General features: G+C 62.7%; 116 protein-coding genes and 1 tRNA gene (2 of these 117 cut by a window edge). 67 read left to right on the top strand and 50 right to left on the bottom strand.

What is annotated here, in order from left to right:
- Together acnA and ACN0YJ_RS00270 are read left to right on the top strand one after the other, a co-directional pair.
- Positions 1-361, top strand: partial view of an aconitate hydratase AcnA gene (acnA, locus tag ACN0YJ_RS00265; protein WP_417495000.1) — the 3' end only. It extends 2315 nt beyond the left edge of the window; only the last 361 of its 2676 coding nucleotides appear in the window; its start codon lies beyond the left edge, outside the window; the stop codon is at positions 359-361.
- A 76-nt stretch (positions 362-437) separates the two neighbouring features.
- Entirely contained in the window at positions 438-1169 is a 732-nt protein-coding gene (locus ACN0YJ_RS00270; RefSeq protein WP_417476445.1) for a DUF1223 domain-containing protein, read from the top strand.
- An 8-nt stretch (positions 1170-1177) separates the two neighbouring features.
- On the opposite strand, the gene ACN0YJ_RS00275 is transcribed toward ACN0YJ_RS00270, so the two are convergent.
- Positions 1178-1708, bottom strand: coding sequence for an ActR/PrrA/RegA family redox response regulator transcription factor (locus ACN0YJ_RS00275; RefSeq protein ID WP_417476747.1), 531 nt, complete (start codon positions 1706-1708; stop codon positions 1178-1180).
- Positions 1709-1770: 62 nt separating this feature from the next.
- Positions 1771-3096 (bottom strand): ActS/PrrB/RegB family redox-sensitive histidine kinase, encoded by a 1326-nt coding sequence (locus ACN0YJ_RS00280; RefSeq protein WP_417495001.1) that lies wholly within the window; start codon positions 3094-3096, stop codon positions 1771-1773.
- Between the two features lie 132 nt (positions 3097-3228).
- Here ACN0YJ_RS00280 and ACN0YJ_RS00285 point away from each other — a divergent pair, with 132 nt between their 5' ends.
- Complete coding sequence (locus ACN0YJ_RS00285; RefSeq protein ID WP_417489752.1) at positions 3229-3882, top strand: SCO family protein; 654 nt, start codon at positions 3229-3231, stop codon at positions 3880-3882.
- A gap of 39 nt (positions 3883-3921) precedes the next feature.
- Positions 3922-5184, top strand: coding sequence for a polyhydroxyalkanoate depolymerase (locus ACN0YJ_RS00290; RefSeq protein WP_417476448.1), 1263 nt, complete (start codon positions 3922-3924; stop codon positions 5182-5184).
- A gap of 53 nt (positions 5185-5237) precedes the next feature.
- Here the strand turns inward: ACN0YJ_RS00290 and ACN0YJ_RS00295 are convergent, their stop codons facing one another.
- A complete protein-coding gene (locus tag ACN0YJ_RS00295; RefSeq protein ID WP_417495002.1) occupies positions 5238-6824 on the bottom strand; it encodes a hypothetical protein in 1587 nt (528 codons plus the stop codon).
- Between the two features lie 102 nt (positions 6825-6926).
- The gene (locus ACN0YJ_RS00300) at positions 6927-8903 is read right to left on the bottom strand and encodes a transglycosylase domain-containing protein (protein ID WP_417489755.1); all 1977 of its coding nucleotides are present in this window, start codon (positions 8901-8903) and stop codon (positions 6927-6929) included.
- Between the two features lie 128 nt (positions 8904-9031).
- Between ACN0YJ_RS00300 and ACN0YJ_RS00305 the strand changes: the two genes are divergently transcribed.
- Complete coding sequence (locus ACN0YJ_RS00305) at positions 9032-9205, top strand: hypothetical protein (RefSeq protein WP_417476451.1); 174 nt, start codon at positions 9032-9034, stop codon at positions 9203-9205.
- 33 nt (positions 9206-9238) lie between these two features.
- Here ACN0YJ_RS00305 and ACN0YJ_RS00310 read toward each other — a convergent pair whose 3' ends face one another.
- Positions 9239-11134, bottom strand: coding sequence for a cation:proton antiporter (locus ACN0YJ_RS00310; RefSeq protein ID WP_417495003.1), 1896 nt, complete (start codon positions 11132-11134; stop codon positions 9239-9241).
- Positions 11135-11203: 69 nt separating this feature from the next.
- Here ACN0YJ_RS00310 and ACN0YJ_RS00315 point away from each other — a divergent pair, with 69 nt between their 5' ends.
- Positions 11204-11461 (top strand): hypothetical protein, encoded by a 258-nt coding sequence (locus tag ACN0YJ_RS00315; protein WP_417476453.1) that lies wholly within the window; start codon positions 11204-11206, stop codon positions 11459-11461.
- 12 nt (positions 11462-11473) lie between these two features.
- Here ACN0YJ_RS00315 and ACN0YJ_RS00320 read toward each other — a convergent pair whose 3' ends face one another.
- On the bottom strand, positions 11474-12016 hold the full coding sequence (locus ACN0YJ_RS00320) for a hypothetical protein (RefSeq protein ID WP_417489758.1): 543 nt from the start codon (positions 12014-12016) through the stop codon (positions 11474-11476).
- 62 nt (positions 12017-12078) lie between these two features.
- On the opposite strand from ACN0YJ_RS00320, the gene ACN0YJ_RS00325 reads away from it, so the two are divergent.
- Complete coding sequence (locus ACN0YJ_RS00325) at positions 12079-13071, top strand: glycerophosphodiester phosphodiesterase family protein (RefSeq protein WP_417476455.1); 993 nt, start codon at positions 12079-12081, stop codon at positions 13069-13071.
- 94 nt (positions 13072-13165) lie between these two features.
- Here ACN0YJ_RS00325 and ACN0YJ_RS00330 read toward each other — a convergent pair whose 3' ends face one another.
- Positions 13166-13381, bottom strand: a complete 216-nt coding sequence (locus ACN0YJ_RS00330) for a cold-shock protein (protein ID WP_091765808.1) — start codon at positions 13379-13381, stop codon at positions 13166-13168.
- A 330-nt stretch (positions 13382-13711) separates the two neighbouring features.
- Between ACN0YJ_RS00330 and ACN0YJ_RS00335 the strand changes: the two genes are divergently transcribed.
- The 5 genes from ACN0YJ_RS00335 to ACN0YJ_RS00355 all read left to right on the top strand — a co-directional run bounded on the left by ACN0YJ_RS00335 (position 13712) and on the right by ACN0YJ_RS00355 (position 17757).
- On the top strand, positions 13712-14008 hold the full coding sequence (locus ACN0YJ_RS00335; protein ID WP_417476456.1) for a hypothetical protein: 297 nt from the start codon (positions 13712-13714) through the stop codon (positions 14006-14008).
- Positions 14009-14114: 106 nt separating this feature from the next.
- Positions 14115-15137 (top strand): aspartate-semialdehyde dehydrogenase, encoded by a 1023-nt coding sequence (locus ACN0YJ_RS00340; RefSeq protein WP_417476457.1) that lies wholly within the window; start codon positions 14115-14117, stop codon positions 15135-15137.
- A 172-nt stretch (positions 15138-15309) separates the two neighbouring features.
- A complete protein-coding gene (gene rarD / locus ACN0YJ_RS00345) occupies positions 15310-16212 on the top strand; it encodes an EamA family transporter RarD (protein WP_417495004.1) in 903 nt (300 codons plus the stop codon).
- A gap of 33 nt (positions 16213-16245) precedes the next feature.
- Entirely contained in the window at positions 16246-17205 is a 960-nt protein-coding gene (locus tag ACN0YJ_RS00350; RefSeq protein WP_417495005.1) for an alpha/beta fold hydrolase, read from the top strand.
- A gap of 141 nt (positions 17206-17346) precedes the next feature.
- Positions 17347-17757, top strand: a complete 411-nt coding sequence (locus ACN0YJ_RS00355; RefSeq protein ID WP_417495006.1) for a hypothetical protein — start codon at positions 17347-17349, stop codon at positions 17755-17757.
- Between the two features lie 37 nt (positions 17758-17794).
- Here ACN0YJ_RS00355 and ACN0YJ_RS00360 read toward each other — a convergent pair whose 3' ends face one another.
- Both ACN0YJ_RS00360 and ACN0YJ_RS00365 read right to left on the bottom strand, forming a co-directional pair.
- Complete coding sequence (locus ACN0YJ_RS00360) at positions 17795-18931, bottom strand: serine hydrolase domain-containing protein (RefSeq protein WP_417495007.1); 1137 nt, start codon at positions 18929-18931, stop codon at positions 17795-17797.
- 51 nt (positions 18932-18982) lie between these two features.
- The gene (locus ACN0YJ_RS00365) at positions 18983-19840 is read right to left on the bottom strand and encodes a PfkB family carbohydrate kinase (RefSeq protein WP_417495008.1); all 858 of its coding nucleotides are present in this window, start codon (positions 19838-19840) and stop codon (positions 18983-18985) included.
- Positions 19841-19883: 43 nt separating this feature from the next.
- On the opposite strand from ACN0YJ_RS00365, the gene ACN0YJ_RS00370 reads away from it, so the two are divergent.
- From ACN0YJ_RS00370 to ACN0YJ_RS00380, 3 genes are all read left to right on the top strand, one after another.
- Complete coding sequence (locus tag ACN0YJ_RS00370; RefSeq protein ID WP_417476463.1) at positions 19884-20732, top strand: HpcH/HpaI aldolase/citrate lyase family protein; 849 nt, start codon at positions 19884-19886, stop codon at positions 20730-20732.
- A gap of 87 nt (positions 20733-20819) precedes the next feature.
- Positions 20820-21173, top strand: coding sequence for an arsenate reductase (glutaredoxin) (gene arsC, locus ACN0YJ_RS00375; protein ID WP_417476464.1), 354 nt, complete (start codon positions 20820-20822; stop codon positions 21171-21173).
- A gap of 129 nt (positions 21174-21302) precedes the next feature.
- A complete protein-coding gene (locus ACN0YJ_RS00380; protein ID WP_417476465.1) occupies positions 21303-21659 on the top strand; it encodes a hypothetical protein in 357 nt (118 codons plus the stop codon).
- On the opposite strand, the gene ACN0YJ_RS00385 is transcribed toward ACN0YJ_RS00380, so the two are convergent.
- Positions 21633-22577, bottom strand: coding sequence for a hydrogen peroxide-inducible genes activator (locus ACN0YJ_RS00385; RefSeq protein ID WP_417476466.1), 945 nt, complete (start codon positions 22575-22577; stop codon positions 21633-21635). The genes ACN0YJ_RS00380 and ACN0YJ_RS00385 overlap by 27 nt on opposite strands.
- A 123-nt stretch (positions 22578-22700) precedes the next feature.
- Here ACN0YJ_RS00385 and ACN0YJ_RS00390 point away from each other — a divergent pair, with 123 nt between their 5' ends.
- The 11 genes from ACN0YJ_RS00390 (at position 22701) to rplS (ending at position 31426) form a co-directional block, all read left to right on the top strand.
- Positions 22701-23246, top strand: a complete 546-nt coding sequence (locus ACN0YJ_RS00390; protein ID WP_417476467.1) for a peroxiredoxin — start codon at positions 22701-22703, stop codon at positions 23244-23246.
- 135 nt (positions 23247-23381) lie between these two features.
- A complete protein-coding gene (locus ACN0YJ_RS00395; protein WP_417495169.1) occupies positions 23382-23909 on the top strand; it encodes a carboxymuconolactone decarboxylase family protein in 528 nt (175 codons plus the stop codon).
- Positions 23910-24043: 134 nt separating this feature from the next.
- Complete coding sequence (locus ACN0YJ_RS00400; RefSeq protein ID WP_417476468.1) at positions 24044-24340, top strand: hypothetical protein; 297 nt, start codon at positions 24044-24046, stop codon at positions 24338-24340.
- Positions 24341-24471: 131 nt separating this feature from the next.
- Entirely contained in the window at positions 24472-25746 is a 1275-nt protein-coding gene (locus ACN0YJ_RS00405; RefSeq protein ID WP_417495009.1) for a dicarboxylate/amino acid:cation symporter, read from the top strand.
- Positions 25747-25814: 68 nt separating this feature from the next.
- On the top strand, positions 25815-26186 hold the full coding sequence (locus tag ACN0YJ_RS00410; protein WP_417495170.1) for a DUF1475 family protein: 372 nt from the start codon (positions 25815-25817) through the stop codon (positions 26184-26186).
- A 214-nt stretch (positions 26187-26400) separates the two neighbouring features.
- Entirely contained in the window at positions 26401-26604 is a 204-nt protein-coding gene (locus tag ACN0YJ_RS00415; RefSeq protein WP_417476472.1) for a hypothetical protein, read from the top strand.
- A 235-nt stretch (positions 26605-26839) separates the two neighbouring features.
- Positions 26840-28363 carry a signal recognition particle protein gene (ffh, locus tag ACN0YJ_RS00420; protein WP_417495010.1) on the top strand — a complete coding sequence of 508 codons (1524 nt, stop codon included), beginning with the start codon at positions 26840-26842 and terminating at the stop codon, positions 28361-28363.
- A 46-nt stretch (positions 28364-28409) separates the two neighbouring features.
- Entirely contained in the window at positions 28410-28901 is a 492-nt protein-coding gene (rpsP, locus tag ACN0YJ_RS00425; protein ID WP_417495011.1) for a 30S ribosomal protein S16, read from the top strand.
- 95 nt (positions 28902-28996) lie between these two features.
- A complete protein-coding gene (rimM, locus tag ACN0YJ_RS00430; RefSeq protein ID WP_417495012.1) occupies positions 28997-29548 on the top strand; it encodes a ribosome maturation factor RimM in 552 nt (183 codons plus the stop codon).
- Positions 29549-30293: 745 nt separating this feature from the next.
- Entirely contained in the window at positions 30294-31031 is a 738-nt protein-coding gene (gene trmD / locus ACN0YJ_RS00435) for a tRNA (guanosine(37)-N1)-methyltransferase TrmD (RefSeq protein ID WP_417495013.1), read from the top strand.
- The gene (gene rplS / locus ACN0YJ_RS00440) at positions 31028-31426 is read left to right on the top strand and encodes a 50S ribosomal protein L19 (protein WP_417476478.1); all 399 of its coding nucleotides are present in this window, start codon (positions 31028-31030) and stop codon (positions 31424-31426) included. Before trmD ends, rplS begins: the two co-directional genes overlap by 4 nt.
- A 164-nt stretch (positions 31427-31590) precedes the next feature.
- Here the strand turns inward: rplS and ACN0YJ_RS00445 are convergent, their stop codons facing one another.
- A complete protein-coding gene (locus ACN0YJ_RS00445; RefSeq protein ID WP_417495014.1) occupies positions 31591-31998 on the bottom strand; it encodes a metallopeptidase family protein in 408 nt (135 codons plus the stop codon).
- A 124-nt stretch (positions 31999-32122) separates the two neighbouring features.
- On the opposite strand from ACN0YJ_RS00445, the gene ACN0YJ_RS00450 reads away from it, so the two are divergent.
- Entirely contained in the window at positions 32123-32605 is a 483-nt protein-coding gene (locus ACN0YJ_RS00450; RefSeq protein ID WP_417476480.1) for an MmcB family DNA repair protein, read from the top strand.
- A gap of 12 nt (positions 32606-32617) precedes the next feature.
- On the opposite strand, the gene ACN0YJ_RS00455 is transcribed toward ACN0YJ_RS00450, so the two are convergent.
- From ACN0YJ_RS00455 to ACN0YJ_RS00475, 5 genes are read right to left on the bottom strand one after another with little or no spacing between them, the layout of a single operon-like run.
- The gene (locus ACN0YJ_RS00455) at positions 32618-32998 is read right to left on the bottom strand and encodes a VOC family protein (protein WP_417495015.1); all 381 of its coding nucleotides are present in this window, start codon (positions 32996-32998) and stop codon (positions 32618-32620) included.
- Positions 32964-34034, bottom strand: a complete 1071-nt coding sequence (locus tag ACN0YJ_RS00460; protein WP_417495016.1) for a hypothetical protein — start codon at positions 34032-34034, stop codon at positions 32964-32966. Before ACN0YJ_RS00460 ends, ACN0YJ_RS00455 begins: the two co-directional genes overlap by 35 nt.
- Positions 34031-35875, bottom strand: coding sequence for a Gldg family protein (locus ACN0YJ_RS00465; protein ID WP_417495017.1), 1845 nt, complete (start codon positions 35873-35875; stop codon positions 34031-34033). The genes ACN0YJ_RS00460 and ACN0YJ_RS00465 overlap by 4 nt, the downstream gene beginning before the upstream one ends.
- Complete coding sequence (locus tag ACN0YJ_RS00470; protein WP_417476484.1) at positions 35872-36612, bottom strand: ABC transporter permease; 741 nt, start codon at positions 36610-36612, stop codon at positions 35872-35874. Before ACN0YJ_RS00470 ends, ACN0YJ_RS00465 begins: the two co-directional genes overlap by 4 nt.
- On the bottom strand, positions 36612-37349 hold the full coding sequence (locus tag ACN0YJ_RS00475; protein WP_417495018.1) for an ABC transporter ATP-binding protein: 738 nt from the start codon (positions 37347-37349) through the stop codon (positions 36612-36614). Before ACN0YJ_RS00475 ends, ACN0YJ_RS00470 begins: the two co-directional genes overlap by 1 nt.
- Before the next feature lie 353 nt (positions 37350-37702).
- Between ACN0YJ_RS00475 and ACN0YJ_RS00480 the strand changes: the two genes are divergently transcribed.
- Complete coding sequence (locus ACN0YJ_RS00480) at positions 37703-37993, top strand: DUF2794 domain-containing protein (protein ID WP_417495171.1); 291 nt, start codon at positions 37703-37705, stop codon at positions 37991-37993.
- 73 nt (positions 37994-38066) lie between these two features.
- Here ACN0YJ_RS00480 and ACN0YJ_RS00485 read toward each other — a convergent pair whose 3' ends face one another.
- The 3 genes from ACN0YJ_RS00485 to ACN0YJ_RS00495 all read right to left on the bottom strand — a co-directional run bounded on the left by ACN0YJ_RS00485 (position 38067) and on the right by ACN0YJ_RS00495 (position 42145).
- Entirely contained in the window at positions 38067-38816 is a 750-nt protein-coding gene (locus tag ACN0YJ_RS00485; protein ID WP_417476486.1) for a Bax inhibitor-1/YccA family protein, read from the bottom strand.
- A gap of 117 nt (positions 38817-38933) precedes the next feature.
- Complete coding sequence (locus ACN0YJ_RS00490) at positions 38934-41465, bottom strand: ABC transporter permease (protein WP_417495019.1); 2532 nt, start codon at positions 41463-41465, stop codon at positions 38934-38936.
- Positions 41462-42145: an ABC transporter ATP-binding protein gene (locus ACN0YJ_RS00495; RefSeq protein ID WP_417495020.1), complete on the bottom strand. Its 684-nt coding sequence runs from the start codon at positions 42143-42145 to the stop codon at positions 41462-41464. Before ACN0YJ_RS00495 ends, ACN0YJ_RS00490 begins: the two co-directional genes overlap by 4 nt.
- 86 nt (positions 42146-42231) lie before the next feature.
- On the opposite strand from ACN0YJ_RS00495, the gene ACN0YJ_RS00500 reads away from it, so the two are divergent.
- Positions 42232-42876, top strand: coding sequence for an arylesterase (locus ACN0YJ_RS00500; protein ID WP_417495021.1), 645 nt, complete (start codon positions 42232-42234; stop codon positions 42874-42876).
- Positions 42873-43412 carry an RNA 2',3'-cyclic phosphodiesterase gene (gene thpR / locus ACN0YJ_RS00505; protein WP_417489208.1) on the top strand — a complete coding sequence of 180 codons (540 nt, stop codon included), beginning with the start codon at positions 42873-42875 and terminating at the stop codon, positions 43410-43412. Before ACN0YJ_RS00500 ends, thpR begins: the two co-directional genes overlap by 4 nt.
- Before the next feature lies 1 nt (position 43413).
- Here the strand turns inward: thpR and ACN0YJ_RS00510 are convergent, their stop codons facing one another.
- From ACN0YJ_RS00510 to ACN0YJ_RS00520, 3 genes are all read right to left on the bottom strand, one after another.
- The gene (locus tag ACN0YJ_RS00510; protein WP_417489209.1) at positions 43414-44061 is read right to left on the bottom strand and encodes a histidine phosphatase family protein; all 648 of its coding nucleotides are present in this window, start codon (positions 44059-44061) and stop codon (positions 43414-43416) included.
- Positions 44062-44138: 77 nt separating this feature from the next.
- Positions 44139-45248 carry a sensor histidine kinase gene (locus tag ACN0YJ_RS00515; protein ID WP_417495022.1) on the bottom strand — a complete coding sequence of 370 codons (1110 nt, stop codon included), beginning with the start codon at positions 45246-45248 and terminating at the stop codon, positions 44139-44141.
- A 201-nt stretch (positions 45249-45449) separates the two neighbouring features.
- Positions 45450-46682 (bottom strand): argininosuccinate synthase, encoded by a 1233-nt coding sequence (locus ACN0YJ_RS00520; protein WP_417476493.1) that lies wholly within the window; start codon positions 46680-46682, stop codon positions 45450-45452.
- Between the two features lie 147 nt (positions 46683-46829).
- On the opposite strand from ACN0YJ_RS00520, the gene glsA reads away from it, so the two are divergent.
- The 4 genes from glsA to pyrF all read left to right on the top strand — a co-directional run bounded on the left by glsA (position 46830) and on the right by pyrF (position 50357).
- Positions 46830-48104 (top strand): glutaminase A, encoded by a 1275-nt coding sequence (gene glsA, locus ACN0YJ_RS00525; protein WP_417495023.1) that lies wholly within the window; start codon positions 46830-46832, stop codon positions 48102-48104.
- Between the two features lie 67 nt (positions 48105-48171).
- Positions 48172-49002: an SDR family NAD(P)-dependent oxidoreductase gene (locus ACN0YJ_RS00530; RefSeq protein WP_417495024.1), complete on the top strand. Its 831-nt coding sequence runs from the start codon at positions 48172-48174 to the stop codon at positions 49000-49002.
- Between the two features lie 3 nt (positions 49003-49005).
- The gene (locus tag ACN0YJ_RS00535) at positions 49006-49632 is read left to right on the top strand and encodes a LysE family translocator (RefSeq protein ID WP_417476496.1); all 627 of its coding nucleotides are present in this window, start codon (positions 49006-49008) and stop codon (positions 49630-49632) included.
- Positions 49633-49643: 11 nt separating this feature from the next.
- Positions 49644-50357: an orotidine-5'-phosphate decarboxylase gene (pyrF, locus tag ACN0YJ_RS00540; RefSeq protein WP_417495025.1), complete on the top strand. Its 714-nt coding sequence runs from the start codon at positions 49644-49646 to the stop codon at positions 50355-50357.
- 22 nt (positions 50358-50379) lie between these two features.
- On the opposite strand, the gene ACN0YJ_RS00545 is transcribed toward pyrF, so the two are convergent.
- Together ACN0YJ_RS00545 and ACN0YJ_RS00550 are read right to left on the bottom strand one after the other, a co-directional pair.
- Positions 50380-51132 (bottom strand): hypothetical protein, encoded by a 753-nt coding sequence (locus tag ACN0YJ_RS00545; protein ID WP_417495026.1) that lies wholly within the window; start codon positions 51130-51132, stop codon positions 50380-50382.
- 133 nt (positions 51133-51265) lie between these two features.
- A complete protein-coding gene (locus tag ACN0YJ_RS00550; RefSeq protein WP_417495027.1) occupies positions 51266-51475 on the bottom strand; it encodes a DUF1674 domain-containing protein in 210 nt (69 codons plus the stop codon).
- Between the two features lie 107 nt (positions 51476-51582).
- Between ACN0YJ_RS00550 and ACN0YJ_RS00555 the strand changes: the two genes are divergently transcribed.
- The 6 genes from ACN0YJ_RS00555 to ACN0YJ_RS00580 all read left to right on the top strand — a co-directional run bounded on the left by ACN0YJ_RS00555 (position 51583) and on the right by ACN0YJ_RS00580 (position 59895).
- Positions 51583-52878 (top strand): RsmB/NOP family class I SAM-dependent RNA methyltransferase, encoded by a 1296-nt coding sequence (locus ACN0YJ_RS00555; protein ID WP_417495028.1) that lies wholly within the window; start codon positions 51583-51585, stop codon positions 52876-52878.
- A 71-nt stretch (positions 52879-52949) separates the two neighbouring features.
- Complete coding sequence (gene rpe / locus ACN0YJ_RS00560; protein WP_417495029.1) at positions 52950-53609, top strand: ribulose-phosphate 3-epimerase; 660 nt, start codon at positions 52950-52952, stop codon at positions 53607-53609.
- 5 nt (positions 53610-53614) lie between these two features.
- Positions 53615-55390, top strand: coding sequence for a heparinase II/III family protein (locus ACN0YJ_RS00565; protein WP_417495030.1), 1776 nt, complete (start codon positions 53615-53617; stop codon positions 55388-55390).
- A complete protein-coding gene (locus ACN0YJ_RS00570) occupies positions 55387-57285 on the top strand; it encodes an SDR family NAD(P)-dependent oxidoreductase (protein WP_417476503.1) in 1899 nt (632 codons plus the stop codon). Before ACN0YJ_RS00565 ends, ACN0YJ_RS00570 begins: the two co-directional genes overlap by 4 nt.
- Before the next feature lie 52 nt (positions 57286-57337).
- A complete protein-coding gene (gene purH, locus ACN0YJ_RS00575) occupies positions 57338-58951 on the top strand; it encodes a bifunctional phosphoribosylaminoimidazolecarboxamide formyltransferase/IMP cyclohydrolase (protein WP_417495031.1) in 1614 nt (537 codons plus the stop codon).
- 71 nt (positions 58952-59022) lie between these two features.
- Positions 59023-59895, top strand: coding sequence for a dienelactone hydrolase family protein (locus tag ACN0YJ_RS00580; RefSeq protein WP_417476505.1), 873 nt, complete (start codon positions 59023-59025; stop codon positions 59893-59895).
- Positions 59896-59972: 77 nt separating this feature from the next.
- On the opposite strand, the gene ACN0YJ_RS00585 is transcribed toward ACN0YJ_RS00580, so the two are convergent.
- From ACN0YJ_RS00585 to ACN0YJ_RS00605, 5 genes are all read right to left on the bottom strand, one after another.
- Positions 59973-64898 carry an NAD-glutamate dehydrogenase gene (locus ACN0YJ_RS00585; protein WP_417495032.1) on the bottom strand — a complete coding sequence of 1642 codons (4926 nt, stop codon included), beginning with the start codon at positions 64896-64898 and terminating at the stop codon, positions 59973-59975.
- 351 nt (positions 64899-65249) lie between these two features.
- The gene (locus ACN0YJ_RS00590; protein WP_417495033.1) at positions 65250-65501 is read right to left on the bottom strand and encodes a hypothetical protein; all 252 of its coding nucleotides are present in this window, start codon (positions 65499-65501) and stop codon (positions 65250-65252) included.
- A complete protein-coding gene (locus ACN0YJ_RS00595) occupies positions 65498-66085 on the bottom strand; it encodes an isochorismatase family protein (RefSeq protein WP_417476508.1) in 588 nt (195 codons plus the stop codon). The genes ACN0YJ_RS00590 and ACN0YJ_RS00595 overlap by 4 nt, the downstream gene beginning before the upstream one ends.
- The gene (locus ACN0YJ_RS00600) at positions 66082-66678 is read right to left on the bottom strand and encodes a GNAT family N-acetyltransferase (RefSeq protein ID WP_417476509.1); all 597 of its coding nucleotides are present in this window, start codon (positions 66676-66678) and stop codon (positions 66082-66084) included. The genes ACN0YJ_RS00595 and ACN0YJ_RS00600 overlap by 4 nt, the downstream gene beginning before the upstream one ends.
- Positions 66675-67313 (bottom strand): hypothetical protein, encoded by a 639-nt coding sequence (locus ACN0YJ_RS00605; protein WP_417476510.1) that lies wholly within the window; start codon positions 67311-67313, stop codon positions 66675-66677. The genes ACN0YJ_RS00600 and ACN0YJ_RS00605 overlap by 4 nt, the downstream gene beginning before the upstream one ends.
- A gap of 76 nt (positions 67314-67389) precedes the next feature.
- Here ACN0YJ_RS00605 and ACN0YJ_RS00610 point away from each other — a divergent pair, with 76 nt between their 5' ends.
- Both ACN0YJ_RS00610 and ACN0YJ_RS00615 read left to right on the top strand, forming a co-directional pair.
- Positions 67390-68367 carry a LysR family transcriptional regulator gene (locus ACN0YJ_RS00610; RefSeq protein WP_417476511.1) on the top strand — a complete coding sequence of 326 codons (978 nt, stop codon included), beginning with the start codon at positions 67390-67392 and terminating at the stop codon, positions 68365-68367.
- Between the two features lie 10 nt (positions 68368-68377).
- A complete protein-coding gene (locus tag ACN0YJ_RS00615) occupies positions 68378-68764 on the top strand; it encodes a helix-turn-helix domain-containing protein (RefSeq protein ID WP_417476512.1) in 387 nt (128 codons plus the stop codon).
- A gap of 344 nt (positions 68765-69108) precedes the next feature.
- Here the strand turns inward: ACN0YJ_RS00615 and ACN0YJ_RS00620 are convergent, their stop codons facing one another.
- Both ACN0YJ_RS00620 and ACN0YJ_RS00625 read right to left on the bottom strand, forming a co-directional pair.
- Complete coding sequence (locus ACN0YJ_RS00620; protein ID WP_417476513.1) at positions 69109-69246, bottom strand: hypothetical protein; 138 nt, start codon at positions 69244-69246, stop codon at positions 69109-69111.
- Positions 69219-69293: transfer RNA gene (locus tag ACN0YJ_RS00625), tRNA-Gly, on the bottom strand. Before ACN0YJ_RS00625 ends, ACN0YJ_RS00620 begins: the two co-directional genes overlap by 28 nt.
- Before the next feature lie 133 nt (positions 69294-69426).
- Between ACN0YJ_RS00625 and ACN0YJ_RS00630 the strand changes: the two genes are divergently transcribed.
- The 5 genes from ACN0YJ_RS00630 (at position 69427) to ACN0YJ_RS00650 (ending at position 72055) form a co-directional block, all read left to right on the top strand.
- A complete protein-coding gene (locus ACN0YJ_RS00630; protein ID WP_417495034.1) occupies positions 69427-69948 on the top strand; it encodes a prolyl-tRNA synthetase associated domain-containing protein in 522 nt (173 codons plus the stop codon).
- Positions 69949-70010: 62 nt separating this feature from the next.
- A complete protein-coding gene (trxA, locus tag ACN0YJ_RS00635; RefSeq protein WP_417495035.1) occupies positions 70011-70925 on the top strand; it encodes a thioredoxin in 915 nt (304 codons plus the stop codon).
- A 7-nt stretch (positions 70926-70932) separates the two neighbouring features.
- Positions 70933-71142, top strand: coding sequence for a Trm112 family protein (locus ACN0YJ_RS00640; RefSeq protein WP_417495036.1), 210 nt, complete (start codon positions 70933-70935; stop codon positions 71140-71142).
- Positions 71142-71450 (top strand): gamma-butyrobetaine hydroxylase-like domain-containing protein, encoded by a 309-nt coding sequence (locus ACN0YJ_RS00645; RefSeq protein ID WP_417476517.1) that lies wholly within the window; start codon positions 71142-71144, stop codon positions 71448-71450. The genes ACN0YJ_RS00640 and ACN0YJ_RS00645 overlap by 1 nt, the downstream gene beginning before the upstream one ends.
- A 65-nt stretch (positions 71451-71515) precedes the next feature.
- On the top strand, positions 71516-72055 hold the full coding sequence (locus ACN0YJ_RS00650; protein ID WP_417476518.1) for a DsrE family protein: 540 nt from the start codon (positions 71516-71518) through the stop codon (positions 72053-72055).
- Between the two features lie 7 nt (positions 72056-72062).
- On the opposite strand, the gene ACN0YJ_RS00655 is transcribed toward ACN0YJ_RS00650, so the two are convergent.
- Positions 72063-73337 (bottom strand): UbiH/UbiF/VisC/COQ6 family ubiquinone biosynthesis hydroxylase, encoded by a 1275-nt coding sequence (locus ACN0YJ_RS00655; protein WP_417476519.1) that lies wholly within the window; start codon positions 73335-73337, stop codon positions 72063-72065.
- A gap of 106 nt (positions 73338-73443) precedes the next feature.
- On the opposite strand from ACN0YJ_RS00655, the gene ACN0YJ_RS00660 reads away from it, so the two are divergent.
- From ACN0YJ_RS00660 to xth, 4 genes are all read left to right on the top strand, one after another.
- Positions 73444-75861 (top strand): DNA translocase FtsK 4TM domain-containing protein, encoded by a 2418-nt coding sequence (locus ACN0YJ_RS00660; protein ID WP_417495037.1) that lies wholly within the window; start codon positions 73444-73446, stop codon positions 75859-75861.
- A gap of 57 nt (positions 75862-75918) precedes the next feature.
- A complete protein-coding gene (locus tag ACN0YJ_RS00665; RefSeq protein WP_417495038.1) occupies positions 75919-76638 on the top strand; it encodes a LolA family protein in 720 nt (239 codons plus the stop codon).
- 300 nt (positions 76639-76938) lie between these two features.
- Positions 76939-77547 (top strand): hypothetical protein, encoded by a 609-nt coding sequence (locus ACN0YJ_RS00670; protein WP_417476522.1) that lies wholly within the window; start codon positions 76939-76941, stop codon positions 77545-77547.
- Between the two features lie 24 nt (positions 77548-77571).
- Positions 77572-78384: an exodeoxyribonuclease III gene (xth, locus tag ACN0YJ_RS00675; protein ID WP_417495039.1), complete on the top strand. Its 813-nt coding sequence runs from the start codon at positions 77572-77574 to the stop codon at positions 78382-78384.
- A gap of 43 nt (positions 78385-78427) precedes the next feature.
- On the opposite strand, the gene ACN0YJ_RS00680 is transcribed toward xth, so the two are convergent.
- Positions 78428-79114 (bottom strand): response regulator transcription factor, encoded by a 687-nt coding sequence (locus ACN0YJ_RS00680; RefSeq protein WP_417476750.1) that lies wholly within the window; start codon positions 79112-79114, stop codon positions 78428-78430.
- Positions 79115-79372: 258 nt separating this feature from the next.
- On the opposite strand from ACN0YJ_RS00680, the gene ACN0YJ_RS00685 reads away from it, so the two are divergent.
- Positions 79373-79876: a L,D-transpeptidase family protein gene (locus ACN0YJ_RS00685; RefSeq protein ID WP_417495040.1), complete on the top strand. Its 504-nt coding sequence runs from the start codon at positions 79373-79375 to the stop codon at positions 79874-79876.
- On the opposite strand, the gene ACN0YJ_RS00690 is transcribed toward ACN0YJ_RS00685, so the two are convergent.
- Complete coding sequence (locus ACN0YJ_RS00690) at positions 79873-80547, bottom strand: YggS family pyridoxal phosphate-dependent enzyme (RefSeq protein WP_417495041.1); 675 nt, start codon at positions 80545-80547, stop codon at positions 79873-79875. The two genes, ACN0YJ_RS00685 and ACN0YJ_RS00690, sit on opposite strands and share 4 nt — an antisense overlap.
- On the opposite strand from ACN0YJ_RS00690, the gene ACN0YJ_RS00695 reads away from it, so the two are divergent.
- Positions 80546-81160: a thiamine phosphate synthase gene (locus ACN0YJ_RS00695; protein WP_417495042.1), complete on the top strand. Its 615-nt coding sequence runs from the start codon at positions 80546-80548 to the stop codon at positions 81158-81160. The genes ACN0YJ_RS00690 and ACN0YJ_RS00695 overlap by 2 nt on opposite strands.
- A gap of 18 nt (positions 81161-81178) precedes the next feature.
- Here ACN0YJ_RS00695 and ACN0YJ_RS00700 read toward each other — a convergent pair whose 3' ends face one another.
- Complete coding sequence (locus tag ACN0YJ_RS00700) at positions 81179-81646, bottom strand: NtrZ family periplasmic regulatory protein (RefSeq protein ID WP_417476527.1); 468 nt, start codon at positions 81644-81646, stop codon at positions 81179-81181.
- A gap of 103 nt (positions 81647-81749) precedes the next feature.
- Positions 81750-82997 carry a hypothetical protein gene (locus ACN0YJ_RS00705; protein ID WP_417495043.1) on the bottom strand — a complete coding sequence of 416 codons (1248 nt, stop codon included), beginning with the start codon at positions 82995-82997 and terminating at the stop codon, positions 81750-81752.
- Between the two features lie 267 nt (positions 82998-83264).
- On the opposite strand from ACN0YJ_RS00705, the gene ACN0YJ_RS00710 reads away from it, so the two are divergent.
- Genes ACN0YJ_RS00710 through holA form a run of 4 tightly spaced genes read left to right on the top strand, consistent with a single transcriptional unit; the run spans position 83265 to position 87957 of the window.
- Positions 83265-83765, top strand: a complete 501-nt coding sequence (locus tag ACN0YJ_RS00710) for a DUF3576 domain-containing protein (RefSeq protein WP_417488922.1) — start codon at positions 83265-83267, stop codon at positions 83763-83765.
- A gap of 38 nt (positions 83766-83803) precedes the next feature.
- Positions 83804-86401, top strand: coding sequence for a leucine--tRNA ligase (gene leuS, locus ACN0YJ_RS00715; protein WP_417495044.1), 2598 nt, complete (start codon positions 83804-83806; stop codon positions 86399-86401).
- A 6-nt stretch (positions 86402-86407) separates the two neighbouring features.
- Entirely contained in the window at positions 86408-86908 is a 501-nt protein-coding gene (lptE, locus tag ACN0YJ_RS00720; RefSeq protein ID WP_417495045.1) for an LPS assembly lipoprotein LptE, read from the top strand.
- Positions 86902-87957 (top strand): DNA polymerase III subunit delta, encoded by a 1056-nt coding sequence (holA, locus tag ACN0YJ_RS00725; RefSeq protein ID WP_417495046.1) that lies wholly within the window; start codon positions 86902-86904, stop codon positions 87955-87957. Before lptE ends, holA begins: the two co-directional genes overlap by 7 nt.
- Before the next feature lie 7 nt (positions 87958-87964).
- Here holA and ACN0YJ_RS00730 read toward each other — a convergent pair whose 3' ends face one another.
- The 6 genes from ACN0YJ_RS00730 to ACN0YJ_RS00755 all read right to left on the bottom strand — a co-directional run bounded on the left by ACN0YJ_RS00730 (position 87965) and on the right by ACN0YJ_RS00755 (position 93884).
- A complete protein-coding gene (locus ACN0YJ_RS00730) occupies positions 87965-88885 on the bottom strand; it encodes a ParB/RepB/Spo0J family partition protein (protein WP_417495047.1) in 921 nt (306 codons plus the stop codon).
- Positions 88882-89727 carry a ParA family protein gene (locus ACN0YJ_RS00735; protein ID WP_417476534.1) on the bottom strand — a complete coding sequence of 282 codons (846 nt, stop codon included), beginning with the start codon at positions 89725-89727 and terminating at the stop codon, positions 88882-88884. Before ACN0YJ_RS00735 ends, ACN0YJ_RS00730 begins: the two co-directional genes overlap by 4 nt.
- Positions 89717-90340, bottom strand: a complete 624-nt coding sequence (rsmG, locus tag ACN0YJ_RS00740; protein ID WP_417488926.1) for a 16S rRNA (guanine(527)-N(7))-methyltransferase RsmG — start codon at positions 90338-90340, stop codon at positions 89717-89719. The genes ACN0YJ_RS00735 and rsmG overlap by 11 nt, the downstream gene beginning before the upstream one ends.
- Positions 90341-92200, bottom strand: a complete 1860-nt coding sequence (gene mnmG, locus ACN0YJ_RS00745; protein WP_417495048.1) for a tRNA uridine-5-carboxymethylaminomethyl(34) synthesis enzyme MnmG — start codon at positions 92198-92200, stop codon at positions 90341-90343. It lies immediately after the preceding gene.
- Positions 92201-92314: 114 nt separating this feature from the next.
- Positions 92315-93631: a tRNA uridine-5-carboxymethylaminomethyl(34) synthesis GTPase MnmE gene (gene mnmE, locus ACN0YJ_RS00750; protein WP_417495049.1), complete on the bottom strand. Its 1317-nt coding sequence runs from the start codon at positions 93629-93631 to the stop codon at positions 92315-92317.
- 4 nt (positions 93632-93635) lie between these two features.
- Positions 93636-93884, bottom strand: a complete 249-nt coding sequence (locus ACN0YJ_RS00755) for a DUF6489 family protein (RefSeq protein WP_417476751.1) — start codon at positions 93882-93884, stop codon at positions 93636-93638.
- A 53-nt stretch (positions 93885-93937) separates the two neighbouring features.
- On the opposite strand from ACN0YJ_RS00755, the gene ACN0YJ_RS00760 reads away from it, so the two are divergent.
- Entirely contained in the window at positions 93938-94636 is a 699-nt protein-coding gene (locus ACN0YJ_RS00760) for a dienelactone hydrolase family protein (protein WP_417495050.1), read from the top strand.
- A 26-nt stretch (positions 94637-94662) separates the two neighbouring features.
- On the opposite strand, the gene ACN0YJ_RS00765 is transcribed toward ACN0YJ_RS00760, so the two are convergent.
- The 5 genes from ACN0YJ_RS00765 to hemE form a co-directional block, all read right to left on the bottom strand.
- Positions 94663-95295 (bottom strand): glutathione S-transferase family protein, encoded by a 633-nt coding sequence (locus ACN0YJ_RS00765; protein ID WP_417495051.1) that lies wholly within the window; start codon positions 95293-95295, stop codon positions 94663-94665.
- Between the two features lie 203 nt (positions 95296-95498).
- Positions 95499-96803, bottom strand: a complete 1305-nt coding sequence (rho, locus tag ACN0YJ_RS00770; protein ID WP_407657296.1) for a transcription termination factor Rho — start codon at positions 96801-96803, stop codon at positions 95499-95501.
- A gap of 244 nt (positions 96804-97047) precedes the next feature.
- Positions 97048-97503, bottom strand: a complete 456-nt coding sequence (locus tag ACN0YJ_RS00775; RefSeq protein WP_417476540.1) for a CopD family protein — start codon at positions 97501-97503, stop codon at positions 97048-97050.
- Positions 97504-97509: 6 nt separating this feature from the next.
- Positions 97510-98553: a ferrochelatase gene (gene hemH / locus ACN0YJ_RS00780; protein ID WP_417495052.1), complete on the bottom strand. Its 1044-nt coding sequence runs from the start codon at positions 98551-98553 to the stop codon at positions 97510-97512.
- 26 nt (positions 98554-98579) lie between these two features.
- Positions 98580-99617, bottom strand: coding sequence for a uroporphyrinogen decarboxylase (gene hemE / locus ACN0YJ_RS00785; protein ID WP_417495053.1), 1038 nt, complete (start codon positions 99615-99617; stop codon positions 98580-98582).
- Between the two features lie 441 nt (positions 99618-100058).
- Between hemE and ACN0YJ_RS00790 the strand changes: the two genes are divergently transcribed.
- From ACN0YJ_RS00790 to dnaQ, 5 genes are read left to right on the top strand one after another with little or no spacing between them, the layout of a single operon-like run.
- Positions 100059-100898, top strand: a complete 840-nt coding sequence (locus tag ACN0YJ_RS00790) for a pyruvate, water dikinase regulatory protein (protein WP_417476543.1) — start codon at positions 100059-100061, stop codon at positions 100896-100898.
- Positions 100895-101488, top strand: coding sequence for a Maf family protein (locus ACN0YJ_RS00795; RefSeq protein WP_417495054.1), 594 nt, complete (start codon positions 100895-100897; stop codon positions 101486-101488). The genes ACN0YJ_RS00790 and ACN0YJ_RS00795 overlap by 4 nt, the downstream gene beginning before the upstream one ends.
- Positions 101485-102330 (top strand): shikimate dehydrogenase family protein, encoded by an 846-nt coding sequence (locus ACN0YJ_RS00800; RefSeq protein ID WP_417495055.1) that lies wholly within the window; start codon positions 101485-101487, stop codon positions 102328-102330. Before ACN0YJ_RS00795 ends, ACN0YJ_RS00800 begins: the two co-directional genes overlap by 4 nt.
- Positions 102327-102926, top strand: coding sequence for a dephospho-CoA kinase (gene coaE / locus ACN0YJ_RS00805; protein WP_417476546.1), 600 nt, complete (start codon positions 102327-102329; stop codon positions 102924-102926). The genes ACN0YJ_RS00800 and coaE overlap by 4 nt, the downstream gene beginning before the upstream one ends.
- Positions 102927-102931: 5 nt before the next feature.
- Positions 102932-103633 carry a DNA polymerase III subunit epsilon gene (gene dnaQ, locus ACN0YJ_RS00810; protein ID WP_417476547.1) on the top strand — a complete coding sequence of 234 codons (702 nt, stop codon included), beginning with the start codon at positions 102932-102934 and terminating at the stop codon, positions 103631-103633.
- A 10-nt stretch (positions 103634-103643) separates the two neighbouring features.
- Here the strand turns inward: dnaQ and secB are convergent, their stop codons facing one another.
- A complete protein-coding gene (gene secB / locus ACN0YJ_RS00815) occupies positions 103644-104162 on the bottom strand; it encodes a protein-export chaperone SecB (protein ID WP_417495056.1) in 519 nt (172 codons plus the stop codon).
- A gap of 194 nt (positions 104163-104356) precedes the next feature.
- On the opposite strand from secB, the gene ACN0YJ_RS00820 reads away from it, so the two are divergent.
- The 3 genes from ACN0YJ_RS00820 (at position 104357) to ACN0YJ_RS00830 (ending at position 106794) form a co-directional block, all read left to right on the top strand.
- The gene (locus ACN0YJ_RS00820; RefSeq protein WP_417495057.1) at positions 104357-104986 is read left to right on the top strand and encodes a Tim44/TimA family putative adaptor protein; all 630 of its coding nucleotides are present in this window, start codon (positions 104357-104359) and stop codon (positions 104984-104986) included.
- Positions 104987-105149: 163 nt separating this feature from the next.
- Positions 105150-106217 (top strand): murein transglycosylase A, encoded by a 1068-nt coding sequence (locus tag ACN0YJ_RS00825; protein WP_417495058.1) that lies wholly within the window; start codon positions 105150-105152, stop codon positions 106215-106217.
- Between the two features lie 4 nt (positions 106218-106221).
- On the top strand, positions 106222-106794 hold the full coding sequence (locus ACN0YJ_RS00830; protein WP_417495059.1) for a Smr/MutS family protein: 573 nt from the start codon (positions 106222-106224) through the stop codon (positions 106792-106794).
- A gap of 192 nt (positions 106795-106986) precedes the next feature.
- Here the strand turns inward: ACN0YJ_RS00830 and hslU are convergent, their stop codons facing one another.
- Complete coding sequence (hslU, locus tag ACN0YJ_RS00835; RefSeq protein WP_417476552.1) at positions 106987-108291, bottom strand: ATP-dependent protease ATPase subunit HslU; 1305 nt, start codon at positions 108289-108291, stop codon at positions 106987-106989.
- Positions 108292-108375: 84 nt separating this feature from the next.
- On the opposite strand from hslU, the gene ACN0YJ_RS00840 reads away from it, so the two are divergent.
- On the top strand, positions 108376-108810 hold the full coding sequence (locus ACN0YJ_RS00840) for a VOC family protein (RefSeq protein ID WP_417495060.1): 435 nt from the start codon (positions 108376-108378) through the stop codon (positions 108808-108810).
- 224 nt (positions 108811-109034) lie between these two features.
- On the opposite strand, the gene ACN0YJ_RS00845 is transcribed toward ACN0YJ_RS00840, so the two are convergent.
- A protein-coding gene (locus ACN0YJ_RS00845) for a hypothetical protein (RefSeq protein ID WP_417495061.1) crosses the window boundary here: on the bottom strand, positions 109035-109235 show its end. 423 nt of this gene lie beyond the right edge of the window; only the last 201 of its 624 coding nucleotides appear in the window; its start codon lies off the right edge, out of view; its stop codon occupies positions 109035-109037.

Genomic DNA, 109235 nt, shown 5'->3' on the forward strand with positions numbered 1-109235 from the left:
CACCGGCTCCTCGCGTGACTGGGCCGCCAAGGGCACCCGTCTTCTGGGCGTCAAGGCCGTCATCGCCGAGAGCTTCGAGCGGATCCACCGCTCCAATCTGATCGGGATGGGTGTGCTGCCGCTGCAGTTCGAGGACGGTGCGTCCTGGGAAGGTCTCGGCATGACCGGCGATGAGAGCGTCAGCATCCTGGGCGTTGCCGAGATCGAGCCGCGCGCCCTGATGACCGTTGAGGTGACTTTCCCGGACGGCACGGTGAAGACCGCTTCGGTCCGCGCCCGTATCGATACCGAGAACGAGCTGGAATATTATCGCGATGGCGGCATCCTGCACTATGTGCTGCGCAATCTCGCCCGCTCATAGGCCCTCATGATCAAGCCCCGCCCGCGTCACAGCCAAGTGATTGGCCGATGCGGGCGGGCGTGATTATGTAATCAGCATGCGCATCCTTGCTTCCATCCTGGCCATTTGCCTTCTCGTCCTGCCTGCCTCCGGACAGGTCCGGCCTGACGCCGCAGCGGCCGAGACCCGCCCCGTCCTGGTCGAGCTTTTCACCAGCCAGGGCTGCCCTTTGTGCCCGGAAGCCAATCGCTATCTCGGCGAACTCGACCAGCGTGACAATGTCTTCGTGCTCGCTTTCGGCGTGAGCTATTGGGACATGTATGGCTGGACCGACACCTATGCCCGCCCGGAATATGTCCAGCGCCAGCGCACCTATCTGCCGCGCCTGGGCGTCAACCGCCTCTATACGCCGCATTTCGTGGTCGACGGCGTCACCGACGCCCCGGGATGGGATCAGGACAAGGTGTCCGACGCTGTCAATGCGCGTCTGGACGCCATGCCCGACAGCCCCTCCATTCGCCTGGATGACGGCCCGTTCGGCTCATTCATCGTGCGACTTGATGGTGACGCACCGGAGACGAATCTCGATGTCTGGCTGGTGGCCTATGCGCCAGGCTGGGCGAGCGTCGAGATTGGGGCTGGCGAGAATGAAGGCCTCGAGATGCTTCACTACAATATGGTGAAAAGCCTGACCTATCTCGGCCGATGGTCGGGCGGGGAAGCCGAATATATGGGCGAAGCCTATCGCCGCCATGGCACGGTCGCCATCGTACAGGGTGCCAATGGCGGCCCGATCTATGGCTATGCCCGGGTTGAACCGCAGCGCTGAGGCGAGGCCTAACGCGGTGCGCGCTTGGCCAATATCCGCTGCAGTGTCCGCCGGTGCATATTGAGTCGTCGTGCCGTCTCCGACACATTGTGATCGCATAATTCGAACACGCGCTGGATATGTTCCCAGCGGACGCGATCGGCCGACATCGGGTTTTCCGGGGGCTGCGGCTTGTCTTCCGGGCTCGCCAGCAGTGCCTTGATGACATCATCGGCATCGGCAGGCTTGGACAGATAATCGATGGCTCCGGCCTTCACGGCGGCGACAGCCGTGGCGATATTGCCATAACCGGTCAGCATGACGACCCGGCAATCCGGGCGTGAGGCGTGCAGGGCCTTCACCACTTCCAGCCCGTCCCCGTCGGTCAGACGCAGATCCAGCACGGCAAAGGCCGGCGGATTCTGGCGCGCAATCTCCTCGGCCTCATCAACCGTACCAACAGCGGAGACGACAAAACCGCGACTGGTCATCGCCCGCCCGAGACGGGTGCGGAAGGGTGCATCATCGTCGAGAATGAGCAGGGTGCGGTCTTCAGGCATGTCGTATTCAATATCGTCCACGGCGGCGTCCTCGCGATTCGGTATCTGTCTGTCTGTTATTACTAACGAAGGATCGGCGGCGCCTCTACCCGATTGCGCGGCCAGACGATTGTAACCTGGGCGCCGCCCTGGGGTGAAACATTGTCGAACGCTACCCGGCCGCCGGTTTTCTCGATCATCGTCTTGGCAATGAATACGCCCAGGCCCAGCCCACCCTGGCCGGGCGTGCCGGAACGTGTGGTGACATAGGGCTCGCCGATCTTGGACAGAATCTCGGGCTTGAAACCGGTCCCGTCATCACAAATCGTCACGCGCAGGCTCTCGGCATCCCAGCAGCCCTCGACCGTGACACGCGTGGCCGCGAAATCGACAGCATTTTCGACGAAATTGCCAATCGCATAGAGCATTTCCGGCATGCGGCGCAGCATCGGGGCGGGCCCCATCCCGCCGGCTTCGGCAAGGCTGACATCAAGCATCGGACCCAGTCCGCGCAAGGGCGTACTGGCCTCTTCAAGGGCGGCGAGCAGATCGACCCGGTCATGGCGCTCATCGGTGACAGCCTGCTCCTGGCTCAGACGTTTGAGGATATCGCGGCAGCGGCGCGCCTGGGTCACCATCAACTCGGCGTCCTCGCGCAGCAGGTCATTATCATGGACCTCGCGCAGCATTTCCTTGGCCGTCAACTGGATCGTGGCCAGCGGCGTACCGAGCTCGTGCGCGGCCGCGGCGGCCAGCGCTCCGAGTGCCGACAGCCGCTGCTCGCGGGACAGGACGCTCTGGGTTGCCGCCAACGCGGTTGCCATGCGGCGTCCTTCCTGACTGACGCGCCAGGAATAGACGGCGGTGAAAGCCACAGCGATGAAAATCGCGCACCACAGGCCCAGCACATACATCTCGGGCAAATGGATCGTCTCGCCGGCCAGCCAGGGCAGGGGCAGGCTCCACAGCCACATCACCCCGGTCCCGGCCATGGCGATCAGGGCCACGCCGAGCGCCCAGCGCTGTGGCAGGGCCGCGACAGCGATGGTGACGGGCGCGGTCAGCATCACGATGAAGGGATTTTGCAGCCCGCCGGTCAGGATAAGAAGGGCGCAAAGTTGGAGCACGTCATAGCTGAGCTGGGCGAAGGCCTCCCAATCCTTGGCGAATTGCTGCGGCGGCACAGACAGGGTCAGCCAGGTATTGATCCAGGCGCTGACCATGATGACGCCGAGACAGACGCCGATCGGCAGATCGAAGCCAACGACATAATGTATGAGCAGAACGGTCAGGGTCTGACCCGCCACCGCCAGCCAGCGCAGCATGACCAGCGTGCGCAGGCGCAAGCGCCCGAACACCGGCGTCAGATGCGCGTCACTGCCATACGGGTCCCAATCAGCGTCGAGCATTGGCTGGCTCCGGTCATACAGCGAAGTCGATGGACAGGCGGATCGAGCCGTCCTAGCTTCGCATCTGCAGCAAATTATATCCGGGGCGGCATAGCATGCTTTGTCCGCCTTCGGATAGTTGATGGAGCGCAAATGCAACGAGCCTGGATCTGGTTGATCATTGCCCTGCCCATGATTGTGGTGATCGGGTTCTTCACGCTGATGCTCACGGATGAGAGCCAGCGCGAGACGCGGCGTGCGCCAACGCGCACCAGTGGCGAAGCGCTGATTGGCGGCCCGTTCACACTGGTCGATCAGACCGGGCAGACCGTCACTGAAGCCGATTTCCACGGCCGCGCCATGCTGATCTATTTCGGCTACACGTATTGCCCCGACGTATGCCCCTTCTCCCTGCAGATCATGGCCGCAGCGCTCGAGCAGCTCGAGCCTGAGCAGCGCGCCCGGATCCAGCCCATCCTGATCACGATCGACCCGCAGCGCGATACAGTCGACCAGCTGGCCCAATATGTCGCCTCGCCGGCCTTCCCGCCCGATCTGGTCGGACTGACCGGAAGCCAGGAACAGATCGCCAATGTCGCTGGCGTCTACCGCGTCGCCTTCCGGCGCAGTGCCGGCGAAGACGGCGAGGACGAGACCAGCGATGATTATCTGATGGATCACAGCTCCATCGTCTATCTGATGGATTCTGAAGGGCGTTTCGTAGACGTCTTTTCCCATGGCTCCGACCCGCAAACGATGGCGGCCCGGCTGCAAGAATTCCTTGAGGAAGAAGGTTCATCCTCATGAGCATTGCCGGTTTCGGCAATGTCGGTCCCAGGAGGACTCATGCTTTATAGTGTGTACGAGTTAAACCGTTTGGCCATGACGCCATGGCGCGCCGCTGCCAATGCCACCCGCCAGATGATGCAGGCGCCCTGGAATCCCATGGGCGACACCTATGCAGGGCGCACCATGGCCGCCGCCGCCGATCTGTTCGAGACCATGACGCGGCGCTATGTGAAGCCGGAATGGAATCTGGAGCCGGTCGAGGTCAATGGCCACAGAATTCCCGTCACCGAGACCGTCGTGTGGAACCAGCCCTGGTGCAATATGCTGCACTTTGTGCGCGACCCGCAGGCGCTCAAGGCGGCCGGCGTCAAGACGACCCAGCCCAAAGTCCTGTTCGTCGCGCCGATGTCCGGCCACTACGCCACTCTGCTGCGCGGCACGGTCGAGGCCTTCCTGCCCGATCATGAAGTCTACATCACAGACTGGAAGGATGCGCGCAGCGTCCCGGTCACCGATGGCCGTTTCGATCTTGACGACTTCACCACCTATGTCCGCGCCATGCTGACCGAGCTGGGCCCGGACACGCATGTGGTCGCCGTCTGTCAGCCCGGCCCGCCAACCCTGGCCGCGATCGCCCTGATGGCCGAGGACAAGGATCCCGCCCGGCCCCTGACCATGACCTTCATGGGCTCGCCGATCGACACCCGCCTGTCACCGACGGTTCCCAACAAGCTGGCCCAGGAAAAGCCCTTCAGCTGGTTTGCCGACAATCTGATCCATACGGTGACGATGCCCAATGCCGGCGCCATGCGCCGCGTCTATCCGGGCTTCCTGCAGCTGGCCGGTTTCGTGAACATGAATCTCGACCGCCATGTCGACGCCCACAAGGACTATTTCGCCAATATGGTGAAGGGCGATGGCGATGAAGCCGACCGCCACCGCACCTTCTATGACGAATATCTCGCCGTGATGGATCTGAGCGAGGAATTCTACCTGCAGACGATCAGCGATGTCTTCCAGGAGCACAAGCTGGCCACCGGAACGCAGGACGTGAAGGGCCGCCTTGTCGTGCCGTCCAGCATTACCGATGTCGCCTTGCTCACTGTCGAGGGCGAGAATGATGATATTTCCGGCATCGGCCAGACCCAGGCGGCGCACACACTGTGCTCGCAACTGCCCGACAGTCTGAAAGAAGACTGGGTCCAGCCCGAAGTCGGCCATTACGGCGTCTTCAACGGCCGGCGCTTCCGCGAGCAGGTCGCACCCATGATGAAACGCTTCATGGCGGACAAAGGTGCTGCGGTGCGCAAGAACCGTTGATCAATTCCCGGCGGGCGGTCTGACCGCCCGCCGGAAGGATTGTCCCTCACACCTCAGCGCCCCGGCGGTGCCTCAGCGCTCACGGCCAGTCCCAGGGCTTCGAAATCAATCGCCCCGGCCTCGCTCCCGGCCCGGATCTCGCCAATGCTGACGGGTACAGGCGGCTGCATCACAATTTCCAGCGTGCCGCCCTGGGCGAGGAAGGTGGAAACCGCCGACGCCAGCTGCGTGACCAGTATCTGTGGCATCTCCGGCGGCGCCGACATAAGACCGACCATCACCAGAATTCCCGCCTGGGACCGCATCTCCGCTGGCGTAATGCCCTGGGCCACCGCGCCTGCCGCATAGGCGCGCTCCAGCATGGAGTCATCTTCAAGTCTCAGGGCGATCCGGTTGATCACCAGGGGGTCGGCAGCCGCCGAAAGGCCTTCGCTATCAGGCGCGGTTTTGCCGTCTACGGTCGCTGACGAGGTTCCGAGCAAACGGCGCTGATTGGCCAGGAACTCGGGGTATCCGCTGAAATCATGGGTGAAATCCAGCCGGAAGCCGTCCCGCAGCGCCAGGTAATTCTCGCCGGTGGTGAAGACGCGTCCGCTCTGCGGATCATAGACGGAATGCCCCTCCAGGCTTAGATCGAGGGTCTCATAGCCCAATTGGCCAAATCTGTCGGAAAGCCGCTCCCCGGCGGGGTGCTGCGGGTTGGGCACGATGCGCAGCGACCCCAGACGCATCTGTGTATCAAGCACGTCATCCTGCGACTCCATGGTGACGACGAACTCGTCAAGGCTCACCTGCTGACCGGGAATGGCGGCGCGAAAATCGCGGACCCGAAGCCGGTCGAACAGGTCGAGCTGCTCGCCCATCTCCATGTCGAGATAGCTCCTGAAGAAACCCGATTCTGCGGGGTCGGCCGCGAACAGGTCCAGCACACTGAACGGGCTGGATATCCTGAGCCCATCCACGGACAGTTCGGCCAATTCCAGATTATTGGTGCCCGCGTCGCTCTCCACCGTGGCGGTCAGCCCGAGGAGTTCAAAGCGTTGCAGCGCATTGTCGGTATAGCCGACGAAGGCAAGTCGATCGAAGGAAAATGAGGCCCCGGCGTCCGGCTCCCGATCCGGTTCGACGGCATCATCGACGGAGAGCACGCCGAAGCGATACAAATCCTTGTCCGCGCCAACCTCGGCGCCACGATCACCGCGCAATACGCGTCCAAGATTGGCGGACATTTCCGCATTGGGCGCTTCCAGCCTCACCCGGCCAAGCGTGAAACCGATCTCTCCCTCGTCGAGAACCTGCTCAATATCCTCAAGCACGAAGGCGTGGAGTCGCAGCCTGCCGGCGCTGTCGAGCCGGGGGGAATCGAGGATCATGCGGGCCGCATGCACGACACCAGCCGGCGTCGCCTCATCGCGCTCCAGATTAATCACAACATTGGTGAAGGTGTAGGTCCCGCGCCGGAAGTCCGCGCGTTCGAAAGAGACAAATTCATTATCCGCACCGTCCAGCCGGATGGCGGCGAGGGCCGCATCAGCGTCGGCGCGCGCGAGTTGCGGCAGATGCTGGGCGTGCACACTGCTGAGCGGAGCCAGTCCAGGAAGCATCGCCACGAGTGCGACGGCCATCAAAGCGCGTTTCATCGCGTCCCTTTCATTCAACCTTGGTGTCAGAACGCAATCTAACAGGCTGAATGTGACGCGTCGCGGGCGGTTTGATGGTTTTCAGGCGATTTTCGCCGGGGTTTAGTCGCGCCCAAGACCGGCAAGGAAGGCTGCGATCGGGTCTTCGGCCGGTATCGGCTCGACGACAGACGGTGCCTCAGCCACGGGCTCGGCCATCTGCAGCGGCAATCTGGATGGATGCGCATCAAGGCCACTGCGCGGTGCGCCGCTCATGAAGGCGCTGAAGATGCGCGCCGGCGGGCCACCGCCGGTCGCCCGGAGCGTCTGGGAATTGTCATCATTGCCGGTCCAGACCACCGCAACTAGGTCGCCGGCATAACCGGCAAACCAGGCGTCACGGAAATCATTGGTGGTGCCGGTCTTGCCGCCGACGGCCAGGCCGGCTACCGCAGCCCGGCGTCCAGTCCCCGAGCGCACCACGGTCTGCAGCAAGTCGCTCATCTGCGCCAATGTGCGGGCATCCATCACCACTTCACCAGCGGCGGGGCTTGCCGCGTACAGGACCTCGCCCTCACGCGTCTCGATCGAGGCGATGCCATAGGCCGGGGCGCGATAACCGCCATTGGCGAACGGCGCATAGGCGGACGCCATTTCCAGCGGCGTCACCTCATGCACACCGAGCGCCAGCGACCGGTCGACCCGCTGCGGACTTTCAATCCCGAACCGCGCCGCGAGCCGGGCAACATGGCCACGGCCCGTCTCCTCGGCGATCCGAACCGCAACCGAATTGGACGATCGCGAGAAAGCCTCGCGCAGGCTCATCGGGCCGCGATATTCGTCATTATAATTCTGCGGCGACCAGTCACCGAGCCGGATCTGGGCATCATCGCGGATATCGTCCGGTGTCAGCCCGGCCTCGAAGGCCGAGGCGTAGACAAAGGCCTTGAATGCCGAGCCCGGCTGGCGATGGGCCAGGACGGCGCGATTGAATTGTGACGTCGCGTAGTTGCGCCCACCGACCATCGCGCGCACGGAGCCGTCATGAGCCAGAGCCACGAGCGCGGCCTCGCCGGCCCCCAGCGCAAGCTCAGGATCATCCATAATGCCGGACACGGCCAATTCGGCGGAGCGCTGGGCATTGACGTCGAGCGTGGTTCTGACGATCAGATCGCCATGATGGCTGCCGACAAGCGCGCGTGTATCCTGCGCCACCCAGTCGATAAAGTATTGTGCGCCCGGACTGGAAGCACCGCGCGAGACCCGGATCGGGGTTTGCGCTGCATCAATGCGTTCCTGTTCGGTAATCCGCCCGGTCTGGGCCATCAGATCAAGCACCACCGTCGCCCGTGCCGCCGCGCGCTGGGCGTCATTGACGGGACTGTAGCGCGAAGGCGCCTTCAACAGCCCGGCCAGCAGAGCGGCCTCGCCGAGATTGAGCTCGCTCGCTGTTTTGCCGAAATAGCGCGTCGCCGCCGCTTCAATGCCCCAGGCGCCACCACCGAAATAGACCCGGTTGAGATAAAGTTCGAGGATTTCGTCCTTGGTGAAGCGGCTCTCGAGCCAGAAGGCGAGCATCACTTCCTGCACCTTGCGCCGCACGGTGCGCTCGGAGGTCAAAAACAGGTTCTTCGCCAGCTGTTGCGTCAGGGTCGAGCCGCCCTGCACCACCCGACCGGCGCGGATATTGGCCAGCAGGGCGCGCGCGGTACCGATCAGGTCAACACCGAAATGGCTGTAAAAACGGCGATCCTCGACCGCCATCACCGCATCGGTGACATAGTCAGGCAGCTCCTCGATCACTGCCAGACGGCCATGCGCCGAGCCGCGCCGGGCGATCAGCCGGCCCTCATGATCATAGAAGGCCAGGCTGGGCGCGCGCTCGACCTCGATCAGGCCGGATGTGTCTGGCAGATCGCGCGCGATGGAAACCAGCCAGCCGGCCATGCCCAGGCCCAGCAGCAGGAATACGCTGACGACAAACCGCCACAGCCGTCCGCCGCCGCGCGATGGGCGACGCCTTGACGCTTTGCGCGCCGGACCCGGCCCGGGCCGGTTGGCGCGTGTCGCCTCAAGCGGTGTGGCAGGCCTGCGGGCCATGGGCTGTCCTTGCTGAATATCGGAGCCTTCATCTGCAGGAATTGGAGTTAATTCCCGATGAAGAACAGCGCTTGCAGACTTGCTACAAAAGCCTTCGCGCGCCAACATGGGCGCAAAGGGGATTTGTCATGTCCATCAAGCGTTCCATTGCCATTCTGGCCCTGATCCTGGGCTCGCTGAGCCTGTCCGGCTGTATCGGCCTGTATGAAGGCGCCGATTCGGTCTGCCCTGGCGGCGACCCGAACGCCGATAACTGGCCCTATTGCGGAGCAGCCCAGCCCGGCGGATCGCAGCCGCGCTAGGCTGGTCGGTCAGCCGTCAGCAGCCCGGGTTGATCAGGCGCTCTCGGTGCCGGGTTCCGCATCAGCCGTGACGTCAGCCGCGGGAGCCGCCGCTGCAGCCTTGCGCGTAAAGCGGATCAGGACGGTGCCGGCGGCGTCCGGCATTCTGGTATTGTCCCCCAACAGGGCGACACGGCCATTGGGCCTGCGGGCCAGAACGAAGTCGGCATCCTCGCCTGCATCCTCAAGGCATTGCTCAAGCGAGTATTCGTCGGTCAGGCGGGTCGCCTTGAAGCGCCAGCCACCCCACCAGTCGCGCGCCAGCCCGTCATAGCCGCGGCCACGCCGGATCAGGGTCCGGCCCCGGGCGGTGAAGGCGATTGCCTGGGGGTCATCATCGAGCTTCGCCGACTCAACCGGCCCGTCAAACCCTGACAGCTGGAACACATGACTGCGGCCGAGCTCCGGCGCGTATTCGATGCAGACCAGGGCGTTATAGGCGTCATTCGGGGTCACGGCGAGCAGGCTGGCGAAGCGCGAGGGCTCGAGCCGCCAATCGGCGGTCTCCGAGAGGACTTCACCATAATAGACATCATGCCCGGCCAGCCGCGCCGCGCGCAGACGCCGCCAGCTGGTATCGGCGATCGTGACCGGCACCTCCGCCTTCTTCAGCGCATCGGCCAGGCCGAGGCTCCAGGGATTGGCGCCGACGATCAAAAGCCGGTCCGGACCCGTTTCGGACAATCCAAGCCAGCGCGACAGCGGCGCAACGGCAAAGCCGCACCCGAAGACGCTGGCGAACACGGCGAGGAATACCAGGGGCGCGAGGACGGCCGCATCCTCCCGGCCCGACTGCATCAAGCTCACGGACAAGTGCCCCGCCGTGGCAGCGGCCACGACGCCGCGAGGCCCGATCAAGCCGATGAAGCTGGCCTCGGCAATGGTCAGGCCCGAGCCCAGCGTCGCCAGGAAGACGGCCACCGGCCGCACGACCAGAATAATCGCCGCGACGGCCGCAAAATGCTGCCAGCCGAGCGATCCCAGCGCTGCCGGCGTCAGCGAGGCCGCAAGCACGACGAAGACACTCGCCACCAGGATGGAGGCGATGCCTTCCTTGAAGCGACGCATTTCCTCGATCGAGGCGAGACGGGAATTGGCAACCACCAGGCCGAACACGGTCACGGCGACAAGGCCGGTCTCGGCCGCAAGCTTGTCGGCCAGCGCATAGCAGACCAGGACAGCGGCGAGCACGAGCGGTGCCTTCATTGGTTCAGGCACCCAGCCGCGGCGGAAGGCGTGCGAGAGGGAGATGCCCGAGACGAACCCCAGCAAGGCGCCAATCGCGATGCCGAAGGATAGCGCGAGCGCCGCCGAGCCGACGCTGTGGCCGAGCTGGGTCTGATGGATGGCCTCGAACACGAAAACGGCCGCAAGGGCGCCGATCGGATCGTTGACGATGCCTTCCCATTTCATCACCGAGGCGATGCGCGGCGGCAGTTTCGCCTGGCGCAGCAAGGGAAGGACCACGGTCGGACCGGTAATGGTCAGCAGGGCACCGATCATCGCGGCAACGTCCCAGGCCAGACCAGCAATGAAGTGCAAGGCCAGAGTCGCCAGCGCCCAGCCGAGCGGAAAGGCGAGGATGACCATGCGGCGAACAGCGGTTGATGTATCGCGCAGTTCGCGGAAATTGAGCGTGATGCCGCCCTCGAACAGGATAATCGCCACGGCCAGGGCGATCATGGGCCGCAAGTAATCACCGAAGCTCTCATCCGGTGTCAGCAGGGGCTGCCCCAGCGTCATCGCCGCGATCGGACCGAGCAGAAGCCCGGCGCCCATCATCAACACGATCGAAGGCACGCGCAGGCGCCAGGCGAGCCATTGGGCCGCGACACCTGAACCGGTGATGATCGCGATAGTCAGGGGAAGGTCAGAAGCAGCGTCTATCATGAGGCATCTGATAACGCGTTTCGGGAAGTCCGTCGCCTGTCGAGCACGCCCAAACGCAGGGAGGTAGAAATGGAAGCCTTGTCTTATGAAGTCCAGATGGCCCTGGTCTCATTCTGCGCTGCGACCCTGATTGGCGGCCCTGTCGCCCTGATCGGCGCCGGTCGCGTGCTGGGCCTGGTGCGCGCGACGGCCGGTTTTGCGCTGCGCCGTCAGCTCACAACAACGCTTGGCCTGTCGGCGCTCGGGTGTCTGGGTGCGGTTGGCGCCGGCATGGTGCCGGCCCCGGAGATGGTTTCAATGGCCTGGTTGAGCGGCTTCTTCCAGTAAACGCCGCCCGCACTAGACCACCGGGACGGAATCACCATTGGGGCTGTGCAGGAAATCGAACCCGATCGAGCGGCCGCCATATTCGCCATTCTCATACAGATCGGCTTGTTGCACGAACCAGGCGGTCAGATGGCCGAACAACACGTCGAATAATTGCTGCAATTGTTCGGGCGAGGCGGGGAGTGTCAGCGCGAACTGACCCCCATTCTGGATCGTTATCTCCATTTCCGGGCCCATCTTGGCGCAGCTCAGCACCAGGCGCAGCCAGTCGCCGGTGCGCGAAACCCGCACGGCGAGGCCAAAACTGATCGGGTCCAGAGGGAGAAATCCGGTCCCGGACACTGAAAACGCGCCGCTCTGATAGGGTTGCGGCGACCAGGCACCTTCGGGCGGCACCAGATAGACACAAACCTTCTCCCCGCCTGACAGATAACGGCAAAAGCCCGCCTGGACACTCTCGGCGACATTGCGGACCTGGGCATAATTATCCAGGCTGGCGCGGCCATAGCGTTCGGCCGCGTCGGCCAGGGTGTCGAAGGGTTTCGGTTCGGTCATTTCGCTCTCCCGCAATCAGTACAGGCACGCTAGTGTGTTGCGGTGAAAAACGGGAGAGGCGAATGCGGTATTCTATCTGGGCCCTGGCGATTTCGGCTGGCCTGGCGGCCTGTGCGGCGCCCGACGCCCCCAGCGCCCATGTCTGGCAAACGCTTTCGGGAGAGCCCCCCCTCGTGATCGCGCATCGCGGTGCCAATGGCGAATTGCCCGAACACACGATCGAGGCCTACACGCTGGCGATCGAACAAGGCGCCGACATTATCGAGCCCGACCTCGTCCTGACTTCGGACGGCGTGTTTGTGGTGCGCCATGACCGCTATCTCGCTGACAGCACCGATATCGCCGATCACCCCGAATTTGCTGACCGCCGCCGCATCGAGGGCGGACGCGATGACTGGTGGGTGGATGATTTCACCCTCGCCGAGATCCGCACCCTGCGGGCGCGCCAGGTCCGCGCCGGGCGTCCGACTGAGTTTGACGGGCTCTACATGATCCCGACCTTCGAGGACGTGCTCGATCTGGCCGCTGCGCACGGCGTTGCCACCGAGCCGGAGGTTAAATCGCCGTCTCAATTCATCGCCGCCGGCCTCGACCCGCTGCCGGAACTCGTTCGCATCCTGCGCTTGCGGGGGCTCGACACGGCCGATGCGCCGATTGCCATCCAGTGTTTCGAGCCCGATTTCCTGGCGCGGCTGAACGGCGAGATCGATACACCGCTTCTGATGCTCGTATTCCAGATGCAGGAATTGGAGCCCGATCTGGATCCGCTCATCCCGACTGTAGCGCTGGAAGACATGATCGCCTTCGCCGATGGGGTCGGGCCCTACAAGGCCTTGCTGGTCGACGGCAATGGCATGGATACCGGCTTCATTGCCCGCGCGCATGCGCTGGGCCTGCCGGTCCATCCCTGGACCTTCCGCGATGATGATCCGGTCGGTGACGGCGCCGATATCGAGACCGAGTTACGCCGGATTTATGATCTGGGTGCTGATGCCGTGTTCACGGATTTCCCGGCGACCGCTGTGCGGGTTCGCGATGCGATGGCTGCCGAATAGGTTGGCCGACGGTTCGATACCCGGAATGCAGACATGAAAATGGCGCGGGAGCTAGCTCCCGCGCCACAGAATCTTGCGATCCTTTTTTCAGACCTTAGTCAGCGAACTGGAGGTTCACTGCCTTAGGGCCTTTGCCGCGGCGATCCGGCTCGGTGTCGAAAGCGACTTTTTGACCGTCGCTGAGACCCGGCAGACCCGACGCTTGCACAGCAGAGATGTGCACGAAGACGTCATTGCCGCCCTCATCAGGAGTAATAAAACCAAAGCCTTTGCTTTGATTGAAGAATTTGACCGTACCTGTGGCCATGATGGGGAACCTTCCCTGTATTCATGCTCCGCGTCCGGGCACAATCCATATTGTACACACCAGCGTCCCGGTGTGGGTGTTACGGACGTGAAGTCGGGGAAGGCTGAAGTCGAATGGTCCGATGAACGAGGCACCGGATAGGCGATCAGTATTCCGTCCGGCCTATGTGGCCGCCCGTTAGAAGGGGTTATACGCACACGTCCACCCAGAAATCAAATGAATCCGGTGTGGTCATTTCAAGGCAGCTTGTCATAATCGAATTCGTGCGGCGTCCGGCCCGGCCGGGCGCTGCGGTTTCGACGCCGCAACGCTTGCCGATTCCGGAGCCTGCTCATGACACGCCGCCGTTTCCTCGACCGCACCCACCGCAATCGCACGCGCCGCGACGAAGGCAGCCAGGGCTACAACCCGGCAGGCATGATCCGTCTGGCCGGCTTCGGTGCCGCGCTTGTCATCGCCGGCGGCGTTTATGTCGGCTTTGTCCGCCAGGGCGAGACAATTTATGACGGCCGCTGGGGCATGCTCCAGCGCCTGATCACGCCGCTCTTCTTCGGCGTCAATGCGCTGGAATTGCTGTCTGTGGTCATAGTCGGCTTCGTCGCCTGGCGGATCTGGGCGCGGATGCGCTAGAGACGGCGGCCCTGAGCCCTGATTGCGCCCTAGCCACAAGGCGATCCCGGGTCTATGTCCGTGCTGATCGGCATGGATCAATCTGGGCACGAAAAAGGACGACATCATGGGTGTACGGGTAGCGGTATTCGGTGCGACGGGCGCTGTTGGCAAGGAAATGCTGACCATTCTGGAAGAGCGGCTGTTTCCGGCCGACGCCATTCATGTCCTCGCCAGCCGCAAATCCATGGGCAAGGAAGTCTCCTATGGCGACCGGACGCTGAAATGCGTCAATGTCGACACCTTCGATTTCTCGACCGTCGATCTCGTCCTGATGTCAGCCGGGGGCGATGTCTCGAAGGAATGGACGCCCAAGATCACCAAGGCCGGGGCCATTGTCGTCGACAATTCCTCCGCCTGGCGAATGGATCCGGACGTGCCGCTGGTCGTGCCGGAAGTGAATCCCGAAGCGCTCGACGGCGTGACGAAGAAACGCATCGTCGCCAATCCCAACTGTTCCACCATCCAGCTGATGGTCGCGCTGAAGCCGCTGCATGACCGCGCCAAGATCCTGCGCGTCAATTGCGCCACCTATCAATCGGTCTCCGGCGCTGGCCAGGCCGGGATGGACGAGCTGTGGACCCAGACCAAGGGCATTTTCGTCAATGACCATGCCGACCCGGTCGCCTTCACCAAGCAGATCGCCTTCAATGTCATCCCCCATATCGACGTTTTCATGGAGGACGGCTCCACCAAGGAAGAGTGGAAGATGGTGATGGAGACCAAGAAGATCCTCGATCCCAAGATCAAGCTGTTCGCGACCTGCGCCCGCGTGCCGGTTTTCGTCGGCCATTCCATTGCCGCCCATATCGAGCTGGAAAACCCGCTCAGTGCCAAGGAAGCCAAGGCCCTGCTGCGCGAGAGCCCCGGCCTGATGGTGATCGACAAGCATGAGGATGGTGGCTACATGACGCCGGTCGAATCCGTCGGTGAATTCGCAACCTTCGTCAGCCGTGTCCGCGAAGACCCGACCGTCGAGAATGGTCTGGCGCTGTGGATCGTGGCCGACAATCTGCGCAAGGGCGCAGCGCTCAACGCGGTGCAGATCGCCGAAGGCCTCAATAATCGCGGCCTGCTGAAACGCGGCTGACCACGGCGCCGGCCAACTCCACTCTGCCCGCCCGCGCCCGCCCTGGCTCGCAGGGCGGTGCAGGGCCAGGGGCTGCGGCGGATCTGCATAGCCGGCAACCGCATGAATCGGGTCGCCAGGGCCAGACGAACTGCCTATGTGCGTGGCTTGTTCCCGCGTGAAAGCCCGCCCCATGACCGAGCCCACTCCAACTGAAATGCGTCGCGCCCTGTTTGCTGGCCTGGCCGGCTATCTGATCTGGGGCGTCTCGCCGCTGTATTTCCAGCTGGTCGGCTTTGCCAGCGCGCTGGAGATCGTGGCGCACCGGGTGGTGTGGTCGCTACCGATGCTGTTTGCGGCGCTGTGGTTTGCCGGCAAGCTGCGCCCGGCCCTTGATGCGCTGAAGGACAAGCGCGTCCTGCTGACCCTGGCCGCGACATCGGCACTGATCTCGGTCAACTGGCTGCTCTTCATCTATGCCGTCAATAATGACCGCGTTCTCGAAGCGTCGCTCGGCTATTATATCAACCCGCTGATGAGTGTGGCGGTCGGCGTGTTTGTCCTGCGCGAACCGCTCGGGCCCTGGCGCATCTCGGCCATCGTGCTGGCGACGCTGGGCGTGCTCAATCTGATCATCGCGGCGGGAACTGTGCCGTGGATATCGCTGGCGCTGGCGTGCAGCTTCACCGCCTATGGCTATCTGCGCAAAACCGTCGCCGTCGACGGGCGGATCGGCCTGTTCTGGGAAACCGCCTTCCTGCTGCCCGTCGCGCTCGGGACCGTTGTCTGGATACAGATGTCGGGTGAGGGGCAGTTCCTGCAAAGTCCGCTCAAGGCCAGCCTTCTGATCCTCGCCGGCCTTGTCACCATCGTACCCCTGTTGCTCTACATTATCGGTGCTCGCGGCCTGCGTCTTTCAACCATGGGCCTGCTGCAGTTCACGGCGCCCAGCCTGCAATTCGCCATCGCTGTCATGGGCGGGGAAAGCTTTACCTCCGCGCATCTGGTCACTTTCGTGCTGATCTGGGGCGGCGTCGCGACCTTCGCCTGGAGCCAGTTGCGGCGCGACCGGGCGGCAGTGGCGACAAAGGCCTGAGGCTTCGCTAGTCTGGGCCAAAATGGAGGCTTCATGAGCGATTTCCCCGCCCCGACCCGTATCCACACCAATGGTATCGAACTCTCCGTGCATCTGGCCGGACCGGTAGACGGGCAGCCGCTTCTGCTGGTCCATGGCTGGCCGGAACTGGCCTATTCCTGGAAGAACCAGATCCCCGCACTGGCCAAGGCCGGCTACCGGGTGATCGCGCCGGATCTGCGCGGGTTTGGTGGCTCGGACTGCCCGGAAGGCGCCGGGAATTACGATGTCGACACGCTGATGGCCGACTTCACCGGCCTGCTCGATGCGCTCGGGCACGAAACAGCGGTCTTCATCGGCCATGACTGGGGCGGGATTCTCGTCTGGCATGCGGCGATGCTGATCCCGGAGCGGGTCGCCGGCGTGATCGGCGTCAATACACCGCATTTGCCGCGCGGCGCCGAAGCGCCGACGCATTATTTCCGCGAGGTCGGCGGCGATGATCACTACATCCTGCGCTTCCAGCAGCCCGGCTATGCGGAGAGCCGGTTCGAGGGCCGCGAGGACGATTTCTTCGCCTTCATCTTCGGCAAGCCGCCAACGGCGGAACAGTTCGAGTCGCTCTACCCCGAGATCACCCATATCCCGAGCCTGTTCGAACAATTCACCGGCCGCGAGGAAGACCGCATCGTCGTCTCCCCGCAAGACCGCAAGGTCTATGCCGATGCCTATCGCAAGACCGGCTTTGGCCCGGGGATGAATCTCTACCGTAATTTCGACACCAACTGGCAGCGCATGGGCGGGGTGGATCACCGGCTCGCCATGCCGTGCAAGCTGGTCGCGGCCGAGTGTGACTTCATGCTGCCGCCCAAGCTGGCTGCCTGGATGCCGGCGCTGTGCAAGGATGTCGATATCGACATTCTCGAATCCTGCGGCCACTGGACGATGTGGGAACAGCCGGACATGCTCAATGCCCATCTGCTGGAATGGCTGGGGCGGCGTTTTCCGGCCTGAGGAAAAAACTGCGCGGCGCGCACCCGGGCTTTCTGATGAGGTGTAATCTGGCAGTTTGCACTTGAGTTGCAGTGCCAGAACACTTCATAGTGAGGCGCTGTGGGTGCCCGGGAAAGGGTCGATCAGGGGGAGAAGGTCGCAATGACGTTTTCGATTGATGTCAGGCCCGCCGGCCACTGCGTGGTCGTCAGGCTGGACGGCCCGTTTGTCCTGCCCCGCATTGAAGCCGCCTGCACCGCAATTGCCGCGAGTGCGGACTGGCGGCCTGACTTTGACGTCATCTTCGTGATCGGGCCGGGCACCGATCTCAATGAAGTCACCCTGGACAGCCTGAAAGACGTGCAGGATTTCATGCGCGGATGGAATGCCGGGCACCGCTCCGGTCCTGATCCGCGAACGGCGATTGTCTGCAGTGATGATTTCAAGCGCGTGATCGCCGATCTCTGGCTGGCCTTGGTCGGTGATGACTGGCCCATCCAGTTGCGTATCTTCACCTCTGTCAAAGAGGCCACAAGCTGGCTTGAACGGCCGGCCGGCACCGATCAGGCCTGAGACCAGGTTCGTTTAGCTGAAAGGCTTTGCGAACAGGCTAGACGCAGCCGTACAAGGCCTCGATCAGACGCGTCGGGCGTGGATCGCCGGCCAGATGGTGCTGCTGCCGGTTCATGACATAGGCGGCGCTCATGCCGCGTACCGGGTCGGCCATGGCGCAGGATCCGCCCCAGCCGGAATGTCCGATTGCGGCCGGTTCCGGACCATAGAATTGGGTATGGGTGTTGCGCATCACGCCCGCCCCCCAGGACAGGTCGAAGGGCAAGACCTTGTCTGGCCCGCAGACTCGTTCGCGCACCAGCGCATCCAGCGTCTCGCCGGAGATGAAGCGCTTGTTCTCCAGCTTGCCGCCATCGGCATAGACACTCATCAACCGCGCCAGGGCGCGCGCATTGGCATGCGCATTGGCGGCGGGGAATTCATGCATGCGCCATTCCGATGCACCGCGGCGGCCCGGAGAAGACCAGGGCTTGAGAAAAGCCAGTTCCCGTGCCGGTGTGACGACACCCAGATCCGGCAATTGCCGCGGCATGGCGTGTTCGGCGACGCGGCCATGCTCGCTTTCCGGCAGACCGATATGGAAATCAATCCTGCCAGGTCCGCAAATATCCTCGCGCAGGATAGCGCCAATCGAACGGCCGTCTGTGCGCCGGGCCAGCGCATCAACGATGAAGCCAAACGTTACCGGGTGATAGCCCGAGCCGGTGCCCGGCTCCCACAGCGGGGTCTGGCGGGCAAGCTTGGCTTCAATCAGCTTGGCATTGAACCAGTCGGCGGCATCCATTTCCTCGGACAAGCCCGACAGTCCGGCCTGGTGCGACAGGGCCTGGGCGACGGTGATGGAGGATTTGCCGCTGGCAGCAAATTCAGGCCAGAAATCGGCGACCGGCGCGTCATAATCAAGCAGGCCGCGATCGACCAGGCGCGCAATCACCAGCGCCGCGACCGCCTTGCCGGTTGAATAGACCGGGACCAGTGTGTCGGTCTGCCAGGCGCGGGTTTTCTTGCGATCCGCCCAGCCGGCATGGATATCGACCACCAGCTCACCGCCCAGCCGGACAGCAAAAGCGGCGCCCAGCTCATCCTGGTCGGCCCAATTGGCCCGAAAAGCTTCTGCGACCGGTTCGAAACCGGGGGCGATATGGCCCGTTATGTCTGGAAATGTGTCGGTCATGATGGCTCTGGGGCTAACGTGTTCCGGGGCTGGCAGGCAAGCGGCCTGCCCCTATATGGGCTGCGCCTGGAGGGTGATCAGCGGTTTTTGCAACACACTCGCCGCGGCGACCACCGGCATTTCCTGGCTATTCCACTGATTGGCCCGCATCACCACACTGACCGTGGCAGCGGTCGCGAATTCCAGCGCTTCGCGGGCGCTGGCGCCGCGCAGCATGGACGTCGCGAAGGCGGCGGTCAGCAGATCGCCCGTGCCCTTCGGGGCGTCCGGGCAACGGTCATGGGTCACGATCCAGGCTTCGCTGCGGTCGACATAGATCACGCCGATCTGGCCGTGCCGGGGCAGGGACGACACGAGAACCGGCCGCTCGAGCGCGCGTGCTGCCCGCGCCATGGAGGCCAGGTCGGTCAGGCTGCGTCCGGTCAGATAGCCCAACTCAAACAGATTGGGGGTCACCAGATCGGCGCGGCTGATCAACTGATCCCTGATCGCGGCGGCGACAGCCGGGTCGACATAGAGCCCGCCGGGGGCGTCACCGAGTACCGGATCGACCACGATCGACACATGATCGGCAAAGGCGCGTGCGCCTTCATGCTGACGCCCGGCGCGCCGCACGCGGTCAATCGTGTCAGCAGCGACGGACACCTGGCCTGCATCGCCGAAATAGCCTGTCAGCAGGATATCGGTGAGCGAAAACAGGCCCTGTTCGCCGATGGCGTCGATCATCGAGCTAAAGACATCAGGCCCCGGGATGCCGCCGCCGGGCGGGCCCCAGCCGGGATGACGGCCAAAATTCACGGTCGGCACCAGCATGGTGTCGACCCCGGACAGATTAAACACCGCCCGTGACATGCTGCCACCCACCATGGAAGCGGCAACATGGCTGGAAAGAAGGAGGGCCATCGGCATGGCGTCATGCTATATCCCTTTCCCAGACATTCGAAAGTCCGAGATGAAGCGCCTGATCCGATCCGCCCTGTTTGTCCCCGCCAATAATGCGCGCGCAATCGAAAAGGCGGCACATCTGGGGGCTGACATGCTGGTGCTCGACCTTGAGGATGCCGTCGGTCCTGATGACAAGGATGACGCGCGTGCGCGGGTATCCGAAACCCTGGACCGCTGGCAGTCCTCCGGATCGCTGCGTGCGGTACGGGTCAATGGCGCCGACACGCCCTGGGGCGCGGCCGACCTGCGCGCGGCCTGTCAGGCTGAGGCGGTTATCCTGCCGAAAGTCGAGCAAGTGGGTGATCTGCACGCGGCCCGTTCGGCGCTCAATGCCCACGGGTCTTCGGTACCGCTATGGGCGATGATCGAGACGCCGCGCGGCGTATTGCAGCTGGCCGCCATTGCCGGCGCCACCGGAACCGGACTTGGCGGGCTGATGGCCGGCGTCAATGATCTGGCCCTGGCGCTGCGCTGCGCCTCAGACCAGGATCGTGTGGCGCTGCTGCCCCATCTGGCCCAAATCCTGTGCGCGGCCCGCGCCAATGGCCTGTACGCGCTCGATGGGGTCTATAACCAGTTTCGCGATCATGAGGGCTTCCAGCGTGAAGCCCGGCAAGGCCGCGCGCTTGGCTTTGACGGCAAGACGCTGATCCATCCCGGCCAGGTCGAGCCCACCCATCACTGCTTCCAGCCCGGCCCGATCGAGCTCGAACGGGCCGCCCGTATCGTCGCGGCCTTCACCGACCCGGCCAATGCCGGCAAGGGCGTGATCAATCTGGATGGCGACATGGTCGAGCGCCTGCATCTCGATGCGGCGCGCGCCCTGCTCTCGGCGGGCAGCGGCAACGACCCTTGAGATTATAACAAACGCAACCAATTGCAGGTTTGGACTTTTACAAATGAGGCCGGAACGGCTTTCATTGGCGGAACTGAGGAAATTTACATGACCGATTCGACGACCATCTGGCACAATCCGCGGTGCTCCAAATCCCGCCAGACTCTCGCGCTGCTGGAAGCGCGCGGCGGCACGCTGACCATCCGTAACTACATGGAAGACAAGCCATCCGTGGCTGAGCTTAAAGACGTGATGAAGATGCTCGGCTTCACCTCGGCCCATGAATGGCTGCGCAAGAATGAGCCGGACTATCGCGATCTCAGCCTCAAGGCGAGCGAGGACGAAGCCGCCATCATCAAGGCGATGTCGACCCATCCCAAGCTGATCGAGCGCCCGGTCGTGATCCACGGCAAGCGCGCCATGATCGGCCGCCCACCCGAGCAGGTTCTCGAACTTTTCTAGGCGTCCACGCGGCGCCGGCGCGCCCCAGGCCGGTCCGGTGCCGCGTTAACGCTATAATTTATGCATTGCCTGAACGCGCGAGGCTCACCAGTACACGCTCTCCACCAGCTCCTCGAGTGCGGAGAGATTATGCGCATTGCCGTCGTCGATGACGATCCGATTGAATTGATGCTGTTGCGCGAGCTGTCGACGAGCTTCGACACCACGCTGCAGTTCGATGGTCACTCCACGGTGCGCGCTTTCATCGAATCCCGACCTGAACAATATGATCTGGTGTTTCTGGATCGCCGGATTCCGCCCCATGACGAGTATCGCGAAACCCTGCCCATGCTGGCCTCTGCGGGCTATGAGGGGCGCGTCGTGCTGATGACCGCGCATGATTCGGGCATCAAGAATGGCGACTACCGGTTCGAGCTCGTCGGCCCGGTCGACAAGCTCGACCTGCTGGAACCTGCCAGATTACAGGCGATTATCCAGAACGCCTGAAGCCGGCCGCGCCACCTGTTGCGGCGGCGTCAACAGCCCCCGGATCACCTCACCAAGTTGCCGCGCCTCCTCGGCCCGGGCCGAGCCGCGGCGCCAGGCGATGCCGATCTCGCGCCCGACGACGGGCGGATCGAAGGGCCGTACCGTCAAATCCAGCCGATCCACCAGACCCGCTTCGACGGCCATGCGTGGCAGGAGTGTGGCGCCGAGACCGGCTTTGACCATCTGCACCAGCGTATGCAGGCTGGTGGCGGCGAAGTCGGAGCGCACCAGGCCGGCCGAGCAGGCGGCCAACGCATGATCGCGCAGGCAATGCCCGTCCTCGAGCAAGAGGAGGGGTTCGCCGGCCAGATCCGAGGATTTCAACGTCGGGCGCCGGGCCAGAGAATGCGACGGCTCGCAACAGAACAGGAATTCATCGGCCCCGAGCACATGGGTCTCGATCATCGGCGCCTCAAAGGGCAGCGCCACCAGCGCCGCATCGAGCCGGCGTTCGAGCAGGGCATCGTAAAGACGCTGTGTCAGGTCCTCACGTAGATAGAGTTTAAGCTTGGGGAATTGCTCGCGCACCGTTGGCAGGACGCGCGGCAGAAGAAAGGGCGCGATGGTTGGGATGACGCCGAGCCGGAGCGGTCCACACAACGGCTCGCCCGCAGCCTGGGCCGCGATGACCAGATCCTCGGCCTCGGTCATCACCCGACGCGCCCGTGACAGGGCCGCCTCGCCCGCCGGGGTCAGTGTGGCGCCCCGGGCGCCGCGTTCGACCAGCACCACCCCGAGAATCGCCTCGAGCTCCTTGATCGCCGCACTCAGCGTTGGCTGGGTGACGAAAACCGCGTCGGCGGCGCGCGAGAAACTGCCGTGCTCCGCGAGGGCCAGAAGGAATTGAAGTTGGCGCAGGGTAGGGAGTTGGGACATGTATTGAAATTGCCTATGGATCAGCAAAAGATAATCCATTGGCCTTATATCTTCGTCAAGGGCATTAGGTCGGCGCTATCTGACGCCGGCACTCATGACCGGCGACAACAATTGGAGATTTACATGTTGGGCATTGGCGAAAAACTTCCTGATTTCGAAATCACTGGCGTGAAGCCGGGTTTCAACGCGCATGAAGAAAATGGCGAGTCGGCCTTTGAAAACATCAACCAGGAGAGCTTTGCCGGTAAGTGGAAAGTGATCTTCTTCTATCCCAAGGATTTCACATTCGTCTGCCCGACCGAGATCGTCGCCTTTGCCAAGCTCAATGGTGATTTCGAAGATCGCGATGCCGTATTGATGGGCGGTTCGTCCGACAATGAATTCTGCAAGCTGGCCTGGCGCCGCGAGCATCCCGATCTCGACAAGCTGCCGATGTGGCAATTTGCCGACACGACCGGCTCCCTGATCGATTCACTTGGCATCCGCTCGGACGCCGGTGTCGCCTATCGTGCCACTTTCGTGGTCGATCCGGACAATGTCATCCAGCACGTCTATGTCACCAATCTGAATGTCGGCCGCAATCCGGAAGACACGCTGCGTGTCCTCGATGCGCTGCAGACAGACGAGCTTTGCCCATGCAACCGTCCGGTTGGTGGCGACACGCTTTAATCTGACACCCGGGCAGCGCCTCTTCCCCCCGGAGCGCCGCCTGCGAAACCCCGGTCCCGTCACACCGAGCGGCGCGACCGGGGTTTTTTCAGACCCGAACTTTGCAATTAAGACTTATTCGCTTTGGAGATCATGATGAGCCTCGAAGACCTCAAGAACGCCTTGCCCGACTACGCCAAGGATCTGAAACTCAACCTCTCCTCGCTTGCCCGCGAAACCGATCTCGACGATCAGAAGAAGTGGGGCAGCTTCCTCGCGACGGCCTATGCCGTCGGTGAGCCGACCGTCCTGCGCGCGATCCGCGCCGAGGTCGAAGGCCAGATGGACCCGGCCGCCGCCACGGCCGCCAAATCCGCCGCCGCGATCATGGGGATGAATAATGTCTATTATCGCTTCATCCACCTGTCCAAGAACAAGGAATACGGCACACTGCCCGCCCGCCTGCGGATGAATCTTCTGGCCAATCCGGGCGTCGACAAAGCCGATTTCGAACTATGGTCGCTGGCCGTCTCGGCCGTGAATGGTTGCGGCTTGTGCATCGACAGCCATGAAGCCGAATTGCGCAAGCATGGCCTGACGAGCGTGCAGATCCAGGCCGCCGTCCGCATTGCTGCGGTGGTCAATGCCGTGGCCCAGGTTTTGGCTGCGGAAAGTGCCATTTAGGCATTTTTAACACCTTCGCCACAATTCGATATGCTGTAGAAAACTCACGAAAACCCCCGGCAACAGTACTGTTTTCGTGAGTTTTCCACAGGCCTTGCAATTCCCTATAAGCTCCGTATAATGAGCTTATGTCCATGATTGATCATTCGTTCGAACATCTCCCCAAACGTACCAATCCGGAAAGCCATGCGCTCCGGGGTGGACGGACATGGTTTTCCAATCGGACGATTTCGCGCGCCCGGCATTTTGCCGACCTGCCCTGGAGCCACCTCATGGTGCCGCTGGGCGTATCGGTGGCCCTGGTGGTTAGCGGGCAAGTCCTGCTGACCGGCGACCTCGCTGCACTGGCCAATCTGCTGGGCGGTATCGGGCTGGTCTATTCGGCCCACCGCATCCTGTCGAAACTGACACTCGGCTTCGACCGCAGCTGACGGCGCCCGACGCATGCCGGCTCCGGCCACCCCCTTCTACCTCAGACAATTGACCGATCCGTCACAGACACTAGTGTGCGATCAGGGAAAGTCCGGCGACGTCTGATGACGCGCCTCGGGGAGGGTATTTCATGGGCTGGTGGTTCGGGATCAAACTCTGGCAGCGCGTTCTGCTTGCCCTGTTCGCGGGCGTTGCCTTCGGCGTCGCGGCGTCGCAAATCCTGGGACAGGAAGCCGCTACCCAGTGGATCGGTACGTGGGTCCAGCCGGTCGGAACCGCGTTCATCAGCCTGATCCGCATGCTGATCGTGCCGCTGATCTTCACCACACTGGTCTCCGGCATCATCGCCATGGGTAAACCGGCCAAGCTCGGTACGCTCGGGCTGAAGACGATCGGCCTCTATCTCGTCACCACACTCTTTGCCAATATCATCGGCCTGACCTTTGGCACGATCTTCCAGCCGGGCCGCGGCGCCGATCTCGGCAATGTCGAAGCCGTTCCCGTTTCCACTGACGCGCCGTCCATCACGGACCGCCTGCTCGAAATCATCCCGACCAATCCGATCGCGGCCCTTGCCGACGGCAATGTGCTCTCGATCATCTTCTTCTCGATCTTCCTCGGTGTCGGCATCCTCGCCACCGGCAAGGTCGGCAAGCCGGTCGCTGACCTGTTCAATTCGGCCTCCGAAGTCGTGCTCAAAATCACCCATTATGTGATGGAAGTGGCGCCCTATGGCGTCTTCGCCCTGGTCTCCTACACCGCGGCCAGCCAGGGGCTGGAATCGCTGCAATCCGTGCTGGTCCTGATCGTCGCCGTCTATCTCGGCCTGATCACCCATGCGCTGGTCACTTATGGCATCCTGGTCCGCATCGTGCTCAACCTGCCGCTGGCGCGCTTCTTCCGTGGCCTGACCGATCCGATTGCCGTCGCCTTCTCGACAGCGTCGTCTTCGGCAACCCTGCCCGTCACGATTGCCGCGGCAGAAGACAATCTCGGCATCAAGAAGTCGGTCGCCGGTTCGGTCCTGCCGCTCGGCGCCACCATCAATATGGATGGCACCGCGCTCTATCTCGGCATTCTGGCCCTCTTCACCGCCCAGGCCTTCGGCTATGACCTGACCTTCATGAATTACGTCATGATCGCCCTGACAGCCGCCATCGTCTCGATCGGGGCCGCCGGCATTCCATCGGCCTCGCTCTTCCTGCTGGCGATCGTGCTGCAGACCTTCGACGTCTCGCCGGAACACACCGCCATCATCGTCGGCTTTATCCTGCCGGTCGACCGCATCATGGACATGGCCCGCACGGCCGTGAACGTGACCGGTGATGCCGCCGTCGCAACGGCGGTGGCCAAATGGGAAGGCGAACTCGACGAGGACGTTTTCCGGGCGCCCGCCAAGGTCTAATTGGCCAGACAGACACCGCGCCTGAATTTTTTCCGGAAACCGGTGATCCATTCTGAACCCGGCAACGTATCTTCCTTGCGTCCCAAAGCAGGAGAAGTCGTTTGCCCTCAATCTCGCGCCTGCTCCTGCTTGTCCCAACGCTGGTTCTGACCGCCCTGATCATCTGGGCGGTCAGGGCTGGGAATTTTGGCGCTGCCGGGGACTGGCTGACCGGCGAGCCTTGGGGCATCGTGACACTCACCGACCTGTATTTCGGCTTTTTTCTCAGCGCACTGGTGATTGGTGCGACCGAACGGCGCTGGCTGCCAGCCCTGTTCTGGATCCTTCCCGTCTTCGTGCTCGGCAATATCTGGACCGGGCTTTGGTTTGTCTGGCGCTGGCCGGAATTGCTCAAGAGGCTGCGCCCTGCCACTGAGTCCGGACAGGCCGGTCCCGCCTGACCCGGCCCGGACCACCGAGCCTCCGGCGTGCCCAAGATCACGCTTCAATCGGGCCAATCGCCCTATAAAGCCGCCCGCGGGATCGCCCGGAAAAGTGGCAAAAGGTCCAATTTGAACCTTTTTGGGGACAAAGTTTCAGCCAATTTGGGGCCATTATCATTCATTAACGGACTCAGGTTCGAATTTGATCAGCCGATATGTCGTGGGGACCGGTATGAGCAGAACAGCGAGACACAACGGATCAGTGATCAAGTCGGCCATGCTGTGGCTGACAGTCGGCGTCATGCTGGCCTCTGTCTATGGCGCCGTCCTGGCCGCCGCACCCGACCCGCGCCCGCGCAATCTGTTTGCGGACCCGCAGCCGGCCCCGATGATCACCGCGAGCAATGAATTTGCCGGCGAGACTGCCGACCGCTAGGACCGCATGGCCCGGTTTTCCTCTCATCCAGCTTGACTCATCGCCCGCCCGCGCGTAAACGCCGCCACTTATCACGCAAGCCTTACCGCTTGTCTTACCTGCACATCCGTCCCGGCCAGCCGGGATACGGGGGAGGCAGGCGAGATCCCCGCCCGGCGAAGTTTTCGCTCAGCGGGGTCGAATTGCTTTGCGCCTTTGGCGTGGAATTGATTGAAACAGGCAGGACCGGATACGCATGTTCGACACACTGACAGACAGGCTTGGCGGCATATTCGACACACTCACCGGGCGCGGCGCGCTGTCGGAGAAGGATGTCGATGCGGCCCTGCGCGAAATTCGCGTCGCCCTGCTGGAAGCCGATGTCGCCCTGCCGGTCGTCAAATCCGTCACCAAACAGATCCGCGAACGCGCCATTGGCGAAGACGTCATCCGTGCCGTCGCGCCGGGCCAGCAAGTCGTCAAGATCGTCCATGACGCGCTGGTCGACCTGCTCGGCGGCGATGGCGAGCCGGAAGGCCTCTATCTCGAAGGCGAGCCGCCGATTGCCATTTTGATGGCGGGTCTGCAGGGCTCGGGCAAGACCACCACCGCGGCCAAGCTCGCCAAGCGGATCACCGAGAGCCACAAGAAGAAAGTCCTGCTCGCCTCGCTCGATACGCGCCGTCCCGCCGCGATGGAGCAATTGCAGCAGCTCGCGACCCAGATCAATGTCGCCTTCCTGCCGATCGTGCCGGGCCAGAAAGCCGTCGACATTGCCAGGCGCGCGATGAGCGCCGGCCGTCTTCAGGGCTTCGACGTCGTCATTCTCGATACCGCCGGCCGCACCTCGATCGATGAAGAAATGATGGGCGAGGCGAAAGCCATTGCCGATATCACGCGTCCGCATGAAACCCTTCTGGTCGCCGATGCACTGACCGGCCAGGATGCCGTCAATACGGCCGCGAAATTCCATGAACGCCTGCCGCTGACCGGCCTGGTGCTGACCCGGATGGATGGTGATGGCCGCGGCGGTGCGGCGCTGTCGATGCGCCATGTCACCGGTCTGCCAATCAAATTCCTCGGTGTGTCCGAAAAGACCGATGGTCTCGACGCCTTTGATGCCCGCCGCGTCGCCGGCCGCATCCTCGGCCGCGGCGATATCGTCTCACTGGTCGAAAAGGCCAGCCAGGATATCGACCAGGCGCAAGCCGAACGCATGGCCAAGAAGATGGCCAAGGGCAAGTTCGACCTCGACGATCTGCGCGAACAATTCAGCCAGCTCAAGAAGATGGGCGGGCTCGGTTCGATCATGGGCATGCTGCCGGGCATGAACAAGGCTGCCAAGGCGCAAGCCGCGGCCTCGGGCATGGATGACAAGATGCTGACCCGTCAGGAAGCCATCATCCTGTCGATGACGAAGGCCGAGCGCGCCAAGCCGGAAATTCTCAAGGCCAGCCGCAAGAAACGCATCGCCGCCGGTTCCGGTGTCGAAGTGGCCGACGTCAACAAGCTGATCAAGATGCACCGGCAAATGGCCGACATGATGAAAAAGGCCTCCAAGGGTGGCCGTGGCGGTCTGGCTGGCATGATGGGTGGCGGCGGCATGCCGAAAGGCATGGGCGGCCCCGCTGCCGGCGGCCAGCAGCCCTCGCTCGGCCAGATTCCCAAGGATTTCCCCGGCCTTGGATCATCCAGACCCGCTTCACCATCCGGCCTGCCCGGCCTCGGTGGCACCCCGCTCGGACCCGACGGCCTGCCGATCGGTTTCCCGAAGAAATAATCTCAAACCCGAATCCACCAGACATGAACCCGAAGGACTAGATACAATGTCTCTTAAAATCCGACTGACCCGTGGCGGTACCAAGAAGCGCCCTTATTACCGTATCGTCGTTGCTGACGCCCGCGCCCCGCGCGATGGCCGTTTCATCGAAAAGATCGGCTCCTATAATCCAATGCTGCCGAAAGACGCCCAGCGCGTCGTGCTCGATCTGGAAAAGGCCAAGGCCTGGATCGCCAAGGGCGCCCAGCCAACCGATCGCGTGGGCCGCTTCATCCATGACGCCGATGCCAGCGCCTGGGCCTGGACAGCCAGCTCCAACCCGAAAAAGGGTGAGCCAGGCCAGAAAGCCAAGGAATTGGCCACTGAAAAGGCCGAGAAGGAAGAAGCCCGCAAGGCCGCTATTGCTGAAGCCAAGGCTGCCTCCAAGGCCGCCAAGGAAGCGCCAGCCGAAGAAGCTCCTGCTGAAGACGCACCGGCTGCTGAAGCTGAAGCCGAAGCGCCTGCCGCTGAAGCTGCTGCTGAAGAAAAGTCCGAATAGGCTTTTTGCCTGTTCGCATGACAGACCGTCCTTCGCCTCCCCGCCCGGCCTTGTGCCGGGCGGGGCTTGGCGTGGCGGCTTGAAAGACCCTTATCATGACCGCAAAACCCGCCGCCGATCTCGTCTTTGTCGCTGCCATCGCGGCGGCGCACGGCGTGCGGGGCGAGTGCAAGGTCAAGAGTTTTACCGGCGATCCGGAAGCCGCCTTCAGCTATGGCCCCTTCCTCGATGCCGCCGGCAAGGAAATCCTGCGCGCCAAACGCTGGCGCCCGGTCAAGGATGGCTGGGTTGTCGCTTTCGAGCAGGAATTGAGCCGCGAGGACGCAGCTGCGCTACGCGGCACGCAGCTCTTCGTCCCGCGCTCCGCCCTGCCAGAGCTGGATGAGGAAGAATACTACCATTCCGACCTGATCGGCCTCACCGTCCAGGGCCTCGATGGCGCGCCCATGGGCAAGCTCAAGGCCGTGCATGATTTCGGTTCCGGCGATTTGCTTGAAATCACCGGCACGCCCGATCGCACCGGCGACTGGTATCTCCCCTTCACCCGCGACTTTGTCCCCCACATCGCGCTGAAGGACGGCCTGATCACGATTGATCCGCCCGAAGAGGTGGGGTCGAAGGAAGAAGAAGCGGGCGGCGAAGGCTAAAGGGCCGCCGAGGCGCCAGCTTGGAAACGCAAGCGCGAGGCCGTCACCAGCTCCGCCCCGGACTGCGTCCGGCGCACCTCTTCCATCAAGGAAGAGGAGGGGGTTTGTGCTGACCGGCCTCGATAATCGCCCACCTCTTCCTTGATGGAAGAGGTGGCCGCGAAGCGGTCGGAGCTGGTGAGGATGCCGGGCACCGGCGGTAGCCGATTTGGCGACTTATCCCCCACGCCCGACAATGATCCCACGTCATCCCGGCGTACGCCGGGACCTCGACGTGGCAGGGTCGGAGCCCATGATATCGAGGTCCTGACTTTCGTCAGGATGACGAATTTTGAGTGATGTTATCCCCACCCCATCAACCGGCGCGCATACTCCAGCTGTTCCGGTTGCACGGGAGGCGTGAGCCAGTCACTTGCGGCAATCGGGAGCGTGGAGCCCATCCGCACGGAGGCGTGACAGCCCGAGTTCCGGTGGGGCCATGATCGGGGAAGTGAGGCATTAGGGCTCGACCAATCTTCCACGGTCATTTCGAGGCAGGGCCCGCGAGGGACCTGAGTAAAACTCCACGTGTGGGACGTCACGGATGTCTCAACTTAACTCTTGCCCTAACCGGCATTCGCCGGCGTCCCGCACACCTCCCAACACGGGGAGGACACCTCAAACCTCCAGCGGCGAGCCGCGTGGAGATTTTGGTGCACTCCCGACAACTGGCGAAGCTGCCCCATCCCTGCTACACCCCCGCGCCATGACCGAAACCCCGACCCAAACTCCCTGGACCGCGACGGCCCTCACCCTCTTCCCCGAGGCCTTCCCTGGCGTGCTTGATGTGTCGCTGATCGGGAGTGCTGCGAATCGTGGACTTTGGGCGCTTGAAGCTGTGGACATCCGGGAGTTTTCCCGTCATAAGCACCGCTCCGTTGACGATACTCCGTCTGGCGGGGGTGCTGGTATGGTGCTCCGGCCTGATGTGGCGGCAGCGGCGATCGATGCGGTGCAGTCTCGCTGGAGTGGTGAGAAACGGCCGCTGATCTATTTGACACCCCGGGGACGGCCTCTTTCTCAAGCGCGAGTGCGGGAATGGGCGGCTGGTCCCGGTATTGCCGTGTTTTGCGGACGCTTCGAAGGCCTCGATCAAAGGGTCATTGAAGCACGCGACATGGAAGAGGTCAGTGTCGGCGATGCCGTGCTGGCCGGGGGCGAAGTCGCCGCTCAGCTTCTCATCGAAGCCTGTGTGCGATTACTCCCCGGCGTGCTGGGTGACCCGGCCTCGGCCGAAGATGAGAGTTTCGAGGGCGACCTCCTTGAATATCCTCACTATACGCGACCGCGCGTTTGGGAGGACAGGGAGACACCCGAAGTGCTGCTCTCGGGGCATCATGGCCGGATCGAGGCCTGGCGCCGCGAGATGGCAGAAGAGATAACGAAGAAGCGCCGACCGGACCTTTGGTCCCGGTTCCTGGGGCGCAAGGAGAATGCGCGATGAACACGATCCAGCAGATCGAACAAGAAGAAGCGACCCGCGTCCTCGGCGACAAGGTCCTGCCTGATTTCGCCGCTGGCGATACGCTGCGCGTTCACGTGCGCATCAAGGAAGGCGAACGCGAACGCGTCCAGGCCTATGAAGGCGTCTGCATCGCTCGCAATGGTGGGGGCCTCAATGAGAGCTACACCGTCCGCAAGATCTCCTTCGGTGAAGGCGTCGAGCGCGTTTTCCCGATGTATTCGCCCAATGTCGAGCTGATCGAAATTGTCCGCAAGGGCAAGGTTCGTCGCGCCAAGCTGTATTATCTGCGCGAACGTCGCGGCAAGTCGGCCCGGATCACCGAGCGCACCACCGGTCGTGGCATCGTCAAGCGCGAGCCAAAGAAGAAGGGCTAAGCCCTCTCTTCCTTACCGAACAGAAAACGCCCGCTGGTCAACCAGCGGGCGTTTTTTTACGTCTTATTAACGGGTTCTGGCCGGTTTTGCGGCCCGAGTCCGGATATGCGGGTGTCCGGTCAAGCGGTTACGGCCAAACCTGCAATTCAGGACTCCCGGACCGTCTAGCCCTCTGAGGCCTCAATCTTGTGCATGTCCTCATCGGACAATCCGAAATGATGCCCGATTTCATGCACCAGGACATGGCTGACCAATTCGCCAAGGGTGACGGTCTCGCGCTCCGCCCATTCATCAAGAATCGGCCGGCGGAACAGGAAGACACGTGAGGCTTCCGGCGTCGGGTCGAGGCTCGATTGCTGGGTCAGATCCACGCCCATATAGAGCCCGCTCAGCTCGAACGGGTCTTCCAGCCCGACCGCCTCCAGCATTTCCGCATCGGCGAAGTCGGCAACGAAGAGCTCCACATGGCCGCACATGGCACGGTAGGCCTCGGGCAGGCCTTCCCAGGCGCCCCGCGCCAGGGTTTCAAAGTCCGACAGGGTCGGCGGCATCAGATTGGCGATTGTGGTCATGGGGGAATATCCGGTTTTGCTGAGACGCCTCTAACCGGGATTGCCCTCCAGTGCACGCACCAATGCCGCCGCGAACTGGCGGCAGCAACTTGTCAGGCGAACAAAAAACGAACAAACTGGCGGGATGACCCTTTCCGACGTCGCCTCCGACCGCAATCCGCAGATCGATGATGCCCAGGCGCTGATGCGCGGCGCGGCCCGCCTGCTCTGGCAGATGGGCTTCAGTGCGATCCCGGAATTCTCCCTGCCCGATGGCCGCCGCGCCGATCTGGCCGCGATCGGGCGCAAGGGCGAGATCACCATTATCGAGGTCAAATCCGGCATCGCCGATTTCCGCGCCGACAATAAATGGACCGATTACACGGGGTATTGCGAGCGGATCTATTTCGCCGTTTCGCAACGCTTTCCGCGCGAAGTGATCCCGGAGCATGCCGGCCTGATCATCGCTGACGGGTTTGGCGGTGCCATCATCCGCGAAAGCCCTGTCCTCACCCTGGCCCCGGCCCGGCGCAAGGCCCTGACCCTGCGCTTCGCCCGCGCTGCCGCAGACCGGCTGATGCGCGTCGGCGAGGGCGAGCAAGCCGGCTACAGTGTCGAAGACAGTTGAGCCGGCGTGCGGTCAGGCCTCCGGCTTGACCCGCCAGGGCGGATCGATCCGGTTGACGCCGCCATAATAGAGCTTGATGACATGGCCGTCCGGGTCACGCAGTTTGGCCTCACGCCAGAGCCAGCTCGTATCGGCCGGCTCGGCCTCGAACTCAAAGCCCTCCGCCTGCAGCGCCGCGACTTCATCATCGAGCGCCTCGCATTCCAGGTAGATCACGGCGCCGGGCACAATCGGCTCCGACGTCAGGTGCAGTGAAAACGTCGTGTCGCCCTGCGGGGCGAGGAAGCGGGAATAATGCGGCGAATCGACCAGAAGCCGAAAACCGAGCCGTTGGTAGAAATCCCTGGATCGTGGAATATCACTGACCGGAATCGTCAGCTGGTTCAGACGCATGGCTCGCTCCTGTGTAATCGGCAATCTCGTCAAGCGGACGCAAGAGCCGGTTGAGGCTGAGATCGCTCAGCAAATAGGCCCATCCCGCTGTGCGGGCATTGATCGCATCAGCCGCCGCCCGCCCGCCATCGGTGACCGCAACCGCACTGATAACGGCCCAGCGCGTCTCGCCCAGGGCCAGGATTTCGAGGCTGACCCGCAGGCCGGAAAAGGTCTCCTCGACATGGCGCCCCACCGGTTCCCCGCGCAGCCGGTCGGCCTGGCGCACATCGCGGAAACGGATTCGCGACAGGGCCGCGGACGGGCCATTGCCGGCACCGGCCGTGATCGGCCGCCATCCGCCCGGTTCGCGCAGCGAGAAATTACGCGCTGAACGGCCGGCCCGCTCGAACACATAGGCCGGGCCCCGCTCGGGTGTGATCAGGGTTCGGGCGATATCGGTCGGGTCGAGGGCGAGGAAATCGAGATCAATCCAGCCATCGGCGAGGGCGATGGCGGGGATCGCCGCGGTCCCGCCTGACAGCTGTGCGGCATAGCTTCGCGGCCGGTCCGGAAAACGCAGATAGACGCGTCCATTACGCGCGGCGCCGATCATGATGTCAGTCAACACCAAGCCATCATCGCCGCGCACCGTCAGCCGTGTGCCGGCACCGGGCTCACCGGCCTCGGCCAGTTCCAGCCGCGCATGTTTGGCCGGATCGGCCGTGCGAGCGCCGACATAGCTCAGATCGGCGAGGAAGGCGTCCAGCTCGGCCAGACGCTCGGGAATGACCGGATGGCCGTCGCGGCTCGGCATGACCCAGCCCGCACCGCTGCGCGTCAGGGTGAAGTGATCCTCCGGCCCGGTAATTTCGATTTCCCGTGCATTGGCGACGCTGGCCGACCAGTCAGGCAGAACCGGCCCGCTGACATCGGGACGCCAGTCTCGCTGGATCTGTAGCGCAACCGAACCCGCACCGGCGGCCAGCAGCAAGATCGCGGCACCGCCGACGATCACCAGCTGGCGCAGTCTCTGACGATCCATCGGCCGGCTCATTTGACGCTCCTGCGGCGGCGGGTCAGCGCCCCGGCGAGTCCGAGCAGGACCACCAGGGCCGGCGGCACGCCAATCGTCCAGAATTGCAGACTGGAATTGAGGCCATCGATATCATGGCGGAACTCGCGCTCAACCTCGCGCAAATGCGCCCTGGTGCCGAGGATTTGCTGGCGCAGCGCCATCGCCTCGTCACGACCGGCCCGGGCACCCGGATCGGCCAGACCCGAGGCCTGGCCGGAACCGAGCAATTCCTGCAGACGGGTCTCGGCCGCCTCAATCTCCGCCTCGAGCCTGTCCTGGATCTCGACATAGCGCGTTTCTGCCTGGGCCCGCAGGGCATCAACCCGCGTCATGGGCCGGGCCGAGGGTGCGCGCGACCGTAGCCCGACCAGGGCCGGGTCACCGGCGGCCATATCCACCAGATTCATCGCCAGGGCGAGATTGTCAGCGACAATCATATTGCCAGCCGCCGGGTCGCTGCGCAGGTAGAAGCTGTCATCGAGCCAGTCGACATCGGCCACGATTGTCAAATCCAGCGCCGTTGCGGAGCGGTTGAGATGATTGGAGGGATTGAACATGGTGTCAGCGGCAGGCGGACCGTCGGGAAAGGCCGAGCCGGCATCTCCGCGCAGCCTTGCCCCGAGCACCACCGGCTCATGGCCAGGCTGATAGTCACGCAGCAAATCATCCGGCCCGGGAGCACTCGCGGCGATGTCGGCATCGACCAGGGCGCCATCCGGGCTCGTTGTCAGAAGGGCTGTCACCTCAAACCCGCTATCGGGCAGAAATACCAGGGCGCCAGGCGATCCGAAATTAATCCCGCGATCGAGCGTGGCGGTCGCCAGGTCCTCGCCATTGATCTGGGCGCTGCCTATGGAGAACCAGAGCGGATAGGCGCGGCGGCGGGCACGGCCATCGGTATCGATAATCTCGACCGGCAGGCCAAGCGTACGGTCCATCGCCACGGTTTCGCTGTCCCAGGCAATACCCCAATTGGCGAGTAGCATGGGTAGATCCGAGGCCCGTTGCGCATCAACCGGCGGCAGACCGTCAAGACCCGGTCGCAGGGCCATATGGGCCATGGGATCGATGAACAGGAGCACACGTCCGCGATGCAGGGCGAACTGGTCGATCAGGTAGAGCTGGCCCTCATCGAGCCGGCCAGGATGGATGATCATCAGCGCGGCGGCATCCGGGATGGCGTCAAAATCGCGCTCAAGCCAATGCAGATCATAGGCGCCATTGAGATCAGCGATGAAACGGTTGGGGGCCCCGCTGGACGGGTCGAGCGGCAAGCCGGTCAGGATCGCCAGGCTGGGGCGCTCGGGCCGGTCGACATCGGAGATGAGCCGCGTCAGATCATATTCCAGACGGGCTTCATCGGCCTGGTCGAACAGGTCAATCACCGCCTGGTCATCAACCGAATTGCGGGCGACCAGGCCGAAGAATATCTGCTCACCCGTATCGGTCGGCAAGGCGGCAAGCCCCGCTGCCAGCGCTTCATCCTCGGCCTGGGAGAAAGGTGCCGGGTCAATCTCGATCAGGCGGATACGGCCGCCGGATTGCTTTTCATAGGCACGCAGCAATTCGCGCACCCGTGTCGCATAGCTACGGATGGCGGGATATTGCGCCGCTTCGGCGCGGGAATGATAGAAGCGCCATTCGACCGGCTCATTGAGTCGGTCAATCACGGCCAGTGTGCCTGGCGAGAGCCGGTAAAGGCCATTCTGCGTCAGGTCGACCCGCACGCCGGACAAGGTCTGACCGGACAGGAATGTCCCGGCCAGGAAGATCACCACGATGCTCGTCAGCATCAGCGGTAGATAGAGCGCCTTTTTCATCGCCCACCCCCACGCTGCTCGGCAATCATCACGCCGGCCGCCGCCAGCGAAGCGAGGATCAGGCCGGCGAAATAGAGCAGATCAGTCAGGTCAATCACGCCGTTGCGAAACGCATCATAATGTTCAAGCGCGCTGAGCCCGGCGATGAATTCCGACAGGGCGGCCGGTGCATTCTCGCCCAGAACCGACAAGACCAGCGGCAGGCCCGCCATGGTCAGGAGGAAACAGGCGCCTGCACCGAGAACGAAGGCGACGACCTGGTTGGCCGTCGTCGCCGACAGGGCCTGGCCAATCGCCAGATACCCGCCAGCCAGCAGAAGCGCGCCGAGATAGGCGGTCGCGATGGCCATATTGTCAGGCTCGCCGAGATAGTTGACGGCGATCCACATCGGTGCGGTCAGTGCGATGGCCGCGGCGGCTACCGTCCAGGCGGCGAGAAACTTGCCACCGGTCGAGGCCCAGAGCGGAATCGGCAGCGCCATCAGGAATTCCAGCGTCCCGCGATCCCGCTCCTCGGCCCAGGCGCGCATCGCCAATGCCGGCATCAGGATGACCAGAAGCCAGGGCAAATGGTCGAACAGCGGCGCAAGATCGGCGCGGTTGGTGTCGAAGAAGCGGCCGATATGAAAGGCGAAGGCCGGCGCCGCGAACGCAAATACGGCCAGGAAGACATAGGCCAGCGGGGTCTGGAAATACGCCGTCAGTTCGCGGCGGTAAACGGCAATCAGCGATCCCATCACACAGCCTCCATGGTCGCGCGCGGACCGATGGTCAGATGGCGGAACGCGGCTTCGATCGTTGCGTGGGATGTCACTGCTTCAAGCGCATGAGGCGTACCGTCGAACAGGAGACGGCCCTGGGCAATGATGATGGCGCGGCTGCAGACAGCAGGCACTTCGTCGAGAATATGGGTCGAGATGATGATCGCCTTTTCCGGCGCCATTTCGCGGATCAGTTCGCGCACGCCGTCTTTCTGATTGGGGTCGAGGCCATCGGTCGGCTCGTCGAGAATCAGCACGGCCGGATCATGGGCAATCGCGGCCGCGAGGGCGGCACGGCGCTTATAGCCCTTGGACAATGTGCCGATCGGCTGCGAGGCCGCGACGCCAAGCCTCGCGCGATCCAGCGCCAGATCAGTCGCCCGCTTCAATGCATCGCCTGAGAAACCACGCACTTGCAGGCCGAAGGCGACAAAGGCGCGCGGCGTCATCGCCGGATAGGCTGGCGCGCCCTCGGGCAAATAACCGAGACGCGATTGCGCTTCAATCCGGTCCTGTACGCAATCATGGCCGGCAATGCGCGCGCTGCCGGAATCGGGCTCGAGACAGCCGGCGAGCATGCGCATGGTCGTGGTCTTGCCGGCACCATTGGGGCCGAGAAAACCGAGGACTTCACCGCGCTCGAGCGTGAAGCTCACATCGTCGACGGCCCGCAGGCCTCCGAATTCTTTCACCAAATGGTCGGCAACCAGCATGGGAAGGGCTCACGTATTGCAGACCCTAGCGTTAGCGCGGTGCAAGCCACTTGGCCAGCGCGAAGGCCGGTCACAAAGATACAAATTCGGGGAAGCGTGTCGACCGGCGCGCTGCTCTTGATCCGGGGGGCTGGGGGGGCTGTTTAAAACCAGGACCCAGAGCTCGTGTGCGGCCGATCGACCCGATGACCGTGGCGGTGCGGTAGGGCGCGAACGGGCCGAAAATATGGCAGCTTTGCGGCACTGGGTGAAATGTTTGTAAGCTGGCACCCCCGACTCGCCCTTGATTCAACCGACAGGAGAAAATAGTGGCGGCAGGCCCTCAAATCGCGAAACGCGCGCCCGCCCCGGTGATGTGGAACCGGCGCGAACTCTCGGAGATCCTCAACGTCTATGGCCGCTATGTCGCCATGGGCGAGTGGAAGGATTACGCGATTGATGGCCTGGCGGCCAACGCCGTGTTCTCGATCTTCCGCCGGGCCAGCGAAGTGCCGATGTTTGCCATCATCAAAACCCCCGCCGACGCCCAGCGCCAGGGCATGTACAAAGTCGTGGCGGTTGACGGTCAGGTCCTCAAACGCGGTCATGAACTGCCCCAGGTCCTGCGGGTCTTCGACAAGAAACGCTTCTCGGTCGTGGACTGATCACCGGGTGCCGGACAAAGAAAAACCCCCGAAGCCAGGCTCCGGGGGTTCGGTCTTGCAAATCCGCCCGCGATCAGTTGCGATTGCCCATGAAGCGCAGCAGAAAGAGGAACATGTTGATGAAGTCGAGATAGAGCGAAAGCGCTCCGTGGACCTTCATCTTGGCCGCCAGTTCCGGCGTGCCGCCATATTCGTAATAGCTGATCTTCAGGCGCTGGGTGTCATAGGCGGTCAGGCCGGCAAAGATCAGGACGCCAACGGCCGAGATCACGAATTCCATGGCGCTCGAGGCGAGGAATATATTGACGATCGAAGCCAGGATGAGCCCGAACAGCCCCATCATCAGGAAGGAACCCATCCCGGTCAGATTACGCTTGGTGGTGTAGCCATAAAGGCTCAACGCGCCAAACGCCGCCGCCGTGACGAAGAATGTGTTGGCGATCGAACCGGCCGTATAGACCGCGATGATCGAGGACAGTGAAATACCCATTACGCCGGCAAAGACATAGAACAGCGTCCGCGCCATGCCCGAGCTAAGCTTGTTCAGCCGGAATGAAATCAGCATCACCATGCCCAGCGGCGCGAGCATCACGACCCATTTCAGCGGGGTATTGAAGACCGTGGCGCCCAGCGGCGTCACACCGAAACTTTCAGTGCCGATGCCGACAAAGAAAAGCTGGGCTGACAGGATCGCGGCGCCCGCTGTCACCAGCAGGCCGATTGTCATCAGATTGTAGATGCCAAGCATATAGCTGCGCAGACCGGCATCGATGGACATGTCCATCGGTGGCGCGCCGGCATGGGTGCGGGAGAAATCATTCATCGTTTCGGTCTCTCATTCCTGTTTCCGCCCGATCAGGCGATTTGCAGACAATATCGGGCCGCCGCGGCACGATTGCAAGCCGGGACTGGAAGGCTTCGCATCCCCCCTCTTGGCATTTCAGCTCTGGGTCGAGTTGAGCGCCCTGGCCGCCGGTACCGAGAGCGCGGCCCGTGCAACGAGGGCGCCGCCAGCCGCCGCCGACAGGATGGCCACCGCGCTCACCGCCGCAACCGCCATCCAGTCCGGCGCCCACACCGCCTCGACCAGCCGGGTCATCACATACCAGGCTGGCGGGATCGCCAGCAGCAGAGCCAGCACGGTCGCCATCACGCCGACCAGCCCGAATTCCAGCGCGAAGATCGCCAAAACCCCGGCCGGCGTCACCCCAAGGGTCTTGAGCAGGGCCGCATCGGTAACGCGCCGCCGCGCCGCCGCGGCAAAGGCGCCCAGCATCACCAGAGCCCCCGCCAGTGCCACAACACCAGCGACCGCATTGATCGCCACCGTTGTCTGCGCGAACACCCCGGCGGCGGCCTGCAGGCGCTCGCGAACGCGATAGATCACGGTATCCGGGAAGGCCGCGCCAACCGCCCGGGCGATCGCGTCCTCGAATTCCGGTTGCGCCCGCAACAGAACCGTCTGGGTCGGATTGGCGGCTTCCAGCGTCCCCGGCGCGAAAATTATGGCGACATTGACCCCGAAACCACCCCAGTCGATCGTTCGAAGGCTGGCAATCCCGGCTGTGATTTCACGCCCCAGGATCCGGAAGGTCACACTGTCACCCACACCGACACCGAGCCCGCGCGCCGCATCCCCCTCGATCGAGATCAGCGGCGGTCCGGCATAATCCTCCGGCCACCATTCGCCGGCTTCAAGCACGGCCTCCGGCGGCATTCGGGCCAGATAGGTCAGGCGTGTTTCGCCATCGACCAGCCAGCGTTCTGACGGCGCAACGGTCTCGAGGTCCAGCGGTTCGCCCCGGAGCCCGGTGATCCGGCCCAGCAGGGCCGGTGCCCGGCGGTAGCGCGTCGTGTCGGTGATCTGGGCGCCGGCCTCAGCCGCGATCTGATCGAATTCATCGCCGCGATCAGACGCTATCTGGGCGATGACCAGGCTGGGCAGATTGGCGGGGGCGGTATCGCGGATCTGGGTTACCAGATTGTGCTGCACCAGCGTCACCACGGCGAGCAAGGCCAGACCAAGCCCCAGCGCCGGCGCCGCGACCGGTGCCACCGAGCCGGGACCGCCCAGCTGGGTCAGGGCCAGACGCAAGCCACCACGGGCCCGGTGCGCCAGCCCGGCGGCCAGCCGCCGCAGACCGAAGGCCGCGCCCCAGAGCAAGACGAAAACGACGACGGCAAAGCCCAGCATAACGCCGGCCACCATGGGAGACGGGCTGAACAGCACCGCCAACGCCACGAAGACCATCCCGGTCAGCATGGCGGCAATCCGCTCGCTCCATGGCGTCGCACTCTGCCCTCGCACCTCGCCGCCCAGCAGGGCTGCCGGCGGTGTCGCCCGGGCCCGTCCGACCGCCGGCAAGGCGAAGGCCAGCGCCGAGAGCATGCCGAACAGCACAGCCAGCCCCAGCGGACCGGGATAAATCCCCGCCTGGACCGGAATCGGCAAGGCATCGCCGAACGCCCGGACCAGGGCCATCGGTGCCAGTGCCCCCAGCGCGGCGCCGAGCAGCGAGCCGGCCAGCGCCAGAGCCAGAATTTGCAACAGATAGGCCAGCCGGATGGTGGCCCCGTCAGCACCCAGCGCCTTGAGCGCGGCTATCGACCCGGTTCGCGTCGACAAAAAGGTGGAGACGGCCTGCGCCACCCCCAGCCCGCCCGCCAGCAAGGCGGCCAGACCGGCCACGGCCAGGAAAACACTGAGATTGTCGAGCAGATCGTCGAACTGGTCGCCGAGATCATCACGCGTGGTGATGTCGATGCCGTGCTCGCGCAAGCGCGGCGCCCACTGCGCCTCGAGCGCTTCCAGGTCGGCATTGTCATTATCGAGCCGCACCCGCAATCCCGAGCGATAGATCGAGCCGTCACGCATCAGGCCCGCACCCTCGACAACGTCCAGCGCGACCAGAAGGCGCGGCGCGAAATCGAAACCGAGATCGAGCCGGTCGGGCTCGCTCACCAGTTCGGCACGCAATTCAAAAACCTCGCCGGCCAGTTCAATCCGGTCACCGATCCGGGCATTGAAGACCCGGAAAATGTCGGGATCGGCAGCAGCGCCCGCAATCCCGTCCTGCGGGGCCAGAAGGTCATGGAGCGACCGATCAGGCAGGGTCACGACTGTGCCGAGCAACGGATAGGCCGGATCGACGCCCCGCAGCCGGACCAGCCGGCGGATATCGTGGACACTGGCCATGACATTGATGTCCGCGATTTGCGAAACCTGCCCGGCCAAGCCCATCTCCGCCACCAGATCATCCGGCAAGCCGGCACGCTGAACAGAGAAGGACAGATCGCCTCCGAGGATCCGGCTCAGCTCACCGGCAACGCCGTGGCGGAACATCGCGCTCGCCGACCCGGCCGCCGCAATCGCGGCGACGCCAAGCGTCAGGCAGGCGAGGAAAACCAGGAAACCACGTGTACCAGCGCGCAATTCCCGTCCGGCGATGCGCAGGGCCAGACCCGCATTCATGACTGGATCGCCCCGTCACGCATTTCAATAATGCGGCCGGCCCGGTTGGCGAGGTCACGATCATGGGTGACAAGGACCAGCGCCGCACCGTGCTGACGCGCGGCCTCGAACAGGAAATCGGCAATCATCCCGCCCGCGGCCGTATCGAGATTGCCGGTGGGCTCGTCAGCGAAAATGATCTCCGGTCCCACGGCCAGCGCCCGCGCCACCGCGACGCGCTGTTTCTCGCCGCCGGAAAGCTGGCCGGGATAATGCGTCAACCGGTGCTCCAGCCCGACCTGGGACAGGGCTTCGGTGGCGCGCTCACGCACCCGGTCCTGTCGCGCGATCTCGAGCGGCGCCATGACATTCTCCAGCGCCGTCATGGTCGGCATCAGATGGAAGGACTGGAACACAAAACCGACACGGCCGCGGCGCAAGCGGGCCAGCTCGCCCTCATTGCGGCCGGTCACAGGCTCGCCGAGCAGGGTGATCTCACCGGATGTGGTCCGTTCCAGCCCGGCGGAAACCGCCATCAGGGAAGATTTTCCCGATCCCGACGGGCCGATGATCGCCACGCTCTCGCCAGCCCGCACGTCGAGACTGACATGATCGAGAATATGGATCGGCCCCGATGCGGCCATCAGCGTCAGTTCGACATCGCGTAGCGACAGGACGGGAGGCAAGCTGGTATCTGTCATTAGGGATCCGGGATTTGCGTTGATATCGAATTTCGATATATGTCATAGAATGTCGTTCGGCAAAGGCCTTGTTTAAGATGCGTCACATGCTTCACCTTGTCGTGATCGGCCTGCTTGCCCTCACCGCGCCGGGCTTCGCAGCGGCGGACGAGCCGGCCTACCGGCTGGTCGTGCTCGGGGACAGTCTGAGCGCCGGCTTCGGGCTGAATGACAGCGAGGCCTTGCCGGCCCGCCTCGATGAGGCCCTCGCGGCGCGGGGTCTCGACCAGGTTGTCGTGGTCAATGCCGGCGTCTCAGGCGATACGACGGCGGGCGGTCTGGCCCGGTTTGATTTCTCGGTGGATCCCGAGGCCGACGGCGTCCTCATTGCGCTTGGGGCCAATGATGCCCTTCAGGGCCAGCCACCGGCACAGGCACGGGCCAATCTGGCGGCGATGATCGATCGGGCGCGGGCCCGCGATCTCGACATCATCCTCGCGGGCATGCGCGCCCCGGTCAATATGGGCGTGGAATACCGCGAGCAATTCGATGCGATCTATCCCGACCTTGCGCAGGCCGAAGATATCGCGCTCTACCCTTTCCTTCTGGCGCCCGTCGTGCTGCACCCTGAATTCCTGCAGCGCGACGGGCTGCACCCGACGGCCGAGGGCGTTGACCGGATGGCCGCTCCGCTGGCGGACTTCATCGCCACGGCGCTGTTCGGCCTGCCCCGGCGAGAGGCGGCACCATGAGTCAGCGCCTGTTTGCCGCGATCGGACTGCCGGACAGTGTGTGCGATCCGCTTCTGGCACTGCAAGCAGGCCTGCCCGGCGCCAGCTGGCGGCCGCGTGAAAATCTGCATCTGACGCTGCGCTTTTTCGGCGATATTGATGAGCGCAAGGCTGAAGATCTCGAGTTCGAGCTGGGGAAGATCACGGCACCGGCCTTTGATCTCACGCTCAAGGGGGCCGGCTGGTTCGGCCGGCTGGATCCCCATGCGCTGTGGATTGGCGCCGAGCCGGACCCGGCACTGCTGGCCCTGCAAGCCAAATGCGAACGCGCGGCCCGACGCGCCGGGATCGCCGCGGAGACACGCAATTTCGTGCCCCACATCACCCTGGCCTATCTCAGGAAAACGCCGGTGGACGCACTGGCAGGCTTCACGCAGGCGCTCGGCACTTTCCGGTGCGATCCGGTGCGGATCTCACATTTCAGCCTCTATGCCAGCTGGTTAAGCCGCGGCGACGCCAATATCTATCAACCGGTCACCCGCTATCCACTGAGCTAGACTATTCCTCGATATCGACCTCAAAGGCCGACGGCAGCACCGTCACCTGCCAGCCACCCTCCAGCTGGTAGAGCCAGAATATGTCGCCATAGGCCTGATCGGCCAGACGCCCGTCGCTGCAACCAACGGCCTGGGATGCGTCCAGGCCGGCAAATTGCGTCAGCCAGAGGCAGCTGGTGTTGGAATGCTCTGCGACCAGTGTCCAGCGGGCATCCGAAGCGGCCGCATCGGCAAAGGCGGCGGCGCGACTGCGCGTGATCACGTCCTGCGCCGCACAACCTGTCTCCAGGCCGTCCCCCGCCTGGTGGGCGATGACCGGCTGGCCTCCCGCCTCGGCGGTCCGCAGGGTCCGGCAGGCGGCACTTGAATAGGCCTGGTCAACCGCCGGAGTACCGATCAGTTCGGCCAGCCGCACCACCATGGCCTCACCCTGAGGGCTGAGCGGGCAATCAAGCGCATTGCAGTCCGAAGAGATCTTGCGCGCATGCCGGACGACCAGAATATGCCGGTCAGCGCGCTGGAGATCGGCAGACCGGTCGGTCGGGGCCCGTTCCAACAAGCCCGGACGGTCAAAGCCCGTCATGGTTTCGGGCCCGGCACAAGCGGCCAGGATCGACAGAAGTGCAAGCGTCGTAAACAAGCGTTTCATGCGGGCCTCGTGTCCGGTTCGCGCGGAGCATAGAGCGGTGCCCTGGGCGCATCCAGCCCTAAAGGAGCGGGCGCCGTCTAAACGTCCCGCCGCATCGGCAGGCAGACAGTGATCACCGTGCCGGCCTCCGCACTGCTCTCGATCTCCAGCGTGCCGTCCATCAATGTGGCCAGGCGCCAGCAAATCGCCAGCCCGACACCGCCATCACCGCTCATATTGGCAAACTCGGCACGAACACGCTCGATCACCTTGGGCGGAAAATATAATTGCTCCACCGTCGCCGTGAACTTCACCCAGGCAAGCCCCTCGCCCTCTTCCTCGACCTCGAGCAGGCCGCGCAGGATGCCGGGCGGGCTGTGCTTGATCACGAGCGCGGCGAGCGTTGAAAACAGTTGCCGCGTCAATCGGCTATCGCCGATCACCTGCTTCGTCGCAGCGGGCGTGATTTCAGCGGCAAACACCAGACCCTTGTCACGCGCGGCGGGCTCAAAAAGGGCTTCGACCGATTTGAGGATGTCCGCCGGTGAGAAGGCCTGATTGCGAACTTCGACCTGGTCCGATTTCAACTGCGACAGGTTGGTCACGACACTAACGCGCGCCAGCATGGTCTGGGCAGACTGCTCCATCGTGGCCAGCAGTTTACGTTGCGCCGGATCAAGCGCGGTATTCCCGAGCAGGCTGCCAAGCCCGATAATCCCGTTCAGCGGGGTTCGCAATTCATGGCTCAACCCCAGCAGAAAGTCAGATTCATGCTGGCTGGCCACCCGCTGGGTCTCCGCCGCAGTCTTGAGTTCGCTCTCGAGCGTCGTGCGGACACTGACCTCATGCTCAAGCGCCGATGCCGACTGCTCGAGGCTCTCCATCAACCGCCCGAATCGCCAGGTCAGCTGAACCACCCCGAGCAGAAAGAAGATCGTCGCCACCGTCTCACAAGCCCAACGGACCCAGGTCTCCAGGACCGTGCCGATCTGAACTGTCTGGCCGCCGTCGGCCAAGATCGGACCAACCAGCAGAAAGACGAGATGGATAAGGTGATACCCGCCCCAGATCGCCATCCCCACAGCGATGAGGCCGAGTTCACGCGAAATTCCGGCAAAGCTGATCGCCCTCAGATTCCGGGCCATAACGAACAGCGTTAGAGCCAGCGCGAGGACGACGAAGACATCTTGGACAGCCGTTGACAGCATGAAGTTCTCACTCATGCGCGGCCCTACAGACGGGCCACGGGGCAGTCTATTGCCCGTCCAGGAGCGTCACATCGTGATACCCCGGTCAAACCGGCGGCGCAAAATCACTCGTATCGTGCTGTCTGTAAAGCGTTAACTGGCCCGATGAATTAAAGATGCGTGCGCTTGACTCACCAGGCGGGTGCGAAAACGTGCCGATCCTCAATCATTACGGCCCAGCCGGCGCTTGCGCCGCGCCAGCAACTGAAGCCGAAGCGCATTGAGACGAATAAAGCCGGCCGCATCCTTCTGGTCATAGACCTCGTCCTCTTCGAAGGTGACGTGCGCCTGCGAGTAGAGCGAGTGATCGGAGCTGCGACCCACGACATTGACGGAGCCCTTGTAGAGTTTGAGGCGGACATCGCCGGTGACGAATTCCTGGCTGGCATCGATCGCTGCCTGCAACATTTCGCGTTCCGGCGAGAACCAGAAGCCCTCATAGAGCAGTTTGGCATAGCGTGGCATCAGCTCATCCTTGAGGTGGGCTGCACCGCGATCGAGGGTAATCTGCTCGATCCCGCGATGGGCCGACATCAGGATCGTACCGCCCGGGGTCTCGTAGACACCGCGTGATTTCATGCCGACGAAGCGGTTTTCGACCAGGTCGAGCCGGCCAATGCCGTGCCTGCCACCCAGCTCATTGAGCCGCGTCAGCAGGGTCGCCGGGCTCATCGCCTTGCCATCAATGGCACAGGCATCGCCGCGCTTGAAGGAGATGGTGACGTATTCCGGAGTGTCGGGCGCATCTTCAGGCCGCACCGTGCGCTGATAGACAAGCTCGGAGGCTTCCTCGGCCGGATCCTCGAGCATCTTGCCTTCCGAGGAGGTGTGCCAGAGATTGGCATCGACCGAAAACGGTGCCTCGCCGCGCTTGTCCTTGGCGACTTCAATGCCGTGCTCTTCAGCATAGGCAATCAACTTGGTGCGCGAATTGAGGTCCCATTCGCGCCAGGGCGCAATGACGCGAAGATCCGGGTCGAGCGCATAGACGCCGAGCTCGAAACGGACCTGGTCATTGCCCTTGCCGGTGGCACCATGAGCGACCGCATCGGCACCTGTCTCGTGGGCGATTTCGACCAGACGTTTGGAGATCAGCGGCCGCGCGATCGAGGTGCCGAGCAGATAGAGCCCCTCATAAACCGCATTGGCGCGCACCATCGGGAAAACGAAATCGCGGACAAATTCCTCGCGCAGATCATCAATGAAAATCTCCGACACGCCCGCAGCCTTGGCCTTGCGTCGTGCCGGTTCCAGCTCCTCGCCCTGGCCGAGATCGGCGGTGAAGGTGACCACTTCGGCGTCATACTCATCCTGGAGCCATTTCAGGATCACCGATGTGTCGAGCCCGCCGGAATAGGCGAGGACGATCTTCTTCACTTTGGCTGGAGTTTTCATGGCCGCGCATCCCTTCGCATTGTGTGCAGCCCGCGTAGCGCCCCCGCCCTTTGTGCGCAAGTGGTCCGGCCGATAAATCGCAAGGCAAGCGGTAGATAATACGCATTCACCGCTGGACAGACAGCTGGCGCACAGCAATCTACCAGCATGGTTACACGCCCCATATCAGCTTTCTCCGGTTTTGCCGGTCGCCGCGCCCGTTTCGAGCACGACCGGCCTGACGCTGCGACGGCACGTGAATTGTTGGCGCGCCTGCTACGCCGCGCCCGTGAAGAAAGCCTCGTCACCGCCGCAGACCTGCGTCATCACCTGCTGCGCGCCGGTATCGATATCGAAATGCCGCGGCTGACCGATGCCCGCAGTTTTCTCGATAGCGATATGGCGCTCGACGCCGCAGCGATCGAAGCCGGGCTGACCCCGGATATCAGCCGCTTCCTGTTGCAAATTCTCGATGGCGATCTGGCGATCGAGAATTTCCCCGTGTTTGAAAACCGGATCGCCAATATCTACGCCCACGCCCAGGCCGCCACGGGCGGCGAGGTCGCCGGCTATATCCCCGAACTGGCGAAGCAGGACCCGGACAGTTTCGGCCTTGCCGTCTGCAGTATTGACGGTCAGCGGATGGCCCTGGGCGATGCACAGACACCCTTCTGTCTGCAATCCGTAATGAAACCACTGAATTACGCGCTGGCCCTGGCCCTGAACGGCGAGCGTTTTGTCCATCATCATGTCGGCCGTGAACCTTCCGGTCTGGGCTTCAATGAATTGACGCTCAACCACGACAATCGCCCCCACAACCCGATGATCAATTCAGGGGCCATCATGTGCAGCGCCATGATCCGCCCGGGACGCCCTGTTGCCGAGCGTTTCGACATGCTGATGCGTTTCTGGAATTCGGCTATTGGCAGCCAGGCCTGCGGCTTCGACGAAGCCGTCTACCGGTCAGAGCAGGGCACGGCAGAGCGCAATTTCGCGCTGGCGCGGCTGATGGACAGCCATGGTGTCTTCCCGGAAGGCAGCATCGTCGATCGTGCGCTTGATCTCTATTTTCGCAGTTGCGCCATGACGCTCGATTGCCGCGCCCTGTCGGTCGCAGCCGCCACCCTGGCCAATGGCGGCGTCTGCCCGCTGACAGGTCACCGTATCGCGGAGCCGGCCACGGTCCGCAATACGCTGTCCCTGATGCTGACCTGCGGCATGTATGATTTTTCAGGCGAGTTTGCCTTTGTTGTGGGCCTGCCAGCAAAATCGGGCGTGTCGGGCGGTTTGATGCTGGTTGTGCCGGGCGTTTGCGGTATCGGCCTTTGGAGCCCGCCCCTCGACCGGCTCGGAAACCCGGTCCGCGGGCTGGAATTCTCTCGCCGCCTGGTCGAGGCTTTCCCGTTTCACATTTTCGCCGGAACGACGGACGGACCGGCATAGCCCGCTGGACTTTCGCCGCGGCTCTTCGCACCTTGTGCGCCACCACCAGCCTTCGGGAGTCCGCCTCATGCGACGTCATCTTGTTCTGATCACCGGCGCCTCTTCGGGCATTGGCAAGGCGCTGGCACGCGAATTCGCCGCCAATGGCTGGGACCTCGCGCTGACAGCGCGGCGCCAGGACCGGCTCGAAGCCCTGGCCGAGGAAATCAAGACCCAGTATGGCGTCGACAGCCTGGTTATCGCGGCCGATCTGTCCAAACCTGCCGCACCAAAAAAAATCATCGCTGCGGTGGAAGCAGCCGGGCGCACGATTGACGGGCTGGTCAATAATGCCGGCTTCGGCCTTCCGGGCACCTATACCCAGACCAGCTGGAAACAGCAGGCTGATTTCCTGCAGCTGATGCTGGGCAGTTATGCCGAGCTGGTGCACCGGGTGATGCCCGGCATGCAGGAACGCGGCTATGGCCGCATTCTCAATGTCGCCTCGGTCGCCGGCCTGATGCCCGGCTCGAAGGGCCATACGCTATACGCTGCCGTGAAATCGGCGCTGATCAAATTCAGCCAGTCACTCCACTTTGAAGGCAAGGAATACGGCATCCACGCCACAGCGCTATGCCCGGGCTTTACCTATTCCGAATTCCACGACGTCAATGAAACGCGCGACCTGGTGTCGAAAATGCCGTCCTATTGGTGGCTGACCGCCGAGCAGGTCGCGGAGGCCGGCTATAATGCCCTGCAACGCAATCAGCCGATCTGCGTGCCCGGGCTCTGGTATAAATTCCTCACCGGCCTCAACCAGGTCCTGCCGACCCCGGTCTCGATGTGGATGATGGAGCGCAGCAGCGGCAGTGTCCGCCGCGGCGAGGTGGACCCGGCAAGCCCGGACGCCGGAGATTGATCCATGCTCGACCTTTCCCTGTTGCCGCTTTTTCTCGCCGGCGGTCTGGCGCTGGCGCTGACACCGGGACCGGACATGGCCTTCACCCTCGCGACCACAGCCTCGCGCGGTCTGCGCGCCGGGCTGGGCGCCGTGGGCGGCATCATCACCGGCGGTGCGATCTGGACGATAGCGGCGGCAATCGGGCTGGCCGCTCTCCTGACAGCCTCCGAACATGCGCTCTCGGTCATCCGCTATGGCGGTGCGATTTATCTGCTGTGGCTGGCTTGGCGGACGATCCAGACACTTGACGCCGCGCCGCATGCCCAAGCATCGGCCTCGGCTTCACAGGCATTCCTGCGCGGCTTGATGACCAATCTGCTCAATCCCAAGGTCGGGCTGTTCTTCCTCGCCTTCCTGCCGCAATTTACCAATGCCGAACTAGGCCCGGTCTGGATCCAGATGCTGATGCTCGGCGGGATATTCTTCGCGATGGGGACGATGGTCCTGGTTGCCATCGCGCTGGCGGCCGGTGCGGCGCAGGCCCGCCTCGCCCATTCGCTGACTCTGCGGCGGGCATTGAACGGCCTGGCCGCGACGGCGTTTGGTGCGCTCGGTTTGCGCTTGATCTTCAGCAGCAATACCGACTAGACCTGCGGCTTATGTTACAAGCTGATCCCCGCCTGATCGTCGCGCTCGATAAGCCGACTATCCCCGACGCATGGGCGCTTATCGAAGCGCTCGGCGATACCGTCAATTTCTACAAGATCGGGCTGCAGCTCATCCCGATTGGCGGCATGGAATTGAGCGCGCGCCTGAAACAGGCCGGCAAGCAGGTTTTCCTCGATTACAAGCTGCACGACATTCCCGCGACGGTCGAAAAAGCGACCCGCAGCCTCGCCGATACCGGCGCCGACCTGCTGACGGTCCATGCCGAACCGGCCGTGATGCGCGCCGCCGTCGCGGGCCGCGGCGATAGCGGTTTGAAAATTCTCGGCGTCACCGTGATGACTTGCTATGACGACGAAATGCTCACTGAAATGGGTTATGCCTTCGGGGCGCGCGATCTGGTGATGCGCCGGGTTGAGCAGAGCCTGGAAGCCGGCGTCGATGGCGTCGTCGCGAGCGCCCATGAGGCCGCCGAGATCCGCCAGAAGTTTGGCGGCGATTTCCTCATCGTCACGCCGGGGATACGGCCTGCAGGCGCCGCAGCTGATGACCAGAAACGCGTCGCGACACCCGGATCGGCCTTGCAGGACGGCTCGACCCATCTGGTGATCGGCCGGCCCATCAATGCTGCGACCGATCCGGCCGCGGCAGCGCGTGCGATCATCACGGAAATGGCCGCAGCATCGCCATCGCCGGGAACGGCCTAGCTCGCATCCAGCGGGTCAGGGGTCAGGGATAGACGCGGCGCTGCGCAAGATGCGGCACAGGCGCAGGCACCGTCGCGTGATCGAGCGCCCGCACTTGCCGCACCCGATGACCGGGACCGGCATGTCCAGTGCGGACCTGGCCGTCGGCCGCAATCAGGATCACGCCGCGATAGCTGTAGACCGGAGCGAAGGGCCGCTCGACACCGCCCACAAGGGTGCCACTGAAGAAATCATCGCCCAGGTGGACGGTTTCGGCCTGGGGCGCCGTCTGGTGTGCTGAGCGACCGGAAGCCGAAACAGGCTGCTGTGGCGGCCATTGCCGGCCCGCCAGCTGCGTCCCCTGCACCCGCAGGCCCGGGCTTTGCTGTGAGGTTGTGACGGTTCTGTCGTGATGACGCTGCGAAGCCGCCGATGGCCGGCTGGCTGGTCTATTCGCACTGTAACTCACGGGTCGAACCGGATCGGAGCGTGCAAGGACGGGTTGGCTGCCAGCCGCCGGCCGAAGCGAGACGGATTGCGGGGCAGTCGGCATCACGGCCGGCCGGGCCGCCATCTGCTGCGGTACCGGCCTTTGCAGCGCTGCGCTCTCCGCGTCGGGCATTTCCGTGAAGCGGCAAGGCGAGCCGGTATAACTGCCTTCCAGCGCCTGGCGGATCTCGTCAGCGCTACAGATACGCTCCGCCCCCCCGGCCAGGCGGGGTTCTGTTTGTGACTGACCGAGAGCAACCGAGTTGGTCGCCGCGACCGCCAGAATCAAGGCGAGCAAGCGTTTCATTACGGCACACTAGCCCGGACCAGACCCCGCTCAAAGCGAGCGCACCCCGCAGGCGAATCCATCGATTCAAAAGCAGCTCTCAGGGGTAGGTGGCTTGTAAGCGGTCGGCGTTCGGCAGGACCTTTGGCCGCGGTCAGAAGTCGCTGGCCATGCCCTTGCGTTCCCAGTCTCCAAACCGGGTTGGCTCAAGGCCTTTCGGGCCACCGGTTTCGGCCGGACCATTGGCCGCTTCATCAATCGCGGCCCGCCTCGCCTTCGCTTCGGCCAGGGCGCGCTGCGCCGCAGGTGTCAGCAGCTTGTCAGGGGCTTGGGCGGCGGCGGGAGATTCCGGGGCATCTTGCATCCCTCTTCGTTACAGCGCCGGGAAGGCCGCGCCAAGCACGGAACTGCAACCGAGGGGTGCCGCCAGGATTATTAGACGTGGCCCGGCCGCCGTGCTAGCTGGCGCGCATGAGTGATGGACTGGATCCCCGCCGGGTGGCTGCCCGGGCCTATTCGCTTGTGCTCAAACAGCACAAAACGATTGAATCTGCCCTGGATCGCGATCCGGGCTTTGCGGCCATGAGTGATCGCGATCGCGGTTTTGCCCGCGCGATCGTCTCGACGACCTTTCGCCGCCTCGGTCAGACCCGGCTGGTGCTGAACAAATTTCTCGCCAGACCGATCGAGGAGAATGCTGCCCCGATCCAGGCCATATTACTGACTGGCGCCGCGCAATTGCTGTGGATGGGCGTGCCACCACACGCGGCCGTCTCCTCGGCTGTTTCGCTGGCCGATGAAGACGATAAATCGCGCCGCCTCAAAGGTCTGGTCAATGCCGTGCTGCGTAAGGTCGACCGCGAAGGTGGCGCGATCGCCGGCGCAACCGCGCCGCAGGAAAACCTTCCGGAATGGCTGGTCCAGAGCTGGCGCACCGCCTATGGCCCGGGCCAGCTCAGCAAGATCGCCAATGCGCTGCTTGAAACCCCGCCGCTTGATCTGACGGTCAAAAATCCGTCCGAGCGCGAACACTGGGCCGCCGAACTGGGCGCCACGATTCTGCCCAATGGCACATTGCGGCGCGCCAGCATCACCGATCTGACCACCTTGCCCGGCTTCGCCGAAGGGGCCTGGTGGGCCCAGGACGCCGCTGCCGCGCTTCCCGCACAGCTGCTGCGGGTCAAACCGGGCGAGACGATTGTCGACCTCTGCGCCGCACCCGGTGGCAAGACGATGCAGCTCGCGGCCATGGGCGCCAAGGTCATCGGTGTCGATGTCTCGGCGCAACGCATGAAGCGGGTCAGCGAAAACCTTCAGCGTACGGGTCTGGAAGCCGAACTCGTGGTCGATGATGGCCGTACCTGGCGCCCCGATAATCGCGTCGATGCCGTTCTGCTCGATGCGCCCTGTACCGCCACGGGCACACTGCGCCGGCACCCGGAGGGCGCGTGGATCAAGCGCCCCGAGGACGTTGCCAAGCTGCAATCGCTCCAGTTCGAGCTGATCAAATCAGCGATCCGGATGATCAAGCCGGGCGGGCGCCTCATCGTGTGCACCTGTTCGCTTCAGCCCCAGGAGGGCGAAGCGTTGGCCAATACGATCTCCAATTATGAAAGCCTGGCCCCGTTCGCCATCACCCGGACCGAGCTGACCGACCTCGCCGAATCCGTCACCAAGGGTGGATTCATGCGGGTTACACCAGCGGTCTGGCGCAGCCATGGGGGCATGGACGGCTTCTTCATCGCCCGCTTCTCAAAACGCGCCTGATTGATCACTGTTTCAGCGGGATCGGCGGGCGTGTCTTGCACGCGTGCAACAGCACTGTTATCCGATCTGTCATGGGCGCTCCGGTTTACATTTCACCATCCATCCTGTCGGCGGATTTCGCCCGGCTCGGCGACGAGGTTCGCGCGATCGACGCGGCCGGCGCCGACTGGATCCATATTGATGTGATGGATGGGCATTTCGTGCCCAATCTGACCATCGGGCCCGGCGTCATCAAAGCGCTGCGGCCGCATAGCGAAAAGCCGTTCGACGTCCATTTGATGATCACGCCCGTCGACCCCTATATCGAGGCCTTCATCGAGGCTGGCGCCAATATCATCACGGCGCACCCCGAGGCGGGTCCGCATTTCCACCGCACGGTGCAGGCGATCAAGGCACGTGGCGCCAAGGCCGGCGCGGCGCTCAACCCGTCGTCCTCACCCGATATGATCGACTATGTGCTCGATGAGCTCGATCTCGTGCTGGTGATGAGCGTCAATCCGGGTTTTGGCGGACAGAGCTTCATCGACAGCCAATTGCGCAAGATCGAAACCCTGCGCGAACAGATCGAGCGCCGGGGGCTGTCGACGATTATCGAAGTCGATGGCGGCGTCACCCCGGCCAATGCGGGCGCCTGCATCAATGCGGGCGCCAGCGCGCTCGTCGCCGGCTCCGCCGTTTTCAAGGGCGGCCCCGACCTGTACCGGCAGAATATCCAAGCGTTGCGTGGGTAGCGGCAATGGCTGGCGCTGTCCGTCTGTCTGACTATCCGATTGCCGCCATCCAGGCACTGAGGCGCGAGGCCTCGTCGACCGTCAATGCCATCGGCTTGCTGCGGTCAATGCGCGCGCTTGGGCCGATTCCCGAGGCCCTCTGCGCCTGTCCGGCGGATTTTTATTCGGGCCATGCCGGGCGCGGTGCCGAAATTCTGGCCGGCCGGTTTGCACTGGCCGGGGACCAGCTCGATGCGACCTCCGGCAAGGCCGGCATCTGGTCACGCTCGACGCCGTCCCGCGCCTTCGCCCGCAGCCTGCATGGTTTTGGATGGTTGAGGGATTGCGCGGCCGCGGACGAGTCCGGCGATGAAGCGCGCCGGCTCGTCGATGCCTGGATCCAGGGCTTTGGCCGCTGGAACAGCTTTGCCTGGTCGCAGGACGTGTTGTCTTCCCGGCTGATGAACTGGTTGCGCAGCGGCGAATTGCTGTTCGCAGCGCCGTCCGGCGGCGACGAGGACGAAGTCCGGCGTCACGCCGCACGGCTGCGCTGCCTTGTGCGGCAGACACGCTATCTGCAACGGGCGCTGCCTCTGGCACCGGATGGCATCATCCGGCTTCGTTGCGCCGCAGTGCTGACCCTGGCCGGGTTGTGCCTGCCCGGCGAGGCCGCAATGCTCAAGGCCGCGATCTCAGCCTATAGCCATGAAATCGACCGACAGGTCCTGCCCGATGGCGGACATTTGTCCCGAGCGCCGCGCGCCGTCGCTGAAGCGTTGATTGATCTGGTTACTGTGCGCGATGTCGCCGCCGGACTTGAGACGGAATTACCGGCCTCGCTGCAGCGCGCCGTCGAGCGTCTGGCGCCGATGGCGCGCTTTTTCCAGACGGTTGATGGCGGACTGGCAAGTTTTCACGGCGGCGGCGAGGGTGACCGGGCCGCATTGGCGGCTGTGCTCGAACGCGGTGACATCAAGTCGCGGACATTTGGGTTCGCGCCTCATTCCGGCTATCAGCGCGCCCATGCGGGCGGCGCCACCGTCTTGCTCGATGTGGGCGAACCGCCGCGCGGCGCGCTGAGCGTCGAGGCCCACGCCTCCGCGCTTGCCTTCGAATTGTGCACCGCCAGCGGCCGGCTCGTCGTCAATTGTGGCTGGGCTGATGATCAGCCCGCCAATTGGCGAGAAGCCGTCCGGGCGACCGCGGCCCACTCGACCCTGACCCTGGAAGAAACCTCCTCGGCACGCCTGCTGTCTCCCGGCTGGCGGCGCACACTTCTCGGACCCCGGCTCGCAACCTCGCCCGGACCGGTCACGGCGCGGCGCAATGAAGAAGAGCTGGGCGTCTGGCTTGAGGGCGGCCATGAAGGTTATCGGGAACAATACGGGCTCTCGCACCGGCGCCGGATCTTCCTGGCGGCCGATGGCGGCGATGTCCGCGGTGAGGACGCCCTGTTCCGCCCGATTGATGACGGGGCGCCCGATGATGTCGAAATACGCTGGCGTTTTGCCATCCGCTTCCATCTCCATCCCGGCGTCCGCGCCTCACTGGCGCGGGACTCGATGAGCGTGCTGCTGGTCCAACCGTCCGGCGCGGGATGGCGTTTCCGGTGTGATGGCGAGCCAATCCGCCTCGAACGCTCCGTCTATCTCGCAGCCGGAGCCCCGCCCCAGCGTGCCACCCAGATTGTCGTGCAGGGCGAAGCAGAACCGTTCGGGGCAGGCGACCGGCCACCAAATCGTGTACGCTGGGCGTTTCAGCGCCTTGGCCGTATTGGCGGCGCTGCGGGGGAATATCCATGAGTACACCACGCCCCGACGCGCCGATGCCCGTATCGACGGGCAGCAAAATGACGATGATCTGGGTCGCCCTGTTTGATCTCGGGGCTGGCGCAGCCTCCATGTGGGCGGCGATCCACATCCGATATCTGTTCGAGGGCCACCCGCCGCCCGACTCCATCATGCTGCAATCGGTTGCGGTGTTTGCGCTCGCCTGCGCGGTGGTTTTCCCGGTCCACGGCCTGCATCGCGGCCTCTGGCGCTACACAGCGCTCAATGATGCCGCCCGCATCCTGATGGCGATTGTCATTGCCAATCTGGTCTTCCTGCCGATCCTCTTCCTGATCAACCGGCTTGATGGCTTCCCGCGGACCAGCCAGTTGATCGAGATTCCGATCCTGATCGGCCTGATGCTCGGCTCGCGGCTGATCGTGGCCTCCTGGCGCACGCGCGGCCTGCAATCGGTGTTGCAATTTGAAGATCGCAGCAAGCCGGCCGCCATTCTGGTGGGCACAGAGGAAGACCTCGATACCGCCCTGCGCGACCTGGCGCGGCGCAATGGCTCTGCCCCTTTCCGGCCGAAAGGTTTGATCGAGCCCAATCTCGCCCTCGCCGGCCGCGCCATACATGGCGTTCCGGTGCTGGGAGGTCTGGGCGTTCTGCCGGCCGCACTCAAACGCTTGTCGGAAGCCGAGAAACTGCCTCCGCGTCTGGTGCTGGCGGGAACTCATACGGATGCCGAGCTGGTCAATGCCCTGGTCCGGATCGCGGCGCGCTCGGGCGCCAAACTCTCCCGGGCGCGGCCGGCGGAGGGGCCCGGCGCTTTCTCGCCGGTCGAAGCCGCCGATCTGCTGAACCGGCCGCCGCGGGCGCCCGACCTGGAGCCGGCCCGCCCCCTGATTGAGGGCAAGCGCGTACTGGTGACAGGCGCGGGCGGCACGATCGGATCGGAACTGGCCCGACTGGCAGCCAATCTCGGCCCAGAAAAGCTGATCCTGCTCGATTCCTCGGAATCCAATCTCTACGAGATCGACCTCGAATTCGCCGCCCGATCACCGCGAGTGGCATGGCGAGCTGTCCTCGGCGATGTCCGCGACGCGGTGCGACTGGATCAGGTTTTTTCCGAAGAAAAGCCAGACGTCGTTCTGCACGCGGCGGCGCTGAAACACGTACCGATGAGCGAACGCAATCCGGGCGAAGCGGTGCGCACGAATGTGCTCGGAACGATCCAGACCATCCAGGCGGCAGTCCAGCACGGAGCCCAAGTTGTGGCCCTGATCTCGACCGACAAGGCCGTCGAACCGACCAATATCATGGGCGGCACGAAGCGCGCCGCCGAACTCTTCGCCCAATCCGCAGCTGTGCCGGGCAGCCCGACACGGATCTGCGTTGTCCGCTTCGGCAATGTCCTGGGATCGACCGGGTCGGTGGTGCCACTCTTTGAACGTCAGATCGAGCTGGGTCGCGCCATCACGGTGACCGATCCGGAAGCCACTCGTTATTTCATGACGGTCGAGGAAGCATCCGGCCTGGTATTGTCCGCAGCGGCGCAGACGGCCGCCAATGCATCATTGAATGGCGCGCTCTATGTTTTCGACATGGGCGAACCGGTCTCGATCCTGCGCCTCGCCCGCCAGCTTCTACGCCTGCGCGGCCGCGATCCGGACGCGCCCGGCACGCTCTCCGTCGTCGGCCTCCGGCCTGGCGAAAAGCGGCATGAAAGCCTGGTCTATCCCTTTGAACGAACACAAGACACCACGGTTCCGGGCGTTTGGCTCGTTGATGGCCCCAGCACTGACCCGCGCGAGATAGAGGCCCGGCTGGCCACCCTGCTCTCAGCCGCCGAAAGCCAGGATGTCGAGGCTGTGAAACTGGCCCTGAAGCAGGTGTGCGGCCTCGGCCCGGCCGCGCCGATCTGATTGACATGTCCGACCGTCATGCTACCTCCGCGACCAACCCAATTGATTGCGAATGAATGGAGCCCTGCCCATGCCCGATCTGGATCTAGTTCCGCTTCGACGCGCCCTGATATCCGTGTCGGACAAGACCGGCCTGATCGAGCGGGCACAGCGCCTGGCGGCGGCGGATGTAGAAATTCTCTCGACCGGCGGCACACTGAAGGCGCTGCACGATGCCGGCATTGCCGCCCTCGATGTCGCCGAAGTGACTGCCTTTCCCGAAATGATGGATGGCCGTCTCAAGACCCTGCACCCGCGCGTCCATGGCGGTCTGCTGGGCCGGCGCAATAACGATCAGGACGTTACGGATATGGCGCAGCACGCCATTCCGGCGATCGACCTGCTCTACGTCAATCTTTATCCGTTCGAGGACACCGTCGCGAAGGGTGCCGAATACGCCACCTGTGTCGAGAATATCGATATTGGAGGGCCGGCGATGATCCGGGCTGCGGCCAAGAATCATGCCTGGGTGGCGGTCTGTGTCGATGGCGAGGACCTCGACGAAGTGCTCGACGCCATCGAAGCGCAGGCCGGGTCCACATCGTTGGACCTGCGCAAGCGGCTCGCAGCGAAGTCCTATGGCCGGACAGCAGCCTATGACGCCGCGATCTCCAACTGGTTTACCGATTCCCTCGACATCCCGACACCGAGCTACCGCGCCTTTGGTGGCCATCTGCTCCAGCCCCTGCGCTATGGGGAAAACCCGCACCAGGCCGCTGCGCTCTACCGCACGTCGGAAATCCGGCCCGGTATCACCACGGCCCGCCAGATACAGGGCAAGGCGCTGAGCTTCAACAATCTCGCCGATGCGGATGCGGCCTTTGAGCTGGCCGCCGAGTTTGACCCTGAAAGCACGGCCGCAGTCGTAATCGTCAAACACGCCAACCCCTGCGGCGTCGCGCTTCACGACAAGCTGACCACGGCCTATGAGAACGCGCTGACGGCCGACCCGGTGTCAGCCTTTGGTGGTATCGTGGCGATGAATCGCAAGCTCGATGCCGAAACTGCGAATGAAGTGGTGCGGATATTCACCGAAGTCGTCGTCGCGCCTGATGCCGATGAGGACGCCCTGGCGATCCTGTCCGCCAAGCCGAATTTGCGTGTGCTCCTGACCGGCGCGCTGCCAGACCCGGACCAGACAGGCTGGCTGGTCAAGACGGTCGCTGGCGGACTTCTCGTCCAGGAACGCGACACCGGCCGCGTCCTCCCCGCCGAGCTGAAAACCGTGACCAAACGCGCTCCGACCGAGCAGGAGCTCAACGACCTCCTGTTCGCCTGGAAAGTGGTCAAACACGTCAAATCCAACGCGATCGTCTATGTCCGCGATGGCGCTACAGCCGGCATAGGCATGGGCCAGACCAGCCGGCTCGAAGCCGCACGCCTGGCACTGAGCAAGGCCGAGGCGACAGCGGTGGAGAATGAGTGGGACGCCGCGCACACCCAGGGCTCGGTCTGCGCCTCTGACGCCTTTTTCCCCTTTGCCGACGGCCTGAAAGCCGCAATCGAGGCCGGTGCAACAGCGATCATCCAGCCAGGCGGTTCGATCCGCGATGACGAAGTCATCGCCGCCGCCGATGAAGCCGGGTTGGCGATGGTGTTCACCGGGATGCGTCACTTCCGCCATTGATACGGACCCGCCGGGGCCAATGTGAATCAACTAAACATTGACGCGGCGGGCCGCAACGGCACATTGGCGCCATGATGTTCAGTTTTTTCCTCCGCGCCATTCCTGCCGCCCTGGCCATTGCCGCAACCGGGCTGGGTGCCTATGCCAGCTCCAATGCGAGTGGTTTTGGCGTGCCACAGCGGACGCTGCAAGAGCAGGCCGAATTGCTTCGGCCCTTCACCGATATCCGAATTCCGGAGATGGCGACGGGGCCGGTCCCCGCCGTTCTGATGTTTCATGGTTGCGGCGGCTTGCGTCAGGTCCAGGAGGACTATGCCCGCTCGGCCCTGGATGCCGGATATGGCGTTCTGATCATTGGATCGAATGCGGCGCGCGGGATCGACCGGTTTGCAGCGATGAGCCAGGTCTGCACAGGCCTGCGTCTATGGGGTCGCGAACGCGCGGCCGACGTGTTTGCCGGACTCTATCTCGCCCGCGAGGACAGCCGAATTGACGCGTCGCGGCTGGCCCTGATCGGCTGGAGCCATGGTGGCTGGACCGTGCTGGAAGCACTCGACGATGCCGGCCGCCAGGTCGCGCCGGAGGCCCTGGAACACGGTCTCGGGCCGGTTCCGGATCTCGCCGGTGTGCGCACAGCGATGACGCTCTACCCCTATTGCGGCTTTCCAATGCGCAGCAATGGCCGTGAATATGCCCGCGACATTCCCCTGCACGCCATTCTGGCGGAGAATGACATGATCGCGCCACCGGGAGATTGCGAACGCCTGTTCGAGCGCTCCGAAACGGCCGGTCACCGCGTCGATGTCCAGGTCTGGCAAGGCCTGACCCACGCATTCGATGAGCCGAATCCGCCGCCAGACCCGCGCATCAATTTCGATATTGATGCGGCCGAACAGGCGCGCAGCGACTGGCTGGAAACCCTCAGCCTGGAACTCGCCCCCTAGAGCGCATGCAACAGCCCTTGCACGGGGCCCGACCCTGTGTCGAACCCCGTGCCCGGTTGGCTGCAACTGATTTGGCTCTAGGGCTGGGCCACTGACGCCATTTCACCGAGCTGGGTCGATGCGATCGAGAGCTTGGACAAGGTCCAGGATCCCGATTCATCGAGCTGGCGCTGAACCAGATCAACCCGGTCCGCTTCATCGCCATTGACGGTATTCCACGCCTCGACCAGTGAATCGGCCCATTCCCGTGACGGGCTTTCGACGCCACTGGCCAGAGAACCGCCAGCCTGGGCGGCAAACCGCATCGCCGACGCTGCCAGCGTCTGCTGGCTGGCATAGAGATCTTCCATCAGGCGGCGCACGGCCAGTCGGTCCCAGTGCAGCTCGGAGGACACTTCCTGCCCCAGACCGCGCAAACGGTCGAAGCGGAAGCGGGCCCCGATCGCATGATAGATATAGGCGGTCGAAGCGAGCGGCCAGTCACTGGCCACGGCCATATCGATCACATCGGTCGATGAAGTCAGTGGCCGCAACTCGGCGACAGCCTTTGCCAGGGCGGCCGGAGCGCCCGCTGCGACAAATTTCTGCTTGCGGGCCCGGACACCCTTGCGCTCGTGATCGGAGATGATCTCGTGCGCCATGGAACGCAATTCCTGCACGCCGGCCTGATAATTACCGATTACGGTACCGATATTTTCCAGGGCCGACGCTGCGCGTCCGCGATTACGCCGGACCAGCCAATAGGCCTGACGACGCAAGAGCCGGATGATCTCACCATGCAGTTCGATCTGCACGGAAGCCGGCGCCTTGTTGTCGAGGCTGTTGATTTCGGTCGAGAGTTCGCTGAAGCGGAAAATCTGGCGGCCGACCTCGAAGGCATGGGCGATGGCCGGCACCGCGGCCGCCGTTGAATCGATCGCCCGGTGGATGAAGGTCGGCCCACCCAGATTGATCATTTCATTGGCGAGAACCGTGGAGATAATCTCCCGTTTCAGCCTATGGCCCTCCATGGCGTCAGTATAGCTGTGGAGGCCTTTCGGGAAGTAATTGACCAGCATGGAATGGAAATGCGGGTCGTCTGGAACATCCGACGCAACAAGCTGGTCGAACAGGGTGATTTTCGCGTAAGAGATCAGGACCGCCAATTCAGGGCGGGTGAGCCCCAGGTCGCGCTCCTTCAGACTGCGCATGGCTTCAAGATTCGGCAGGCCCTCAACCTCGCGATTGAGCTGCCCAACGCTTTCAAGCCGCGCCATGAAACGCTCATGCGCATCGAGATCGGCGATGCTGGAATGCTCCGCCATCGAGAGCGCCAGGGTCTGATCATAATTGTGTTTGAGGACATGATCGGCAACGTCATCGGTCATCGATTCCAGCAACACATCGCGGTCAGCAAGGCTCATCGCGCCGCTGCGGACCATGGGCCGAACCAGAATCTTGATATTCACCTCATGGTCCGAACTGTCGACGCCGGCCGAATTATCGACGAAATCGGCATTGGCCCGGCCGCCGAGGCGACTGTATTCGATCCGCGCCGCCTGGGTGGTACCGAGATTGGCACCCTCGCCGATGACCTTGACCTTCAAATCGGCCGCATTGACGCGAACGCCTTCATTCGTCTTGTCGCCGACCTCGCCATGCTGTTGATGGCTGGCTTTGACATAGGTGCCGATACCGCCAAACCACAGCAGTTCAGCCTCGGACTTGAGCAGGGCGTGAATGAGTTCCGCCGGGCTGGCCGTGGGTGTTGTCAGCCCGGCCAGGGCCCGGATCTCGTCGGACAGGGGCAAAGATTTTTCAGCCCGCGAGAAAATACCGCCGCCGCTGGAAATCAGTGATTTGTCATAGTCCTGCCAGGAGCTGCGGGGCATGTCGAACAAGCGCTTGCGCTCATTCCACATCTGCTCGCAATCACCCGGATCGGGATCGATGAAGATGTCGCGATGATCGAAGGCCGCGAGCAGGCGAATCTGTTTCGACAACAGCATGCCGTTGCCGAATACATCGCCGGACATGTCGCCCACACCGATGACGGTGAAGGGCTCGGTCTGGATATCCTTGTTCAGCTCCCGGAAGTGGCGTTTCACCGATTCCCAGGCACCTCGCGCGGTAATCCCCATCTTCTTGTGATCATACCCGGCCGATCCGCCCGAGGCGAAGGCGTCGCCGAGCCAGAAATCGAACTCGTCGGTCGCCATGCCATTGGCTGTATCGGAGAAGGTCGCCGTGCCCTTGTCGGCTGCAACAACCAGATACGGGTCATCATCATCCCAGCACACGGTGGATTGAGGATGAACCACAACATCATCGACAATATTGTCAGTGACATCGAGCATCCCACGGATGAAAGTCTTGTAGGCTTCGCGTCCGGCTTCGAAAATCTCGTCGCGCGAACCGTCGCGTGGCAGGGTTTTTGGATAGAATCCGCCCTTCGAGCCAACCGGCACAATGACGGCATTCTTGACCTGCTGCGCCTTGACCAGGCCGAGCACTTCGGTGCGGAAATCATCACGCCGATCTGACCAGCGCAGGCCGCCACGGGCGACCGGGCCAAAACGCAAGTGAATGCCCTCGACATCCGGCGACCAGACAAAGATTTCGCGATAGGGCTTGGGCAGGGGCAGATCGACCAGCGAGGCGCTGTCGATCTTGATCGATATCCGCGGCTTCACATCGCCGGCAGCATCGGCTTGATAGAAATTGGTTCGCAGCGTCGCCTGGATGAGCGCGAACATGCGGCGCAGGGCGCGGTCATGGTCGAGACTGCGAACCGCATCGAGCTGGGTCAGGATTTGCTGACCGACCTCAGTGGCCGCCTCAATCCGGGCCTTGTGTTCGCCGTCGAAGCCGGGGTCAAACTTGACCCGGGCCAGTTCAAGCAGACCACGTGCGATATCCGGGTAGGCAGCGAGCGCCTCTTCCTGGATCGCCTGCGACGGATCAAGACCGGTCTGCTGACGATAGCGCGCACAGGTACGCAGGAAAGCCGCCTCGCGCCAGGTCACGCCGATCTCGACGATCAGGCGGTTGAAGCCGTCATCCTCGGCGCGGCCCTCGGCCATGGCGAGCAGGGCATCCTCGAGCTTGGGGCCCAGTTCTTCCAGGGATTGATGTTTGAGCGCGTCGGAACGGATCTCGAAATCATGGACATAGGCCCGGTCGACCAGCTCGCCATTGCGGCCGCGCCGGTCAACGGGGAAACCGGTTTCCTGCACGACGTAAACGCCGAGATTTTCCAGTACGGGCATGACCCGGGACAGCGAGACCGGCTTGCCGACGCGATAGATCTTGAGACGCAATTCGGTCTGCTCATCATCGGCTTCGCGATAGACGCGGACCGCAACCTTGTCACTGGAATCGAGTGATTCCAGTTTCATGACATCGGCCAGCGCTTCGCTGGAATCATAGAGCTCGCGATAACCGGCCTTGAAGGCGTCCTGATAGGCCGGCATGCGCAATCGGATCGCTTCCGACGCTGTGCGCCGGACATGGGTTTCCAGATCGTCTTCCCAGGTGCGCGACAGCCGCGTCACGCGCCGCTCGAGCTCGGCAATATCCGGCTCCGGGTGATCGAACGGGTTGAGGCCGATAATGAAGTGGACCCGCGCCAGCGAACTGTCACCGAATTGCGGGTAATAGGCGGACAGGCGCCCGCCAAAAGCTTCGCGGATCAGCTCACCGGCCTGTTCGCGAACTTGGGAATTATAACGGTCGCGCGGCACGAAGAGCAGGGCGGAGACAAAACGGTCGAACTGGTCGCGGCGAATGAAGAGCTTGGTGCGCGGCCGGTCATGCAGGTGCAGGATGCCGAGGCAGATTTCCAGCAGGTCATTCTCGTCGGTCTGGAAGAGCTCGTCGCGCGGGAAATTCTCAACCGTATTGCGCAGCTTCTTGGCATTATGCGTACCCGGCGCCTTGCCGGCACGCTCAAGAACGCGGCGCACCTTGCGGCGGATCAGCGGCACCAGGGACGCGCTCTGGTCATAGGCTTCGGCTGTAAACAGGCCGACGAAGCGCGATTCACCGATCACGGCCCCGTCTTCGCGATACCGTTTGACGCCGATATAATCCATATAAACGCGGCGATGGACGCGCGACTTCATATTGCCCTTGGCGACAATGATGGGCGTCGGCTCGCGCAGGAACGTCTCGATAGCCGGGGTCAGGACAGCCGGCTCGGACCCCTTGCGCAGGACGTGGCGCTCCGGATCACGCAACACACCACGCCCGGAATCCATCCGCACACGCGGATGGCGATCGGCCATCGAGCCGTCTTCGCTGACGTCGAAATCATAGATGCGGCAGCCGAGGAATGCGAAATGGTCATCGCGCAGCCAGCGCAGGAATTCCAGCGACTCGGCAATTTCCTCGGGGGAGGCCAGGGTTGTCGCCTGTTGCAGATGAGCGATCGACTCGTCCATCTGGGCCCGCATGTCCGACCAGTCCTCGACGGTGACACGCACATCGTCGAGCGTCGCCGTGACACCCTCGATCAGGGTGCGCCGGGACAGCTCGTCGAGCTCGGGCAAATGCACCTGGATCATGGATTCAGCCGTGCAACGGCCACCCTCGGCGACGCGATTGCCTTCGGCATCGCGCCGGACCTGGACGATCGGGTGGAACATGGCGACAACGTCATGGCCCTGGGCACCAATCTCGCCCATCACCGAATCGACGATGAACGGCCGGTCATTGCCAATTATTTCAAGAACATCGCGGCCAAGGTCGGCACCGTCAGCGCGGGTTGCCGTGCGCATACGGACCAGAATGTCATCGCCGACACGCCGGTCGCCATAGAGCCAGAATTCAACGCTGAGCGCAGCGAGATCCTCCACGGAGACCCGTTCCAGGTCATCCGACAGGGCATCGTCATAGATTTGCGCTATGAAAGCGTTGCCGGTTTCGCCGCACTCCGCTCCAAATTGATCTTGCCAGCGGCGCCGGGCCGCTTCCATGAATTCCGCACGCGTGTAGGCATGCGCGATTCCGACGACCGCCCCCATGATACGGCGCTCCTCAGCTCAGGTTGATCCAAACCTGAGCCTAGACCTGTTTGCCACCGGCGCAACCCGGCTATGCCGCTGAAAACGCAATTGCGCTATTCCAATTGGGGTGGGTCAGATAATGCGGCACCGCCGGGCAGGGACAGGGAGCCCGACGGTGCCTGACAGACCTCATTCGGCAGGCTGGGGGGACGCACGTTAGAGGCCTGATCATTCGCTGGAACCGTTCGGGGGAAACGTCTCCAGGGCATTTACCGGCAGGGCATGCAAGCCGCTGCCAGCACAGACATGGGGAGGATCAAACCGTATTCCAACCCCCCGCACATCACAGATTTGCGAGCAGCGCCGGCACTAGTGCGGGCGGCTGGCCGTCTCGGTGGCGAGCAAGCACTGGGTGACATCGGATTCACCATCGTCCATGGCGCGCTGGACGCCGTAACGCAGCACTTCGACGAGATAGGTCAGATCATCATCATTGCTGTCGAGCGCCCGCAATTCCGTCTCGACGAAAGCCAGCGCCAGATCGGCTACTTGCAGGCGGTCGCGGTCATTATCGGCCTGCCGCATATCCGGGAAGAACGTGTCGAGTGATTTCTGGGTCATCTGCCAATTCCAATCGTTTTCAGGGTTGGGGCTGTGGGAGACCGCAGCCAGGTCTCCACAACTTCATCCAGCGGCATTGTGCTGCTGAGGCGGTCGATCAGATCGAAGGAAATGTCGCGAACACTGGAGGCCGAGCGCAGCCCGACCGCCCGGCCACCGACGGCTTCCGGGATCACGGTCAGCTGCTGTCCGCGCGCAACGGCATCGAACATGGTCGCCATCAGCGAAAACGGCGCCGAGAACCCGACCAGAAAACACGGCGGTCCGGCATAATGGCGGACCATGCGGCCGAAATCAGGGTCCGAATAAGCCGACAGGCCGGTGCGGATGAAGACGGCCTCGCGGGACAGTGGACGCAAGCCGTCTATCGGTGCGCCAGGCACGGTGAGGCCGCAATTGATCGCCGGCCGGTTGCTTTGATACTGGCAATGAAGGATGGGCCAGCCGGACAGGCGCGCCGAGGTCAACAAACGCCGGATGCGGTCCGCAACAGCGCCATTGCTCCCATCATCCTCGCCCTCGCCGGGCTCAAGCGATTCACGCTGACAATCGAGCAGGACGAGGGTCGGCAGATAGCGGGTCATGCGAGCTCCTCCGGACGGCGGTGCTTGCGCGGCGCCCGCCGCAGGGACCGATCAAACGGCCCGGGCCGGTCCCAGTCACCATCCGGACGGATAATGGCCAGCGGATCGGAGTCCATGGTGATGGCATTGGCCGGACGCTCGAGCGGGTGCTCGATCTCGACGTATTCATAGTCGGAGAACATGAAGCTCGGCCGCCCCGGACGGACCCGGAAACCGTGTGAGCGCCAATAGGCGACCCGGTTGAGCTGGGCATGGCCAAGCACCTGACGGTAGCCGCGACGGGCGCTGTAGCGCAGGGCTTCCTGCATCAGGGCCCGCATGACGCCGTGGCGGCGGAAGGTCGGCAACACCGCAGCGCGTTCGACCTTGGCGAAATCGGCAAACCAGCGCAGCCGAAGGACACCGACCGGCTCACTGCCGCGCCAGGCAATCAGGTGCGAGGCCGCAACCAGGTCATTGCCGTCATATTCCTCGTTATAAGGCGCGCGCTGCTCGCCCAGATAGGTCACACCCCGCAAGGTCATCGCCATGACGACATGATCGAAGCTGCGCGCGACAGTCACGCGCAACCGGTCTCGGCTCTCCGCATTCATGCGTAGTGCTCCTCTGAGGTTTTCTGGTTGCGAAGCGCCAGTTTCTCGGCGATTCGATGAGGAAAGCCCGTACTGCCAAACAGCAGTGTCGTGCCGTCGGGACGGCCCAGCGGCACGAATCCGAGCCGGGACATAAGCTTTTCACCCGGCACCGAGCGGGCGCGGGCGTAAACGCGGATATCGCAATAGACTCCGAACCAGACGGCGAGCAGGCCGCGTAAGGATGCGGCCTGATCCATCGGCGAGCGCCCTGCCATGCCCCAGGACAACAGGGCGTGAGCGTTTTCAGACGGCCCGCACACCCATTCGCGCTTCGCATTGGCAAAGCCGAACTGGCCGGCCAGCAGGGCCTCGACACCCTGTGCGGTCAGCGGGATCGACGCGAGGAGCGCGTTGGCCTTGCCATTCCTGCGACGCAGCTGCAGCGCACGCCCGGTCCAGGCCTGGACCTGCCACAGCGCGTCCGGCCCGGCGACCTCGCCCTCAATGAGCTCATCGGCGAGTTGGTGGAACTCGTCGATCTGGTGTTTGTGAACCTGCGTGAAACCATATGGCCCGACAGCTGCATGGAGTCGCTGGTCCTGAAATTGAACGCCGGACCGGGATGGGCTAGGCTGATCGACTGAACTACGCATCGGGCATTCCTGTTTTGGTCTGACCCAATTGGCTTAACACCGCTGCCATGCACGCGGCCTCTTCGAAGTTGGAATAGTGGATAGTCAGCAAACAGCCATCAGCCTGCGTCGCAACGTATTTGACTGGGACGACCTCCAGATCTTTCACGCTGTCGCCACGACGGGATCAATGAGCGGGGCGGCTGCGGCGCTCGGCTGCCAGCAGCCCACCGTCAGCAAACGGATGCGGCAACTGGAAAGCCGGCTCGGCGCCCAGCTGATCGACCGGCGTGCGGACGGCATTGTGCTGACCCAGGCCGGCGAGGCGGCGCTGGATTATGTGCGGACGATGCAGCGTTCGGCGCAGCAGCTGGAATCGCGCATCTCCGGAACCGATACGGCCAGCGCCGGCGATGTGACGCTGCATGCGTCCGACGGGTTGTCGACCTATTGGCTGGCGCGTCACGCGCCACGCTTCATGCGCGTCAACCCGGGCATTAATCTTCACTTGCACCGGGCCGATGCCGGGATAGGCCCGGCGCCTGACCTGTCGATTACGTTCACGCCAGACAAGGATATGGACGCGCCAACCTCGGCCCTGGGCTCGATGCATTACATGCCGTTCGCCTCACGCGAATTCATCAATACCTATGGTGTGCCGAAATCGACGCACGACCTGCTCAATCTGCGTTTCCTGAAGCTGGAACAGTATGATCGCGGCCTCTCGCTCTGGGAAAACCGCAATGAAGTCGTTGATGCCTACATAAATTATGCCTTCAGGACGGATGTCAGCTCCATCCTGTTGGAAACTATCAGACATGGCGGCGGGATCGCCATGGCGCCGACCTATCTGGCTGCGCTGTATCCGGACGAACTCGTGGTGCTGGACTATGGTGTGAAGCAAGATGTGCGTTTCTGGCTGAAATACCTGCCAGGCAGCCAGCGCGTCGGACGTACAAAATGCGTTGGCGACTGGATCGCCGAGATTTTTGACCCTAAGGATAACCCTTGGTTTCGTGCGGAATTCTGCCATCCCGGCGAGTTTTGCGAGATCGAAGTTATAAAGCCACGATAATGAGGTTGTTATGAGTGCTAGAGGCCCAACGAGTATTGACCAGCACGTCGGTGCTCGCCTTCGCCTGCGGCGCAGCCTGTTGGAAATGAGCCAGTCCGAGCTCGGAGAAAAGCTCGGCGTGACATTTCAGCAAGTTCAAAAGTATGAGCGCGGCACCAACCGCATCGGCGCCAGCCGTCTGTTTCATGTCGCCCGCGTCATGGAAGTCCCGGTGTCCTACTTCTTCGAAGGTCTGGATACCGATGGGGCGTCCGAGTTGAAGGGTCCTGACTCCGAAACACTCTACGACTTCATCGCAAGCCCTGACGGCCTTGCTCTGGCTTCGGCATTCTCCGGAATTCGCGATCAGACCGTCCGCCGCAGGGTTATCGACCTGCTGAGATCACTGGCCGTTTGAATATTGGCCGATACCTGTCGGCATTGTGAACGGATCTGCCCCGCTATTGCCCGGGCCCGGTCCTGCTCGCGCCTTATCAACCCCTCAGCTTGAGCCAATCAATGCTGAGGGGTAATTCTTGTGCGACCGAAATCATCCAGAACGTCATCTGCCGACCATTCAACCGATCGGGCCGCAGCGGCTGCGGATCGCGAGGCGTGCGCCACATCGCACCCCTGGTTCCATCTCAACAGATCGGGCAAGGCATCAGGCTCAACGCTTGATATGGCTGCGACCACGCGATTCCCGCGACGCCCCTGAAGGGCACGCCCGCGACCAGACAGGGATCCGTGCCCGGGCGCTGGTCAGTTGCGGCCTGTGTACCGAAGCAGACTGATCGGCCAGCGCCAGAGCGAACGGCCCGCCGCGTCGCTGCGGCAGGTCACACCATACTCATCACAAATCTGGAAGAGAATGGAGCGGGCGATGAGATTCGAACTCACGACATTCACCTTGGCAAGGTGACGCTCTACCCCTGAGCTACGCCCGCTCATGTCTATGCGGGGACTAGCCCCGCCAGGGAGCGGGGTATATCGCGCAAACAAAGACGGATTGCAAGAGGGAGATTCCGTCGCGGTGCACAAGGGCTTGATCCGGCCCGCCCGGCGGGCTTCAAGACAGGGATGAGCGTTTCACGACCGGAATTATTCGCCCACCTCGATGGGCTTGGCATCCGCCATGAGACTGTCAGCCACCGGCCGGTCTTCACGGTCGATGAGGGCAGGGATATCAAGGCCACACTGCCCGGTGGTCACACCAAGAATCTATTCCTGAAGGACCGCAAGGGGCAGGTGTTTCTCGTCACCGCCCTGGCTGAAACCGAGATCCGCCTCAACCGGCTGCACCGGCCGCTCGGCAGCGCCCGCCTCTCCTTCGGGCCGGAGGCACTGCTGTTCGAAACGCTGCGTGTGCGCCCCGGCTCGGTCACCGCGCTGGCGCTGCTGAACGACACTGATGGTCGGGTGCGCTTCATCCTCGACCGGGCTCTGATGGAATGGCCCATTGTCTATTCACACCCACTGCTCAATGACGCCACCACCGGGATGGCTCCGGCCGACCTGGTCCGCTTTGCCGAATCGACCGGTCACGCGCCGCAACTGATTGACTTCACCGAATTGCTTGATGATGAAGTTGGCACGCAGTAACGGCTTGCACCGGCGGCGCTGCAGGGCCATTTACTGAGCAAGACGCAGCGAGGAAACGCACCATGACCCTGTTCAATACCGGAGCCCCCGACACCGATACCGATGATCTGGTCAAGGACTCCTCCGACAGCAATTTCATGGCGGATGTCGTCGAGCCCTCGAAAACCGTCCCGGTCCTGGTGGATTTCTGGGCGCCCTGGTGCGGCCCTTGCCGCCAGCTTGGCCCCATGATCGAGCATGTTGTTCGCCAGGCTGAGGGCGCCGTGCGTCTCGTCAAGATCAATATCGACGAGAATCCGGGCATCGCGCAACAATTGCGCGTCCAGTCCATCCCGGCCGTATTTGCCTTCAAGGACGGTCAGCCTGTTGACGGATTCATGGGCGCGCTGCCGGAAAGCCAGATCAAGGACTTCATCCAGCGGATTTCCGGCAAGGGCCCGAGCGAAGCCGAGTTGAAGGCTATCGTTGATCGCGGCATGGCCGGGCTCGAATCCGGCGATCTCGGTGGTGCCGCACAGGACTTCGCCTCAGTCCTCCAGCTCGACCCCGGCCATGCTTCCGCCCTGGCGGGTCTAGCCCGCGTCTGGCTCAAATCTGGCGATATCGACAAGGCAGGCGAGATATTGGGGCAAGTCCCGGCCGATCGCGCTGGCGACCCGGCCGTCGAGGCCGCACGGACGGCGCTTGAGCTGGCGAATGCCGCCCCGGCCGACGATGCTGTGACATCTGGCTTGCGCCAGACAGTCGCGGCCAAGCCGACCGACCTGCAGGCCCGCTATGATCTCGCCGAAGCGCTTCTCGCAAGCGGCGACCATGCCGGCGCTGCCGATCAATTGCTTGCGATCACGGCGCTTGATCGCGAATGGAATGAACAGGCAGCGCGAACGCTGTTGCTGAAAATCTTTGAAGCCGCCGGACCGATGAGCGAGGTCGCTCGCGATGGTCGCCGGCGCCTGTCTTCAATCCTGTTTGCCTGAGGAGGCCATGATGAGTGACTCATCCGCCGCATCGACCCATCGCATGGTTGACCCGAAACTGCTCGAGATACTGGTCTGCCCCGTCACGCGCGGGCCGCTGGTCTATGACCGGGAGGCGCAGGAACTTGTGTCCGAAGGCGCGGGCCTGGCCTATCCGATCCGCGACGGGATCCCGATCATGCTGCCCGAGGAAGCCCGACAGCTGGAGCAGGCCTGATGGCGCGGCCCTGGCCGGAGCAATTGCGCTTCTCCAAGGCGGACAAGGCCTTACATGTCCGCTTCGATGACGGCATCTCGTTTTCCATTCCCTTCCAGACCCTGCGGACCGAGAGCCCCAGCGCCGAAGTCCAGGGCCATGGGCCGGATCAGAAAGTGACCGTGACCGGCAAGGAAAACGTCCAGATCACCGCCGCCGAACCCGTCGGACGTTATGCGGTGCGGCTTGTTTTCGATGATGGCCATGATAGCGGCCTGTTTACATGGGATTATCTCTATGCGCTCGGCGAGGCTGACGCGCGCCCATAAGCAAGGCTGGCGCCGCACCATGGGACGCACTAGTCTGGCAGGCCTAGCTGATCATCGGGTGATTCATGAAATTCTTCACGGTTATGGCCGCGCTTGCGGCGAGCGCGCTGTGCAGCGCGACCAGCCTGGCGGCGCCGGATGACTTCACGACCGGCCCCCTGATTGAAGGCTACGGCGCTGTGGCGCCCGTCAGCAACCAGATGCCGATACCTGATGGCACCGTTTTCCGGGTCGCATTTGACCTCTCCAGGCCGGCGGAAGTCGGCGAAGTCAACCGGAAGCTCGACAGTGCGGCGCGCTTCCTCAACATGCATATCGCCGCCGGAATCCCGGAAGAAGATCTGCACATTGCTCTTGTCGTGCATGGCGGGGCCGTCGAAGACGTCACCACCGGCTCTCATTTCATGCCTGGCATGGAGCCGGCCAATGCCGAGCTTGTCGCGAGACTGATCGAGCACGGTGTCCGGATTTATGTCTGCGGCCAGAGCGCGGTCTATCATGACATCGAAGTCGAGGATTTAATGCCCGGCGTCACCATGGCGCTCTCGGCCATGACCGCGCACGCTCTGCTGCAGCAGGACGGCTATACACTCAACCCGTTCTGACCCGCCGCTAGGCGGCGTCCAGCCGCTTGCCGCGCAGGAGTTTGGGCGGATCACCGGTATCGCCGCCGGCCTGGCGCATGAAAAAGCGCCGTGCCGGACCGATCTGGTTGACGATCGACAGGCCGATCCCGCGCAATTGCCGCAAGGGCTCGATATCATTCGAGAACAACCGGTTGAAGATATCGGTCCCGGCCGCCAGTGAGGCGCTGTCGAACTTGCGCCAGCCCTCATAGCGCCGAAGCGTCGTCAGCGCACCGATATCCAGTCCGACCCGCTTGGCTTCACCACAAACCTCTGCCAGGGCAGCGGCATCGCGAATCCCCAGATTGAAGCCCTGACCGGCGAGCGGATGAATCCCGCGCGCGGCGTCACCGACAAAGGCGATCCGCTCGGCACAGAAATTCTCGGAGAATTTCAGCCCCAGCGGATAGGCCCAGCGCGGACCCTCCGGGCGCAGCTCGCCGAGAAAGTCGCCGAAACGGTTCTCGAGTTCCTGTTGGAAAACATCCGCATCCGCCGCCTGCAGCGCGTCTGCGACATCCGAAGGCTCGGTCCAGACAAGCGATGAACGATTGTCAGGAAGTGGCAGGATGGCAAAGGGGCCTGACGGCAGGAAATACTCATAGGCGACGCCGTTGTGGGGTTCGGCATGACGCACGGTGGCGACCAGGCCCTTCTGGCCGTAATTCCAGCCTGCGCTCCGTATCTTGGCCTGGGCGCGGATGCGCGAGAATTTGCCGTCGCACGCCACCAGCAATTTGCCGGAAAGGCGCCGGCCGTCGGCGAGGATGACATCGACGCCATCAGGGCGCGCCTCATAACGCTCGGCCATGACCGGCGCGATGGAAATGATATTCGGTCGCTCCAGCACGGCGCGGGCCAGCACCATGCGCGTATGCCGGTTTTCGGCCATCCAGCCGAGCGGCTCGCCCTCGGGGCCTTCACTGATCTCGCGGCGATCGAAATGCAGGCTGTGCGGCCCCGGCCCGCCAGGGCGCGTGCCGCCATAGGGGCGGCCATCGCAGACCATGATGTGTTCGATACGGGTCGTGTAGGGCCGCAACTCATCGGCGATACCCAGGGCCTCGAACAGGCGCCAGGACGTAAAGGCGAGGGCCGAGGCACGGCCGTCGAATTCCGGGGCCAGCTGGGTGTCGATCGGCAATGTATCAACCACCGCTACCCGCAGACCGGCCTGGTCCATCGCCAGGGCCAGGGTCAGGCCGGCCAGGCCACCACCGACAATGATTGCATCGCCGTCGAAGAAATTGTGTTCGCTCATGGGGCCAAGAATAGGCAATTTTCCCGCCCGTTAAAGCGGGCATCGCGCCGCAGACGCATTAACCTCTGTTTACCACCCGGATACCCTTGCCGGGCTAGAACGGGGCATGACAAAACGCGCCGCATCCAAATCCGACACCGAAGCCCCGCAGCCGGGCCGAATCTGGCTGACCCGTGCGTCCGATCTGATCCTCGGTGGACTGATGCTGGTCAGCGGTGGCTTTCTGCTGACCGCCTTGCTGAGCCATAACGCGCTCGATCCGAGCTGGAATGTCTCGGCCGAGGGTGATGTGCGCAATCTGATGGGCCGGCCTGGCGCCGGCTTCAGCGATGTCATGCTGCAATCATTGGGCTGGTCAGCCGCCGGACCGGCGATCGCGCTGATCATCTGGGGCGGCGTGCTTCTGCTTCGACGGCCGCGGCGCCGCCCGGCGTCCATCGCCGGCTGGCGCTGGCTGGCTGCCGCGATCGGCACGACCGGATTTGCCGCGGCGGCCAGCGCACTCCCCCTGCCCAATGCCTGGCCCTTTGCCAGCGGGCTGGGCGGTGCACTCGGCGATATGGCGCTGGGCGGATTGCGCGGCTTGCCCGCCTCACTCGATCTGCCAGCGGCAACCGGTATCGGTGCGGCCTTCGGCCTGGTCTTCGCCATTGCCGGGATTTTCTTCACCTTCGGTCTGCGGTCGCGTGACCTCTCTGCGGCGTATGATGCGGCCGGCCTCGCCTGGGCGACCGTGCGCGTCTGGTTCGACGCCCTGCGCGGCCATGGCATGTCCCTGGCCCGCTTGCTGAGCGATACCGGCACACGGAGTGATGCCCGCGATGAGATCATCCGCGAAGAACCGGTCCTGCGCCGGGCCATGCGGGCCGCCGACGGGGATCATGGCGATGAGCACGAGCTCGACGACGCGCCACAACCCGCCTTCAGTTCAAGCGTCAAGGTCGCCCCGACCCGGCGCTCGGCCACCTCAGAACGCGATCACCGCGAGGCCCAGGGCTCCCTGGCGTTTGCCAGGACCCAGGGCTTCAAACTGCCGCGTCTCGACCTTCTCGCCAAACCACAACAGCGAAATGGCGCCGTCGATGAGCTTTCCCTGCGCCAGAATGCGGTGCTGCTGCAGGGCGTACTGACTGATTTCGGGGTCAAGGGCGAGATCGTCCAGGTCCGCCCGGGTCCGGTTGTGACCCTGTATGAGTTCGAGCCCGCTCCCGGGGTGAAATCCTCACGCGTGATCAATCTGGCCGATGATATCGCCCGCTCCATGAGCACCACCGCAGCGCGCGTGGCTGTCGTGCCCGGACGCAATGCAATCGGCATCGAACTGCCCAATCCCAAGCGCGAAACCGTCTTCCTGCGCGCGCTGCTGAATTCGAAAGTGTTCGAGGAGAGCAAGGCCGAGCTTCCAATGGCGCTGGGCGAGACGATCGGCGGCGAGCCCTTTGTCGCTGATCTGGCGCGCATGCCCCACCTGCTGATCGCCGGAACCACCGGTTCGGGTAAATCCGTGGGTATCAATGCGATGATCCTGTCCCTGCTCTACCGGCTGCCGCCGGAAGATTGCCGCATGATCATGATCGACCCGAAAATGCTGGAATTATCCGTCTATGACGGCATTCCACACCTGTTGACCCCGGTCGTCACCGATCCGAAAAAAGCCATCGTGGCGCTGAAATGGGCCGTCCGCGAGATGGAAAGCCGCTATTTGCGGATGTCGAAGATCGGCGTGCGCAATCTGGCCGGCTTCAATGAACGCGTCGCGGTTGCCGAGGCAGCCGGCGAGCCGCTCTCACGCACAGTCCAGACCGGCTATGACCGCGAAAGCGGCGAACCGATCTTCGAGACCGAGATTATCCAGGCCGAGAAAATGCCCTATATCGTCGTGGTGATCGACGAAATGGCCGATCTGATGATGGTCGCGGGCAAGGAAATCGAGGCCGCCGTCCAGCGCCTGGCGCAAATGGCGCGTGCGGCGGGCATTCATGTCGTGATGGCAACCCAGCGCCCCTCGGTCGATGTCATCACCGGCACGATCAAGGCCAATTTCCCGACCCGGATCTCCTATTCGGTGACCTCGAAAATCGACAGCCGCACCATCCTTGGCGAGCAGGGCGCCGAACAGCTGCTCGGCATGGGTGACCTGCTTTATATGGCCGGTGGCGGACGTCTGCGGCGCTTGCACGGACCCTTCGTCTCAGACACCGAGGTCGAGGAAGTCGCTGCCTATCTCAAGAAACAGGGCGCGCCGGAATATCTCGATGCCGTCACGGCCGACAGCGATGATGGCGAGAGCGGCGCCCTGGGGCTGGACGGCGAGGCCAGTAGCGGCGATGCGTTGTTCGATCAGGCCATTGCCCTGGTCGCGCGCGACCGCAAATGCTCCACCAGCTATATCCAGCGCCGCTTGCAGATCGGATATAATCGCGCGGCAACCCTGGTCGAGCGCATGGAAGAGGAGGGCATGATTGGCCCGTCCGACCACGCCGGACGCCGCGAAATCTACCTGCCCGAACACAATGTGGCGTGACGCACAAATGAACGTCGAGGCCTTGCTCGCGCCGCAATCACACGGCAGTTTGGCGTCATGATTACACACCTGATTTCCGCCCTGCTCCTGCAGGCATCGCCAGCCGCAGCCGATGCGCTGCCGGAACCCGCATCCGTGCAGGCAGAGGCCGTGCAGCCGCAGACCATGCAGCCAGAAGCCGGGCCGGCTGAGACCGCGCCAGCCGGGGCCGCGCAGCCGGCCTTCGACCGCGCCACCGCGATTGCCGACGTCAATACCTATCTCAACGCGATCACTACACTGCGGGCACACTTTATCCAGATCTCGCCCAATGGCAGCGCCGCGCGCGGGATCGTGTCGATCGCGCGTCCGGGACGCCTGCTGTTCGAATATGATGATCCCTCACCAATCCGGGTGATTGCCGACGGCACGACCGTGGCGCTCGAGGATCGGGCCCTGGAAACGGTTGATCGCGTACCTCTGCGCTCGACCCCGCTCTGGTGGTTGCTGAAATCCGATATCGACATCGCCAATGATGCCGAGATCGTCGATATTCGCAGTGAATACGGCTTCCTGTCCGTGATTGTCCGCGACCCGGATGGCGAGATGGATGGTGATATCGAATTTGTGTTTGCCCGGCCAGAACTCGAACTACGCGAATGGTTCGTGACCGATGCCCTCGGCGAAGTCACCCGTGTCAGCCTGCTGGAAACCGAGACGGGTCTGGCATTGAACCCGCGACTCTTCTCAATTCCCGAGCCGGAAAGCCGGCGGGATTCCCGGCGCGGACGACGCTGATCGCTGCGGCATTTTGACCACAGGCAATACCTTTCTAATATTTTATTTGTATATTTTTTCCAGCCGTGGCGTTATTACTACGCTGACTGAGAAGAGATGGATCGGCTTCGTCCCCCCGCTTGCGGATCCAAAACTCAGTTGCGTCGGCTAGATCCCCTCCCGGCGCTGCGACGATACAAATCGCGCACAGCATAGCGCCCGGTCTCTCCCCCCCTTGAGACCGGGCGCTTTTCGTTTCAGCCCAGCCTCATACCGGCATTTCCGCTGTGCAGCCCGCTGATTGGGGGTTAAACAACCGGCATGCAATTTCATGACGATTCCGACGACGTTGATTTCACACGTCTGCTCGAGGAAATTCCCCTGCTCTACAAGGCACGCGCCTTTGCCGAGAGCCTGAACGCCAATACCTGGTTCTCCCGGCTCGGCGAACCGCTTGATCCGCGCGATCGCACCCTGGCCCGGGCTTATCTCGACGGGCTGGGCTTTCCGGAAGCCGAACCGGCCCTGCTGTCCGACTGGAGCGAGGCGGCCATCGCCGCTGAAAGCCTCGATCGCGATCCGGTCGGCTGGGAAGCCGAGGAAATGTTGCGAGCGGGACTGATTACGCGCGTGCTGGAGCGTCTCGACGAGGAAGCCGTCAATGTCGCCTTGTCCCAGGTCGGCAGCAAAACCCATGATTCCTCGCGCGATGCGGTCGAGGAGGCCGCGTCAATCGATGATATCGAGGATATGGAACTCGTCCATGCCGCTGCCGGGGCGCTGGCCCAGGCGGCCAATGGCGCCGCGCTCGTGATCATGGCGGAAGCGGAAGATGAGGATCCTCCTCACCCCTTCCTGGCGCGCTGGCGTCTGTTTGCCCGCGGCCGTTGGCCTGTCGGGCTCGCCGGTGCCAGCTATAATATTCTCTGATCAGTCCGACGAAAGAACACAGCCATGAGCGGTATCTCGATAGCGACCTGGAATATCAATTCCGTGCGTCTGCGCGCACCCAGCGTAGCGGCCTGGGTCGCGGAGGCCGATCCGGACGTATTATGCCTGCAGGAAATCAAATGCCTGAGCGAGCAATTCCCCGAGGACGCTTTCCGCGAGATGGGCTTTCGACATTTTCACGTCCGCGGACAGAAGGGCATGCATGGCGTGGCGATCGCGTCAAAACTCCCGCTCGAGGATCTGCCCGACGAGGATTTATGCCCGCGCTCGGAAGCCCGGCATCAGCGGGTCGGCGTGGCCGGCTTTGAATTGCACAATTTCTATATCCCGGCCGGCGGCGACGAGCCGGATCCGGCGATCAATCCTCGCTTTGCGCACAAGCTGGAATTCCTCGACAAGCTGGAAAGCTATTTCGCCGGCCGCGCGGCGGCGAAGACACCCCTCGTTCTGGTCGGTGATTTCAATATCGCGCCTTATGAACATGATGTCTGGTCGCACAAGCAATTGCTCAAGGTGATCAGCCACACGCCGGTCGAGGTCGATGCCCTGGAACGAATTCGCCAGGCTGGCCGGTTCAGCGATGTCGCGCGCGAACTCATCCCGATGGATGAGAAGATCTACACCTGGTGGAGTTACCGCGCCAAGGATTGGAAAGCCGCCAATCGCGGCCGCCGACTCGACCATATCTGGGTCTCGCCAGAGCTGCATGACCAGGCCGTCGCCGGGGGGCGCGACGCCCTCAAGGTCTGGGATAATGTACGCAGCTGGGAAGAGCCCTCCGACCACGCGCCCGTGGTCCTCGAACTCAAGCTGTAGCAGCCTGCTGTCCGCAAGTCGGCCGGGCCAGGCCCGATAATCCTCAGTGGACCAGTCTATAGCCACCGCTCTCGGTGACCAGAAGGCGGGCATGCGACGGATCGGCTTCGATTTTCTGACGCAGGCGATAGATATGGGTTTCCAGCGTGTGGGTCGTCACCGCCGGATTATAACCCCAGACCTCATGTAACAATTCCTCCCGCGGCACCGCCTTGGCGCCAGCGCGGTAGAGATATTTCAGGATATTGGTCTCTTTCTCCGTCAGACGGACCTTCTTCTGATCCGCCGTCAGCAAGAGCTTCATGGACGGGCGAAATTCATAGGGCCCGACCTGGAAGACCGCGTCCTCGCTTTGCTCGTGGCTGCGCAAATGCGCCCGTACCCGGGCCAGAAGGACAGAGAACTTGAAGGGCTTGGTGACATAGTCATTCGCGCCGGATTCCAGACCGAGTATCTGGTCGGAATCGGTGTTCTGGCCAGTCAGCATGACGATCGGGGCCGTGATGCCGTTCTTGCGCATCAGCCGGCAGGCATCGCGGCCATCCATATCAGGCAGATCAACGTCCAGCAGAATCAGATCGGCGCGTTGATCCCGCGCCGTCGTCATTCCTTCACCAGCGGACCCTGCCGCCAGCGTTTGAAACTCTTCATGTAAATCGAATTGTTCGACCAGGGCTTCGCGAAGGTCATCGTCATCATCGACGATCAGGATGGTTTTTCTTGAGCTCATCTGGCCGATCATGCCGATTTCCCGGCGCAAGGCAAATCCTGCCCACCGGCAAGTCCAACCCGGCAATTTTTGCCGGGTTGCGGGGTTATGCCCTTGTGGCAAGCCTCTGATTTATGGCCTGATTATTGCTTCCATCGGATTGAGTCCGTGCTGCGGACACCCAGCCGTGGTGGGGAAGGCGAAGGGGACGCCAGGCGTGGCCAATGGTCATGATTAGGCGTCCCTCGCCGACCATCCGGCACTGTTCGAGGGCTTGCCATGGACTGGATGGTCTCAGGATCAGGCTCAATGGAGCTGGCCGGCAAACGCGTTCGCGCTGCGCTCGGCCGGGCGGGAATTTGCCCGCAAAACTCAAAGCAGGAAGGCGATGGCGCCACCCCGACTGGCCGCTACGCCCTGCGCCGAATTCTCTATCGCGCTGACCGGATGACGCCGCCAGAGTCAGCCTTGCCATCCCGTCCCATCCGCACCGATGATGGCTGGTGCGACGATCCATTGGACGCTGCCTATAACCGGCCGGTCCGACTGCCTTACGCGGCCTCTCATGAGACACTTTTCCGTGAGGATGGGCTTTATGATCTCATCCTGGTGTTGGGCCATAATGATGATCCCCCCGTTGCAGGGGCGGGCTCGGCGATTTTCCTGCATTGCAAGCGGGGCGATTATGAACCGACCGAGGGCTGCGTCGCGCTTGATCCGGCCGATGTCAAATGGCTGTTGTCAAAGGCGAAGCCGGGCGATGACCTGGTGATCGAGGCCTAGTCGCGGGCGCCGAAAAAGGCCGTGCCGATACGCACCGAGCTCGCACCCAGCGCGATGGCCGTTTCGAAATCAGCACTCATGCCCATGGACAGCTCTTTCAAGCCGTTCTCACGCGCCAGCTTGGCCAGCAAGGCAAAATGCAGACCCGCGGGCTCCGCCGTCGGCGGAATACACATCAACCCCTCGACGCGCAGACCATGCTCACCGCGCATCCGGGCGAGGAATCCGGGCAGCTCTGCCGGCGCGATTCCAGCCTTTTGCGCCTCTTCACCGGTATTGACCTGGACCAGAAGACGCGGTGTCCGGCCCGTCACGGTCATCGCCTTGCGCAGGGCAATGGCCAGCTTGTCCCGATCAAGGGTTTCAATGACATCGAACAGCTCGACCGCGTCCTGGGCCTTATTGCTCTGGAGCGGGCCAATCAGGCGCAGTTCGAGATCGGCAAGACGCGTTCGCCGCCCGGACCAGTGCTCGAACGCCTCCTGGACGCGGTTTTCGCCGAAAACGCGCTGCCCGGCCTCAAGGGCGGCGGCGATGGCCTCATCGTTCTGACGTTTCGAGACTGCGACCAGGCTGATATCGGACGGATTGCGTCCGGCCTGTTGCGCAGCCGCGCCAAGCTGTGCGAGCAAGTGAGTGCGGCGTGCCGCGATATCGGGAGATATATCCATGACGCGGCCATATGATGCACAGCTCGGCTTGGCAAGACTGGCGCAGCGGGTTCGCGGCAGTCTACGCACAGATTTGCCGGCCCTGTTTGCACTGACCGATCCGGTCAGAACCCCGGATCCGCTCGACTTTGCCAGCCGGCTCGCGCCGGGAAGCGGCCTGGTCTTTCGTCATTTCGGCGCACCTGAGCGGTTTCACACCGGAGCGGCACTCGCTGAACTGGCCGCGGCGCGGGGCCTCCATCTCTTCGTCTCGAGTGATTGCGAACTCGCCGATTTGATCGGCGCTCACGGCATTCACTGGCCGGAACGCGATCTGGGCAAGGCCTGGGCGCGGCGGCTGCGCGGAGACCGTCGCCCGTTTACCGCGTCAGTCCATTCGCCGGCCGCCAGCACGCGCGCGGCCCGGGCCGGGATTGACGGTGTGTTTCATTCAACCGTGTTTGCCAGCCAGAGCGCGACGGCCAGCCGCCCGCACGGGATCCACGCTGCAGCCGCCCTCGCACGCAATGTCGACTTGGCGGTCTATCCGCTGGGCGGCGTCAATGCAGACACGGGCCGGCGATTGATCGGATTGGGATTTGCCGGATTTTGCTGCGTCGGCGCCCTGGCCTGAGACTGGAAGTCCCGGAGACTAGAAGCGCAGCGCCGATTCAAACTTGATCTCGGGCTGACGTGCATCGCTTTCCATCAAGCGGAACATCGGGTCTTCCGGAGAAATCAGGCGAACCTGGCCACCAAGGCGAAAACGGTCACCCAGATTGATGAAGGCACCGGCGCTGAGGTCGTTAAGTTCATTGCGGACATCCGGACCTTCCTGGATGCCGACACGAACACCCCAACGACCGCCAGGGGATTCCCAGTCGACGGTGTTTTCCAGATCGAGACCTGGCAGCATGCGCTCATTCATCGACAGGGTGAAAGCTTCGTACCAGGGCGTATCAACGCCGACTGCGTCGACCGGCGCCGCAGACTGGATCTGCGCTTCTTCCGCAGAATCCTGAGCGAAAGCGCCGGGTGCAAGAGTGAGCATTGCCGTTGCGACCGCAGCAGCGATCGCAGTCTTGGTCATCGAGATCCGGCAATTTCCCCACTTGGACATGGAACTACACTCCCTTGGTCCATCAAACTACAGAAAGCGCCCGGACTCCCCAAGCGGATTCTACCGGCGTCGCAAAAGAATCCGTCGAGCTGTGGCGGATATGTCAAAACTGCCAGCCAAGCTCGGCGAAAACTGCAGTTCCGCTGAGCTCGATTTGCGCCCGTCCCAAGGGCGTGGCGACCGGTTCATCCCGGCTGGCCGCCTGGATACCGCCGCCCAGAACCCAGCGCTCGCCAATCAGGCGCGACGCGCTCAATTGCAGGGTCTGACCGTCAACATGGACCAGATCATCGCTGAACCGCGCCAGCTCGAACGCCGTCAGCCAGGCGCCGTATTCATAGGCCGCCGACACCGACCAGGCCTCATAAGCGCCATCAGCGGCGATGCCATTGTTTGACCGCAGCCAGCGCGCGCCGGCACTGACCGGGCCCCGGCTCCAGTGAAAGCCGGCATCCTGCGTCCTCACACCGGTGAAACCGGCTATGCCGGTCGCCTCCGCGCCGTCGCTGAATCCGAGGCTGAAAGCGAATTCATTCTCGCCGCGCAAAATTTCATAGCGGGCGCCAAATTCCCACACATTATCGAATACCGGGCTCACCAGACCAGCCGGTCCGGCCTGCCAGGCGCAATGATCGACACCGCAGTCGCGGATACGGGGGGTGAAGGATGAGGCTATACGTAGAGAACCAACGCTGGACGATTGGCCTATAGCAATAGAGCGGTAGACCAGCTTGAATGCATTGCCAGAGCTGAGATTGCGCGTCCGCGCCCCGCTAAGTCCGGTCAGATCGACCCGGCCGCCATCAGCCCGGCTCAGACGAAAGGCCGACGGTCCGCGCTCCGGATCAAGGTCGGCCGCGCCCGCGCCATAGCCAACGCGAACTTCGCCCCAGCCAATATCAAGGAACCCATAGCCGGATTGCAGGGCAAGCCGTACCCCGCCCCCGGACTCACTCACGCCAGACTGAAAACCGGAAACGCCAGCACGGACAGCCCGCCCCGAGCCCTCGACCAGGGCCGACGCGCAATCAACAGACCCGGCCGGGCAATGACCGACCCGCCCGCCCCAGCCTCGCCGTCCGGAATCCTGCTCGACACGGCCACCCAGGACAAAACCCCAGCGGCGGCCGGAATCCGTAAAGGATTCAAAGGCAAGTTCAGCATCAATGTCGTAGAGAAATTCGCCGGAAGGGGCCGCATCATTGCCGGCAAGCCAGACAGCCCCGATATCAATCCGGACCTCGGCCTGGCCACCATCAGTCGAATTCAAGATCGATTGAGAGAAAGCCGGCGGGCCCGCGAGTGCTCCGGACAGAGCGGCGACAATGATCGCGCTGGAAGTCCGTTTCATACCTCGCGGTCCCGCCGTTCGGCCCCGTCCCCCCGGACGTCGCGCCGTTAATGGATGCGAGAGACCGCCTCCGGTCAAGCGCCACAAACCCTTGAACAATGGGTTCCTGGTCACATGTTGCACACATGCCACGCTCATTCGGGTGCCTTTCAGCGCTGGCGTGACACAAATCGCGTGTTATACACACCTTCCCGATACGCCTGAGCTTGCAAGATTCGAGTGTGTGGGGAGTGTTTTCGCCGTCTTGCATTGAAGGAGTTACGGCACATGTCCGACAGTCGGATTCTCGGTGCGGCCCTGCTTGCCGCCCTCCTGTTTCTCCCTGCCTGTTCAACCCAGGGCAATACCAGCGCCAGCGCTCAAACGGATCAGCGCTCATCCGGCTTCCAGCTGCCGAGCTTGCCGAACCCGCTTCGCAGCAACCGTCCGGTTGAACCGGAAGGTATTGGCGTCAATGGGTATTTGTGGCGCGCCAGCCTGGACACGATCAGCTTCATGCCGCTCTCCGAGGTCGACCCGTTCGGCGGCGTCATCATCACGGACTGGTATGCCAATCCGCAGATGACCACTGAGCGTTTCAAGCTGACGGTCTATATCCTCGATACGCGCCTGCGTGCCGACGCGCTTGCGGTCAATGTGTTCCGCCAGGTTCGCGAAGAGACCGGTGGCTGGATTGATGCAGAGACCAACCCGCAAACCGCCTACGAAATCGAAAACGCTATCCTGACCCGAGCTCGCCAGCTGCGCATCGCGCGACTGGAAGATTAGGGCACCGGGTACGCGGTCAAACGCTGCGAGCCAAGCCTATGAGCCGATACAATCCACGTGAAGCCGAGCCAAAATGGCAGGCGGCTTGGGCGGAGCGTGACTCCTTCCGGGCGGGCGGGCCGAAGGCTCAAAACGGTAAGCCCAAATACTATGTCCTTGAGATGTTTCCCTATCCATCGGGACGCATCCATGTTGGCCATTCGCGCAATTACACGATGGGCGACGTCATCGCCCGCTATAAGCGCGCCCGTGGCTTTGATGTCCTGCACCCTATGGGCTGGGACGCATTCGGCCTGCCCGCCGAGAATGCGGCCCGCGACCGCGGTGTGCATCCTGGAAAATGGACTCACGCCAATATCGACGTGATGCGCGGTCAGCTGCAGCGCCTCGGTCTGGCTCTGGACTGGAGCCGGGAATTCGCGACCTGCGACCCGTCATATTACAAGCACCAGCAAGCCATCTTTCTGAAATTCTTCGAAAAAGAACTGGTCTACCGCAAGACGGCCAAGGTCAACTGGGATCCAGTTGACCAGACCGTGCTTGCCAATGAGCAGGTCATAGACGGCCGTGGCTGGCGCTCCGGTGCCCTGGTGGTACAGCGGGAACTGGATCAGTGGTTCTTCAAGATCACATCCTATGCCGACGAGTTGACCGATGCGCTGGAGACGCTCGACCGCTGGCCGGAAAAAGTCCGTGTCATGCAGGCCAACTGGATCGGGCGCTCCCGCGGTGCGACCGTCCGCTTCCCGCTGACCGAGACTGAAATCGCCGATGAGTTCGGGGCAACGATCGATGTCTTCACCACCCGGCCGGATACCCTGTTCGGCGCCAGCTTCCTGGCTCTGGCCCCTGACCATCCTATCGTGCGCAAGATTGCCGAGGACAATCCGGAGGTCGATGTCTTCATGCGCGAATGCGCCCGGATGGGCACAACCGCCGAAGATATAGAGAAGGCGCCAAAACGCGGTGTTGATCTGGGCATTACTGTACGCCACCCCTTTGATCCAAATTGGGAATTGCCGGTCTGGTCGGCCAATTTCGTGCTGTCATCCTACGGGACTGGTGCGATATTCGGGTCTCCGGCAGGGGATCAGCGCGATCTCGATTTCGCCCGCAAATACGAACTTGCCGTCAATCCGGTCGTGCTGCCAGCAGGCGAGGACGCCGCGAACTACAAGGTTGAGGACGAGGCCTATACCGGGCCGGGGACAATCATCAATTCGCGCTTCCTGGATGGTCTGGACACCGATACGGCACTGCAGCGCGCGATTGCTGAGCTGGAATCTCTGGAACTTGGCGAGGGTTCAACGAGTTACCGTTTGCGCGACTGGCTGGTTTCGCGGCAGCGCTATTGGGGCTGCCCCATACCGATCATCCATTGCAACACTTGCGGTGTCGTGCCGGTACCCTCTGACCAATTACCGGTTGTCCTGCCGGAAGACGTCACCTTCGACCAGCCGAGCAATCCGCTCGAGCGCCATCCGACATGGAAACACACCGATTGCCCGTCCTGCGGCAAGCCGGCGCGCCGCGAGACCGACACGCTCGACACCTTCGTGTGTTCATCCTGGTATTTTCTGCGCTTCACCTCGCCCTGGTCGGAAGACAAGCCGTTTGATGCCGCCGAGGCTGAACACTGGCTGCCCGTCGACCAGTATGTTGGCGGTATTGAACACGCCATCCTGCACTTGCTCTATGCGCGCTTCTTCACCCGGGCGCTGAATGACACTGATTTGCTGAACATGGCGAGCGGCGAACCATTCGCCGGCCTGTTTACCCAGGGCATGGTCACGCACGAGACGTTCAAATCCGGCGATGGCCGCTGGCTGTCGCCCGAAGAGGTCGACCGCAAGCATGATGGTGCGGTGGAAATAGCGACCGGCAAACCCGTCACGATTGGCGGCATTGAGAAAATGTCGAAATCCAAAAAGAACGTCGTCGATCTGGACGCTTTCGTTGAGGATTTCGGGGCGGATGCGGCGCGGTGGTTTGTCCTTTCGGATTCGCCGCCGGAACGCGATGTCGAATATACCGATAGCGGTGTGGAAGGCGTCTGGCGGTTTATCCAGCGCCTCTGGACCGTCGTGATTTCATTGCCCGAGGACGCGCCAGGACCACTGAGTGTCGCGACCAATGTCGAGGGCGACGCCCTAGTGCTGCGCAAAATGGCCCACAAGACGCTGAAAGGCGTCACAGAGGCGATTGAGGGCTTCCGCTTCAACTCGGCCGTCGCACAGATCCACGACCTTGTGAACGCCTTGCGCAAGGCTGAGGACGGTGGTGCCGGCATGATTGAGGCCAGAGCGGAAACGCTCGGCATACTGGCCCGGCTGATTTCGCCCTTCATCCCACATCTGGCTGAAGAATGCTGGCACAGACTGGGCGGTGAAGGCCTGGTGATCGATGCGCCATGGCCGGACGTCGATCTCGACGTGCTGGTCGAGACTGACCTGGTTTTGCCTGTCCAGGTGAATGGCAAACGGCGTGGCGAGATCTCGGTTCCCAAGGATCTGGATCAGGAAAGCGTCAAACAATTGGCCATTTCCGAAGAAGGGGTGGCGCGTTCGCTCGAAGGGCTTACGATACGCAAGGTGATCGTGGTTCCAGGTCGCATCGTGAATATCGTCGCAGGATAAAATCAAATGCGCCCTTTGCGTCTCGCACTCTCCACTCTGCTCCTGATCGCCTCTGCCGGGCTGTCGGCCTGCGGTTTCACGCCCATGTATGGCACCAACGGGGTTTCCAGCGAGCTGGCCGATATTCGTGTCGAAACCGGGCGCGAGCGGGTCGACTTCCGTCTGCAGGAAGCGCTGCTGGACGGCATGGGCGCCCGATCGGCGTCCGGGCCCTACACCATCCGCGCCACGACGAGTGTGACATCAACCCCGTTTGGCGTCGGTGCCGACGCCATTGCCAGCCGCTACGCCCTGCGCATCACCGTCAATTGGCAGCTATATCAAGACGGAACGATTGATCCCGTCATGACCGGCGTCGCGCGGAGCGATGCGTCCTATGATGTTCCCGCCGGCGTCTATGGAGCTCTGGCTTCAGAGGCAGATGCCGAGGATCGCGCCATCAATATCGCGGCTGATCGCATCATCACGCAACTGGCGCGGGCGATGCAGGACGGGCAGGCGTGGTAAAAACATCGCCACGCGATGCCGATGCGCGCATCGCGCGTCCCGACCCTGCAATCAAGGCCTATCTTGTCTTCGGACCCGACCGCGGCCTGGTCCATGAACGCGCCGATGCCCTGGCCAAAGCTCTGGTTCCCGACCCGAATGACCCGTTCGCGGTCACCCAGCTGACCGAAGACGACCTCAAATCCGATCCCGCCAGCCTGTCAGACGCGATGGCGGCGATGTCGCTGACCGGTGGGGCACGGCTGGTGCGCGTGCGCTTGTCCGGCGAGACTGGCAGCGGCCCCATCCTGGAGCTCGTGGCGGCGCTCGAAAAGGGTCAGGCCCAGGCAGAAGCGTGTCTGGTGGTCGAATCCGGCGATCTCACCCCCCGCGGGAAGCTGCGCAAACTGTTTGAGCCAGCCAGGTCGGCGATGGCTATCGCCTGCTATGCCGACTCAGCGCAATCACTGGCGGATATTGCCACCAAAATGCTCGCCGAAGAGGGCCTGAGCCTCACGTCCGACGCTCGATCAGCCTGGCTGCCACGGCTGGAAGGCGATCGGGCCTTCGCGCGGGGAGAGATTGAAAAACTTATTCTTTTCAAAGGCCTGAAAAGCCAGCGGGCGCCAGGCGATGATCGTGTTGAGCTCATTGATGTCGAAATGATCGCTGCAGACCAGGGCGATGCCGCGCTCGACGCGATTATCGGTCCTGTGCTGGATGGCTCAATGTCGGTGGCAGACAGCGCCTATGTCCGCGCCCTGGGCGGCGGCGCCAGTGCTGTGGGCGTATTGCGAGCCCTTCAGCGCCGCCTGGACCAGCTCGGCTCGGTTGCCGCTGCAGGCGGGGATGAAACGGCCATGGCCCGCAGTGGTGCACCACGTTACGGCCCGCAGGCCGCACAATTTCGCGGTCAGATGCAGATCTGGCGGGGGCGCAGGCTCGATGCAGCCCGCCAATTGGCCTTTGATGCCGAGCGAGCCGTCAAGCGGTCCGCCAGTCCGGCTGATACCCTGGTCGGTGACCTTCTACTGCGTCTGGCACGCGGGGCCGCGCGTATGCGGGCCTGACGGGCTTTTAGTGTTCGGCTGAACTGAGCCGCCGGCAGACATCATCAAGCTGCTCCAGCGTCGTATACCGGACGCGAACCTCGCCGCCATTGCTGCCATGCCGGATATCAACATCCAGTCCGAGACGGGCCGAGATATCGGCCTCGAGCGAACGCGTGTCAGCATCCTTGTCAGCCTCACCCTTGGCAGGAGATTGGCGGCGGGACGGGGCCGGCCGGTCCAGAGCCTGGCGTGCGAGAGCTTCAGCGTCACGAACAGAAAGACCCTTATCAACAATGAGTTGGGCGAGACTTGCTGGATCGGGCGCCGTCGCAATTGCGCGGGCATGTCCGGCGGAAATCTGGCCCTCGGCCAAGTTTGTCAGGACGATGGCAGGCAGGGAAAGCAGGCGCACCATATTGGCAATATGGCTACGGCTCTTGGACACGGCGCGCGCTATGTCTTCCTGTGTGTGGCCGTAACGATCAATCAGCTGGCGATAGGCCTGGGCTTCTTCAACCGGATTGAGATCAGCCCGCTGGACATTCTCGACAATGCCGATTTCCAGCGTCTCCTGGTCGGAGAGGTGGCGAACAAGGGCAGGCACTTCATGCAGACGTGCCCGTTGTGCAGCCCGCCAGCGGCGCTCGCCCGCGACAATTTCATAAGCCTCGCCCTGCCCTTTGGCTGGACGAACCAGGATTGGCTGGACGATACCCTTTTCGGCGATCGAGGCTGCGAGCGCCTCCAGTTCGGCCTCTGCCATGGCCTTGCGAGGCTGGTCGGGATTCGGGCGGATCAGTTCGATCGCCAACATCCGGACACCATCCCGTGAAGCAGGCGTCGGGCTGCCTTCAGACGGCGCGGTTTCAAAGGATTCGCCCTCGGTTTCACCGAGGAGAGCCGAGAGTCCGCGGCCGAGGCGGCGATTCTTGTCAGTTCCGGTCATGCCACTTCACCCTGTTTCAGCCGGCTACGGCTACGTTCCTGACGGACAATTTCGCGGGCCAGGCCGAGATAGGCCTGGGACCCTGTGCAGGCTAGGTCATACAGCAGAACAGGCTTGCCGACGGATGGCGCTTCGGAGACGCGCACATTGCGCGGGATCACCGTCTTGTAGACCGTATCGCCAAAATGACCGCGCACATCGGCCGCAACTTCGGCGGAGAGATTATTGCGGGAATCATACATGGTCAGCACGATGCCCTGGATCTCCAGCTTCGCATTCAAATGTCCACGGACGCGTTCAACCGTGCGAATGAGCTGGGTCAGCCCTTCAAGGGCGAAGAATTCGCACTGGAGCGGCACGAGAATGGAATCGGCCGCCGTCATGGCATTGACTGTCAGGACGTTGAGTGATGGCGGGCAGTCGATCAGGATATAATCGAAACCGTCTGATTCATGTTGCAGGGCTTGAAAATACTGGTCCACGGCGCGCTTGAGACGGTAGGACCGCCCCTGATCGGTCGCCAGTTCAAGCTCGGCGCCTGACAGGAGCACGTCGGATGGAAGAATGGACAGGCCCGGTACCAGCGTCGGCACCAGGGCCTCGCGTAGTGGGATATTGCCGACCAGAACATCAAAGGATGTCGTTGTCCGCCGCGCCGGCGGGACGCCGAGTCCGGTCGACGCATTACCCTGGGGGTCGAGATCAATGATGAGAACGTTCTGCTTCACCGCCGCCAGTGCGGTGCCCAGATTGATGGCGGTTGTGGTCTTGCCGACCCCGCCTTTCTGATTGGCGATAGCGATCACACGGGGCGCACGCTGGCGCGGAAGATCATCGGACACGCTGTACCTCACTGATACGCAGGATCACACCATCACCGGTCTGACTGGGTATGACTTCGGTTTCGAATGTCCAGTGTTTATGGGCCTCGGTCAATTCGTCACGGTAGTGCCGACCCTTGAAAAACAGGCCGACAGTCCCGCTTTTCAACAACGGGGCGGCGAAACCCAATAATTTATTCAAGGGCGCAAAGGCGCGGGCCGTGACGATTTCAAAGCCCTCGGACGGGTCCATCGCCTCGACCCGAATCGCTCGCGCCTCGGCTGCCACGCCCAGTTCGCCAATCACGCGATTGAGGAATGCGGTCTTCTTGGCCACGGAATCGATCATGACGATGCGGGTCTGGAGCCCGCGATCGCGACAGGCCAGGGCCAGCGCCAGCCCCGGGAAGCCGGCGCCGGCTCCCAGATCGGCGATGCGGCGCGTCCCGGACGGGATGAGCTGCATCAGCTGGAGACTATCGAGGGCGTGCCGCTCCCAGAAATCGTCCAGCGTTGACCGGCCGACCAGATTGGTATGGGCATTGGCGTCCACGAGGAGCTCGCGCCACCGATCAAAACCCTGCGCTGTTTCACGTGAAACACCGGTGGCCGCTTCAAATTCGTCCCGGGTCAATCAGCTTGCCTCTCTCTTCTGGCGCTTCACATGCGCCAGCACCGCCGTCAAAGCCCCGGGCGTCACGCCCTCAAGGCGCGCGGCCTGGCCCAATGTGTCCGGCTTGGAGGCGATCAATCGCTCGCGCGCCTCGTTCGACAGTCCGCCAACGCTGGAATAGTCCAGATCTGCGGGTATTTTGACGGCTTCATCGCGCCGGAAGGCGAGAATATCGGCCTGCTGGCGATCGATATAGCCGGCATAGACGGCGTCGATTTCCATCTGCTCCGCGACCTGCCCGTCAAACTCGGACAATTCCGGCCAGATCGCCCGGACATCAGCCCAGGCAATGGCCGGATAGGCCAGCAAGTCGGCGACCGTGCGCCGGCGGCCATCGGAATTCACCGTCAGGCCATGCCGTTGAGCTTCCGGGGGTGTAATATCGAGCTCGGCGACCCGCTGCCGGGCACGGGTCAGTTTTTCCTGTTTCACGTGGAACATATCGCGCCGCGTCGCTGACACGGCGCCGAGTTCAATCGCCTTCGGTGTCAGCCGCTGGTCGGCATTATCAGCGCGCAGGATGAGCCGGTACTCGGCCCGCGAGGTGAACATGCGATAGGGCTCGCTCACACCGCGCGTCACCAGATCGTCGATCATCACGCCGATATAGGCCTCGGAGCGGCTGAGAATGAAAGGTGCGCTGCCCGCCGCTGACAGGGCGGCATTGAAGCCGGCGACAAGACCTTGCGCCGCTGCTTCCTCATAGCCGGTCGTGCCATTGATCTGCCCGGCCAGCCAAAGACCGGCGACCGCACGGACCTGGAGCGTGGTATCGAGCTCGCGTGGATCGACATAATCATACTCGATCGCATACCCATACCGCTTGACCTCTACCTGTTCGAGGCCGGGAATGGTCCGCAGGAACGCGTCCTGAACCGCATCCGGCATCGAGGTCGATATCCCGTTCGGGTAGACGGTGTCATCGTCGAGACCTTCAGGTTCGAGGAAAATCTGGTGTTCGGACCGATCGGCGAAACGCACGACCTTATCCTCGATCGAGGGGCAATAGCGCGGCCCCCGCCCTGCGATCGAACCGCTATAGACGGCCGAATGCTGGAGATTGTCGGCGATCACGCGGTGGGTCGCCTCGGTCGTATGGGTGATGGCGCAACTGATCTGGGGCACTGTGATGCGGTCAGTCAGGAAGGAAAACGGTACCGGTATTTCGTCGGCCGCCTGTTGGTCCAGATCATTCCAGGCAATGGAGGATTTGCGCAAACGCGCCGGCGTCCCGGTCTTCAACCGGCCCATCCGCAAGCCGAGACCATAGAGCGTCTCCGCCAGACCGATCGATGGTTTCTCATCAACCCGGCCAGCCGGAATACGCTCCTGACCGCGATGGATCATGCCACGCAGAAACGTCCCGGTGGTCAAGACCACACTGGCCGCCCGATAGGCCTGGCCCGCAGCATCAATCACTCCAACGCAGCGACCGCCTTCCAGGATGAGATCCTCCACCGGTGCGGCGAGGATTTCGAGATTGGGTGTCTCGTTGAGCACGGCCTGCATGGCCTGGCGATAGAGTTTGCGATCAGATTGGGTACGCGGCCCGCGCACGGCCGGCCCCTTGGACCGGTTGAGCAGCCGGAACTGGATCCCCGACGCGTCAGCGACCAGGCCCATAACCCCGTCAAGCGCATCGATTTCCCGGACCAGATGTCCTTTGCCCAGACCGCCGATCGCGGGGTTGCAGGACATCTCACCAATGGTCTCAAGCTTGTGCGTCAGCAGCAGCGTGCGCGCGCCAAGCCGTGCCGACGCTGAAGCCGCTTCGCAACCGGCATGGCCGCCGCCGATAATTATGACGTCCCAGGATTTCATGATCACTCTTCCGGTCGCGGATCAGATTGCCGCGAAGCCCGCTACATAGGGCTGCCAACGCCCGGAGTCGAGCCGCAGCGCCCAGTGTTTCACGTGAAACAGACTCGCTAAACCCTATTTCCCGATACAAAACTGGCTGAAAACCCGGTCGAGAATATCCTCGACATCAACCCGGCCAGTCAGCGATCCCAGGGCTCGCACCGCAAGTCGGGCATCCTCACCCGCCAATTCCGGGGCATCGGCGAGCCGCTCCCGGCAACGGACCAGGGCGTTCTGCGCTGCTTCCACCGCCTGGCGATGGCGAGCGCGGCTGAGCGCCGGCAGTTCGCGCGCGCCCAGACGTTCGCGGACGATCGCTTCGATGCGCGCTTCCAGGGCATCAATCCCGGCGCCGGTGCTGGCGCTGACCCGGAACCCCGACCCGCCCTTCAGATCCGGCACGAGATCGCGCTTGTTCAGGACCAGCAAGTCCCCATCCAGCAGACGGCCCTTCAAATCGAGCAATTCAGCCTGGGACCGGGCGTCAGCGACACCAATCCGCAGATCCGCATGCTCCGCCCGGTCGAGCGCCCGGCGCACACCCTCCGCCTCAATGGCATCAACGGCTTCGCGGAGCCCGGCCGTATCGCTGATCACCACCGGAAAACCCGCCATGGTCAGCCGCACTTCGACAATATCGCGCGTCGTACCGGGGATATCGGTCACAATCGCTGCGTCCCGACCGGCCAGCCGGTTGAGCAGGCTCGACTTGCCGGCATTGGGCGCACCAATCAAGGCAATCGAAAACCCGTTTCGCACGCGTTCGCCACGTCGGCCGTCAGCCAAATGCATCTCGATCGAGCTGAGCAAAGCCGAAACCGGCTCATAGGCGCGATGCGACAAGGCGTCGGGCACATCCGCTTCATCGGGAAAATCAATCTCGCCCTCAATCGAGGCGAGCACCGCAATCAAGGCCTCACGCCAGCCCTCATAGAGAAGCTTCAACGAGCCCGACATCTGCGCCAGCGCCTGTTTGCGCTGCCCCTCGGTCTCGGCCTCGATCAGGTCTGCCAGGCCTTCGGCTTCCGTCAGATCGAGCTTGTCATTTTCAAAGGCGCGCCGGGTAAACTCACCGGCTTGCGCCAGCACGCCCCCGGCCGCATCGATCGCCCCGATGGCGCCATCGATCACCGCGGCACCGCCATGCAGATGAAGCTCGACGCAATCCTCACCGGTAAAACTGGCGGGGCCGGGAAACCAGAGCACAAGCGCCTGGTCAAACACGTCGCCATCCGGCGCCCGCAAATAACGCAGGCTCGCCTGGCGCGGCGCGGGAAGCGGTCCGCGCGCCAGAGCGGTCAGGATATCCCCGGATCGGGGCCCGGAAAGCCGCACGACGGCAACCCCGGACCGTCCAGGTGGGGTAGCGAGGGCATAGATAGTTGTTTTCACGTGACTATTTCTTGTTCCCAGTAGCTGGTGTCACGGCCGCCTGGCGCATCAGATTCATGAAAGTATCGCTCATCTGTCCGCCATAGGTGGTCCATTGCCGCATCAGGGCATCGGGCTCAAGCGAGCCCATATTCGCCTCCATCCGGCGAATCATCTCTTCAGAAAAGCGTTCATTGAGCGCCGTCACATCCGGCAGGCCGAGAAAGGCCCGCGCCTCGGCCGGCGTGCAATCAATTTCAACATTGACCTTCATCATGATCTCCCAAAATATTCTACTCAGCTTATCGCATGAAATGGAGGCACGCCATGAGTGGCCAGGACATAGAGATCGAATCTGACGATGGCAATTTCTCGGCCTATCTCGCTGTACCTGCTTCAGGTAGCGGCCCCGGCGTCCTCGTCCTGCAGGAAATTTTCGGCGTCAACGCCTCCATGCGGGCCATTTCGGACTGGCTCGCGGCGGAGGGCTTCACAGCCCTGTGCCCGGACTTGTTCTGGAGAATTGAGCCCGGAATCCAGATCACCGACAAGACCGAAGCCGAACTCAACCGCGCCTTTGAACTCTTCGGTCTGTTCAACCAGGACACCGGATTGCAGGATATTCGCACCAGCCTGTCCGCATTGCGCAGCCTCGACGCCTGTACCGGGAAGGCCGGCGCACTTGGCTATTGTCTCGGCGGACTACTGGCCTACCGAACCGCCTGCCACACGGACAGCGATGCCAGCGTCGGCTATTACGGCGTCAGCATCGAGGACAGGCTTGCCGAGGCGGCCGGGCTCAGCGCGCCCCTGATGCTACACATTGCCGGCGCCGATCAATTCGTCCCGCCAGCAGCCCAGACCCGTCTGCATGAGGGCCTCGGTTCAAATCCGCTCATCACCCTGCATGATTATCCAGGCAAGGAACACGCTTTCGCACGTCCCGGCGGAAAACATTACGCTGCTGAAAGCGCAGGGCTCGCCAATCAACGCACGCTGGACTTTCTCCACCGTCATCTGGATTGAGCGAGCCGGGCGCGAAACCGGAAGCGCTAGTCCCTCGAACTCGCGATCGCCCAGCCTTCACGCGCCGTCATACGATCAAAATAGGCTTTCAGATTGTCCGGCGCGTCCCCGAATTCACGGATCAATTTGAGAAGATAGAACATATAGATCATTGAGATATCGGCCGCCGTGAAGCGATCTCCGGCGATGAATTCCCGATCCGCAATACCGTGTTCAGAGGCAAAGCCGAGCAATTTCCCCGTTTCATGCCGCGCCCAGGCCGCCAGGTTTGGATCCCGCTTGCCCTCAGGCAAAAGCTGGGTGTGAGCCAGCAGGAGCGAGACCGCCATGGTCATCCCGCTCTCGCCAAAATTCAGCCAGTGCAGATAGCGGCCATAATCCGCTTCATCCGGCCTGATCTCGCACGCACTCGGGCCATAGCGCCCCAGCAGATATTGCATGATCGCGATGGAATCGAGCACGACCTCATCGCCGTCCTGCAGCGCCGGAACCTTCCGCAAGGGGTGGATCAGCCCATAGGTCTCATCCCCGGCCGGACGTGTCGCAAATTGCACGGTGTGCAAATGATAGGGCAGCTGCATCTCTTCCAGCAGCCAACGCACACGGATGGACCGGGTTTGCGGGGCATGAAAAAGCGTCAAATCGGGTTTGCGCGACACAGGACAATCCTCCAGAAAACTCAGACCGGATCCAAGCGCCAATCAGGCACCAAGCCCAGCCCAAAGTTTCGTATCGCTGTGATCCGCGATCCGCTCCGAAACAGCCGCGCGCCAGACACCTGGGTGTGCCCGGCTCGGATACAGACACAAAAAAACCCGCCAGAACAACCATCTGGCGGGCTTTTTGTCAGTTGATGACAGGGTCAGGTATTCATTGAATCGAAGAATTCGTCATTGGTTTTGGTTTGACGCAGTTTCTCGAGCAGGAATTCGATCGCGTCCTGGGCACCCATCGGATTGAGGATGCGGCGCAGGACATACATCTTCTGGAGCTGAGACTTGTCGACCAGAAGCTCCTCTTTCCGGGTGCCGGATTTGAGAATGTCGATCGCCGGGAAGACGCGCTTGTCGGCCACCTTGCGGTCGAGCACGATTTCCGAATTGCCCGTGCCCTTGAACTCTTCGAAGATCACTTCGTCCATCCGGCTGCCGGTATCGATCAGTGCCGTCGCGATAATGGTCAGCGAGCCGCCATGCTCGATATTGCGGGCCGCGCCGAAGAAACGCTTCGGACGTTGCAGTGCGTTGGCGTCCACACCGCCCGTCAGCACCTTGCCAGAGCTCGGAACGACTGTGTTGTAGGCCCGGCCAAGGCGGGTGATGGAATCGAGCAGGATGACGACGTCACGGCCGTGTTCGACTAGGCGTTTCGCTTTCTCGATCACCATTTCGGCGACCTGGACGTGGCGCGTCGCCGGTTCATCGAAGGTCGAGGAAATAACCTCACCCTTCACGGTACGCTGCATATCGGTGACTTCTTCCGGACGCTCATCGATGAGCAGGACCATCAGATAACAATCGGGATGATTGGTCTCGATCGCATTGGCGATATTCTGAAGCAGGACAGTCTTGCCGGTGCGAGGCGGCGCGACAATCAGGCCGCGCTGGCCCTTGCCGAGCGGCGCCACGATATCGATCACCCGGCCCGAACGATCCTTGACCGTCGGATCGGCCAACTCAATGACGAAGCGGGATTCGGGGTAGAGCGGCGTCAGATTGTCGAAATGCACCTTGTGACGGGCGCTTTCAGGGTCCTGGAAATTGATTGTGCTGATCTTCAGCAGCGCGAAATAGCGTTCGCCATCGCGTGGACTGCGGATTTCGCCCTCAACCGTGTCGCCGGTACGCAGACCGAATTTGCGGATCTGGGTTGGCGAAACGTAGATATCATCCGGTCCGGCGAGATAATTGGCCTCTGGTGAGCGCAGGAAGCCGAAACCATCCTGCAGCACTTCCAGAACACCGCCACCATGGATCTCGACGCCGCGTTCGGCGAAGGCCTTGAGGATGGCAAACATCATCGCCTGTTTGCGCAGCGAAGACGCGTTCTCGATTTCCAGCGCTTCCGCGAATTCGAGCAATTCGGTCGGCTTTTTGAGTTTCAGGTCCTGAAGCGTCATGCGCTCCAGGCCTTCGAGCAATGCCGGCGTGGTTGTTTGGTCGGTCATGATCAATCTGTTTTTTCAGGCAGGGGAAACCAATTCCCGGACGGGAACAGGCTGAAACAAGCAAGTCGGGTGCCAAAAGAGTATGGGCCCGATGAGTGAGGATTGGCCAAGCGCGCCATGTTTTGCGCTGGCTTGACCGAGCAGGAGAGGATCCACGTGTGGATTCACAGAAGAATTGCCACGCTGAAGCCCGACCGTCAAGCACACCGGCGAGCCTGCCCACCCAGCGCCAAGAGTTTACGCTCTAGCGCAAGGCCACAACGGCAATCAGCACGATCAGGATGGCCGCAAGAAACGGCATCTCGTTGAGAATTCGGTATGAGCGGTCGGACCACTCATTCGTGCCGGTCTGAAAACGCTTGTATCGCAGGGCCAGAACATGGTGGAGGCCCGTCATGACAGAAACCAGCACGAATTTCCCCATCCATGCCAGGCTGAGAAAGACGGTCCAGCTGCCGGCACGCTCGGCATTCGCCCAGACCAACAGAACACCGAAAATCCAGACCGCAATCATGGCCGGATTCATGATGAGTTTCAGCAGGCGGGTTTCCTGAAGCCTGAGCGTTGTATCGAGCTCGCCATCGGGAATAGCGGCGCAATGATAGACAAACAGGCGAGGCAGATAGAGCAGTCCCGCCATCCAGGCGATGACGGCCAGGATATGTAGCGCTCGTAACCAGTCATAAGCGGCTAGGATCATGACGAACTAGGCTTCCTTTGGTGCCATCGGGCATGCCGGGCATGCGACTGGACAGAGGCGTTGACCACCCGGAGGCCCGAGCCGCGTTGGAGCCGACATGGCGCCGGCAATGATATTGGCCAGCGCATCAATGAATTGGGGTGCCGTTCCCAGGGCAGGCACTCTTGTGTAGCTGCTCACGCCGCTTTCCTGGGCAAGCTCGCCATATTCCTCGTCCAGCTCGACCAGGGTTTCGATGTGGTCGGACACGAAGGCAATCGGGGTCAGCAGGATCGCCTTGCCATCGCTGCCCGCCTGGCGGACGGCATCATCGGTCGATGGTCCGATCCATTTCAGCGGGCCGACGCGGCTCTGATAGCAAACCTGCCAGTCGGCCAATTCAGGCAGCAAGGCTGCAACAGCGCTGGCGGTCTGCTCGATTTGCCATTGATAGGGGTCGCCCGCCGCTATCACTTTTTCCGGCAAACCATGGGCAGAAAACAGCAAGCGGGTGTTTTCCGGCCGGCCGGCGGCCTCCCAACTGGCCCGGATCAGTTCAGCATGGGCTTCAATGAATCCGGTTTCGATCGGATAGCAACAAACCGTATGGGTTTCAGGCCCACCAGCCTTTCGCCATGCGCCCAGTGAAGACCCGGTCGTGGTCGTGGAAAAATGCGGATAGAGCGGCAGCAAAACCGTTTCGTCCGGCTGCCAGCCAGCCACCTCTTGCGCCACGTCTTCGGTCAAGGGGTGCCAATAACGCATGGCTGGCCAGATCCGGATTTCACGGTCCGGAAAGCGCTCCGCCATCAAGGGGGCCAAAGCCTCGATCTGCCGAAGTGTTTCCGGCACGAGCGGTGATCCACCGCCCATTTTCGCGTAATTCGCGCGCGCTGACTTGGCCCGCAGGGTCGAAATCATCCAGGCCAGAAACTGCCGGACCGGTGTTGGCGCGCCGATAATAGCCGGATCCCGAAACAGATTGCGCAGGAATGGCTTTACCGCCTCGGGTCCATCGGGTCCGCCCAGATTGAACAGCACGATTGCCAGTTTTTTCTGCGTCTTGGCCATTTTCAACTCCGTCATCCGGCCGGACCTCAGGCGGATCGCCGGATCCGCGCCAGCAATTGCTCGACATGCGCGACCGGCACGTCCGGTGTGATGCCGTGACCGAGATTGAAGATATGCGGCCGTCCAGCCCAGGCTTCAAGCAAGCGGTCGACTTCGCTGTCGAGCATCGCTCCGCCGGCGCGTAGGACGGACGGGTCCAGATGCCCCTGGACCGGCAAATTATCTGGCAGAACCGAGCGCGCCCATTCAGGTTGAACCGCGGTGTCCAGCGCCAGTGCTGTAACACCGGTTTCGCGCGCATAACGCGGGTAGAGCGTTCCGGCACCGCGCGGAAAACCGATGATCGGAACATCAATTCCGGCAGCGCGGACCTGGTCGATAATCCGCCGTGTCGGTCGAATAATCACGCGTTCGAACAAGGGTTCCGGCAGACCTTCCGCCCAGCTGTCGAACAGTTTCAGCACTTCGGCGCCAGCATTGGCCTGCATGATGAGATATTCAGCCGTCGCATCGGCAATCCGGTCGAGCATGCCATCGAAGGCAATCGGGTCGCTCCAGGCCGCGACGCGGGTTGCATAGCGATCCTTCGATCCGCCGCCCTCGACCATGTAGGTCGCAACGGTCCAGGGTGAGCCGGCAAAGCCGATCAGCGTGGTGTTGTCGGGCAATTGAGGTTTGACCAGCCGCAAGGTCTCACCAATCGGTGCCAGGACCTCGGCAACACGCCCCTGGGTCAAACCCTCGAATTCTGCCGGATTGAACGGCTCGAGCTTTGGGCCCTCTCCAGTGACGAACCAGACCTTGCGACCCAGTGCGATCGGGATCAGCAAAATGTCCGCAAACATGATGGCTGCATCGAATCCGAAGCGCCGGATCGGCTGCAGCGTCACTTCGGCAGCGAGTTCCGGGGTGAAGCAGAATTCAATGAAATTGGCTGCTTTTGACCGGACCTGGCGATATTCTGCCAGATAACGGCCGGCTTGCCGCATCAGCCACACAGGTGGTGGTGTGCGGGTCTCGCCGGCGAGAACGGCGAGCAGGGGTTTTTGGGGCGAGCGTGTCATTGGGCCTGATTAGTCTTCTCTGCCCGATCATTCAATGCGGCGCTTTCACCCATATATATATATGTTTTTTTATAGTGATAATTGTAGGACCGTGAATGTCGTGAACTCAGAAACTTATCCGGTCATACCGGACAAGTCTTTCCCCGTTAATCAGGTGCCTGCATGCCTCTGTTGGTAACGCGGAAAAATTCGCTGAATCATTAAAAAACAGCGATTTAGGCGAGATACATATGTTGAATTCTTTGTGAAATCTTGTTCAAATAGCGCCGGTAAATCCAGGTTATCAGACGGTTTTTCACAGGGCTACCATTGTGGATAGACGTGTGGGTAGTACCGGGTCATACCCGGTGAAACCCACACTCCAGCGATCCGGAACGATCGCTTGGGGAAAATCGCCATACTTGTTAACAATTCGTAAACATCTTCGAGGCCCCGATCATCATGCCAACGACATCACGGCCACGGTTGAATACGTCTTTCCATATCCACATGGTTTCCGATTCGACCGGGGAAACGCTGATGGAAGTGATGCGCGCCTCGGTCGCGCAGTTCGAACACACCAACCCGCTTGAACATCTGTATGCCCTCGTGCGTTCACCGCGTCAGCTGGATCGCGTGCTGGAGGAAATTGAGGGTTATCCCGGCGTTGTTATGTACACGATCGTCAATTCCGAATTGCGCCGGGATCTGGAAACCCGCTGCGCTGATCTGGGTGTGCCGGCGATCGCCATTCTTGACCCGATGCTGGCAACCCTGAGCACTTATCTCGGGCGGGCCATGGCCAGTCGGGCGGGGGCGCAGCGGGCCCTGGACGCTGATTACTATCACCGGATGGACGCGTTGAATTTCGCCATGGCGCATGATGATGGCCAGGGCGATAATTTCGAGAATGCCGACATCATTCTTCTGGGCGTCAGCCGGACCTCGAAGACCCCGACCAGCATCTATCTGGCCCATCGTGGCTATCGCGCGGCCAATATTCCGCTTGTCCGCGGTGTACCTGCGCCGGAATTCCTGTTTTCACTGCGCAATCCATTGATCGTTGGCCTGACGGCCTCACCGGAACGCATCGTCCAGATTCGGCGCAACCGGCTTTTGACCCTGAATGAGGACCGGTCGACGGAATATATCGATGACTTTGCGGTTCGGGACGAGATCGTCGAAGCCAAGCGGCTCTACGCCAAGCATGGCTGGCCCAATATCGATGTGACACGCCGCTCGGTTGAGGAAACGGCAGCCAAGATTATCAATATGCTCAATGAAAAACGGGGCCGCAAATGACCGCCCGGCTCATCCTCGCTTCCGGAAGCCAGATCCGCCGCCAGATCCTGCAGGATGCCGGAATTGAGTTCGAGATCATCAAATCTGATGTCGACGAGGACGCGTTGAAGCAGGAACATTCAGCGCTTTCGCCTTTGGCCATGGCTGCCTTGCTGGGCCAGGCCAAGGCTGTCCAGGTGTCGATCCGGCATCCCGAGGCGCTGGTCCTGGGGGCTGACCAGACCATGGAATTCGACGGTGCGCTGCTCGACAAACTGCCCCGCCGCGATCTGGCGCGTCAGCGTCTGGCCGCCATGCGGGGCCAGCCGCATCAGCTCCATGCAGGCTTGACGCTCGCTCAAGCCGGAAAGCCTGTGTGGCAGCATCAACAGAGCTCAACGCTTTGGGTGCGCGATTTTTCCGATGCTTTTCTGGATCATTATCTGGCCCAGGCCGGTGATGAATTGACCGCCAGCGTCGGGGCATACGCTTTTGAAGGTCTGGGTGCGCAATTATTTGACCGGGTCGATGGAGATTTTCACGCCGTCCTCGGATTGCCGCTCTTGCCGGTACTGAGCGCCCTGCGCCAGCACGGCCTGCTGACGTCATGAAACCCACCGGCGCAGCCCAAATGGCCGGCGTGGCTGGCGATCCGATTGCCCACTCACTCTCACCCAGCCTGATGGCGGCGTGGATTGAGGCCGCGGGCCTGGATGCCATTTATTCGCCTTTCAGGATCGCCCGCAGCGATGCTGAAACCTTCTTTCGCGCCCTGGCCCGAACCCAGTGCGCAGGGCTCAATGTGACCTTGCCTCACAAGCAGACCGCCCTGGCTGTTGCCGATCAGGTCAGTCCGGCGGCTCGCGCCATTGGCGCTGCCAACCTCCTGACATTTCGGGATGGAATCATTCATGCCGACAATACCGATGCGACGGGATTTCTCAGCGCCCTTCAGGCTCGCGGCGTTGAGCCGGCGCGCGGACCGGCGCTGGTGCTTGGTGCCGGCGGTGCCGCCAGGGCGATCGTGTATGCCCTTGGCCAGGCCGGCGTGCCGGAGATTCGGTTGAGCAATCGGAGCCGATCGAACGCGGCCGATCTGGCGCGTGACCTGGCGCCAAACGCCCGAATTCATGACTGGGACGATCGCGACCAGGGCCTTGATGGCGTCGCACTCGTGGTCAATGCCACCTCGCTCGGGCTCTCGGGGGGCAGCGATCTCGCAATGGACTGGCACCGGGCGCCGGCCGATACTATTGCCGCGGACAGTGTCTACAAGCCCTTGCAAACCGGCTTCCTGCGCGATGCTGCTGCATGCGGGCTGGGCACGGTTGACGGGCTCGGCATGTTGATTGGTCAGGCCCGGCCGAGTTTCGAGGCCTTCTTTGGCATCAGCCCCCCGGAGCGGATTGATGCCCACGCCCTGTTGCAGGCCATGCTGGAGCCGGCATCATGAAGATCATCGGACTGACCGGTTCCATCGGCATGGGCAAATCCGCGACGGCGACGCTGATGGCGCAGGCCGGCATTCCGGTCTTCGATTCCGATGCCAGTGTGCATGCGCTCTATGCCAGGGGCGGCAAGGCGGTCGCTCCCGTCGGCGAAGCCTTCCCGGGCGTAGTGGTGGATGGTGCAATCGACCGGTCGCGGCTCTCGGCGGCGCTGCATGAGGATCCGACCGGTTTTGCGCGACTGGAGGCCATTGTTCACCCGCTTGTGCTCGAGCAACGCGAAACCTTCCTCCACAACGCCCATGAGCGGGGCGCTGATCTGGTCGTGTTTGATATTCCGCTCCTGTTCGAAACCGGCGCCCATGAACATGTCGATCATGTGCTTGTGGTTTACGCGCCCGAGGCGGAGCGCCGGGCGCGCGTCCTGCAGCGACCGGGCATGACGGAAGCGAAGCTGGACGCCATAATCGCGCGACAGCTCGATGATTCGAGCAAGCTGGCGCGGGCGGATTACCGGGTCGAGACGTCCGGCGGCCTGGATGATGCCCGGCGTCAGCTGGAGCAGATCCTGAAATCGATCCGCGAACAGGCCGGGGACTGAGGACTATGATACGCGAGATCGTTTTCGATACCGAGACCACTGGTCTGTACGCCACATCCGGCGATCGCGTTACCGAGCTGGGCTGTGTCGAGGTGATCGACTTCATCCCGACCGGCCGCACCTGGCACGCCTATGTCAATCCGCAGCGCATGACGCCGAAAGAAGTCGTCGAGATCACCGGATTGACCGACGCCTTCCTGGCGGACAAGCCCCTGTTTTCGCAGATTGCCGAGGAATTCATTGAATTTGTCGGTGATGCCGGACTGGTCGCGCACAATGCGCCTTTCGACCGCGGCTTCATCAATATGGAACTCGAGCGGCTCGGGCGTCCGGGCTATCCCGAGGCGCGCTTCAAGGATACGGCACGGATCGCACGGGCCAAATTCCCCGGCTCCTATGTTTCCCTCGACGCCTTGTGCAAACGCTTCGATATCTCGCTGGAAAGCCGCGAAAAACACGGCGCGCTGATTGATGCCCAATTGCTCGCCGAGGTCTATCTGGAGCTTTCCGGCGGGCGCACCCGCGCGCTGGACCTCAGTGGTCAGGGCGAGGCCGGGCCGGGCGAGGTCGCCTTCCCGCCGCAGGCTGCGCGGCCAAGTCCGCTCAACCGGGGCCAGACAGAATCAGAGCGCGCCGCCCATGCCGCCTTCATCGAGGAGCTGGGCGAAAACGCGCTCTGGAAAAAACTGACGATCGGCCGAAGCTGATCGAAGCGTTTTAATTGCCCGCTTCAGGGGCGCCATTGCCATTGGTGTCGGCGCCCGGGACTGCTGCAGCACGCTTCAGCATTTGCTGACGATAGAGACCCGCGAAATCAACCGGATCCAGCATGAGCGGCGGGAAGCCACCATCGCGCGTCGCGTCGGCCAGGACACGGCGTGCGAACGGGAAAAGCAGACGTGGACATTCGATCAGCAAGAAGGGCTCGCGATCCGTGTCAGCGACATTGGCCAGCTGGAACAGGCCGCCATAGGCCAGCTCGGTGATAAAGATGACACCGCCATCTTCACGGGCGGCATTGGCGGAAATATTAAGCACGACTTCGAAAGCGCCTTCGCTGACGGTACGGGCCTGGACGTCAATCGCCAGATCAATTCCGGGAGCCTGGGCATTGCGCAGGGACTCCGGCGCGCCCGGGTTTTCGAAGGACAAATCCTTGACATATTGCGCGAGAATGCGCAGCTGCGGCGGGAGTGGCGGCGTATTCTCGGCAGGCGTGGATGGCGTGTCGGTCATGAAAATCCCCACAGGACGGGCGTCGGTGATACGGTCGTGACCAGAATGGCCACACGAAACAAGGCGCGCCGGTTAGCATGCGGGCCGGGCCGGAGCAAGCATGCCGGGTTTCAGCGACATGGCTGACGGCTGGAAAAATAGCGGCTATATCTGATCAGCATTCCCTACCGGCCCAATCGAGCGGCGACAATCACATGTTTGAACTTCTATCCACCCTCATCTTTGCCGGCATCGCGATTTTCATCGCGTTCCGCCTCTACTCGACCCTCGGCCGGCGCGAGGGGCATATGGAAGCACCCCCGGCGAGTGATCCGAATACCCGTCCATCCCTGTCTGATGTGCCGCAAAGCCATTTGCGTCCGGCCTTTGAAGGGCGTGCTGCGGCAGGCCTCGAGGCGATCGCGGCGGTAGATACCAGCTTTGACCCCGAGAGCTTCGCCAGTGGTGCCCGGGCGGCCTATACGATGATCGTCGAAGCCTTTGCCAAGGGCGATCTGGCGGCGTTGCGGCCACTGCTCGCTGACAAGGTTTATCAGCGCTATGCCGATGCCATCGCGGCGCGGAATGAGCGCAAGGAAAGTGTCCGCACCGAGATCGAGCGCATCAAATCCGCCGAGATCAGCGAAGCCTCCCATGAGGGGCATACGGCGCGGGTCAAGGTCAGCTTCGAGGCTGAAATCGCTACGGAAACCCTCGGCGAAAACGGTGAGCGCGTGTCCGGTGACCTGGCCACTTTGAACACGGTGCGCGAGAATTGGGTGTTTGAGCGCCGTACCGATAATGTCAATCCGAACTGGGTCCTGACCGGTGTGGCGGCGGTATAGCCCGGCCGCCTGTCTGATCGCGCTGTCACTGGCAGCGTGTCAGCCGGCGCCCTTTCCCCAACCCGAACCCGAGCCGGAACCCCCTGTAGAACAAGCGCTCCCGGCCGGCCTTCAATTATTGCCGGCGCATTGGGATGCGCTCTCCGGCTGGACGGATGCCGATATGCGACCCGCGCTGGGGGCCTTCCTGCGCTCCTGCGAACGGCTCGACAATCGCAATGATTCCGAACCCTTGAGTCCGAGAGCGCCGTGGGCCGGCCAGGTCGGTGACTGGCGGGCGGCCTGTACGGCGGCGGCCATGACCGGACCGAGCGCCGAAGCGGCGCGGGCGACGTTTGAGGCTTTCTTTGCACCGGTACGGGCGATCGCGCTCGATGAGGCGGGGGCGGCCCTTGGCGATACCGGTTTGCTGACAGGGTATTACGAACCCTATGTCGAAGTGCGCGACGAAGCGGACAATGAATTCAGCCAGCCCTTGCGGCGGCGGCCCGGGGATCTGGTTTCGGTGGATCTGGGTCTGTTTGAATCCGATCTGGCGGGGCGGCGGATTGTTGGCCGGGTCAATGACGGGTCTTTGGTCCACTATTATAACCGGGCCGAGATCGAGGTGGATAATCGCGGCGAGATTTTCGCCTGGGGCCGGCCGATTGACGTGTTCTTCCTGCAGATCCAGGGGTCGGGCCGCCTGGTCGATGCCGGGGGTAATCAGAGCCGTGCGGCCTTTTCGGCGCATAATGGTCTGCCCTATCGCTCAATTGGCCGCGAATTGATCGAACGTGGTGAGTTGCAGGCGCATGCGGCCTCAAAAGCGGGCATTGAAGCCTGGCTGAACCGCAATGGCAGCGCCGCGACGGCGGAATTATTCTCGGTCAATCCGCGCTATGTTTTCTTTGAAACACAAGACCTTACCGACCCGTCACTGGGGCCGCGCGGCTCGTCCGGGGTGGCGCTGACGCCGATGGCCTCGATTGCGGTCGATCCGGCCTTTCATGCCTGGGGCGTCCCGGTCTGGCTGGCCGCTGATCTGCCGGATATGCCTGCCTGGACAGGGCTGGTCATTACCCAGGATGGGGGCGGCGCGATCAATGGGCCGCTGCGCGGTGATTTCTTCTGGGGCTGGGGCGAGACCGAGGAACGGCGCGCCGGGACGACGCGGGCCCAGGCGCAATGGACTGTTTTACTTCCGGTTTCCGTCGCCCAGCGCATCGTCGACGCGACGCCGCCGGCCTGATCGGATGGCTCGCAAACGCTCCCTGCGTCCGGAAGAAAAGGCGATCTGGCGCAAGATTGCGCAGTCGACCAGGCCGCTTTCACCGGAGCGGATGGAGCGGCTGGACGATCCGGAACCCGTTGAACCGGAAGTCAAAAAACCCGCACCTGACAAGAAGCTGACACTCAAGCACAGCCATTTTCCCCACCCCCATACCCAGCCAAAACTGCCGGCTCTGCCGGTTGACCGGGGCGGTGAGAAACGGGTGCGAAAAGGGCGTCTGGAGATTGACGGGCGGATTGATCTACATGGTTTGACGCAGGATATGGCGCTGAGAACATTGCGCAATTTTCTGGCGATGGCGTATCGCGATGGCTATAAAACCGTGCTGGTCATCACCGGCAAGGGGTTCAAGGCGCGTGAACGCGAGAGCGAGCCCTGGGAAAACCATGAAGAGCCGGGCGTGCTGCGGCGCAAGCTTCCGGAATGGCTGGGGAATCCTGAGTTTCGTCAGTGGGTGTCAGGGTATGCGGCGGCGCATTTGCGCCATGGTGGCGGCGGCGCTTTTTACGTCACCATGCGGCGCGTGAAGCCGTAAATCGACCACTTGGCAGGCCTGCTGCAACCTTGCCACAAGCCTGCTCCTGGTCGGCCACAGGCCTCCGGCTGACTGGCGGCTGTCCCGCCATAGTCCCGCGCGCCCCGTCTATTGGAGGCGATTCGTGCTCCAGACGACCGGATCCGGTTCTCGACAGGAGCTCCGGCAGGCACTCCGGGCTTCGCAAGTAAATCAGAGGATGAATTTCGACAGATCGACATTCTTCGCCAGATTGCCGACATGCTCCGCGACATAATCGGGATCGATCACAATCGTCTCGCCATCGCGGTCGGAGGCGGTGAATGAAATCTCCTCGACCAGTTTTTCCATCACCGTCTGCAAACGCCGGGCGCCGATATTTTCCACCGAGGCATTGACCTGGTGGGCGAGCGAGGCGAGCGCGTCGATCGCCTCGTCGGTGAAATCGAGCGTCACGCCTTCCGTGCCCATCAGCGCGACATATTGCCGGATCAGGCTGGCTTCCGGTTCGGTCAGGATGCGTTTGAGATCGGCTTCGCTGAGCGCGCTCAATTCGACGCGGATTGGCAGACGGCCCTGCAGCTCGGGCAGCATGTCGGAGGGTTTGGCCAGGTGGAAGGCGCCCGAGGCGATAAACAGGATATGGTCGGTCTTGATCACGCCATGCTTGGTGGTCACCGACGTGCCCTCGATCAGCGGCAGGAGATCGCGCTGCACGCCTTCGCGCGAGACGTCGGCACCGCGGGCATCGGAACGGCCGACAATCTTGTCGATCTCGTCGAGAAACACGATGCCGTCCTCCTCCGCCAGCTTGATGGCGTCGGCGGTGATGGCGGCATCATCGAGCAATTTGTCGGCTTCCTCGGCCAGCAGCGGCTCATAGGCTTCGCGCACCTTCATGCGCACGGTTTTCGTCTTCTTGCCGAAACCCTTGCCCAATATATCGCCGAGATTGATCACGCCGGCGCCGCCACCGGGCATGCCGGGAATATCCATCATCGGCATGCCGGGACTGTCATTGAGCTCGATCTCGACATCCTTGTCGTCCAGCTCACCCTCGCGCAGCCGCTTGCGAAAACTCTCGCGCGTCGCAGGGCTGGCGCCGGGACCGACCAGCGCATCGACCACGCGGTCCTCGGCCCGGGCTTCGGCCTGGGCCTTGACCGCCTCGCGGCGGTTTTCGCGCACCAGGGTGATGGCGACTTCCACCAGGTCGCGGGCGATCTGGTCGACATCGCGGCCGACATAGCCAACCTCGGTAAACTTGGTCGCCTCGATCTTGATGAAGGGCGCGCCGGCCAGGCGTGCCAGGCGGCGCGAGATCTCGGTCTTGCCGACGCCCGTGGGCCCGATCATCAGTATATTCTTCGGCATCACCTCTTCGCGCAGACCCGGATCCAGCTGACGCCGGCGCCAGCGATTGCGCAGGGCAATGGCGACCGCCTTCTTGGCATCGCCCTGGCCGACAATATGCCGGTCGAGCTCGGAAACGATTTCGCGGGGGGTAAATTCGGTCATGATCGGTTTCGCATTTGGCTTGGCTTCGACCACCATGTAATCAGGCAATAGCGATGAAACCAGTGCTGAAAGGCATTTACCGACATGAAGAGCGCTCCACAACGCCCCCGCTTCCATCTTGCCTTCCCCGTCGACGATCTCGCCGCGGCGCGCGCCTTCTATGGCACCATCATGCAATGCGAGGAGGGCCGCTCAAGTGAGGCCTGGGTCGATTTCAATTTCTACGGCCACCAGATCGTCGCCCACCTCGCCCCCGAAGAATGCCAGCCGGTCGCCACCGGCGGTGTCGACGGCAAGGCCGTCCCGGTCCGCCATTTCGGCTTGCTGATGGACTGGACCGCCTGGGAAGCCCTCGCGGCACGCTTCGAAGCGGCCGGTGTCGAGTTCATCATCGAGCCCTATGTGCGTTTCAAGGGCGAGCCGGGCGAGCAGGGGACATTCTTCCTGCGCGACCCGGCGGGGAATGCGCTGGAGTTCAAGTGTTTTCGGGATGAGGCGGGGATTTTTGCGCGGGGGTAGGGGGCAGAGTGGCGACGCTTTAGTGAGAGCGGTATTGTGTCGAGTGAATCCCGCTGCCTTCGCCCTTCTAAACTGGGTTTCATTGCCTCTGCGACCCTAGTGGGTTTTGGCGGTCGCTCGATACGCTTCATGCCGTGGAGGCGTAGAGGGGGCATTGAGTCCCGAACACCTAGCTGAGAGAAGAACTCTCAGCTAGGTGCGCATAGAGCGCAGTTTATTCGGGCTCATGAGAGCCAGTGAACGCCCGTCAACTCATAGTGAAACTGTTCGTAAAGCTCAGCTTCTTCAGGTGTCAGCTTACCGTCCGCGCGAATTAGTTCATGAGCCGCAATCAGAAACTTTTCCAAGGTATCCACTGGCCCTGACCGAAGGCTATCTAGCGCCTCATCCATTTGGCTGAGCGTCGGTTTCAAGCGCCGGTAGGT

The sequence above is a fragment of the Maricaulis sp. genome, assembly GCF_048270095.1.
Lineage (GTDB): Bacteria > Pseudomonadota > Alphaproteobacteria > Caulobacterales > Maricaulaceae > Maricaulis.

What these genes read in the sequence shown, in the direction of transcription:
- ACN0YJ_RS00270 (WP_417476445.1), top strand. Translation starts at nt 438, where the DNA reads ATGCGCATCCTTGCTTCCATCCTGGCCATTTGCCTTCTCGTCCTGCCT.
- ACN0YJ_RS00275 (WP_417476747.1), bottom strand. Translation starts at nt 1,708, where the DNA reads ATGCCTGAAGACCGCACCCTGCTCATTCTCGACGATGATGCACCCTTC.
- ACN0YJ_RS00280 (WP_417495001.1), bottom strand. Translation starts at nt 3,096, where the DNA reads ATGCTCGACGCTGATTGGGACCCGTATGGCAGTGACGCGCATCTGACG.
- ACN0YJ_RS00285 (WP_417489752.1), top strand. Translation starts at nt 3,229, where the DNA reads ATGCAACGAGCCTGGATCTGGTTGATCATTGCCCTGCCCATGATTGTG.
- ACN0YJ_RS00290 (WP_417476448.1), top strand. Translation starts at nt 3,922, where the DNA reads ATGCTTTATAGTGTGTACGAGTTAAACCGTTTGGCCATGACGCCATGG.
- ACN0YJ_RS00295 (WP_417495002.1), bottom strand. Translation starts at nt 6,824, where the DNA reads ATGAAACGCGCTTTGATGGCCGTCGCACTCGTGGCGATGCTTCCTGGA.
- ACN0YJ_RS00300 (WP_417489755.1), bottom strand. Translation starts at nt 8,903, where the DNA reads ATGGCCCGCAGGCCTGCCACACCGCTTGAGGCGACACGCGCCAACCGG.
- ACN0YJ_RS00305 (WP_417476451.1), top strand. Translation starts at nt 9,032, where the DNA reads ATGTCCATCAAGCGTTCCATTGCCATTCTGGCCCTGATCCTGGGCTCG.
- ACN0YJ_RS00310 (WP_417495003.1), bottom strand. Translation starts at nt 11,134, where the DNA reads ATGATAGACGCTGCTTCTGACCTTCCCCTGACTATCGCGATCATCACC.
- ACN0YJ_RS00315 (WP_417476453.1), top strand. Translation starts at nt 11,204, where the DNA reads ATGGAAGCCTTGTCTTATGAAGTCCAGATGGCCCTGGTCTCATTCTGC.
- ACN0YJ_RS00320 (WP_417489758.1), bottom strand. Translation starts at nt 12,016, where the DNA reads ATGACCGAACCGAAACCCTTCGACACCCTGGCCGACGCGGCCGAACGC.
- ACN0YJ_RS00325 (WP_417476455.1), top strand. Translation starts at nt 12,079, where the DNA reads ATGCGGTATTCTATCTGGGCCCTGGCGATTTCGGCTGGCCTGGCGGCC.
- ACN0YJ_RS00335 (WP_417476456.1), top strand. Translation starts at nt 13,712, where the DNA reads ATGACACGCCGCCGTTTCCTCGACCGCACCCACCGCAATCGCACGCGC.
- ACN0YJ_RS00340 (WP_417476457.1), top strand. Translation starts at nt 14,115, where the DNA reads ATGGGTGTACGGGTAGCGGTATTCGGTGCGACGGGCGCTGTTGGCAAG.
- rarD (WP_417495004.1), top strand. Translation starts at nt 15,310, where the DNA reads ATGACCGAGCCCACTCCAACTGAAATGCGTCGCGCCCTGTTTGCTGGC.
- ACN0YJ_RS00350 (WP_417495005.1), top strand. Translation starts at nt 16,246, where the DNA reads ATGAGCGATTTCCCCGCCCCGACCCGTATCCACACCAATGGTATCGAA.
- ACN0YJ_RS00355 (WP_417495006.1), top strand. Translation starts at nt 17,347, where the DNA reads ATGACGTTTTCGATTGATGTCAGGCCCGCCGGCCACTGCGTGGTCGTC.
- ACN0YJ_RS00360 (WP_417495007.1), bottom strand. Translation starts at nt 18,931, where the DNA reads ATGACCGACACATTTCCAGACATAACGGGCCATATCGCCCCCGGTTTC.
- ACN0YJ_RS00365 (WP_417495008.1), bottom strand. Translation starts at nt 19,840, where the DNA reads ATGCCGATGGCCCTCCTTCTTTCCAGCCATGTTGCCGCTTCCATGGTG.
- ACN0YJ_RS00370 (WP_417476463.1), top strand. Translation starts at nt 19,884, where the DNA reads ATGAAGCGCCTGATCCGATCCGCCCTGTTTGTCCCCGCCAATAATGCG.
- arsC (WP_417476464.1), top strand. Translation starts at nt 20,820, where the DNA reads ATGACCGATTCGACGACCATCTGGCACAATCCGCGGTGCTCCAAATCC.
- ACN0YJ_RS00380 (WP_417476465.1), top strand. Translation starts at nt 21,303, where the DNA reads ATGCGCATTGCCGTCGTCGATGACGATCCGATTGAATTGATGCTGTTG.
- ACN0YJ_RS00385 (WP_417476466.1), bottom strand. Translation starts at nt 22,577, where the DNA reads ATGTCCCAACTCCCTACCCTGCGCCAACTTCAATTCCTTCTGGCCCTC.
- ACN0YJ_RS00390 (WP_417476467.1), top strand. Translation starts at nt 22,701, where the DNA reads ATGTTGGGCATTGGCGAAAAACTTCCTGATTTCGAAATCACTGGCGTG.
- ACN0YJ_RS00395 (WP_417495169.1), top strand. Translation starts at nt 23,382, where the DNA reads ATGAGCCTCGAAGACCTCAAGAACGCCTTGCCCGACTACGCCAAGGAT.
- ACN0YJ_RS00400 (WP_417476468.1), top strand. Translation starts at nt 24,044, where the DNA reads ATGATTGATCATTCGTTCGAACATCTCCCCAAACGTACCAATCCGGAA.
- ACN0YJ_RS00405 (WP_417495009.1), top strand. Translation starts at nt 24,472, where the DNA reads ATGGGCTGGTGGTTCGGGATCAAACTCTGGCAGCGCGTTCTGCTTGCC.
- ACN0YJ_RS00415 (WP_417476472.1), top strand. Translation starts at nt 26,401, where the DNA reads ATGAGCAGAACAGCGAGACACAACGGATCAGTGATCAAGTCGGCCATG.
- ffh (WP_417495010.1), top strand. Translation starts at nt 26,840, where the DNA reads ATGTTCGACACACTGACAGACAGGCTTGGCGGCATATTCGACACACTC.
- rpsP (WP_417495011.1), top strand. Translation starts at nt 28,410, where the DNA reads ATGTCTCTTAAAATCCGACTGACCCGTGGCGGTACCAAGAAGCGCCCT.
- rimM (WP_417495012.1), top strand. Translation starts at nt 28,997, where the DNA reads ATGACCGCAAAACCCGCCGCCGATCTCGTCTTTGTCGCTGCCATCGCG.
- trmD (WP_417495013.1), top strand. Translation starts at nt 30,294, where the DNA reads ATGACCGAAACCCCGACCCAAACTCCCTGGACCGCGACGGCCCTCACC.
- rplS (WP_417476478.1), top strand. Translation starts at nt 31,028, where the DNA reads ATGAACACGATCCAGCAGATCGAACAAGAAGAAGCGACCCGCGTCCTC.
- ACN0YJ_RS00445 (WP_417495014.1), bottom strand. Translation starts at nt 31,998, where the DNA reads ATGACCACAATCGCCAATCTGATGCCGCCGACCCTGTCGGACTTTGAA.
- ACN0YJ_RS00450 (WP_417476480.1), top strand. Translation starts at nt 32,123, where the DNA reads ATGACCCTTTCCGACGTCGCCTCCGACCGCAATCCGCAGATCGATGAT.
- ACN0YJ_RS00455 (WP_417495015.1), bottom strand. Translation starts at nt 32,998, where the DNA reads ATGCGTCTGAACCAGCTGACGATTCCGGTCAGTGATATTCCACGATCC.
- ACN0YJ_RS00460 (WP_417495016.1), bottom strand. Translation starts at nt 34,034, where the DNA reads ATGAGCCGGCCGATGGATCGTCAGAGACTGCGCCAGCTGGTGATCGTC.
- ACN0YJ_RS00465 (WP_417495017.1), bottom strand. Translation starts at nt 35,875, where the DNA reads ATGAAAAAGGCGCTCTATCTACCGCTGATGCTGACGAGCATCGTGGTG.
- ACN0YJ_RS00470 (WP_417476484.1), bottom strand. Translation starts at nt 36,612, where the DNA reads ATGGGATCGCTGATTGCCGTTTACCGCCGCGAACTGACGGCGTATTTC.
- ACN0YJ_RS00475 (WP_417495018.1), bottom strand. Translation starts at nt 37,349, where the DNA reads ATGCTGGTTGCCGACCATTTGGTGAAAGAATTCGGAGGCCTGCGGGCC.
- ACN0YJ_RS00480 (WP_417495171.1), top strand. Translation starts at nt 37,703, where the DNA reads ATGTGGAACCGGCGCGAACTCTCGGAGATCCTCAACGTCTATGGCCGC.
- ACN0YJ_RS00485 (WP_417476486.1), bottom strand. Translation starts at nt 38,816, where the DNA reads ATGAATGATTTCTCCCGCACCCATGCCGGCGCGCCACCGATGGACATG.
- ACN0YJ_RS00490 (WP_417495019.1), bottom strand. Translation starts at nt 41,465, where the DNA reads ATGAATGCGGGTCTGGCCCTGCGCATCGCCGGACGGGAATTGCGCGCT.
- ACN0YJ_RS00495 (WP_417495020.1), bottom strand. Translation starts at nt 42,145, where the DNA reads ATGACAGATACCAGCTTGCCTCCCGTCCTGTCGCTACGCGATGTCGAA.
- ACN0YJ_RS00500 (WP_417495021.1), top strand. Translation starts at nt 42,232, where the DNA reads ATGCTTCACCTTGTCGTGATCGGCCTGCTTGCCCTCACCGCGCCGGGC.
- thpR (WP_417489208.1), top strand. Translation starts at nt 42,873, where the DNA reads ATGAGTCAGCGCCTGTTTGCCGCGATCGGACTGCCGGACAGTGTGTGC.
- ACN0YJ_RS00510 (WP_417489209.1), bottom strand. Translation starts at nt 44,061, where the DNA reads ATGAAACGCTTGTTTACGACGCTTGCACTTCTGTCGATCCTGGCCGCT.
- ACN0YJ_RS00515 (WP_417495022.1), bottom strand. Translation starts at nt 45,248, where the DNA reads ATGCTGTCAACGGCTGTCCAAGATGTCTTCGTCGTCCTCGCGCTGGCT.
- ACN0YJ_RS00520 (WP_417476493.1), bottom strand. Translation starts at nt 46,682, where the DNA reads ATGAAAACTCCAGCCAAAGTGAAGAAGATCGTCCTCGCCTATTCCGGC.
- glsA (WP_417495023.1), top strand. Translation starts at nt 46,830, where the DNA reads ATGGTTACACGCCCCATATCAGCTTTCTCCGGTTTTGCCGGTCGCCGC.
- ACN0YJ_RS00530 (WP_417495024.1), top strand. Translation starts at nt 48,172, where the DNA reads ATGCGACGTCATCTTGTTCTGATCACCGGCGCCTCTTCGGGCATTGGC.
- ACN0YJ_RS00535 (WP_417476496.1), top strand. Translation starts at nt 49,006, where the DNA reads ATGCTCGACCTTTCCCTGTTGCCGCTTTTTCTCGCCGGCGGTCTGGCG.
- pyrF (WP_417495025.1), top strand. Translation starts at nt 49,644, where the DNA reads ATGTTACAAGCTGATCCCCGCCTGATCGTCGCGCTCGATAAGCCGACT.
- ACN0YJ_RS00545 (WP_417495026.1), bottom strand. Translation starts at nt 51,132, where the DNA reads ATGAAACGCTTGCTCGCCTTGATTCTGGCGGTCGCGGCGACCAACTCG.
- ACN0YJ_RS00550 (WP_417495027.1), bottom strand. Translation starts at nt 51,475, where the DNA reads ATGCAAGATGCCCCGGAATCTCCCGCCGCCGCCCAAGCCCCTGACAAG.
- ACN0YJ_RS00555 (WP_417495028.1), top strand. Translation starts at nt 51,583, where the DNA reads ATGAGTGATGGACTGGATCCCCGCCGGGTGGCTGCCCGGGCCTATTCG.
- rpe (WP_417495029.1), top strand. Translation starts at nt 52,950, where the DNA reads ATGGGCGCTCCGGTTTACATTTCACCATCCATCCTGTCGGCGGATTTC.
- ACN0YJ_RS00565 (WP_417495030.1), top strand. Translation starts at nt 53,615, where the DNA reads ATGGCTGGCGCTGTCCGTCTGTCTGACTATCCGATTGCCGCCATCCAG.
- ACN0YJ_RS00570 (WP_417476503.1), top strand. Translation starts at nt 55,387, where the DNA reads ATGAGTACACCACGCCCCGACGCGCCGATGCCCGTATCGACGGGCAGC.
- purH (WP_417495031.1), top strand. Translation starts at nt 57,338, where the DNA reads ATGAATGGAGCCCTGCCCATGCCCGATCTGGATCTAGTTCCGCTTCGA.
- ACN0YJ_RS00580 (WP_417476505.1), top strand. Translation starts at nt 59,023, where the DNA reads ATGATGTTCAGTTTTTTCCTCCGCGCCATTCCTGCCGCCCTGGCCATT.
- ACN0YJ_RS00585 (WP_417495032.1), bottom strand. Translation starts at nt 64,898, where the DNA reads ATGGGGGCGGTCGTCGGAATCGCGCATGCCTACACGCGTGCGGAATTC.
- ACN0YJ_RS00590 (WP_417495033.1), bottom strand. Translation starts at nt 65,501, where the DNA reads ATGACCCAGAAATCACTCGACACGTTCTTCCCGGATATGCGGCAGGCC.
- ACN0YJ_RS00595 (WP_417476508.1), bottom strand. Translation starts at nt 66,085, where the DNA reads ATGACCCGCTATCTGCCGACCCTCGTCCTGCTCGATTGTCAGCGTGAA.
- ACN0YJ_RS00600 (WP_417476509.1), bottom strand. Translation starts at nt 66,678, where the DNA reads ATGAATGCGGAGAGCCGAGACCGGTTGCGCGTGACTGTCGCGCGCAGC.
- ACN0YJ_RS00605 (WP_417476510.1), bottom strand. Translation starts at nt 67,313, where the DNA reads ATGCGTAGTTCAGTCGATCAGCCTAGCCCATCCCGGTCCGGCGTTCAA.
- ACN0YJ_RS00615 (WP_417476512.1), top strand. Translation starts at nt 68,378, where the DNA reads ATGAGTGCTAGAGGCCCAACGAGTATTGACCAGCACGTCGGTGCTCGC.
- ACN0YJ_RS00630 (WP_417495034.1), top strand. Translation starts at nt 69,427, where the DNA reads ATGAGCGTTTCACGACCGGAATTATTCGCCCACCTCGATGGGCTTGGC.
- trxA (WP_417495035.1), top strand. Translation starts at nt 70,011, where the DNA reads ATGACCCTGTTCAATACCGGAGCCCCCGACACCGATACCGATGATCTG.
- ACN0YJ_RS00640 (WP_417495036.1), top strand. Translation starts at nt 70,933, where the DNA reads ATGATGAGTGACTCATCCGCCGCATCGACCCATCGCATGGTTGACCCG.
- ACN0YJ_RS00645 (WP_417476517.1), top strand. Translation starts at nt 71,142, where the DNA reads ATGGCGCGGCCCTGGCCGGAGCAATTGCGCTTCTCCAAGGCGGACAAG.
- ACN0YJ_RS00650 (WP_417476518.1), top strand. Translation starts at nt 71,516, where the DNA reads ATGAAATTCTTCACGGTTATGGCCGCGCTTGCGGCGAGCGCGCTGTGC.
- ACN0YJ_RS00655 (WP_417476519.1), bottom strand. Translation starts at nt 73,337, where the DNA reads ATGAGCGAACACAATTTCTTCGACGGCGATGCAATCATTGTCGGTGGT.
- ACN0YJ_RS00660 (WP_417495037.1), top strand. Translation starts at nt 73,444, where the DNA reads ATGACAAAACGCGCCGCATCCAAATCCGACACCGAAGCCCCGCAGCCG.
- ACN0YJ_RS00665 (WP_417495038.1), top strand. Translation starts at nt 75,919, where the DNA reads ATGATTACACACCTGATTTCCGCCCTGCTCCTGCAGGCATCGCCAGCC.
- ACN0YJ_RS00670 (WP_417476522.1), top strand. Translation starts at nt 76,939, where the DNA reads ATGCAATTTCATGACGATTCCGACGACGTTGATTTCACACGTCTGCTC.
- xth (WP_417495039.1), top strand. Translation starts at nt 77,572, where the DNA reads ATGAGCGGTATCTCGATAGCGACCTGGAATATCAATTCCGTGCGTCTG.
- ACN0YJ_RS00680 (WP_417476750.1), bottom strand. Translation starts at nt 79,114, where the DNA reads ATGAGCTCAAGAAAAACCATCCTGATCGTCGATGATGACGATGACCTT.
- ACN0YJ_RS00685 (WP_417495040.1), top strand. Translation starts at nt 79,373, where the DNA reads ATGGACTGGATGGTCTCAGGATCAGGCTCAATGGAGCTGGCCGGCAAA.
- ACN0YJ_RS00695 (WP_417495042.1), top strand. Translation starts at nt 80,546, where the DNA reads ATGACGCGGCCATATGATGCACAGCTCGGCTTGGCAAGACTGGCGCAG.
- ACN0YJ_RS00690 (WP_417495041.1), bottom strand. Translation starts at nt 80,547, where the DNA reads ATGGATATATCTCCCGATATCGCGGCACGCCGCACTCACTTGCTCGCA.
- ACN0YJ_RS00700 (WP_417476527.1), bottom strand. Translation starts at nt 81,646, where the DNA reads ATGTCCAAGTGGGGAAATTGCCGGATCTCGATGACCAAGACTGCGATC.
- ACN0YJ_RS00705 (WP_417495043.1), bottom strand. Translation starts at nt 82,997, where the DNA reads ATGAAACGGACTTCCAGCGCGATCATTGTCGCCGCTCTGTCCGGAGCA.
- ACN0YJ_RS00710 (WP_417488922.1), top strand. Translation starts at nt 83,265, where the DNA reads ATGTCCGACAGTCGGATTCTCGGTGCGGCCCTGCTTGCCGCCCTCCTG.
- leuS (WP_417495044.1), top strand. Translation starts at nt 83,804, where the DNA reads ATGAGCCGATACAATCCACGTGAAGCCGAGCCAAAATGGCAGGCGGCT.
- lptE (WP_417495045.1), top strand. Translation starts at nt 86,408, where the DNA reads ATGCGCCCTTTGCGTCTCGCACTCTCCACTCTGCTCCTGATCGCCTCT.
- ACN0YJ_RS00730 (WP_417495047.1), bottom strand. Translation starts at nt 88,885, where the DNA reads ATGACCGGAACTGACAAGAATCGCCGCCTCGGCCGCGGACTCTCGGCT.
- mnmG (WP_417495048.1), bottom strand. Translation starts at nt 92,200, where the DNA reads ATGAAATCCTGGGACGTCATAATTATCGGCGGCGGCCATGCCGGTTGC.
- ACN0YJ_RS00755 (WP_417476751.1), bottom strand. Translation starts at nt 93,884, where the DNA reads ATGAAGGTCAATGTTGAAATTGATTGCACGCCGGCCGAGGCGCGGGCC.
- ACN0YJ_RS00760 (WP_417495050.1), top strand. Translation starts at nt 93,938, where the DNA reads ATGAGTGGCCAGGACATAGAGATCGAATCTGACGATGGCAATTTCTCG.
- rho (WP_407657296.1), bottom strand. Translation starts at nt 96,803, where the DNA reads ATGACCGACCAAACAACCACGCCGGCATTGCTCGAAGGCCTGGAGCGC.
- ACN0YJ_RS00775 (WP_417476540.1), bottom strand. Translation starts at nt 97,503, where the DNA reads ATGATCCTAGCCGCTTATGACTGGTTACGAGCGCTACATATCCTGGCC.
- hemH (WP_417495052.1), bottom strand. Translation starts at nt 98,553, where the DNA reads ATGGCCAAGACGCAGAAAAAACTGGCAATCGTGCTGTTCAATCTGGGC.
- hemE (WP_417495053.1), bottom strand. Translation starts at nt 99,617, where the DNA reads ATGACACGCTCGCCCCAAAAACCCCTGCTCGCCGTTCTCGCCGGCGAG.
- ACN0YJ_RS00790 (WP_417476543.1), top strand. Translation starts at nt 100,059, where the DNA reads ATGCCAACGACATCACGGCCACGGTTGAATACGTCTTTCCATATCCAC.
- ACN0YJ_RS00795 (WP_417495054.1), top strand. Translation starts at nt 100,895, where the DNA reads ATGACCGCCCGGCTCATCCTCGCTTCCGGAAGCCAGATCCGCCGCCAG.
- ACN0YJ_RS00800 (WP_417495055.1), top strand. Translation starts at nt 101,485, where the DNA reads ATGAAACCCACCGGCGCAGCCCAAATGGCCGGCGTGGCTGGCGATCCG.
- coaE (WP_417476546.1), top strand. Translation starts at nt 102,327, where the DNA reads ATGAAGATCATCGGACTGACCGGTTCCATCGGCATGGGCAAATCCGCG.
- dnaQ (WP_417476547.1), top strand. Translation starts at nt 102,932, where the DNA reads ATGATACGCGAGATCGTTTTCGATACCGAGACCACTGGTCTGTACGCC.
- secB (WP_417495056.1), bottom strand. Translation starts at nt 104,162, where the DNA reads ATGACCGACACGCCATCCACGCCTGCCGAGAATACGCCGCCACTCCCG.
- ACN0YJ_RS00820 (WP_417495057.1), top strand. Translation starts at nt 104,357, where the DNA reads ATGTTTGAACTTCTATCCACCCTCATCTTTGCCGGCATCGCGATTTTC.
- ACN0YJ_RS00825 (WP_417495058.1), top strand. Translation starts at nt 105,150, where the DNA reads ATGCGACCCGCGCTGGGGGCCTTCCTGCGCTCCTGCGAACGGCTCGAC.
- ACN0YJ_RS00830 (WP_417495059.1), top strand. Translation starts at nt 106,222, where the DNA reads ATGGCTCGCAAACGCTCCCTGCGTCCGGAAGAAAAGGCGATCTGGCGC.
- hslU (WP_417476552.1), bottom strand. Translation starts at nt 108,291, where the DNA reads ATGACCGAATTTACCCCCCGCGAAATCGTTTCCGAGCTCGACCGGCAT.
- ACN0YJ_RS00840 (WP_417495060.1), top strand. Translation starts at nt 108,376, where the DNA reads ATGAAGAGCGCTCCACAACGCCCCCGCTTCCATCTTGCCTTCCCCGTC.